This window comes from Ramlibacter sp. MMS24-I3-19, assembly GCF_050320135.1.
Classification (GTDB): domain Bacteria; phylum Pseudomonadota; class Gammaproteobacteria; order Burkholderiales; family Burkholderiaceae_C; genus Ramlibacter.
Map to the genome: position 1 here is coordinate 3228424 of NZ_CP190017.1, position 113014 is coordinate 3341437.

Below are 113014 nucleotides of genomic sequence, written 5' to 3' on the forward strand. Positions count from 1 at the left end.
AGTGCCACGCGCCCTGTGGATTGCCCCGCCAGGAACACCCGCACCTGCGGGCGCAACATTGACCGCGGACGACTGGGCCTGGGGCGAGGTCCGCAGCGGTATCGCGCCCGTGACCGCCGCGACGGTCGAAGCCTTCGTGCCGCAGATGCTGAACTACGAGTCGGTGGGCGGCGTCAATTTCAAGAAGGGCTGCTACCCGGGCCAGGAGGTGGTGGCGCGCAGCCAGTTCCGCGGCACGCTCAAGCGGCGCGCGTTCCTCGTCCATGCCGAAGGCGTGCTGCGCGCGGGCCAGGAGGTCTTCCATGGCGGCGACCCCGAGCAGCCCGCGGGCCAGGTCGCCCTGGCGGCCCCTGCTCCGGGCGGCGGCTTCGATGCGATCGTCGCCATCCAGCTGTCGGCCACGCAAGGCGGGCAGCTCACCGCCGGCAGCGTGGACGGCCCGGCCCTCACGCTGCTACCCCTGCCCTACGCGCTGCTGGCCGACATCTGATCAGCGCTGCGCCAGCGGCAGCGGCGCAGCCATCTCGATGTGCGGGATGCCGGCTTCCTCGAACGGCTCGCCGCGGACCGTGAAGCCCAGCTTGCGGTAAAAGCCCTCAGCACTGCGCTGCGCATGCAGCACCACCTCGCGGTCGCCCCGGTCGTGCGCAACCTGCGCGAGCGATCGCAGCACTTGCTCGCCAACGCCCGCGCCGCGCAGCACCTGGTGCACGGCCATGCGGCCGATCTTGGCCACGCCTGAACCCGCCTGCAGCAGCCGTCCCGTGGCCACCGCCTGGCCGAGCCGGTTGTACGCGACCGCATGCACGGCCGTCGCGTCGTCGGCATCCCACTCCAGGTCGGCGGGAATGCGCTGTTCCTCGACGAACACGCGGGTGCGGATCGGCGACGCGTCCGCGCCAAGCTGCGCCCAGGCGCCGGTGCGCACCTGCGTCACCGGTTCGCCGACCTCGTAGCCGCCGAGGATCTCGCGGAGAGGTCCGGGCACCGGCCGCGACGTCTGCGTCGCGGGATCGGCGAACACGTACAGCAGTTCACCGGTGATCAGCAACTGGTCGCCGCGGAAGATGCCGCCCAGGAACTGCATCGAGGAATTGCCGATGCGCGCGCAGCGCAGCCCGATGTCCAGCTGGTCGTCCATCCGCGCCGAGGCATGGAATTCGATCGTGGCCTTCTTCACGTACAGGTCGCCCTGCAGCCGGTGCATCGCCTCCTCGTACGGCAACGCCAGCGCGCGCCAGTAGTCGGCCACCGCGGTGTCGAGGTACATCAGGTAATGCGCGTTGAAGACGATCTTCTGCATGTCCACTTCGGCCCAGCGCACGCGCAGGCGATGGAAGAAGCGGAACTCGGAACGTGTCATGGTCGTGGTCATGCTGCTGTCTGGAAGGCTGCTGCCAGGGCCCGGCCGGCGACGGCGTGCGCCTCGCGCGCCTCGGGAATCGCCCGGCCCATCTTGATGAATTCATGCGTGACGCCGCGCCACACCTCCAGGTCGACCGGCACACGTGCGGCGCGCAGCCGGTCCCCGTAGCCGATGCCGTCGTCGAACAGGGGATCGCATTCGGCCAGGCCGATCCAGGCCGGCGCGACGCCCTCGACGTCCGGTGCGTTCAACGGCGCGAAGCGCCAGTCGTCGCGTTGCGCCAGGTCGATGTAGTGGCCGAAGAAGTATTCGATGTGCGCCTGCTCCAGCACCAGGCCATGGGCGTAGCGCCGATGCGAGGCGCTGACCTGGCGCGCGGCCGTGCCGGGATAGAACATCAGCTGCAAGGCCAGCGGCAGTTGCGCATCGCGCGCCAGGATCGCGCAGACAGCAGCCAGCGTGCCGCCAGCGCTGTCGCCTCCGACGGCCAGCGGTTGCCCACCAAGGCCGAGCTGGCCTTGGGCACCGGCCAGCCACCGCAAGCCGTCCCACGCATCGTCGACCGCAACCGGGAACCGGTGCTCGGGCGCGAGCCGGTAGCCCAGCGACACGACCGTGCACTGCCCCAGCGCAGCCAGTTCGCGGCACAGGATGTCGTGCGTCGTGATGCTGCCGATCGTGAAGCCGCCGCCGTGGAAGTACAGCAGCACGCCGCGCGAGGGCCCGTCGCCCTGGTACAGCCGCGCCGGCAACGTGGCACCGTCGCGTGCGGGCACGGCCAGGTCCTCGACGCGGGCCAGCGCGCGACGCGGCACCTCGAGGACATCTGCAGCGCCTTCGTAACTGGCCCGCGCCTCCTGCGGGGTGAGCAGGTGCATGGGCTGGTGGCGCAGGCGGCCCATGCGTTCGAGCACGGACCGCATCGGGCGGGTCAGTTCGGGATACTCGGCAAGGAAGGTCACGTGAAGGCGGGCCGCGCACCGGGGAAACGCGCTCTCGGACGCGCGCCGGGCAGGCTACATTGGGACGGCATCTTACGACCGAGCTCCACCATGGCCTTCATCAACTACGTCACCCAGATCCAGTTCGACTTCGGCGCGGTGCGCCAGCTCAAGGCCGAGTGCGACCGGGTCGGCATCACGCGCCCGCTGATCGTCACCGACCAGGGCGTGAAGGCGGCCGGCGTGCTGCAGAAAGCCATCGACGCGCTGCAGGGCCTGCCCCACGCCATCTTCGACCAGACGCCCTCCAATCCCACCGAGGCCGCCGTGCGCGCTGCGGTGAAGATCTACAAGGAGCAAGGCTGCGACGGCCTCATCGCCGTCGGGGGTGGCTCGGCCATCGACTGCGCCAAGGGCGTCGCCATCGCCGCCACGCACGATGGCCCGCTCACGCACTACGCCACCATCGAAGGCGGTTCGCCGCGCATCACCGAGAAGGTCGCTCCGCTGATCGCGGTGCCCACCACCAGCGGCACAGGCAGCGAGGTGGCGCGCGGCGCGATCATCATCGTCGACGACCACCGCAAGCTCGGGTTCCACTCGTGGCACCTGGTGCCGCGCACCGCGATCTGCGACCCGGAGCTCACGCTCGGCCTGCCGCCGCGCCTGACCGCAGCCACTGGCATGGACGCCGTCGCGCATTGCATGGAGACCTTCATGGCCGCGGCGTTCAACCCGCCGGCTGACGGCATCGCGCTCGATGGCCTGGAGCGCGGCTGGAGCCACATCGAGCGTGCCACCCGCGATGGCAGCGACCGCGAGGCACGCCGCCAGCTCATGAGCGCTTCGATGCAGGGCGCGATGGCGTTCCAGAAGGGCCTGGGCTGCGTGCATTCGCTCAGCCACAGCCTGGGCGGCGTGAATCCGCAGCTGCACCACGGCACGCTCAACGCCATGTTCCTGCCCGCGGTCGTGCGCTTCAACGCGCAGGCCGAGTCGGTGCAAAGCGAACACCGCCTCGAGCGCATGGCCCATGCGATGGGACTGACCTCCGCGGACGACATCCCCGAAGCGATTCGCGACATGAACGCCCGCCTGGGCCTGCCCACCGGCCTGGCCGCGATGGGCGTGCAGCGCGACTGGTTCGGCAAGATCATCGAGGGCGCCCTCGCCGACCACTGCCACAAGACCAATCCGCGCCTGGCGACAGCGCAGGACTACGAAGAGATGTTGGCGACCTCGCTCTGAGGCGACTGCGCCTTCAGAGCGCCTCGACCAGCGCAGGGTCGGTTCGCTCGGCCCACACCGCGAACTCTTCCGCCAGCTGTTCGCTCGCGTGCGCGGCAGCCGTCCACGCCTGCATGCGCGCGGCGAGGTCGGTGCCGTAGCGCGCGAAGTCGTTCCGATCAGGCAGCTTGCCGTTGGGCAGCGTGCGCACCCAGTCCGGGTCCGGCGCCAGCACCACGGTGTTGTCGAGGAAGGCCGAGGCGCCATGCCGCCAGCGCCACGCCTTGTCCAGCCAGCCGGGCACCACCGCCTTCTGGAAATGCGGATAGAGCACCAGGCCACGCGGATGCGCCGCGGCGTAGTTCAGGTGCAGGTGGTAATCGGTGATGCCGCCGTCCCAGTACGCGCCACGGGGCGCGCCGGGGATGTCGTGGATCGCCTGCAGCACGAACGGGATCGAGCAGCTGGCCTGCAGTGCGGGATGGAAGTTCTGCGCGGTCAGGTGCACCTGTCGCGTGCGGAAGTCCCGGTCGTCGAACGGCAGGCTCAGCGCCTCCGGGTCGGGTCCGCTCGAGAACACCACGCGCTCCAGCCAGCCGCCCAGCGCGCGTCGATGCACGGTGTTGGCGACGTAGGCGCCGAGATAGCCCAGAGGCGTGGCCACGCGATGTTCGCGTGACAGCAGGTGCCGCCCGCGCGAGGTGACGATGTGCAGCCGGTAGCGGGGATGTGCCAGCACCTGCTCGACACGGCCGCCATAGAACGCCTGCAGGTTCTGCGCGAACCGTTCACTCACGTGCCGCGCAGTCGGCGTCTTGCGCCCCGGCTCGATCTCGTAGTCCTGCGCGATGTAGTCCCGCTCCAGCCGCTGGAACGCAGGGACAGGGTCATCCAGGCACGCAGTCGCCATGCGCCACGCGCCGATCGACGCGCCCACCAAGTGCACGGGCTGTTTCGACCGCCGCAGCCACTTCCCGAACAGGAAGCGGTCCAGCGGTCCGAGCACCAGGCCCTTCGGTCCGCCGGCAGCGCCCGGGATGACGCTGATGTCCTGCGGATCGAGCCCGTGCTTCTCGATGCGGCGGCGCGCGCCCGGGCCGGCGTAGATGCGCAGCGCGCGCTGGGTCATGGACCTACTTGCGCAGCTGCGACAGCTTGGCGAACGCGCCCGCCATCGCGGTATTCAGCTGCGGATTCGAATTCGACGGCGCGCGCTGGCCACGCTGCGCGCCTTCGAAGCGGTTGTCGCGCGGGCCATCGCGGCGCGGCGCCTTGGCGTCGAGCTTCATCGTCAGGCTGATGCGCTTGCGGGCGACGTCGACCTCCAGCACCTTCACCTTCACGATGTCGCCGGTCTTGACCACCTCGCGTGCGTCATTGACGAACTTGTTCGACAGCTGGCTGACGTGCACCAGGCCGTCCTGGTGCACGCCCAGGTCGACGAAGGCGCCGAACTGCGCCACGTTGCTCACGGTGCCTTCGAGCACCATGTCTTCCTTCAGGTCGGCGATGTCCTCCACGCCTTCGTTGAAGCGTGCCACCTTGAACTCGGGACGTGGATCGCGGCCGGGCTTCTCCAGTTCCTTCAGGATGTCCTTGACCGTGATCACGCCGAACTGCTCGTTGGCGAACAGCTCCGGCCGCAGCGTCTTGAGCATCTCGGCACGGCCCATCAGGTCCTGCACCGGCTTGCCCGCAGTGGCGAGCATCTTCTCGACCACGGGATAGGTCTCGGGGTGCACGCCCGTCATGTCCAGCGGGTTTTCGCCGCCGCGGATGCGCAGGAAGCCCGCGCTCTGCTCGAATGTCTTGGCGCCCAGGCCACTCACGTCCAGCAGCTGCTTGCGGCTCCTGAACGCGCCGTTCGCTTCGCGCCAGCGCACGACCGACTTGGCGACCGCGGCGCTCAGGCCCGACACGCGCGTCAGCAGCGGCACGCTGGCCGTGTTCAGGTCGACGCCGACCGAGTTCACGCAGTCCTCGACCACGGCGTCGAGCATGCGCGCCAGCTCGGTCTGGTTGACGTCGTGCTGGTACTGGCCGACGCCGATCGACTTGGGGTCGATCTTCACCAGCTCGGCCAGCGGGTCCTGCAGGCGACGCGCGATGCTGGCCGCGCCGCGCAGGCTGACGTCGACGTCCGGCATCTCCTGCGAGGCGAACTCGCTGGCCGAATACACAGAGGCACCCGCTTCGCTCACGACGACGCGCTGGATGTCGGTGCCCAGCCCCTTGACCAGGTCGGCGGCCAGCTTGTCGGTCTCGCGGCTGGCCGTGCCGTTGCCGATGGCGATCAGGTTCACGCCGTGCTTCTGGCACAGCAGCGCGAGCGTGTGGAGCGAGCCGGCCCAGTCGCGGCGCGGTTCGTGCGGATACACGGTGGCGGTGTCCACCAGCTTGCCGGTGGCGTCGACCACCGCGACCTTCACGCCGGTGCGGATGCCAGGGTCCAGGCCCATCACGACGCGAGGACCCGCGGGTGCCGCGAGCAGCAGGTCGCGCAGGTTGTCGGCGAACACCTTGATGGCGACCTTCTCGGCCTCTTCGCGCAGGCGGGCGAACAGGTCGCGCTCGAGCGACAGCGACAGCTTCACGCGCCAGGTCCAGGCCACGCACTTGCGCAGCAGGTCGTCGGCCGGCCGGCCCTGGTGGCTCCAGCCAAGCTGCAAGGCAATCTTGCCTTCGGCGATCGAGGCCTTGCCGGGCTCGGGCTCGACGGGCAATGCCAGCTTGGCATCGAGGATCTCGAGCTGGCGGCCGCGGAACACCGCCAGCGCGCGGTGCGACGGCACGCGGCCGATCGGCTCGTCGTAGTCGAAGTAGTCGCGGAACTTCGCGACGTCGGGATTGTTCTCGTCCTTGCCCGCGGCCAGCCTGCTGCGGAACAGGCCTTCGGTCCACAGCCACTCGCGCAGCGACTGCACGAGGGCCGGCTCCTCGGCCCAGCGCTCGGAGAGGATGTCGCGCACGCCATCCAGCACGGCGGGGACCGTGGTGAAGTCCTCGCCACCCTCGCCCTTCTCCGCTTTGACGAAGGCCTGTGCTTCCGCGGACGGGTCCAGCCGAGGATCCGCGAACAGCTTGTCGGCCAGCGGCTCGATGCCCGCCTCGCGCGCGATCTGGCCCTTGGTGCGGCGCTTGGGCTTGTACGGCAGGTACAGGTCCTCGAGGTCCTGCTTGGTGGCCGCGGAAAGAAACGCAGCCTGCATGTCTGGCGTGAGCTTGCCCTGCTCCTGCACGCTGCGGATCACCGCCTCGCGGCGCTCCTCCAGCTCGCGCAGGTAGCCCAGCCGGTCCTGCAGCGCGCGCAGCTGGATGTCGTCGAGGCCGCCGGTGGCTTCCTTGCGGTAGCGGGCGATGAAGGGCACGGTGGCACCGCCGTCGAGCAGGTCGACTGCCGCGCGGACCTGCGTCTCGTTGACACGCAGTTCGGCGGCGATCTGCCGGGTGATCTTGTCCATGGATACTGCTGGGCTCACTGGCGAAGCGCGCGAGTTTGCCACAGCGAACGCACAGCAAGACGGGACGGCGGCTGACATCGCCGCGAGTGCGGAATTTCCAACATGACCTGCAAATCGTTCGCCGCTTCGGCCGGAGAAACATCCATGCGCGTCCGCCTCATCCTCCTCGTGCTGGCCATCCTTCTGGTGGCCGGCTTTGCCGCCCAGAACTGGAACGAGATCACCCGCCCGACCACGCTCAATTTCGCCGTCACGACCGCGCAGGCTCCGCTGGGGCTGATCCTGCTGACCGCGCTGGGCGTGGCCGTCCTGGTGTTCATCGGGGCCGCGGCCTCGCTGCGCACGCGCAGCCTGATCGAGTCGCGCCAGCACTCCAAGGCACTGCATGCGCAACGCGAGCTCGCGGATCGCGCCGAGGCCTCGCGCTTCACCGACCTGCGGCAGATGCTGGACCAGCACCTGCGCGAGAACCGCGGCACGAACCCCGACCTGGAGAAGACGCTGGCGCAGCACCAGCGCGAACTGCGCAACCAGCTGGAGCAGATGTACCACCTGCTCACCTCGCGCATGTCGGAGCTGGAGCGCCGGCTCGATCCGCGCAGCCAGCGCGTGGTGGACACCACGATGCCCGGCCGCGTCGAAGCGACGCCGGTCTCGCCGCGGATGGCGGAGCCCACGCCGGCGCAGCCCGGCAACGTGCGCCGCGAACGCGTCTAGCGCCTCTCAGTCGTCGAAGAGGCCGGTCCATGCGGCCCGAGCACCGCGCCCTCGATCTCCAGCAGGCGCAGCTTGGTGCGCGCGCCACCCTCGGCCGAGAAGCCGCCGCTGGCGCCCTGCGCGGCCAGGATGCGGTGGCACGGCACCAGCGGTGCAAACGGGTTGTGGCCCAGCGCCTGTCCCACCGCGCGCGCTGCACCAGGCTCGCCAAGGTCGCGTGCCATCTCGCCATAGGTGACCACGGTCCCTGGCGCGATGCGGCGCGACGCTTCGTAGACGCGCCGGTGGAACGGCGGGACGCCCTCCCAGTCGAGCGGCACGTCGATCAGGTCGTCGCGCTGTCCGGCCAGGGCCGCCCGCTGTCGTTCGATGACGCGCACGATCGTGGCAGGCGGCTCGCTCTCCGGCACATCGCCGCAGCGCTTGCGCATGCGGGCCAGCGTGCGCGCATCGCTGGTCTCGGGCAGTTGAACCGCCTGCACCAGTCCATCCGCCGTCCACGCGATGCCGCAGCGGCCGACGGCCGTGTCGAACAGCGCGCAGCCGACCGCGGCAGCCATCACGCCTCGCGCAACGCCTTGCGCAGCTGCTCGCCGACTTCGGGGCGCTCCAGGAACGGGTCGGGCGGATTGCGCACCTCCACGATCGCCTCCATGCGGCTCTTCACGTTGCCGAGCGCCTTCGGATGGCTGAAGACATAGAACTGGTCGGCGGCGATCGCATCGAACACGCGCTGCGCGACTTCCGCGGCGGTGACCTTGCCCGAGCCCACGGCCTTGTCGCTCATCGCCTGCCCGATCAGCTGGCTCTTCGTCGGTTTCGCAGCGGCCAGTTCGCCGGGCCGGTTGCGATGGCTCTGGCTGATGCCGGTGGGAACGAAGTACGGGCACAGCACGCTCGCGCCGACCTGGTCCGTGACGAGGCGCAGGTCCTGGTACAGCGTCTCGGTGAGGCTCACCACCGCGTGCTTGCTCACGTTGTAGATGCCCATGTTGGGCGGCGTCAGCAGGCCGGCCATGCTGGCCGTGTTGACGATGTGGCCCTGCCACGCAGGATCCTTCCTCGCCGCGTCCAGCATCATCGGCGTGAACAGGCGCACGCCGTGGATGACGCCCCAGAGGTTGACGCCCAGCACCCAGTCCCAGTCGGCGACGGTGTTCTCCCAAACCAGCCCGCCGGCGCCGACGCCCGCGTTGTTGAAGACGAAGTGCGGCGCGCCGAAGCGCTGCGCCACGGCCTGGGCCAAGGCTTCCATCTGGTCGGCCTTCGACACGTCGACGCGCCGCGCGAGCACCTGCGCGCCGGCTTGCGTCATCTCCGCAGCGGCCTTGTCCAGCGCGTCCTGCTGCACGTCCACCAGCACCAGGTTCATGCCCAGCCGCGCGCCGATGCGGGCGCATTCGAGGCCGAAGCCCGAGCCGGCGCCGGTGAGGACGGCGGTCTTGCCCTTGAAGTCGGAAATCATGCGGGGTCTGCCTTTCTGAGCACGTAGCCGATGCGGGGGAAGTGCACGTGCACAGCGCCGGCGCGCGGGTCGGTGCGGCTCAGGCTGTAGTGCGTGCGCGTGGCAGCGACCAGCGTGCCCACCGTGCTCTCGGTGCCGAACGATTCGGCGGTGATCGTGACCTCGGACCCGAGCGGGATGCCGTGGTCGTCCTGGAACGCGCTGTCCACCAGCAGGTTCTGGCCCGCGGGCATCGGTTCGGCTTTCTGCGCGACGGTGATCGCGTCAGCCGACGAGAACACCTCGGGCCGTCCTTCACCGAGTGCCGCCATCCGGTCCATCCACTCGAGCAGCGACGGCGTGGCCTGCAGGATGTCGGCCATCACCGGGGCGCGGTGGCGCGTGTACCAGAGCGCGTGGTAGGTGGCGAAGTCGGCCACGCAGGGCTCGGCACCGAACAGGAAGTCGTGCTCGTCCGCCATGTGCGCGATGCGGCGCAGGTACGAGCGATACGCGGACGTCGCATCGGCGGCCCGCAGCTGCGTCATGTTGCTGCGCATCGCCTTGCGGTCGGCCATGAACGCCTGCGCGACGGCTTCACTGGGGAACATGGCCGCCGCCGACTTCGGCTGGATGTTGTAGGTCATCGCCGTCCAGAACAGCGTGGTGTCGGCCCACTGCGCGAAGATGCGCGCCACGCCCTTGATGTGCGGCGGATAGATCGGCGGCTCGGGCTGCACGTGCTCCAGCACGTCGCAGATCAGCGCCGTGTCGCAGTAGACGTCGGCCCCGACTTGCAGGAACGGCGTGCGGCGGTAGCCGCCGGTGAGCGCCACCACGTCGGGCTTGGGCTGGATGCGCGGCACGTGCACCGAATTCCAGGCCAGCTTCTTGTAGCCCAGGATCAGGCGCACCTTCTCCGAGAACGGGGATTCCGGGTAGTGATGCAGGATCAGGTCGGTCACTCGTGGTCCTTCTCGAGGTCAGCGCGGCATGGCGCGCGCGAGGATGGTGTCGAACCCGGTGCCGGCGCCCAGCGTGCCGAACGACTGGCCCCAGTTGCCGGCGATGCGCGAGTCGCAGAAGGCGGCGAAGACGGCGTCGGGTGCGGATTGATGCAGCAGCGACGCCTGCACCGCGTGTGCCACGTCCTGCGCCAGCCGACGCGCCTCGATCTCGGTGGCCATCGCTTCGACGCGCGTGGGCAGCGCATCCGCCAGCCGATCGAGCGCGCCGTGCGCACCGCGCGCCGGCGCGAGTTCGTGCGCCAGCGCCGCGGCCGCATCGGCCTTGCGCAGGGCGCGCAGCAGGTCCAGCGCCATGATGTTGCCGGCGCCTTCCCAGATCGAGTTGAGCGGCATCTCGCGGTAGACGCGGGCCATCACGCCTTCGCCGCCCTCCTCGACATAGCCATTGCCGCCCAGGCATTCCATCGCCTCCTGGGCGAAGTGGCTGCCACGCTTGCAGATCCAGAACTTGGCCACGGGCGTGAGCAGGCGCGCCATCACGGCTTCGTGCGCGTCGCCGCGGCGGTCGAACGCGCGGGCGACTCGCAGCGCCAGCGCGGTGGCGGCTTCGCTTTCCAGCGCCAGGTCGGCCAGCACGTTGCGCATCAGCGGCTGGTCGATCAGGCGCTTGCCGAACGCCATGCGCTGGCTGGTGTGGTTGAGGGCCAGTGCGAGCGCCTGGCGCATCAGGCCACTGGTGCCCAGCGCGCAGTCCAGGCGCGTCATCGTGCCCATCTCCAGGATCTGCGGCACGCCGCGGCCCTCGTCGCCCACCAGCCAGCCGGTGGCGCCATGGAACTCGACCTCCGAGCTCGCATTTGCCTTGTTGCCCAGCTTGTCCTTCAGGCGCTGGATCCGGATCTGGTTGCGGCTGCCATCGGGCAGCACGCGCGGCAGGAACAGGCACGACAGGCCCGACGCGGTCTGGACCAGCACCAGGAAGGCATCGCACATCGGTGCCGAGAAGAACCACTTGTGGCCTTCGATGCGGAAGCGCTGGCCCCACGCGTCCTGTCCATCGGGCTCGGCGCGCGTGGTGTTGGCCCGCACGTCCGATCCGCCCTGCTTTTCGGTCATGCCCATGCCCATGGTCACGCCGGCCTTCTGCTGCACGGGCTTGAGCTCCGGGTCGTAGACGCGGCTGGTGAGGCGCGGCGCCCAGGCGTCGAACACGAGCCCATTGCCACGCAGCGCCGGCGTGGCGGCATAGGTCATGGAGATCGGGCACAGGATCGAGGGCTCCAGCTCGGTGAAGAGCATGAAGCCGGCGGCGCGTTCGACATGCGGCGATGCGGATCCACCGGCCCATGGCGACCCATGCAGTCCCGCTTCGACGGCCGCCTGCATCAGCACGTGGTAGCTCGGGTGGAACTCGACCTCGTCGAGCCGGCGGCCGAAGCGGTCGTAGGTGCGCAGCTGCGGTCCGTGCACGTTGGCCAGCCGCGCATGCGCCTGCATGGCGTGCGTGCCGAGCCTTTGGCCCAAAGCGGCCAGCGCGCTGGTGTCGAGCTGCGGTGCGTTCAGTCGCAACGCATCGCGCATCGCCGCGTTGCCCGCGAACAGGTCGTAGTCCACCAGCGGCTCGGGCTGGTTGAACACCTCGTGCGTGATGACGTCAGGCATCTGCCCTCCTTCGCGCGGCGAACACGAACTGCGGGTGGCCGCGCATCCCGGCCACCGCCTGCCTTCAGGCCAGCTTCACCAGCTGCTTGCCGAAGTTGCGGCCCTTGAGCAGGCCGAGGAAGGCTTCGGGTGCGGACTCGATGCCCTGCGCCACCGTCTCGCGCGGCCGCAGCTTGCCGGTGCCGACCAGCGTGCCGAGCTCCTTCAGCGCCTCGGGCCAGACCTCCATGTGCTCGCTGACGATGAAGCCTTCGACGCGCATGCGGTTGGTGAGGATCAGTTGCGGATACGCCATCGGGATCGGCTCGCCGTTGTAGCCGGCGATCATTCCGCACATGGCGATGCGCGCGAACGCATTGGCGCGCAGCATCACCGCGTCGAGCACCATGCCGCCGACGTTCTCGAAGTAGCCGTCGATGCCGCCGGGGCACGCTTCCTTCAGCGCCTTGGACAGCGAGTTGGCGTCCTTGTGCTGCTTGTAGTCGATGCAGGCGTCGAAGCCGAGGTCGTCGGTGACGTAGCGGCACTTGTCCGCACCGCCGGCCACGCCCACGGCACGCGCACCGCGCGCCTTGGCCAGCACGCCGACCGCGCTGCCGACGGCGCCGCTGGCCGCACTGACCACGACGGTCTGCCCCGGCTTGGGATCGATGATCTTCACCAGCCCATACCAGGCCGTGACGCCCGGCATGCCGACCGCTCCGAGGTAGTGCGACAGCGGCACCTGCGTGGTGTCGACCTTGCGCAGCGCGCCCGGCTGGCCGGCATCGACCACGCTGTATTCCTGCCAGCCGCCCATGCCTTGCACCTTGTCGCCGGGCGCGTACCTGGCGTGCTTGCTCTCGACCACTTCGCCCACGGTCCCGCCGACCATCACCTGGCCCAGCGGCTGCGGCTGTGCGTAGCTCTTGCCTTCGTTCATGCGGCCCCGCATGTACGGGTCGAGGCTCAGGTAGTGGTGGCGCACCAGCACCTGGCCGTCGCGCAGCGGCGGCGTCTCGGTGGTGACGAGCTTGAAGTTCGATGCGCTGGCTTCGCCCTCAGGGCGGTTGTCCAGCAGGATCTGGCGGTTCTTCGGCATGGCGGTGCCTCCGTGGTCAGTCGGTGGAAATCACGTTCAGCTTGTTGGTGCCCTTGGGGCCGATGGGCAGGCGCGGCACGTACTTGAAGGTGCCGGTCGCATGGGCACAGGCGCGCCCGGCCTCGTCGTAGATGGTGGCCTCGGTGAATGCCATCGTCGCGGTGCGATGCATGAGCCGGCCCTTGCCGGTGAGGCGGCCGCGCGACGGCTGCATGAAGCTGGTCTTCATCTCGATGGTGACGACGCCCATCTCGCGCTCGACGCTGCGCGCCGCGACGGCCATGGTGACGTCCATCAGCGTCATCACGGCGCCGCCGTGAGTGACGCCGAACGAGTTGAGATGCTCGGCCTTGGCCGCGTAGGCCAGCTGCGAGTGCCCGTCTTCCATCTTCTCGAGCTGGAAGCCCAGGTGCTCGACGAAGGGGATGGCGACGCCGAAGGTCAGTGCATCCATCGATCAGCCGCCCGTGATGATGCTGGTGCCGCCGTCGACCGCCAGCCATTGGCCGGTGACGTGCTTGCCGGCGTCGGACGCGAACAGCAGTGCCGTGCCCTTCAGGTCCTCGTCGTCGCCGAGGCGGCGCAGCGGTGCGTGCGCGGCCAGCTTGTCCTGGCCGAGCCGCTCGAGGGTGCCCTTGGTCATCTTGCTGGGAAAGAAACCGGGGCAGATCGCATTGATGGTGATGTTGTACTTGCCCCATTCGGCGGCAAGCGCACGCGTGAAGTTGATGACGGCGCCCTTCGACGTGTTGTACGCCAGGGTCTGCATCTCGGGCGGGTTGCCGCCCAGCCCGGCAATGGAGGCGATGTTGACGATGCGGCCGTAGCGGTTGCGGATCATGCAGGCCTTGGCCAGGTGCTGGCTGAGGATGAAATAGCCGCGCACGTTCAGGTTCATCAGCTTGTCCCACGCCTCGACCGGATGGTCCTCGGCCGGTGCGCCCCACGCCGCGCCGGCGTTGTTCACCAGGATGTGGACGTCGCCCATGCGCTGCAGCGTCTCGTCGGCCATGCGACGGATGTCCTCTTCCTTCGACGCGTCGGCCGCGATCCAGCGCGCGTCGATGCCCGCGGCCTGCAGGTCGGCCGCAGCCTCCTCGAGGTCGGCTGCCTTGCGCGAGGTCAGCATGATCTTCGCGCCTGCCTCGCCCAGCGCATGCGCCAGCTGCAGGCCGAGCCCGCGCGAGCCGCCGGTGACGAGGGCCGTCTTGCCCTTCAGGTCGAACAGTTGCTGGATGGTGCGCGTCATCGCGTGTCGTGTCTCCGGTTGTTGTTGGGGGTGCCGGGCGATTGTGCGCCGGGCAGCGGTGTCTCGCGCAGGCGCGAGCGCACGAAGATCAGCACGATGCCGGCGACGACGGCGCAGCCACCGAGGACGCCCAGCGACCACCCGGCGATGAGGTGCGCATTGCCGGTCACGATGCCGAGCACGATGGCGAAGAGGCCGCCATAGATGAGCGTCCAGGTGAGCGCATCCAGCCTGGCCAGCGCCCGTGCCGACGCCATCAGAACGCCTCTTCGGGCATGGCGGCGCAGGTCGGGTCGCGCGTCTCGACGACGCGCAGCCAGGCACCGATCTTCGGCAGCTCGTAGTGGAAGAAGTACCGCGCCGCATGCAGCCGGCCCACCTGCGCAGGGGTACGGTCGTGGTCGGGCACCGTCAGCAGCAGGTCCAGCCAGATCCACGCGATGACCACGTGGCCGAAGGCCTGCATGTACGGCACCGCATTGGCCAGTGCCGCCGTCGGCTCGCCGGTCGACCATGCCGCCTTGGTGGCCGCACCGACGTGCTGCAGCGCCTTGGCGAGTGCGTTGCCATGCTCGGCGAGCAGCGCCCGCTGCATCGCACGCTCGATCGTCGCGTTGATGCGGCCGGCCACCAGCTGCGGGCCCTTGCCGCCCTCCATCACCACCTTGCGACCCAGCAGGTCGGCGGCCTGGATGCCGTGCGTGCCTTCGTGGATCATGTTCAGGCGGTTGTCGCGCCAGTACTGCTCGACGGGGAAGTCGCGCGTGTAGCCGTAGCCGCCGTGGATCTGGATGGCGAGCGAGTTGGCTTCGAGGCACCACTCGCTGGGCCAGCTCTTGGCGATCGGCGTCAGCACCTCCAGCAGCAGGCGGGCCTGCTCGGCATCTTCCGGCGTGCCCGTCTTCTGCTCGTCGACCAGCTTCGCGCAATACAGCATCAACGCCAGCGCGCCTTCGCCGTATGACTTCTGGGCCAGCAGCATGCGCTTGATGTCGGCGTGCTCGATGATGCGCACCTGCGGCTGGGCCGGGTCCTTTCCTGCCGGGCCGACGGGACGTCCCTGCGGCCGGTTCTTCGCGTAGTCGAGCGACGCGTAGTAACCCGCCAGGCCGAGCGCGGTGGCCGCCATGCCGATGCCGATCCGGGCCTCGTTCATCATGTGGAACATGCAGCGCAGGCCCTCGTGCGGCTTGCCTACGAGGTAGCCGATTGCGCCTGCGCCACCGCGCAACGGGTACTTGCCCTCGCCGAAGTTCAGCAGCGTGTTGGTCGTGCCGCGCCAGCCCAGCTTGTGGTTCAGGCCGGCCAGCGCGACGTCATTGCGCTCGCCCGTGAGCTGGCCGTCGGTGCCGACCATGCGCTTGGGGACGATGAACAGCGAGATGCCGCGCGTGCCCGGGATCAGCTTGCCGTCGGGGCCGGGGATCTTCGCCAGCACGAGGTGGACGATGTTCTCGCCCAGCTCGTTCTCGCCGGCCGAGATCCACATCTTGTTGCCCTTGAGGCGGTAGCGCGGACCGAGCGGATCACTCTCGAAGTCGGCGCCATCGGGCGTGGCACGCGTGGTGATGTCCGAGAGCGACGAGCCCGCCTGCGGCTCCGACAGGCACATGGTGCCGGTGAAGCGGCCGCCGAACTCGTTGCGCGCGAACACCTGCTTCTGCATCTCGGTGCCGTGCACCATCAGCAGGTTCGCGTTGCCCTTGGTGAGCAGGCTGGAGCCGATGCTCACCGACGCCGTGGCGAAGAATCCATTCGCCGCCGCCTCGATGGTGTACGGCAGCTGCATGCCGCCTTCATCGTAGTCCTGCGCGGCGCTGACCATGCCCGACTCGACATACGCCTTGTGCGCGTCGTGCGTGGCCTGCGGCAGCACGACCTTCAACCCGCCCTGCCCGTCGTCGACCGTGCGCGGCTCCTCGGTGTCCACCAAGCGGTTGAACGGCGCGTACTTCTCGCGCGCGATGCGCTCGCAGGTGTCGAGCACCGCATCGAAGGTCTCGCGGCTGTGGTCGGCGAAACGCGCGTGCCGCGCCAGCTGCTCGGCGTGCAGCCAGTCGTAGAGGAGGAAATCGAGGGTGGGACGGAGGGACATGAGTCTTGCTTTGAATGCCGGAATCTCAATACCGGAACGCAAAAGGCGCGAAAGAGCGCGAAAAACGCAAAAGGAATCTCAATGATTTCTTTCGCGTCTCTTGCGTCCTTTTTGCGCCTTTCGCGTTCGGCTGCCCGCTTCAGAGGACTTCGAACACCCCTGCCGCGCCCATGCCGCCGCCGATGCACATGGTCACCACGACCTTCTTCGCGCCGCGGCGCTTGCCCTCGATCAGTGCGTGGCCGGTCAGGCGCTGGCCCGACACGCCGTACGGATGGCCCACCGCGATGGCGCCGCCATTGACGTTCAGGCGGTCGGCCGGGATGCCCAGCTTGTCGCGGCAGTACAGCACCTGCACGGCGAACGCTTCATTCAGCTCCCAGAGGTCGATGTCGCCGACCTTCAGGCCCAGCTTCTTCAGCACCTTGGGCACGGCGAACACCGGGCCGATGCCCATTTCGTCGGGCTCGCAGCCGGCGACGGCGAAGCCCAGGAAGCGGCCCATGGGCTTCAGGTTGTGCTTGCTCGCGTACTCCTCGCTCACCACGACGCACGCGCCGGCGCCGTCCGAGAACTGGCTCGCATTGCCGGCCGTGATCACGCCACCGGGCAGCGCCGGGCGGATGCCGCTGATGCTCTCCTTGGTGGTGCCCTCGCGCAGGCCTTCGTCGGCGCTGACGGTGACTTCCTTGGTGCGCAGGCCCATGACGGGGTCCGCGACACCCGCCTTGACCGTGATCGGCGCGATCTCGTCCTTGAACTTGCCGGCGGCCTGGGCCGCGCACGCCTTCTGCTGGCTGGCGGCGCCGTATTCATCCATCGTGTCGCGGCTGATGTTGTAGCGCTTGGCCACCTGCTCGGCGGTCTGCAGCATCGACCAGTAGATCTCGGGTTTCTTCCTGTCGAGGTCCAGGTCGCGCAGCATGTGCTGGTTCATCTCCTGCTGCACGCACGAGATGCTCTCCACGCCGCCGGCTACGTAGACGTCGCCCTCGCCCGCGATCACGCGCTGCGACGCCATCGCGATGGTCTGCAGGCCGGACGAGCAGAAGCGGTTGACGGTGGCGCCAGACACCGTGATCGGCAGGTCGGCCATGAGCGCGATCTGGCGCGCGATGTTGGCGCCCGTCGCGCCCTCGGGATTGGCACAGCCCATGAGCACGTCCTCGATGGCGCCGGGGTCGATGCCGGCACGCTGCACTGCATGGCGGACCGCGTGGCCGCCCAGCGTGGCGCCGTGCGTCATGTTGAACGCGCCCTTCCAACTCTTGGTGAGCGGGGTGCGCGCGGTGGAAACGATGACAGCCTTGGACATGGTGTGCCTTTCAGGGGGAGATCAGGTCGCGGGAGCGTTGAGGTTGGCGAGGAGCTGGTGGTAGAAGCGCACCATCTCGGCGAGATTGGTGGTGGAGATGCGTTCGTTGGTGCCGTGCAGACGCGAGACGTCCTCGGGCTTCACCCGCACGGGCGAGAACCGGAAGATGCTGTCGGCGATGGGCACGAAGTGCTGCGAGTCGGAGCCGGCCACGTACAGCGCCGGCGCCACCACGGTGTCGGGATACAGCGAACGCAGCGTGTGCTCGAGCACGTGGTACGGAGCGGACTGCGTCGAGGTGATCGGCGTCGGGTCGGTGCTGCCGCCCACCGAGGACACCTCGATCCCCGGACCTGCCTTCTCGCGCACGTGCTGCAGCACCGTCTCGCGGGTGTCACCCGGCAGGATGCGGACGTCGAGGATCGCCTCGGCCTGGCCCGGGATCACGTTGAACTTGTTGCCCGCGTTGACGATGGTGAGCGCCGTCGTCGTGCGCAGCATGGCATTGGTGGTCGGCGCCTTGGCCAGCTGCGATTCCACCAGGGGCCCGAACAGCCACAGGTTGGACAGCACCACGCGCTGCATCCCCCGCATCTCGGGGGCGAGCGTCTCGAACAACTCGCGGGCCACGCCACGCAGGCGAGCGGGAAACTGCTCCTGGTCCAGCCGCTGGAGCGCCGCGCCCATCTTCACGATGACGCTCGTGCCCGGGGGCGGCGGCATCGAGGCATGACCCGCGGGTGCGGTCGCTTTCAGCTTCACCGTGATGTAGCCCTTTTCGGCCACGCCAATGAGGGCGGTCGGAGCTGCGACTCCCGGCACCAGGCCCTGGGCGAGCACCAGGCCCTCGTCGATGACGAAGTCGAGCCGGACCTTGCGTTCCTGCAGCAGCTTGACGACCTGCGCCGCGCCGCGAAGGCCTGCCACCTCCTCGTCGGCGCCGGACACGATGTAGACCGTCTGCCGCGGCTGGAAGCCGCTGGCCAGCAGCATCTCCACGGCTTCGAGCTGCGCGACCAGGTTGCCCTTGTCGTCCCAGGCGCCACGTCCCCACACGTAGCCGTCCTTGACGACGCCATCGAACGGCGGCACCTGCCAGCGATCCTCCGTGCCCGCGGCGATGGGCGTCACATCATGGTGGGCCATCAATGCGACGGGCTTGGCTGCCGGATCGCTGCCCTGCCACGTGTACAGCAGGCTGAGGCCGCCGACGACCTCGCGCTTGAGCCTCTGATGCACGAGAGGAAATCGCTGCTCCAGGTAGGCATGCAGCTTGCGGAACTCCTCGAGGTTCAGCGCCGGATCATCCGCGCTGGAGACGGTGCGGAACCGGATCGTGCCGGCCAGCTTGTCGGCGACTGCCGCGGTGTCGACGGCCAGCGGCGGCGCGGGCGCCACCTGCAGCTGGCGCGAGCCATGCCGCAGCGTGTTCACGCCCACGGCTGCTGCGAGCAGCAACAGGAGGGCGAGAAACACGAGGACGATGCGCTTGATCATGAATGCTTCGTTCAGGGCCGCAAACTGCCTCGTTCGAGGCCGCACTGGATCCCCGCTTTCGCGGGGATGACCTTGCCGGATCGGCTTCGCCGGCCCTTCGCAAGGTCAGCTGAAGGTCTTGCCTTCCGCGACCAGGCGCTGGATCAGCGGTGCCGGCTCCCAGAACTTCGCGTCGTCGCGCGGGTTCTTCTGGAAGCGCTTCATGGCCTGCATGACATTGAACAGCCCCACCTGGTCCGCGTAGAGCATCGGGCCGCCGCGATGGATCGGGAAGCCGTAGCCGGTGATGTAGACCATGTCGATGTCGCTGGCGCGCGAGGCGATGCCCTCCTCGACGATGCGGGCGCCTTCGTTGACCAGCGCGAACACCAGGCGCTGCACGATTTCCTCGTCGGAGATCTTGCGCGGCTCGACGCCGAGCGACTTGCGGTGCTCGGCCACCATGTCCTCGACCAGCTTCGACGGGATCGCGTCGCGCTTGCCTTCCTTGTAGTCGTACCAGCCGGCGCCGGTCTTCTGGCCGAAGCGGCCCAGCTCGCACAGCTTGTCGGCCGTGCGGCTGTACAGCATGTTGGGGCGTTCCTGCGCGCGGCGCTTGCGGATCGCCCAACCGATGTCGTTGCCGGCCAGGTCGCCCATGCGGAACGGGCCCATCGCGAAGCCGAACTTCTCGATCGCCTTGTCCACCTGCTGCGGCGTGGCGCCCTCGTCCAGCAGGAAGCCGGCCTGGCGGCTGTACTGCTCGATCATCCGGTTGCCGATGAAGCCGTCGCACACGCCGGACACGACAGCCGTCTTCTTGATCTGCTTGCCCAGGGCCATGACGGTGGCGAGCACGTCCTTGGCGGTCTTCTCGCCACGCACCACCTCCAGCAGCTTCATCACGTTGGCCGGGCTGAAGAAGTGCATGCCGACCACGTCCTGCGGCCGCTTGGTGAAGCTGGCGATCTTGTTCACGTCCAGCGTCGAGGTGTTGGTGGCGAGGATGGCCCCGGGCTTCATCACCGAGTCCAGGGTCTCGAACACCTTCTGCTTGACGCCCATCTCCTCGAACACCGCCTCGATCACCAGGTCGCACTGGGCGAGGTCCTTGTAGTCGAGCGTGGTCTTGAGCAGCGCCATGCGCTGGTCGTACTTGTCCTGCTTCAGCTTGCCCTTCTTCACCTGGGCTTCGTAGTTCTTGCGGATCGTGGCCACGCCGCGATCCAGCGCTTCCTGCTTCATCTCGAGAATGGTCACCGGGATGCCGGCGTTCAGGAAGTTCATCGAGATGCCGCCGCCCATGGTGCCGGCGCCGATGACGCCGACCGCCTTGATCGCGCGCTTGGGCGTGTCCTCCGGCACGTCGGGGATCTTGGATGCGGCGCGCTCGGCCATGAACAGGTGCCGCAGCGCCCGGCTCTCCGGCGTGAGCATGAGATTCATGAAGATCTCGCGCTCGTACGCCATGCCGTCGTCGAACTTCTTCTTCGTCGAGGCCTCGACCGCGTCCACGCACTTCACCGGCGCCGGGAAGTTCTTCGCCATGCCCTTGACCATGTTGCGCGCGAACTGGAAGTACGCATCGCCCATGGGGTGCTTGCTCGGCAGGTCCCGCACGCGCGGCAGCGGACGCTTGTCCGTCACGCTGCGGGCGAGGGCCAGCGCCTCGTCCATCAGCGACTCGGCCGAGGCCGCCATCTTGTCGAACAGCTTCTGGCCAGGCTGCTGGGCCAGCAGCTCGCTCTTCACGGGCTCGCCCGACACGATCATGTTGAGCGCGGTCTCCACGCCGAGCACGCGCGGCAGGCGCATGGTGCCACCGGCACCAGGGATCAGGCCCAGCTTCACTTCCGGCAGGGCGACATTGGTGCCCGGCGCGGCGATGCGGTAATGGCAGCCGAGGGACAATTCGAGGCCCCCACCCATGCACACCGAATGGATGGCAGCGACCACCGGTTTGGTCGACGCCTCGACCGCCAGGATCAGCGACAGCAGGTTGGGCTCGGCGATCGCCTTGGGCGAGCCGAACTCCTTGATGTCCGCGCCACCGGAGAACGCCTTGCCCGCGCCCGTCAGCACGATGGCCTTGACGGCCGGATCGGCCAGAGCCTTCTCCAGCCCGCCGGCGATGCCCTGGCGCGTGGCCATCCCCAGCCCGTTGACGGGCGGATTGTTCATCGTGATCACGGCGACGTCGCCGTGCACCTTGTAGTCAGCCGTCATGGCGTTCTGTCCTTCCGGATGTGAAATAGAACGAGCGTTCGCTAATCGATTCTATGGTGGCGACAGGGCTGCCCTAGAGGGTTTGTCGCAGGTGGGACACCGCGGTCGGGCTACCGGCTGAACGCCCTCCCGGCTCGCTTGTCGTCCTGCGGGGGCCGGTGCTTGCCTCTTCGGGCATGATGGGACGCGCCCATGACTTCGCGGCTTGTGCCAGTTTTGTCTGGCCGCGCAGCTCAGGGCCTCGACACGATTCAATGAAGAAGATTCTGATGGATACCGGCAGCTTCGGCCCCGCAACCCCGTCGCGCTGGCCGGCTGATGCGTGCCACGTCCGCGACACTGCTGTCGACCTGGACGTGGCCGTGCAGCACGCGCCATTGCATTTGCGCGTGCTGAGGACCGCGTCGGACCGGGAAGCCATTGCCGGGCTGCGCCAGCATGCCGCGTTCGGTGTCGAGCAGGACCTGGGGCTGGGGCTGAAGCCGCTGGAAGAGACGCGCGACGAGGCCGGCGTGGTCGTCGCGGTGTACCGCCACTCCCGCCTGCTGGCCACCTTGCGCTTCGTCCCGACGGGTCATCGCCTCACGGGCGCCGAGCGCCTGCTGAATGCCTTTCCGTTCGACACGTCGATCCTCGGCGACGGCAGCTGGGAAGTGGGCCGCGTGATCATGGATCCGGAGGACCGCCGCCTCGACCTGCTGGTGGAGTGCCTGGCGCTCACCCTCGAGAAGCTGATGCAGCTGAAGCACGTGCGCCATTTCCATGCCACCACGACGCTGGCGATGGCACGCCTGTGGCGCCGGGTGGGCATGCGGACAGTCGTGACCGCCACGGGGACCAGCGGCACCCGGTACGCGCTGGTTCATGCCCGGGTGGAGGACGTCGCCTCCGCGCTGCAGCAGTTGCAGTCCAGGACGTCGTTCGAGCGCGCCGCGTTGGTTGCCAACGGCTGGTGATGCGAAAGAACCGCTTCACTGCAGACATTGCGGGTGTGGTGCTTCGGGCCGTGCAAGCCCTCTGCTACATTGGCCGCGACAGAGGTTGTAGGGAGGACACCGTGCCACATCGGCCGCTCATGCCCGCGCGTCCAGCGCAGGGTTTCGCCCGGCGCCACGCGCCTGCAGCGGGTTTTCGATGATGGATCGACTGAAGCGCCTGGCCGTTCGGCTGGTCAACGGCTACCGGTTCCACCACGAGAGCAATCCATCCCTCCTCGCCGCCATCGGCGTGGTGGGCGCCATCGCCTTCTCGACCTTCTATCTGGTGCGCCTCACCGGCAAGCTGCCGCCGCGGTGGGACGACATGTACTTCCGCCTCCCCGCCATCGCCACGTGCGTGGCGCTGGCGCTGCGCCGCTGGTGGCCGGCCCCGCTGGCACGCTTCTACCTGCCCTACTCGTACGCCACCGTCTTCTACTGCCTGGCGTTCTTCATGCCGCTCACGCTGCTGGAGAACGGAGGTGCGCCGAACACGGTGATGAACATGATGATGGGCGTGGTGCTGATCATCCTGCTGACGGACTGGCGCAACACGCTGGTCATGGTGCTGGGCGGCTATCTCTCCAGCGCCGCGTTCTTCTTCGCCAGCCACCCGCTGTCGGACTTCCCCATGGAGTTCCTCTACTGGTGGGTGCCGATGTGCATGGTCCTCGTCGCGGGCGGCAGCTTCTCGAAGCACGCCGAGCGGCGGGCCGAGCTCGAACGGCTGCGCCGCCTGTACGCGGGCCTGGCGGGCTCGGTGGCCCACGAGGTGCGCAATCCCATGGCCCAGGTGCAGCACGCGCTTGAAAGCGCGCGGGCCATGCTGCCGGCAGTGGCCGCCGCCGAGGTGGTGCAGGTGTCCCGGCAACGGATCGACGCCCTCTCCCGCGCCCTCGGGCAGGGCAAGGACGCCGCGGACCGCGGCTTGCAGGCGATCACCCTGACCTTGCAGCAGCTGAGCGGCAAGGCGTTCGACAGCTCCCGCTTCTCGCCGGTGTCGGCCGCGCTGTGCGTGCAGAAGGCGGTGAGCGAGTACGCCTACGAGACGGCCGAGCAGCGGGGCAGCGTGGCGGTGCAGGTCGTCGGCGACTTCCACTTCCGTGGCGACGAGACGGCCTGCGTGCTGATCCTGTTCAACCTGCTGAAGAACGCCCTCTACTACCTGCCCCTGCATCCGGGCGCCAGCATCACGATCACCGTGATGAGCGCGCCGGCGCATCGCATCGTCGTGCACGACACCGGTCCGGGCATCCCGCGCGACCGCATGGCCCACCTGTTCGAGGAGTTCCACTCGTTCGGCAAGACCGAGGGCACCGGCCTCGGCCTGGCGTTCTGCCGCCGCGCCATGGAGGCCTTCGGGGGTGAGATCGCCTGCCACTCGATCCACGGCCAATTCACCGAATTCACGCTGACCTTCCCCCCGACCTCGATGAAGCAGGCGCCAGTCCTGCCGGCCCCGGAGCAGCGGGTGCCCGCCGTCCCGGTCGATTTCAGCGGCCAGACCGTGCTGGTCGTGGACGACAGCGCGTTCAACCGCACCATCGTCAAGGCCCGGCTGCGCGAGCTGGCTTTCCGCACGCTCGAAGCGGGGCATGGTGCCGAGGCGCTGCGCCTGCTGGACGATGGCGCGCAGCCCGACGTGATCCTGATGGACATGCAGATGCCGGGCATGAGCGGCATCGAGGCCACGCGCGCCCTGCGCCACCGGCCCGCGCCGCTGAACGGGATCCCGGTCCTTGCCCTCAGCGCCAACGACCTGCCCTCCTGGCGCGACGCCGCCCTGGAGGCCGGCATGAACGGCTACCTGGCCAAGCCGCTGGACCCGGACCTGCTGCGGTCGGAACTCGCGCGCGTATTGCGCGTGCAGGGCGCAGGTCCTCAGACCTCCAGCCACTCCTTGCGCGTGTAGGCGTCGGCCCGCAGCGTGGCGGGCGTGCCTTCGAACACGATGCTCCCGTGGCCCATCACCAGGGCCCGGTCGGAGATCGTCATCGCGATGGTGAGCTTCTGCTCGATCAGCAGCACCGAAATGCCGCGCTCCTTGAGCCTGCCCAGGTACTCGCCCACCAGCTCCACGATCTTGGGCGCCAGGCCTTCGGTGGGTTCGTCGATGATGATCAGGTCCGGGTCGCCGATCAGCGTGCGGCACAGCGTCAGCATCTGCTGTTCCCCGCCGGACAGCACGCCCGCTTCCGTGTGCTGCCGCTCCTTCAGGCGCGGGAACATGCGGTACATGTCCTCGTAGGTCCAGCGGCCCTTCTGCTTGCGGCGCTTCTCGCCCAGCACCAGGTTCTGGTGTACGGTGAGCCGGGGAAGATGTCGCGGTTCTCGGGCACGTAGCCCATGCCCAGGTGCGCGATCTCGTAGGGCTTGCGGCCCAGCGTCTCGAGGCCCTTCCAGTTCACGCTGCCGGTGCAATCGACCATGCCCATGATGGCCTTGGCCGTGGTCGACCGGCCCGAGCCGTTGCGCCCGAGGAGCGCCACGATCTCACCCGGGTTGACGTCGAAGTGCACCCCGTGCAGCACGTGGCTCTTGCCGTAGAAGGCGTGGAGGTTCTCGACCTTCAGCATCTCAATGGGCTCCGACCTGCGCATCCGCGACGTGTGAGCCGAGGTAGGCTTCCTGCACCTTCTGGTTGGCGCGCACCTTGTCGGGGGTGTCGAACGCGATCACCTCCCCATAGACCACCACGGCGATCTTGTCGGCCAGGCCGAACACCACGCCCATGTCGTGCTCGACGGTCAGCAGCGTCTTGCCGACCGTCACTTCCTTGATCAGGTCGATGAAGCGCTTGGTCTCGCTGCGGCTCATGCCCGCCGTCGGTTCGTCGAGCAGGATCACGCCGGCGCCGCCGGCGATGGTGATGCCGATCTCCAGCGCGCGCTGCTCCGCATAGGTGAGGTTCACCGCCAGCACGTCACGCTTGCGGTCCAGGTGGATCATGTGCAGCAGCCGCTCGGCGAGTTCGTTCGCGTCCTGCAGGTCGGCCAGGAACTTGAAGAAGGTGTAGCGGTAGCCCAGGCTCCACAGCACCCCGCAGCGCAGGTTCTCGAACACGCTGAGCTTGGGGAAGATGTTGGTGATCTGGAAGCTGCGCGACAGGCCCAGGCGGTTGATCTCGAACGGGCGCTTGCCGTCGATGCGCTGGCCGTTCAGCAGCACTTCGCCGCTGGTGGGTGCGAAGCGGCCCGAGACGAGGTTGAACAACGTCGATTTGCCTGCGCCATTGGGGCCGATCACCGCGACGCGCTCGCCGGGACGCACTGCGAGATTCGCGCCGCGGATGATCTCGGTCTTGCCGAAGCTCTTGCGCAGGTCCTTGAGCTCCAGCGCGTATTGCACCGTCATGCCGCCGCCTCCCTGCGCCTGATCTCTTCCTCGATGGCACCCTGGATCTCGCCCCATTGCCGCACGAACTGGCGGCGCGTGAGCTCGAAGAGGCCCAGGCCGGTGAGCAGGACGAAGCTGCAGCCGAACCAGCTGTCGACCGAATGCGCGTTGAGCGTCGTGCCCAGGAAGTGCAGCTCCGGGCCCAGCGCCGGATTGAGCTTCAGGTGGTAGACCATCTCGATCATCCCGGCCGCCCCCAGCAGTGCCAGCAGCGCCGTGGCGGCGAACGCCAGGTAGCTGACCCACAGCTCGCGCAGGCGCCCGAACGAGGCGATGCGCACGTTCATCATCACCAGGCTGGCGATGCCGCCGGGCGCGTACATCACCATGAACAGGAACACCAGGCCCAGGTACAGCAGCCAGGCCTTGGTGACCTCCGACAGCAGCACGAACGCCAGCACCATCAGGATGCCGCCGATGATGGGACCGAAGAAGAAGGTTGCGCCGCCGAGGAATGTGAAGAGCAGGTAGGCGCCCGAGCGATACCCGCTGACCACCTCCGAGGTGACGATCTCGAAGTTCAGCGCGGCCAGGCCACCCGAGATGCCGGCGAAGAACGCCGAGATCATGAAGGCGATGTAGCGCACCTTCTGCGTGTCGTAGCCGACGAACTCCACCCGCTCCGGGTTGTCGCGCACGGCGTTGAGCATGCGTCCGAGCGGCGTGCGCGTGAAGGCGAACATGAGCGCCGTGCACACGAAGGTGTAGACCGCGATGAGGTAGTACAGCTGGATCTGAGGGCCGAAGCTGATGCCGAACGGCTTGGGGCCGGTGACCCGGTTGCCCGAGATGCCGCCCTCGCCGCCGAAGAACTCGGGGAACATCAGCGACATCGCGTACACCAGTTCGCCGATGCCCAGCGTGATCATCGCGAACGGTGTGGCTGCCTTCTTGGTGGTCACCCAGCCGAAGGCCACCGCGAACAACAGGCCCGCCAGGCCGCCGACGATGGGAATGAGGCTGACCGGAATCGGCAGCGATCCCTTGGCCACCAGGTTCAGCGTGTGGATGGCGAGGAACGAGCCCAGGCCCGAATACACCGCGTGGCCGAAGCTCAGCATGCCGCCCTGCCCCAGCAGCATGTTGTACGAGAGGCAGACGATGATGGCGATGCCCATCTGGCTGAGCATGGTGTGGGCCAGCGACGTGGTCCACACCAGCGGCGCGACCAGCAGCAGCAGCGCGAACAGCGACCAGATCACCCAGCGGCCGACGTTGATGCGCCTGGAGCGATCGCGCCCGACGCTCGCGGCGGGCACGCGGGCCGGTGCAGCGCCCGGCAGGTCCATCGGGGTGCCGGTGCGCGAATTCTCGAGCGCCGCGTCGGCTGACTGGGTGTGGGTGAGCGTGCTCATCGCGTCAGCCCTCCCGCGTTCCGAGAAGGCCCTTGGGCCGGAAGACCAGGATCAGCACCAGGAACACGTACGGCAGGATGGGCGCGATCTGGCTGATCTTCAGCCGCCACAGCACGAAGCCCGGCGTCTCGGGACCGATGGCGGTGCCCAGCGAATTCAGCGTCCCCATGAGCGATGCGTCGATGCCGACCGCGAAGGTCTGGATCACGCCGATCAGCAGCGAGGCGACGAACGCACCCGAGAGCGAGCCCATGCCGCCCACGACCACGACCACGAAGATCACCGAGCCGACGGTGCCTGCCATCCCCGGCTCCGTGACGAATGCGTTGCCGCCGATCACGCCCGCCAGCGCCGCGAGCGCGCAGCCGCCGCCGAACACCAGCATGAAGACGCGCGGCACGTTGTGGCCCAGCGCTTCGACCGTGTCGGGGTGCGTCAGGGCCGCCTGGATGACCAGCCCGATGCGGGTGCGCGTGAGCAGCAGCCAGATCGCCACCAGCATCAGCAGGGCGACCAGCATCATGAAGCCGCGGTACATCGGGAACTGCGTCCCGTACAGCGTGAACAGCGGGCCGCTCAGCACCGCGGGCACGCGGTAGTCGACCGAGCTGGTGCCCCAGACCAGCTGCACCATCTCCAGGATGATGAACGACAGGCCGAAGGTGATGAGCAGCTCGGCGACGTGGCCGAACTTGTGCACCCGCCGCAGGCAGTAGCGCTCGAACAGCGCCCCCAGCACGCCCACGAGGAACGGTGCGATCACCAGCGCGGGGAAGTAGCCCACCAGCTGCGTGACGGTGAAGGCGAAGTACGCGCCCAGCATGTAGAAGCTGGCGTGCGCGAAGTTGAGCACCCCCATCATGCTGAAGATCAGGGTCAGGCCCGAACTCAGCATGAACAGCAACAGCCCGTAGCTGATGCCGTTCAGGAGGGAGATGGTGAAGAACTCCATGATGGCCCGTGGTACCGCGCAACAAAAAGCCGGGACAGCGGCGACGCCATCCCGGCTGGTGGATGGTCGGGCCTCAGGAGGCCGACGGCCGTTTCATCTGGCAGCTGGTCGGCGTGCTGGACACGTACGGATCCAGCTGCTTGATCGGCACGAATGTGTAGCCGGTGTTCTCGACGCTGTACTCGCCCTTCTTGGCCTTCTGCCACTTGGTGATGAACATCGTCTGCTGCAGCTGGTGGTCGGACGCGCGCATGGTGACGTCGCCGGCGAAGCTCTTGACCGACAGCCCTTCGAGCGCCTTCGCCACCTTGGCCGGCTCGCTGGAGCCTGCCTTCGCGATCGCCGCCCCCAGCAGCTGGATGCCGTTGTACGTGGCGAAGGTGTAGTAGTCGTCGTTGAACTTCTTGTGGAACTCGTTGGCCATCTGCCCGAGTTCGCCGGTGTGGTTGGCATGGCCATAGGCCACCACGTAGACCTCGCTGTCTCCGCCGGCGGCCAGAGCCGTCGGCGTGCCGGTGACCCCGGCGTAGTAGGTGTACATCGGCGTCTTCAGGCCGGCGTCGTTCATCGCCTTGACCAGCAGCGTGAGGTCCTGGCCCCAGTTGCCGGTGACGATGGTGTCGGCGCCCGACTGCTTGATCTTGGCCACGTAGGGCGAGAAGTCCTTGACCTGGCCGATCGGGTGCAGGTCCTCGCCGACGATCTGGACATCGGGGCGCTTGCGCTTGATCGCGTCCTTGAAGAACTTGGCGACCTGCTGGCCGTGCGAGTAGTTCTGGCCGATGATGTAGACCTTCTTGACCTGCGGCTGGTCCTTCATGAAGGAGGTCAGCGCCTCCATCTTCATGCTGGTGTCCGCATCCAGGCGGAAGTGCCAGTAGTCGCACTTCTCGTTGGTCATCGCCGGGTCGACCGCGGCGTAATTGAAGTAGATGAGTTCCTTGCCGGGATTGCGCTCGTTGTACTTGGCGACCGCGTCCTCGATCGCCAAGCCTGAGCCCGAGCCGTTGCCCTGCGCGACGTAGCGGAAGCCCTGGTCGATGGCGGCCTTCAGCGTGTTCAGACTCTCCTGCGGCGAATTCTTGTTGTCGAAACCCACCACCTCGAACTTCACACCCGAAGGCGTCTTGCCGGAGAAGTGCTCGGCGGCGTATTGCCAGCTCTTGAGCTGGTTCTGGCCCACGTTGGCGAACGGTCCCGACAGCGGATCCATGAACGCGATGCGCACGGTTTCACCCTTGCCCGCCGCCGGTGCAGCCGCCGGCTTGGCAGCGGGCGCGGACTTGGCAGGCGTGGCCTGCGCGAACGCGAAGCCAGCGCCCGAGAGGGCCAGCACCGCGGCGACCGTGACGTGCCTGAAGGCGAACATGATGGGTGTCTCCTGTCGGTTTGGAATGGGCGCAGGGTACAAGCCTTTGTGCAGTGCACCGCTCAGGGAATGCCCGTAAGCTGGAGCGCTGCTATCGCCCATGCGACAGAAGAGAGAGGCACGCGAACGCGTGCACACGGATGCGGCGTCAGGCCGTGGGCAGCCTGTAGTCCCTCAGCATCTCGCGCAGCCTCGTCTTGAGCATCTTGCCGGTCGCGCCGAGCGGGATCGCGTCGACGAACACGACATCGTCGGGCACCTGCCATTTCGCGATCTTGCCTTCGTAGAACTTGAGCAGTTCCTCGCGCGTGACCTGCGCGCCGGACTTCTTCACCACCGCGACGATCGGGCGCTCGTCCCACTTCGGATGCGGCATGCCCACGCAAGCGGCCATCTGGACCGCCGGATGGGCCATCGCGATGTTCTCGATGTCGATCGAGCTGATCCATTCGCCGCCCGACTTGATCACGTCCTTGCTGCGGTCCGTGATCTGCAGGTAGCCGTCGGCGTCGATCGTGCCCACGTCGCCGGTGGGGAACCAGCCGTCCACCAGCGGGTCGCCGCCCTCGCCCTTGAAGTACTCGCGCACGATCCACGGGCCGCGCACGTAGAGGTCGCCGAAGGTCTTGCCGTCCCACGGCAGCTCCTGCCCGGCGTCGCCGACGATCTTCATGTCGACGCCGAAGATCGCGCGCCCCTGCTTCAGGCGGATCTTCATCTGCTCGTCGGGCGTCATCAGGGCGTGCTTGTTCTTCAGCGTGCACAGCGTGCCCAGCGGACTCATCTCGGTCATGCCCCACGCATGCAGCACCTCGAAGCCGTACTCCTCGCGGAAGGCGTGGATCATCGCGGGTGGACAGGCCGAGCCGCCGATGACGGTGCGGCGCAGCGTGGAGAAACGCAGGTTGTTGGGCTTCAGGTGGCCCAGCAGCATCTGCCACACGGTGGGCACACCGGCGGCATAGGTCACCTTCTCGGCCTCGATCAGTTCGTAGACCGACTTGCCGTCGAGCGCGGGACCGGGGAACACCAGCTTGCAGCCGGTGAGCGCGGCCGAATACGGGATGCCCCACGCGTTGACGTGGAACATCGGCACCACCGGCAGCACGGAGTCGCGCGCGGACAGGCCCATCACGTCGGGCAGCGCCGCCGCGTAGGCATGCAGCAGCGTCGAGCGGTGGCTGTACAGCGCCGCCTTCGGATTGCCGGTGGTGCCGCTCGTGTAGCACATGCTCGAGGCGGAGTTCTCGTCGAAGGTGGGCCAGTCGTACGTTGTGGGCTGGCCGCCGATCCAGTCCTCGTAAGCGACCAGGTTCGGGATGCCCGTGCCCGCAGGCACCTTGCCGCTGTCGCACAGCAGCACGTACTGGCGGATGGTCGGGCACTTCGCATGGACCGCCTGCACCAGCGGCAGGAAGGTCGCGTCGAAGCACAGCACCTGGTCCTCGGCATGGTTGGCGATCCACGCGATCTGGTCCGGATGCAGCCGCGGGTTGATGGTGTGCAGCACGCGCCCCGAGCCCGACACGCCGAAGTACAGCTCGAGGTGGCGGTAGCCGTTCCAGGCGAGCGTCGCGACGCGATCGGAGAACAGCAGCTGCATGCCGTCGAGGGCGTTGGCGACCTGGCGCGCGCGTGCGGCGACCTGGCTCCAGGTGGATCGATGGATGTCGCCCTCGACCCGGCGCGAGACGATCTCGCCGTCGCCGTTGTGGCGATCGGCGAAATCGATCAGCGTGGAAATCAGGAGGGGTTGGTTCTGCATCAGCCCGAGCATGCGGAGACTCCAGTGAGCGTGTCGTTGTGGCGCGAATGCTAAACCGCGGAACGCGTGCCGCATGACCGGGATTACGCTGCAGTCCCCTGCCTCCTGCGTGCAGGTTCGCCGCGCGGGCGTGACCGAAGGCGCAGGGCTGCCGGCAGGTGCCCCGGCAAACGAACTATGCTCACCGCTTTGCGCCACGGCGAGGGAGCCTCTGCCGTGGTGCCCGGATCGAGGGGGAGAAAAGATCACATGAACGATGGGGCGAAGGCGCCGGATTCGGGCCAGAACGGCGGGCTGCGTGCCGCGCGGGCCGAGATCGTCGATCAACTCGGGCGGGACGAAGTGGCGCGCCTGCACGATGAGAACCCGGTTCTCGATGGCGCGGCGGTGGTGGGGTCGCTCGCGATCTTCCTGGCGCTGGCGTATCCGCTCGCGGTGGGCAGCGTCCGCGATCCGCTCTGGTGGGCCTGCCTGGTCCTGCAGGGGAACATGATCCTGGTGCTGGCGATGGTGAGCCACGACGTGTTCACGCACCGCAAGTGGCTGCCGCCCAAGCTGCGGTGGCTGGTGTCGACGGTGATGATGTGGCCGTCGCAACTGAGGCCCTCGGTGTACGACGACCTGCACCTCACCCACCACCGCGCGCTGGGCACCGCGCAGGACACCGAGTCGTACAAGCACGGCATCAACACGCGCGTGCGGCGTGCCCTCTTCGCGAGCCCGGCGATGGTGGTCCAGCACCTCCAGACCGTCCGCCGCCAGATCGCGGAAGCGAACGCACGTGATCCGGGCAGCGAGCGCGCGGCGTTCGAGAGGAAGGTGTGGTGGGGCATCCTGGCCCTGCTGCTCGTCTCCGCGGCGGTCGACTACCGCTTCGCACTGTACGGATACGTGCTTCCGTTCGTGGTCGTGCTGCCGGTGCTCAACACCATCCGCGTTGTGCTGGAGCACTACGACCTGGAGGCGGGCAACCCGTTCTGGGTCGGCACCTTCTACCGCACGGGTCCCGTCACGCGGATCATGTTCTGGTGGATCGGCGGCGACTGCCACGTGATCCACCACGTCTATGCCACGATCCCCTGGTACCGCCTGCCCAGGGCCATCCGGCTGATCCGGCCCATCCTGCTGCGCAACGGCGTGTTCGAGCACCGCTCGCTGGGACGCCTGCTGGTGGACTGGTTCTCGGCGCGCCGTCCGCACTGGTCGGTGCCGGCGGCCAGCCAGGCCGCGCCGGACCGTCGCGGGACGGCCTAAGCCTCGCCGGCGGCGTCCGCAGCCGCAGGCTGCACGCCGCGCTCGAACGAGAGCAGCACGGTGGTGCCCTGCCCCACCGTGGACTCCACGCGCACCGAGCCGCCGGCCGACTGCAGCACGCGCTGGCAGAACAGCAGGCCCATGCCATTGCCGCCCGCATGCGCACGCGTGGTCACGGGTTCGCGCGTCAGGCGTCCCAGCACGTCCGGAGGGATGCCGGGGCCGGTGTCGGCGAAGCGGATCCAGCCACGCGTTCCCTGGGTCCGGTCTCGCAACCGGCGGCGATGTGCAGGCGAGCGCCGGGATGTCCGCGCAATGCCTGGATCGCGTTCTTGGTCAGCGTGCACAACACGAGGTACAGCAGGTCGCGACGGCCGGGCAGGCGGAAGTCGGCCTGCACGCCGGTGGTCACCCAGCCGCGCTCCTCGAGCTCGAACGGGAATTCCGTGAGCAGCGCCTGGATCAGGCCAGCCGCGCTGACGGTCTGCGGCGCCGCGCCCGGATAGGCGTCGCGGGCCGACTGCAGGAAGGTGGACACCAGCGACTGGCAGTACAGCGCACGGCGCTCGGCCCGTTCGAGCGCCGCGAGCAGGTCGCCGGGATGGTCTTCCTCGAACATCACGAGGCCGCCCTGCCCGTCCGGAGTGGGCAGGTGGCGGGCGGCCACGCTCGCCACGCAGCCGCGCACGGTGGCCAGTGGCGTGTTGAGCTCGTGCGCCAGGAAGCCGAGCGTCTCGCGCAATGTCGACACCCGGCCCTCGTTGAGCATGCGTTCCATCGCCTGCGTGCGGTACAGCGACAGCGCCTCACGCAGTGCCAGGCGCGTGGGCTCGTCCTCCAGGGGCTTTTCGAGGATGCGCAGCACCTTGCCCTGGTTGACGGCGGCGATCGCGACGTCCTTCTCGGCATAGGCCGTGGCCAGCATGCGCACCAGGTGGCGATGGTCGCGCTGCACCTGCCGCAGCAGCTTCATGCCGTCCTGCTCCGGCATGCGGTAGTCGGTGACCAGCGCCGCGAAGTCCTGGCCACGTTCGGCCAGGATGGCCAGCGCGTCGTCGGCGCTGGCGGCGGTGGCGACCTCGAACTCGTCGCCGAAGCAGCGCGCGAACCACTTGCGCGAGTGGGCCTCGTCGTCGACGTACAGGATGGCGCGGGCGTCGGGCTGCATCGCGGGATTCAGGTCCGGGCGCTGGGCGCGTCCTCGGGAGCCGCGCGCGCGCCGTACTCGCGCAGCGCCTGCTCGGTGCGCAAGGCCAGTTGCCGCAGCTCGGCCACCCAGCTGTCGCCCTCGGGCCAGCGGCGTTGCTCCAGCACCGGCACGTAGATGCCGCGCACGCGCTGGTAGAGCGCCAGCGCGCCGGCCTCGCCGCTCATGCCGAGCAGGGAGTGCAACGCATCGCTGGCCTGCTCCGCTTCGTGGGCTTGCACCGCCACTGCGAGCACGTCCACGAGGCGCGCGATCTCCGGCAGGTAGTCGCCGAGCAGTTCGTCCAGCAGGCCGAGCCGGCGGTAGCTCGCAAGGCGTGCCTCGTTCAGCAGCGGCCCCTCGGCTTCGGGGGCAGCTGCCGGCGTGGGCAGCATTTCCGGGCGCGGCACTGGCCGGGTGCCGGCCAGCAGCGCCACCAGCGCGTCGTACAGCATCGACACCTCCACGGGCTTGATCAGGAAGCCGTCCATGCCCACGAGCCGCGCGCCATCGATGGCCGCCGCATCCGAGTGCGCAGTGAGGGCGACGATCGGCACCCTCGCCCAGGGCTGCCCGCTGGCACGCACCTGGCGGGCGGTCTCGAGGCCGTCGAGCCCGGGCATGTTCAGGTCCATGAGCACCGCGTCGAAGTCTCCGCTCGTGGCCAATTGTTCGAGCACCGCCGCACCATGCTCGACCTCCACCACGGTCCCGCCGGCCTCGCGGAGGTAGGCCGCGACGGCGCGGCGGTTGAACGCGCTGTCGTCGGCGAGCAGCAGCCTGCGCCCCGCCATCGGCTGCGACGCCACGCTGACCGGCCGGCGCTGGATGGCCCGCTGCAGCGCCTGCGCCAGCGGCACCTGCGCGCACGGCTTGCTGATGAAACCGTCCATGCCGGCGCGCTGCGTCTTGACGCGCGCCACGTGCACCGGCTCGCTGGTGTGGGCAATGATGCGGACGTAGCGATTGGCGGGCACCTGGCCCTGCCGCACGCGCTGCGCGACCTGGTAGCCATCCAGCACCGGCATGTGCAGGTCCAGCAGCACCAGGTCGTACGGATGCCGCGCCAGCATGTCCAGTGCGCGCTGGCCGTCCGCCGCTTCGTCCACCTGCAGGCCCAGCGGTCGCAACTTGTGCCGGGTGGTGACGCGCTGGGCGGCATCGTCTTCCACCAGCAGGAGCCGCTTGCCCGTGAGCGCCTCGTGCGCGGCGGCCAGCACCTTGGTCCGGTGCTCCTCGCGCTCGGCCTCGCCGATCGGCGGGAAGTGCAGCGTGAACTCGGTGAACTGGCCGACCACGGACTCGCAGCGGATCTCGCCGCCGAAGGCCCTCATCACGCGCCGGCAGTACGCCAGGCCCAGGCCGGTGCCGCCGTTCTTGCCCACGCTGCGGAACGGTTCGAAGAGGTTGGCCAGCACCTCGGGCGCGATGCCCGGACCGCTGTCGCGCACCTTGACCTCATGCGACCCCACGCTGATGTCGACCCGGGTGCCGCGGTACTGCGACACGTAGAACAGCGCGTTCTTGATCAGGTTGAACATCACGAAGAGGAACGCCGTTTCCTCGCCGCGGAACTGGAAGTCGTCGACCACGTGCACGCGGATCCGCTCGCGGGCCGCCTCGTCGCCGTAGCTGTACTCGTCGACCGCCTTGTGCACCACCTCCGCCGCCGACGGATAGGAGAAGGTGGACGGGTCCAGCGGCTTGGCGTTGACCTCGTCCAGCGTCATGGAGATGGCCTGCAGCCCGCGCTGGATGGCCTGCTCTCCCTGCGCCACGTGGCGGTACAGCACTTCCAGTTCGGACGAGCCGAGCTGGGCCAGTGGCGACAGCTCTCCCGGAGCAGGCAGCATCTTCTGCACGCCTTCCAGGCTGTGGCGCACCTGCGCCAGCGGACTGCGCATCTCGTGCGCGATCGAGGCGGCGAGCGATGCGTACGCACTGCGCACCTTCTCTGCCGTCGCCCGCTCCAGCGCGTCCTTGAACAGGCTGCCGCCGAGCACCACGGCGGCCAGGATCGGCAGCCGGGCCACGTAGTCGACCGGCATCCGCGGGTCGGGGTCGAACAGCAGGTAGGCGCCTACCGCGAGGCCGAAGCCGCTCGTGAGGATCACGGCCATGTTGCGCCAGTCGCTCAGCAGGATGACCAGGAAGGCCGCCATCAGCGTGTTGCCCACGGCGACCGTGCCGCCGCCGTTCTTCAGCGCCGTGAAGACGAAGGTGGCGGGCAACGTGAGGATCAGCGCCACGTACGAGTACGGCAGGTAGCAGCGACGCAGGCGTTGGGGCCACCATCGGCGCAGGAACAGCACCCCGCAGATCGCCGCGTCGAACAGGCGCAGCGCCAGGTCGTCGTACACGGGTTCCACCTTGCCCAGCCGCAGCAGGTAGTAGGCCGGGAAGAACAGCAGGCCCACGATGCTGAAGTACCGCAGCATCAGCGGTCCGTGCCGGTGGTATTCGACGTAGTGGGCGAAGAGCCTGCGGGCCGCTTGCATCAGCATGTCAGTGCGCCTGGTGTGCGGGCTGGCCGGCCAGGGCCCGGGCCACGGGCCGGGCAGCGCCGCCGATCATGGTGTACACCTTGCTCGTGCCGGGCAGCGGCACGTCGCGCGCGAAGGCCGTGAAGCCGAAGCGGCGATACAGGCGGCTGAGCACGTGCGTGCAGGTGGCATAGAGATGCCTCACGTGGGCGTGTTCGAGTCCGTACACGACCGCTGCGTGCAGGCACTGGCGAAGGGCCTCGACGTCGCTGCGACGGGCCGGCGCCAGCACGAGCCGTCCGACTTCCCAGTCACCCTCGCCCGGTTCGGGCGCCGCGGGTCCGGCTCCAGGCAACAGTTGCTCGGTCAAGGTCAGGCCGTACCCGATGGGAACGATGCGGATGGTCCCGATCAGCTCGCCGCCGAGCTCGAAGCCCAGGACGATGCCCAACTCGTCTCTTTTTTTCGAGGTGCAGGAAATGCGGCCCTGCGGCCGCATGCACGGACAGGTCGATCTCGTCGCGCAGGTGCAGCACCGTGGCCACCTGCTCCGGCGTGCGCAGCCGGTGCAGGTGGAGGCGGCCGGCCGGCAATGCCGGGCCCGCGTGCAGGAGCGGCGTGCCGCTGCGGCGGTGTTCCTGGATCGTGGCGAGGTCCATCTCGTCTTCCTAGCGGTGCAGCCGCGCCACCTGGTCCAGCAGCTGGCCGGTCAGCGACAACGTGGTGGTGGCCACGCGCTGCACGAGCGCCTGGTCCTGCGGCGTCTTCGCGTAGGTCGCGATCGCCTCCTCGACCTGCTGGATGTGCTCCTGGTCGGCCTCGGCGTGCGCGCCGAAGAAGGTGATGTTCCTGCTGGTGAACTGCAGGTCCTTGCAGACCTTGCCCAGGATCTCCTGGATGTGCGAGTGGGCCCCTTCGGCCCAGAAGCTGTAGCCCAGGCGTGCGACCGGCCCGTAGCGCAGCGACACGAAGTACAGGTAGCCGATCAGCGCCTCGGTGGCCGGCAGCGGCTCGCTGCTGGCATCCGCGTCGGACCACATGTCGATGCTCCTGAGATCGTGGATCACCATCTTCTCGTGGCCAAGTTCCTCCGCGGCGTGGCGGTAGACGAACTTGAGCAGGCCTTCCGGGGCAGGCACGAAGGCCGCGACGGCCTGGTTGACCGAGTTGTGCCGCGAGTAGTGGAACACCTGCAGCATCATGTCGCGATAGAGCTGCCGGGTCGCCGGCTGCGTCATCACATGGCGCCAGAATTCACCGCGCTTGATCTCGGCCCACTGGGCATCGACTGCCTGGCGCAGCGAATGAACGAAACTGACCGCCACTGAAGTACTCCAATCCACAACCCTGGGTCGTCCGCATCCTGCGATCGGATGAACCGACGAACCCATCAGTCATTATCCGCATCCGAAAGCCCGTCCAGCCCTGTCAATGTTGTCACCGGCGGGACAATCCAACCAATGACCCTCGCCATTGACGCCCCGCCGCAACTGTTTGATCTCGGCGGCCGCTGGCGTCCAGGTTTCACGACCCTGGGCTCCGCCTTCTTCACCGACCTTCCGCCCACGCCCCTTCCTGCACCGGTGCTGGTGGGGCTGAACGAGGGCCTCGTGCGCGAGCTGGGGCTCGACCCCCGCGAGCTTGCGTCGGCCGAGGGCGTGCAGGCCCTCACGGGCTCCATCGGTGTCGCGGGTGCGCGGCCCGTGGCGACGGTCTACAGCGGCCACCAGTTCGGCGTCTGGGCCGGGCAGCTGGGCGACGGCCGCGCGATCCTGCTCGGCGAGATCGACACGCCGCTCGGCCCGCAGGAACTGCAGCTCAAGGGCAGCGGCCGCACGCCCTACTCGCGCATGGGCGACGGCCGCGCCGTCCTGCGATCGAGCATCCGCGAGTACCTGGGCTCGGAGGCGATGCAAGGCCTCGGCATCCCTACCACCCGCGCGCTGAGCGTGACGGGTTCGGACGCGCCGGTGCGTCGCGAGGAGATCGAGACCGCGGCCGTCGTCATGCGCGTGGCCCCGAGCTTCATCCGCTTCGGCCACTTCGAGCATTTCGCTTCGCGCGACCAGGTCGACGAACTGCGGCGGCTGGCCGACTACGTGATCGACCGGTTCTATCCCGAATGCCGCTCCGCGCCGACGCTGGCGGGAAACGCGTACGCGAACTTCCTGCAGCAGGTGAGCGAGCGCACGGCCGCCCTCGTCGCGCAGTGGCAGGCGGTGGGGTTCTGCCATGGCGTGATGAACACCGACAACATGAGCATCCTGGGGCTCACGATCGACTACGGCCCGTTCCAGTTCCTGGATGCCTTCGATCCGAACCACATCTGCAACCACAGCGACGAGACCGGCCGCTACGCCTACAACAGGCAGCCGAACGTCGCGTACTGGAACCTGTTCTGCCTGGGGCAGGCGCTGTATCCCCTGATCGACAGTGAGGAAGTCACGCTCGCCGCGCTGGAGTCGTACAAGACCGTGTTCCCGCGCGAGCTTGAGGCGCGCATGCGGACCAAGCTGGGCCTCACCGACGCGCAGGCCGACGACCGTGGCCTGATCGAGCGGGTGCTGCAGCTGCTGGCGAAGGACCGCGTGGACTACACCATCTTCTGGCGTCGGCTGTCGCAGCACGTGGCGGGCGGCGATACCGGGCCGGTGCGCGACCTTTTCCTCGACCGCGAGGGGTTCGACGGGTGGTTGCTAGACTATGCGCAGCGCCTGCCCGCCGATCGCAGCGCCGCGGGGATTGCGATGCTGCGCACCAACCCCAAGTACGTGCTGCGCAACCACCTGGGCGAACTGGCAATCCGCCGGGCCAGGGACAAGGACTTCGGCGGCGTGCAGGAGCTGCTGGCCCTGCTGCAGGCACCGTACGACGACCATCCGGCCTTCGACACCATGGCCGGCTTCCCGCCCGACTGGGCCTCCCACATCGAGATCAGCTGTTCCTCATGACGTTTCCGATCCAGAAAACCGACGCCGAGTGGAAAGCGCTGCTGGCCGAAAAGGGCGCCGAGCGCGGCGCCTTCGAGGTCACGCGCCATGCCGCGACCGAGCGGCCCTTCACCGGCAAGTACGAGGCCGTCTGGGCCGACGGCAGCTACCACTGCATCTGCTGCGGCAACAAGCTGTTCGACGCCGGCACCAAGTTCGACGCCGGCTGCGGCTGGCCCAGCTTCTCGCAAGCGGTGCCGGGCGCGATCAAGGAGATCCGCGACACCAGCCACGGCATGGTGCGTACCGAGACGGTCTGCGCGCAGTGTGGCGCGCACCTCGGCCACGTGTTCCCGGACGGCCCCACCGACACGGGCCTGCGCTATTGCATGAACTCCGCATCCCTGGACTTCCACAAGGCATGAAGATCCTCCTCGACTTCCTGCCGATCGCGGTCTTCTTCGTCGCGTTCAAGCTGTTCGACATCTGGGTCGCCACCGGAGTCGCCATCGCGGCCACCGTGCTCCAGATCGCGTGGCTGCGCTGGTCCACCGGCAAGGTGGAACCGATGCAATGGCTCAGCCTGGGCGTGATCGTGCTGTTCGGCGGTGCCACGCTACTGGCCCACAACGACACCTTCATCAAGTGGAAGCCCACGGTGCTGTACTGGCTCATGGGCGGCGCGCTGGCCATCGGCCAGCTGGTGTTCAAGCGCAACCTGCTCAAGTCGCTGATGGGAGCGCAGATGACCCTGCCCGAGTCGGCGTGGCGATCGCTGTCCTGGAGCTGGACGGCCTTCTTCGCGGCGATGGGCGTGCTGAACCTCTGGGTGGCCTTCCACTACGACACCGACACCTGGGTCAACTTCAAGCTGTTCGGCGGCCTCGGCCTGATGGTGGCGTTCGTCATCGGCCAGGCGCTGTACCTGGCGAAGTACATGAAGACCGAGGCCGACCGGCCATGACCGCGCCGACCGCCACGCCCATCACCGCACAGGCGTTGCAGCAGCGGCTGCAGGATGTTCTCCAGCCAAGCCGGCTGGAAGTGATCGACGAGAGCGCCGCGCACGCGGGCCACGCCGGCGCCAACGGCACCGGCTTCGGCACGCATTTCCGCGTGCGGATCGAGTCCCCCGCTTTACCGGCCTTTCACGGTTGGGTCGGCATCGCCTTGTGTATGATGCGCTGCGCGATTTTCTGGACGGCGGCGTGCATGCCCTGGCCATCGAAACGCCCTGATCCACACGCCTTCCGTTCGACCCTCTGAGGGACTCCCCATGAAGAAGCATCTCGTCGCGGCCCTCGCCGCCGCCTCCCTGTGCGTCGCCGTGCCCGCTCTGGCGCAGAACGTCGCCGTCGTCAACGGCAAGCCCGTGCCCAAGGCACGAGTCGACGTCCTCGCCTCGCAGCTGGCCAAATCGGGCCGCCCGGTGGGCCCCGAGCTGAACGACCAGCTGAAGGAAGAAGTGATCGCGCGCGAGGTGTTCATGCAGGAAGCGCAGAAGCGCGGCCTCGACGCCACCGACGATTTCAAGAACCAGATGGAACTGGCCCGCCAGACCGTCCTGATCCGCGAGCTGTTCGCCGACTATCAGAAGAAGAACCCGGTCACTGACGACGAGATCAAGGCCGAGTACGACAAGTTCGCCGCGGCCAACGGCGGCAAGGAATACCGCGCGCGCCACATCCTGGTGGAGACCGAACCCCAGGCGAAGAAGATCATCGCCGACCTGAAGAAGGGCGCGAAGTTCGAGGACATCGCCAAGAAGCAGTCCAAGGATCCGGGATCGGGCGCGCAAGGCGGCGACCTGGACTGGGGCAACGCCAACAGCTACGTCCCCGAGTTCTCCGCCGCGCTGGTGAAGTTGAACAAGGGCCAGACCACGCAGGAGCCGGTGAAGACCCAGTTCGGCTACCACATCATCCGCCTCGACGACGTGCGCACCGCGCAGTTGCCCAAGCTGGAAGACGTCAAACCGCAGATCGCGCAGCAGCTGCAGCAGCAGAAGCTGGCCAAGTTCCAGCAGGAACTGCGCGCGTCCGCGAAGGTGGAATGACGCAGGCGCCGCGCGAGCGGCGCTGGCCATTCCATCCCCGCGAAGGCGGGATCCCTTCGATGATCCTGCGAGCGGCCTTCGGGCCGCTTCGTCGTTTCCGGCTGCCTCAGTGCCGCAGCATCTGCACCAGCGTCAGCGCCCCGATCAGCACCGGCTGGTGCACCATGTACCAGGTGAGGCTCCATCGACCCAGCCACGCCAGCGGTGATGCACTTGCGGCAAGCGGTCCCGTCATCACCTCGCGCCGGCGCGCCAGCAGCCACTGCCCCGCGGCCATGCCCCACCACATCACGCCCAGCCAGGGGAACACCGGCACGTAGTCCTCGGTGATGGGCTTGCGGCTCACCAGCCCGAGCCAGTGGAACGGCGGTCCGTTGAGCACCTGCAGCGCGGGATGCATCGGGTGCAGCTCGCGGAACAGCACCGGCAGCAGGATCGCCACCGCGCCCAGCGGCCACAGCCATCGGCCCCAGCCCGCGGTCAGCCGCACCACCACCAGCATCACCGCGATGCCGTGCAGCACGCCGAAGAAGATGTAGCTGCGCGGGAACATCACGTACGAGCCCGCGGTGACCAGCAGCGCGCAGCCGGCGATCTGCGCCCAGCGTTTCCAGAAGCGGGGCCAGCGCTGTCCCTGCACGTGCGCCACCGCCTGCGACAGGCCGGCGCAGAACAGGAACAGGCTCACGATCGCCGTGCGCTGGCCTGTCCACAGCGGGTCGGCGTAGAAGTTCTGCCGGATCCAGCCGAAGTAGTTCAGGTCGAAGCAGAAGTGGAACGCGGTCATCCACACGATGGCGATGCCGCGCAGCGCATCCAGGCGGTCGAAGCGGGTTGTCGGCATGGCGCCCGAGTGTAGGCGGGCCGGGGTTTTCCCCCTCGCGACGCCGCGCGTGCAGCGGCTCCAATCGCATGCCGTTGTCCTGGAGCAAGCGATGTCCAGTTTCACCCGTTCCGTGTCCCGCCTCGGCGCGGCCCTTGTTCTCGGCCTGGTCGCACTGGCCGCCCATGCGGACTGGCCCGACAAGCCTGTCACCATGATCCTGTCCTTCCCGCCCGCGGGCGCGACGGACATCCTGGCGCGGGCCATCGGCCAGAAGATGTCCGAGTCCATGGGCCAGTCGGTGGTGGTGGAGAACCGACCGGGCGCCGGCGGCAACATCGGCCTGCTGGCAGCGGCACGCGCACCCGCGGATGGCTACAACGTGTACATGGCCGCCGTGACCAACGCCGCGATCGCGGCAGCGGCCTACCCGCCGCAGCCCGTGCACCTGATGAAGGACTTCGTGCCCGTCGCGGGCGTCGCCATCGTGCCGCACATGCTCGTGGTGCCCTCGTCGCTGCCGGCGCAGAACGTGCAGCAGCTCGTCACGCTGCTGAAGTCCGCGCCCGGCAGGCACAACTTCGCCTCGCAGGGGCCGGGCACGCTGTCGCACCTGGAGTCCGAGCTGTTCAAGCGCGCAGCCGGCGTGGACATCGTCCACATCCCCTACAAGGGCAGCTCGCAGGCCCTGCCCGACCTGATGGCGGGCAGCTCCAGCATGATGTTCGACAGCATCCCGGCCTCGATGCCCCACGTGAAGGCCGGCAAGCTGCGCATCCTGGCCGTGGCCTCGAGCAAGCGCATGCCCATGCTGCCGGACGTGCCCACCGTCGCCGAGAGCGGCATCCCGGGTTTCGCCGCCGACAACGTGTTCGGCATCGTGGCGCCCCAGGGCACGCCCAGCACGGCGATCGCCGGGCTCACGAAGGCGATCCGCGCCGCGCTGGATTCGTCCGAGCTGCGCCAGCGCATGCAGGAGCAAGGCGTGGAGCTGCGCTACACGCCGGCGGCCGAGTTCGCCAAGGTGATCGACCAGGAGTTCCAGACCTGGGGCAAGGCCGTGGAGCAGGCGCACGTCAAGCTGCAGTAGCGCCCTCCTGTTTCCACTAAGCTCGCCCGATGCGAACCGACACGCCCGCCTTCTGGGACTTCCCCTACACCTCGCAACGCATGCCGCTGCTGGCCCGCAACGTGGTCAGCACCTCGCAGCCGCTCGCCTCTGCCGCGGGCGCGCTGATGCTGGCGCGCGGCGGCAATGCGGTGGACGCGGCACTCGCCACCGCATTCACCCTGACTGTCGTCGAGCCCTGCATGAACGGCATCGGCGGCGACGCGTTCTGCATCCTCTGGGACGGCCAGCGGCTGCATGGGCTCAACGCCTCGGGCCGCGCGCCGCGGCGCTGGACGCGCGAGCACTTCGCGAAGTACCAGGCCATGCCGCTGCGCGGCTGGGACTCGGTGACCGTGCCGGGCACCGTCTCCGCATGGCGTGTGCTCTCGGATCGCTTCGGCACCGTCCCCTTCGCGGAGCTGTTCGAGCCCGCGCTGCGCCACGCCCGCGAGGGATTCCTGGTCTCACCCACCGTCCGCCGCCAGTGGCAGGCGCAGGTGAATGAACTGCTGCCGCAGCCGGGCTTCCGCGAAGCCTTCGCACCCCGCGGCGAGGCGCCGCAGGTGGGCGAGCTCTGGACCTGCCTCGGCCAGGCCGACACGCTGGAGCGCATCGCCCACAGCAAGGGCGAGGAGTTCTACCGCGGCAGCCTCGCCAAGGCCATCGCGGACCACGCGCGCGGCACCGGCGGCCTCATCGACGAAGAGGACCTCGCCGCGCACGAGTGCAACTGGGTCGAGCCGATCTCGATCCGCTACCACGGCGTGGAGCTGCACGAGATCGGCCCCAGCGGCCAGGGCATCGCTGCGCTGATGGCGCTGGGCATGCTGTCGCACCTGGACCTGAAGGCCGCGGGCGTCGACAGCGCCCTGTGCCACCACCTGCAGATCGAGGCGATGAAGCTCGCCTTCGCCGATCTCGGTGCCTACGTGGCCGACCCCGACGCGATGCGCACCGTCACCGCGAAGGACCTGCTCGCACCGGCCTACCTGGCGCAGCGCGCGAAGCTGATCGACCCGGACCGCGCGGCACCGGCGCGCAAGGGCTCGCCGCATTCCGGCGGGACGGTGTACCTCACGGCCGCGGACCAAAGCGGGATGATGGTCTCGTTCATCCAGTCCAACTTCAAGGGATTCGGCTCGGGCGTTGTGGTGCCGGGCACGGGCATCGCGCTGCACAACCGCGGCTGGGGCTTCACCCTCGAACGCGACCACCCCAACGAGGTGGCGCCGCGCAAGCGCCCGTTCCACACCATCATCCCCGGCTTCCTGATGCAGGACGGGCAGCCGCTGATGTCCTTCGGCGTGATGGGCGGCTCCATGCAGGCCCAGGGCCATGTGCAGGTGGTGCTGCGTGTCGCGGACCAGGGCCTGAACCCGCAGGCCGCCAGCGACGCGGCACGCTGGCGCATCCTCGACGACAACAGCACGGTGGCCGTGGAGTGGAACTTCCCCGCGCAAGCCATCGAAGGCCTGAAGCGCCGCGGCCACGAGGTGCGCATCGCGCCGCGCTTCGACACCGAGTTCGGTTCCGCGCAGCTGGCGATGAAGGTGCCGCACGGCTACATCGCGGCGTCCGACCACCGCAAGGACGGCACCCCGGTCGGGTTCTGAGCCGGACCTGCCTCTGCCGGGGCCACGGCCGGTAAAATCCCGGCCCTTCCCGCACCCGGCCGCCGTCCGCGGCCGCCTCCCATGTCCCTGCAGTCCCACCAGCTCGAGCTGCTCGCGCCTGCGCGCGACGCCGACATCGGCATCGAGGCCATCAACCATGGCGCCGACGCCGTCTACATCGGCGGCCCGGACTTCGGCGCGCGCGCTTCCGCAGGCAACTCCGTGCGCGACATCGAGCGCCTGTGCCGCCATGCGCACCGCTTCGGCAGCCGCATCTTCGTGACGCACAACACCATCCTGCGCGATGACGAGCTGGAAGACGCCCGCCGCATGGCCTGGGACGTCTACAACGCCGGCGCCGACGTGCTGATCGTGCAGGACATGGGCCTGCTCGAGCTCGACCTGCCGCCGATCCAGCTGCATGCCAGCACGCAGACTGACATCCGCACGGTGGAGAAGGCGCGCTTCCTGCAGGACGTGGGCTTCTCGCAGATCGTGCTGGCGCGCGAGCTCACGCTGGAGCAGATCAGCGCGATCCACGATGCGCTGGACGCCGAGCGCTGCAAGCTGGAGTTCTTCATCCACGGCGCCCTGTGCGTGGCCTACAGCGGCCAGTGCTTCATCAGCCATGCGCACACCGGCCGCAGCGCCAACCGCGGCGACTGCAGCCAGGCCTGCCGGCTGCCGTACCACGTGGTCGACGACAAGGGCCGCTTCATCGCGCACGACAAGCACGTGCTCTCGATGAAGGACAACAACCAGAGCGAGAACCTCGCCGCGCTGGTGGACGCCGGCGTGCGCAGCTTCAAGATCGAGGGCCGCTACAAGGACATGGGCTACGTGAAGAACATCACTGCCCATTACCGCAAGCTGTTCGACGAGCTGATCGAGGACCGGGAAGGCTCGGCCCGGCCGCTGTCGCGCGCATCCAGCGGACGCACGACGTTCACCTTCACTCCTGATCCGAACCAGAACTTCAACCGCGAGTTCACCGACTACTTCGTCAACGGCCGCAAGGACGACATCGGCGCGTTCGACTCGCCGAAGAACCCGGGCCAGGCGATCGGCTTCGTGACCAAGGTCGGCCCGGATTTCGTCGAGCTGGCCTGCGACAACGCCGCGACGCTGCTGCACAACGGCGACGGGCTGTGCTACTTCGACCTGCAGAAGGAGCTGGTGGGGCTGGCGATCAACCGCGCTGAACCGCTGTCGGGGCACGTGGGGCACTGGCGCGTCTTCCCCAAGGACCCGATCGCCGGCCTGCGCGACCTGCGCAAGGGCACGACGATCAACCGCAACCGCGACATGCAGTGGGTGCGCCAGCTGGAGAAGAAGTCCAGCGACCGCCGCATCGGTGTCTGGGCCACGCTGGCCGACACGGACGATGGCTTCGCGGTGTCGCTCACGGACGAGGACGGCTTCGTCGGCAGCGCGCACGCCCCGCATGCCAGGGAGCCTGCACGCGACGCCGCGCGCAACGAAGCGAGCCTGCGAGAGCACCTCGCCCGCTTCGGCGCCACCATCTTCGAAGCCCTCGACGTGCAACTGAAGATGGCGCAGGCATGGTTCGTTCCGGCCTCGCTGCTCAACCAGCTGCGGCGCGATGCGGTCGAGGCGCTGGAGGCTGCCCGTTCGGCCGGCTACGAGCGTCCGCGCCGCGGTATTGCCGTCGAGCCGCCCGTGCCCTACCCCGAGGACACCCTCACCTACCTCGCCAACGTGTTCAACCAGAAGGCGCACGACTTCTACGCGAAGCACGGCGTGCGCGTCATCGATGCCGCGTACGAGAGCCACGAGGAGGAAGGCGAGGTCAGCCTGATGATCACCAAGCATTGCGTGCGGTGGTCGATGAGCCTCTGCCCCAAGCAGGCCAAGGGCGTGGTTGGCGTCAAGGGCACGATCAAGGCCGAGCCGCTGCAGCTGGTCAACGGCAAGGAGAAGCTCACCCTGCGCTTCGACTGCAAGCCGTGCGAGATGCACGTGGTGGGCAAGATGAAGACTCTCGTGAAGACGCAGCGCGCCCGCGAGATGGCCGAGGCGCCGATGGTCTTCTACCGCACCCGTCCGGCGGCCACCCGGCCGACCTGATCCCCCACAATGGGCGCAGCACGGCACGCCCATGGCCTACCGCACGACCCTCGCCTCCCGGGTGCACGCCTTCGACGGCCTGCGCCAGGTGATGGCCGCGGCCAGTCCGGCGCGTTCTGGCGACGAGCTCGCGGGCATCGCGGCGCGGTCGGACGAGGAACGCTGGGCCGCGCGCCACGTGCTGGCCGACCTGCCGCTCAAGCAGTTCCTCGACGAGGCGCTGGTGCCCTACGAGCACGACGATGTCACGCGGCTGATCGTCGACAGCCACGACGCGGCGGCCTTCGCGCCCGTTGCACACCTCACGGTCGGCGGCTTTCGCGACTGGCTGCTCGGGGACGAAGCCACGCCCGAACGACTCACGGCACTGGCCGCCGGCCTCACGCCCGAAATGGTGGCCGGCGTGTCCAAGCTGATGCGCAACCAGGACCTGATCGCGGTCGCACGCAAGTGCCGCGTCGTCACGCGCTTCCGCAACACGCTGGGCCTGCCCGGCCGGCTGGGCGTGCGGCTGCAGCCCAACCATCCCACCGACGACCTGCGCGGCATCGCCGCGTCCACGCTCGACGGGCTGCTGTATGGCGCCGGTGACGCCGTGATCGGCGTGAACCCGGTGTCCGACAGTCCGGCCGTCCTCGAAGGCATCTGGCGCCTGCTCGACGGCCTCGTCCAGCACTTCGCGATCCCCACGCAGGCCTGCGTGCTCACGCACGTCACCAACACGCTGCGCCAGATCGAGGCCGGCGTGCCGGTCGACCTGGTCTTCCAGTCCATCGGCGGCACGCAGAAGACCAACGAATCGTTCGGGGTGTCGCTCGCGCTGCTCGACGAGGCGTGCCAGGCGGCACGTTCGCTCGGCCGCGGCACGCTGGGGGACAACGTCATGTATTTCGAGACGGGCCAGGGCAGCGCGCTCTCCGCCGGGGCGCACCACGGCGTCGACCAGCAGACCTGCGAGGCGCGCGCCTATGCGGTGGCGCGCCGCTACCGGCCGCTGCTGGTGAACACCGTGGTCGGCTTCATCGGTCCCGAGTACCTCTACGACGGCAAGCAGATCATCCGCGCCGGGCTGGAGGACCACTTCTGCGGCAAGCTGCTGGGCCTGCCGCTGGGCTGCGACATCTGCTACACGAACCATGCCGAGGCCGACCAGGACGACATGGACAACCTGCTGGTGCTGCTCGGGACCGCGGGCCTCACCTACCTCATGGGCGTGCCCGGCGCCGACGACGTGATGCTCAACTACCAGAGCACGTCGTTCCACGACGCCGCGTTCCTGCGCCGCACGCTGGGGCTGAAGCCTGCGCCCGAGTTCGCCGCCTGGCTGGAGCAGATGCAGATCACCGACAAGGCCGGGCGCCTGCTCGCGGGCAGCGGTGGTGCGCTGCGCCTGGCGCAGGACGTGGGCCGGCTCGCCACGGCGGGAGCCTGAGTCGTGAAGGAGGAGCGCCCCGCCCCTGCCGATCCCGGCTTCTGGGAGGAGTTGCGCCGATTCACGCCGGCCGCATCGGGCTGGGCCGCAGCGGCGTTGCGCTACCCACGCACGAGGTGCTGGCGTTCGGATGGGCGCATGCGCGGGCCCGCGACGCCGTGCACACACCGCTGGACGTGGCGGCACTCGAAGCCGATCTCCGTGCCGCCGGGTTCGAGGTGTGCCAGGTGCACAGCGCCGCGTCCGGCCGCACTACGTACCTGCGACGTCCCGACCTCGGGCGGCAACTCGACGCGAGCCACCACCCGGCACTGCAGGCAATGCCAGCGCCGGACCTCGCGCTGGTCGTCGGCGATGGCCTGTCGTCGCTCGCCGTCCAGCGCCATGCAGTGCCACTGCTGGTGGCGTTGCGCGAGCGCCTCGGCGACCGGTTCCGTTGCTCACCCGTCGTCGTGGCACAGCAAGCCCGCGTTGCGTTGGCTGACGACATCGGCGAGCAGTTGCGGGCCCGTCTCTCGGTCATGCTGATCGGAGAGCGACCTGGCCTGAGCTCGCCCGACAGCCTGGGCATCTATGTCACCCACGCGCCGCGCCGAGGGCGGCACGATGCCGAGCGCAACTGCATCTCCAACGTGCGCCCCGAAGGCCTGCCGATCCCGGCCGCAGCGCACAAGCTGGCCTGGCACGTCGATCAGGCGCTGCAGCGCGGGCTGGCCGGCGTCGGCCTGAAGGACGAGAGCGACGCTGCGCTCCCCGAGGCTGCAGCAGTCGCCCCTCTTCCAGCCGCCTGAGCAACAGCCTGTCGGACCGTTTGCCGGTCCTTCACCCGGTTGCCCTTCCCGCCTACGTGCGCAGCGCGGCTGCGGGCGGAGACTGGCCGGGAGGCCTGCACCATGGACGACCCACGCTTCATGTTCGCCACGGGGGTGGAGAACAGCAACCCGACTGTCGACGGCCGTCGCGTGGACGAACTCGAGAAATGTGGCCACTACCGGCACTGGCGCACCGACTTCGCGCTGGTGCGCGAGATGGGCATCCGCTTCCTGCGCTACGGGCCGCCGCTGCACCGGACGTGGACGGGCCCCGACTCCCACGACTGGGACTTCGCCGACACCACCTTCGCCGAGTTGCGCTGCCTGGACATCATCCCCATCGTCGACCTGTGCCACTTCGGCGTGCCCGACTGGGTGGGCAACTTCCAGAACCCCGACTTCCCGAAGCTCTTTGCCGGCTATGCGCGCGCCTTCGCGCAGCGCTTCCCTTGGATCCAGCTGTACACGCCGGTCAACGAGATGTACATCTGCGCGCGCTTCTCGGCCCTGTACGGCTGGTGGAACGAGCAGCTCGCCACCGATCGCGCCTTCGTCAACGCGCTCAAGCACATCGTGCAGGCCAACGTGCTGGCGATGGAGGCGATCCTGCAGGTGCGGCCCGACGCCATCTTCATCCAGAGCGAATCGTCCGAGTACTTCCACGCCGAGAACCCCGCAGCAATCGGCCCCGCCGAGCTGATGAACTCCAAGCGCTTCCTGTCGCTGGACCTCAACTACGGCCGCCGCGTCGACTCGGAGATGTACGAGTACCTGATGGACAACGGCATGAAGCGCGACGACTACCACTTCTTCATGGGCCGCTCGCTCAAGCAGCACTGCATCATGGGCAGCGACTACTACATCACCAACGAGCACCGCGTCTCGGCCGACGGCGACACCCGCGCGTCGGGCGAGATCTTCGGCTACGCGGTGATCTCGCGGCAGTACCACGAGCGGTACCGGCTGCCGGTGATGCACACCGAGACCAACCTCGTGCAGGGCGCCGAGGGTTTCTCGGCGGTCAACTGGCTGTGGAAGGAATGGGCCAACGTCCTGCGCGTGCGCAACGACGGCGTGCCGGTGCTGGGCTTCACCTGGTACTCGCTCACCGACCAGGTGGACTGGGACAGCGCCCTGCGCTGCGACAACGGCCAGGTCAACGCGCTGGGCCTGTTCGACCTGGACCGCCGCATCCGTCCCGTGGGCCAGGCCTACAAGCAACTGATCGCCGACTGGCGCGAGGTGCTGCCGACCCAGAGCGTGTGCCTGCAGGTTCCGGTCGTGCTGCCGAGCGAACACGGGCAGGCATGGAAGCATCGGCGCGCGCCGGGCATCCGCGAGAGCACCGACGCGCCCCACAACGCCGAATGAGGAGCATGCGATGGCCGCGAGATTCGAAGGCAAGGTGGCACTGGTGACGGGTGCGGGCTCGGGCATCGGCCTCGCGACGGCGAAGCGGCTGGCATCGGAAGGCGCCCGCCTGGCGCTGGTCGGCCTGGACGCGGGTCACCTGGCCGCCGCACGCGACCAGGTGATGCAGGCCGGCGCGCCCGAGGCACTCGACGTGGTGTGCGACGTGTCGCAGGAAGCGAAGGTAATGGCCTGTGTCGACCAGGTGATGCAGAGGTTCGGTCGCCTGGACGTCGTGGTGAACAACGCCGGCCTGATGTCGTTCAAGCCGCTGGAGCAGTTCACCGGCGAGGACTGGCTGCGCATCCTGGGCGTGGACCTGCTGGGCGCGTTCTACTTCACCAAGCAGGCGTTCCTGCGCATGCGCGGCGGCGGCGCGATCGTCAACGTCGCCAGCGTGCACGCGGTGCGCACCACGCCGCAGGTGGCACCTTATGCCGCGGCCAAGGCCGCCCTGCTGTCACTCACACGCTCCGCCGCCCTCGAAGGCCGCGGCCGCGGCATCCGCAGCAACGCGGTGCTGCCCGGGGCGGTGGAGACGAAGATGCTGCGCGACAACCCCGAGGTGAAGGCGGGCGTCGAGCACATCGAACCCAAGGAACTGCTGCAACCTGCGGACATCGCGGCCACCATCGCCTGGCTCGCCTCGGACGACGCCAGCCACGTGCAGGGCGTGAGCCTGGTGGTCGATGGAGGGCGGCTCAACGAGCTGTGAAAGCGGACATCCGAACGCGAAAGGCGCAAAAGGTAGGCGAAACACGCGAAAGGGGCCATCGAGTTTTTCGAAGGTTGTCTTTCGCGTTTTTGCGATCCTTCGCGTCTTTTGCGTTCGGCTGTCCGCTCCCGCTTTCAGCCGACCCATTTGCGCGCGTTGCGCCAGATGCGCAGCCAAGGGCTGAACTCGCTGCGGTCCCCGCCGGTCCAGGACATCTGGATGTTGCGGAACACGCGTTCGGCGTGCGGCATCATGGCCGTGAAACGCCCGTCGGCTGTCGTCACCGCCGTCAGGCCGCCGGGGCTGCCATTGGGGTTCAGCGGGTAGGTCTCGGTCGGCTGGCCGTGGTGGTCGACGTAGCGCATCGCGGCGATCGCCTCGGCGCGATTGCCGCGGTGCGCAAAGTTGGCATAGCCCTCGCCGTGCGCCACCACGATCGGCAGCCGGCTGCCGGCCATGCCGTCGAAGAACAGGCTGGGCGACGGCAGCACCTCCACCTGCGACAGCCGAGCCTCGTAGCGCTCGCTGCGGTTCGTGGTGAAGCGCGGCCAGGCCTGCGCGCCCGGGATGATGTCGGCCAGCTCGGCCAGCATCTGGCAGCCGTTGCACACGCCCAGCGCGAAGGTGTCCTGGCGCGCGAAGAAGGCCTGGAACTGCTCCGACAGTTTCTGGTGGAACGTGATGCTGCGAGCCCAGCCGATGCCGGCCCCCAGCGTGTCGCCGTAGCTGAAGCCGCCACACGCGACGAAGCCGCGGAAGTCGGCCAGCGCGGCCCGTCCCGACTGCAGGTCGGTCATGTGCACGTCGACCGCCTCGAAACCCGCCGTGTCGAAGCAGTACGCCATCTCCACGTGCGAGTTGACGCCCTGCTCGCGCAGGATCGCGACCTTCGGACGCGCGAGGTTGAGGAACGGCGCGGCCACGTCGACCTTCGCATCGAAACTCGGCGCGAACTGCAGGCCCGGATCGGCAGCATCACCGGCGGCCGCATGCTCCTGGTCCGCACACTCGGGGTTGTCGCGCTGCTGGCAGATCTTCCAGCTGACGCTGTCCCAGACCTGGTGCAGGTCCGAGAGCTTCGCGCTGAACACGGCCTTGGTGTCGCGCCAGACCTGCACCTCGCCCTTGCCCACATCGAGCGACGAGGACGCAGGCCGGGTCTTGCCGACGAAGTGGCTGTGTTTCGAGAGGCCATGGTCACGCAGCACCTGCATGACATCGTTGCGCTCGGCCGTGCGCACCTGCAGCAGCACGCCCAGTTCCTCGTTGAACAGCGCCTTGAGCGTGAGCTCCTGCCGCCGCGCGCTGACCTGCGTGGCCCAGTTCTTGGCATCGCCGTACTCGGCGCGGCTGTCCTGGATGCCGTCGCCCTCGGTGACCAGCATGTCCACGTTGAGGCTCACGCCGACATGGCCGGCGAACGCCATCTCGCAGGTCGCCGCGAACAGGCCACCGTCGCTGCGGTCGTGGTACGCGAGGATGCGACCCTGCTTGCGCAGCGCATTGACCGCGTCCACGAGGTTCGCCAGGTCCTTCGGCTCGTCGAGGTCCGGCACGTCGCCCCCCGGCTGCTGCAGCACCTGCGCCAGGATGCTGCCGCCCATGCGGTGGCGGCCCTTGCCAAGGTCGACCAGCACCAGCGTGGTGTCGTCCTGCGCCGCATCGAGCTGCGGTGTGAGCGTCGGGCGCACGTCATTGAGCGTGGCGAAGGCGGTGATCACCAGGCTCACGGGCGAGGTGACCTTCTTCGCCGCGCCCTGCTCCTGCCACTGGGTGCGCATCGACAGGCTGTCCTTGCCGACGGGGATGGCGATGCCCAGCTGGGGGCACAGATCCATGCCGACTGCCTTCACGGTGTCGTACAGCGCGGCGTCCTCGCCCGCTTCACCGCACGCGGCCATCCAGTTGGCCGACAGCTTCACGCGGGACAGCTCGATCGGCGCGGCCAGCAGATTCGTGATGGCCTCGGCCACCGCCATGCGACCGGAAGCCGCGGCATCGATCGCAGCCAGCGGCGTGCGCTCGCCCATGCTCATGGCCTCGCCCGCGAAGCCACGGAAGTCGGCCAGCGTCACCGCGCAATCGGCCACGGGCACCTGCCACGGTCCCACCATCTGGTCACGGTGCGACAGGCCGCCCACGGTGCGGTCGCCGATGGTGACGAGGAAGCGCTTGGAGGCGACGGTTGGATGCGAGAGCACCCGTATCGCCGCGTCCTGCAGGTCCACGCCGGTGAGGTCGATCGCGGGCACCTGGCGCGCGATGCGCTTCACGTCGCGGTGCATCTTGGGCGGCTTGCCGAGGAGCACGTCCATGGGCATGTCGACCGGCGATCTCGCGCCTTCGTCCCCCACGACCAGCTGGCGCTGCTCGGTCGCCACGCCCACCACCGCGAACGGACACCGCTCGCGCTCGCAGAACGCCCGGAACTGCGCCAGCGATTCCGGTGCGATGGCCAGCACGTAGCGCTCCTGGCTCTCGTTGCACCAGATCTCCTTGGGTGCAAGGCCCGACTCCTCGAGCGGCACCTTGCGCAGGTCGAAGCGCGCACCGCGTCCCGCGTCGTTGGTCAGTTCGGGGAAGGCGTTCGACAACCCGCCCGCACCAACGTCATGGATGGCGAGGATCGGGTTGCGATCGCCCAGCGTCCAGCAGTGGTTGATGACCTCCTGCGCGCGGCGCTCGATCTCGGGGTTGCCTCGCTGCACCGAGTCGAAATCCAGGTCGGCCGCATTGGCGCCGGTGGCCATCGAACTCGCCGCACCGCCGCCCATGCCGATGCGCATGCCGGGGCCGCCCAGCTGCACCAGCAGCGTGCCGGGCGGGAACGGGATCTTCTGCGTCAGGCCCGCGTCGATGGTGCCCAGGCCGCCGGCGATCATGATCGGCTTGTGGTAGCCGCGCACGACGCCGTCGACGGTCTGTTCGTACTCGCGGAAATAGCCCAGCAGGTTGGGACGGCCGAACTCGTTGTTGAACGCGGCGCCGCCCAGCGGGCCTTCCGTCATGATCTGCAGCGGACTGGCGATGTGCGCCGGCCTGCCATTCGGCGATTCCCACAGGCGCGACACCGAGAAACCGGTCAGGCCCGCCTTGGGCTTCGAGCCACGGCCAGTCGCGCCTTCGTCGCGGATCTCGCCGCCGGCGCCAGTCGAAGCGCCCGGGAACGGCGAGATGGCCGTCGGGTGGTTGTGCGTCTCCACCTTCATCAGCACGTGGTGCATGGCGTCGCGGCGCGCATAAGGCGCAGGACCATCGCCCGCCCTCGGCAGGAAGGCCTCGACGCGCGAGCCCTCCATCACGGCGGCGTTGTCCGAATAGGCGATCACCGTGTGCTGCGGGTTCGCCTGGTGCGTGTGGCGGATCATGCCGAACAGGCTCTTGTCCTGCGGCTGGCCGTCGATGGTGAAGCTGGCGTTGAAGATCTTGTGCCGGCAGTGCTCGCTGTTCGCCTGCGCGAACATCATCAGCTCGACGTCGGTCGGGTTGCGGCCGAGCCCGCGGAACGCCTGCTCGAGGTACTCGACCTCGTCGTCCGCGAGCGCCAGGCCGAACTGCGTGTTGGCTCGCTCCAGCGCGGCACGGCCGCCGCCCAGCACGTCGACCTCTTCCATCGGCGCCGGCTCGAGCTCGCTGAACAGCGACCTGGCGCCGCCGAGTGCCGGCAGCACGCTTTCGGTCATGCGGTCGTGCAGCAGCGATCCGATGGCATCGCGCTGCGCAGCGGACAACGTGGCCTTGCCGCCGAGCAGTCCGCCCTTCAGCGCCACGCGGAATTCGATCGCGCGCTCCAGCCGCTTGACCTGCAGCCCGCAGTTGTGCGCGATGTCAGTGGCCTTGGAGGCCCAGGGCGAGACCGTGCCCAGCCGCGGCGTCACCACGAACAGCTCGCCCTGCGTGCTGCCCTCGAACGGCTCGCCGTAGGTCAGCAGTCCGGCCAGCCGCTTCAGGTCGGCGGCCGACGGCGCCTGCTCCCAGGCGGCCAGGTGCACGAAGCGGGCGGACAGCCCGTCGACCTTCTCGTTCACCTCGCGCAGGCGCGGCAGCAATTGGCGGATGCGGAAGTCGCTGAGGGCGCGGCCACCCTCGAACTCGGTGATGTGCAGGGTCACGTTGGGCCTGGTGTGGGGAACGGCGGGCGCGGGCCGCTGACTGGGGCACGCGCGAGACCCCGCATTTTACCGGTCACCGTCGAGCGCTCCTGCGCGCACGGACCCCCTCTGGGATAATCCATGCCCATGAGCATCACGTACAAGGACGTCGAGGGCATCCAGGGGATGCGCACCGCCTGCCGGCTGGCAGCCGAGGTGCTGGACTACCTCACGCCGCACATCAAGCCCGGCATCACCACCAAGGAGATCGACCGGTTGGCGTCCGAGTGCATGAAGAAGCAGGGCTCCACCTCCGCCACCCTGGGCTACCAGCCGCCCGGCTACCCGCCCTACCCGGCTTCGCTGTGCACCTCGGTCAACCATGTCGTCTGCCACGGCATCCCGAACGACAAGCCACTGAAGAAGGGCGACATCGTCAACGTCGACGTCACCGTCATCAAGGACGGCTGGTTCGGCGACACCAGCCGCATGTTCGTCGTCGGCGAAGCCTCCATCGCCGCCAAGCGCCTGGTCACGGTCACCTACGACGCGATGTGGCACGGCATCGTCAAGGTCAAGCCGGGCATCCGCCTGGGCGACATCGGCTGGGCGATCCAGCAGTTCGCCGAGAAGCAGGGCTACTCGGTGGTGCGCGAGTTCTGCGGCCATGGCATCGGGCGCAACTTCCACGAGGAGCCGCAGGTGCTGCACTACGGCCGCCCCGGCACGCTGGAGGAACTCAAGCCCGGCATGACCTTCACCATCGAGCCGATGATCAACGCCGGCCGCAAGGAGGTGAAGGAGTTCGGCAACGATGGCTGGACCATCGTCACCAAGGACCATTCGCTGTCGGCCCAGTGGGAGCACACCGTGCTCGTCACCGACACGGGCTACGAGGTGCTCACGCTCTCGGCGGGCAGCCCGCCACCGCCGCCGTTCGTCAACGCCGGCTGATGCCATGACCGCGGTGGTGCGCCTTCCCGCCACCGAGGTGGCGACACCCACCGCGCTGCGCGAGCAGCTGGCCGCGCAGAAGCAGGCCGTCGTCGCCACCCTCCTCGCCCGCGACACCGGGCCCCGCGCCGTTCGCCCGCTGCTCCGGCGGCTGGCGCGCCATGTCGACAACGCGCTGCGCCAGCTCTGGGAGCAGGCCGGCTTTGCTGCCGGCTTTGCGCTGGTGGCCGTGGGCGGCTACGGCCGCGGCGAGCTGTTCCCCCATTCCGACGTCGACGTGCTGGTGCTGCTGCCGGACGGCGTGCAGGCGGACGACGATGCTGCGCTCAAGCAGCGACTCGAGGCCTTCATCGGCAGTTGCTGGGACACGGGCCTGGAGATCGGCTCCAGCGTCCGCACCGTGGACGAATGCATGGCGCAGGCCGCCTCCGACGTCACCGTGCGCACCTCGCTGCTCGAGTCGCGCCTGCTCGCCGGCAACGCCGCGCTCTTCAAGCGCTTCGACCAGCGCTTCCACGACCAGCTGGACCCGCAGGCCTTCTTCATCGCCAAGACGCTGGAGATGCGCCAGCGGCACACCAAGTTCGAGAACACGCCGTATTCGCTGGAGCCGAACGTCAAGGAGTCGCCGGGCGGCCTGCGCGACCTGCACGTGATCCTGTGGGTCGCGAAGGCAGCGGGCTTCGGCGACAGCTGGGCCGAGCTCGCGCGGCGAGGCCTGGCCACGCCACTGGAGGCGCAGCAGATCCAGCGCAACGAGGCGCTGCTGGGCCTGATCCGCGCGCGGCTGCATGCCATCGCGCGCCGGCGCGAAGACCGGCTGGTGTTCGACCTGCAGACCAGCGTTGCCGAGACCTTCGGCGACACGACCATCACCAACGAGGAAGGCCGCCTGGTGCAACGCGCCAGCGAGGCGCTGATGAAGCGCTTCTACTGGGCGGCCAAGGCGGTCACGCAGCTGAACCAGATCCTGCTGCTGAACATCGAGGAGCGGCTGATCCCCGGCGGCGGCGATCCCGAGCCGATCAACCCGCGCTTCCTGAACAAGGCCGGGCTGCTGGAGGTGGCGGACGACGACCTGTACCAGCGCGAGCCGCACGCCATCCTCGAGACCTTCCTGATCTACCAGACCACGGTGGGCATCAAGGGCCTGTCGGCGCGCACGTTGCGGGCGCTGTACAACGCGCGCGGCGTGATGGACGCGAAGTTCCGCAACGACCCGGTGAACCACGCGACCTTCCGCGAGCTGCTGATGCAGCCCGCCGGCATGACCCACGTGTTCCGGCTCATGAACCAGACGTCCGTGCTGGGCCGCTATCTCTGGCCGTTCCGGCGCATCGTCGGCCAGATGCAGCACGACCTGTTCCACGTCTACACGGTGGACCAGCACATCCTGATGGTGCTGCGGAACATGCGCCGGTTCTTCATCGCCGAGCACGCGCACGAATACCCGTTCTGCTCGCAGCTCGCCGCCGGCTACGACCGTCCTTACGTGCTGTACATCGCGGCGCTGTTCCACGACATCGCCAAGGGCCGCGGCGGCGACCACTCCGAGCTGGGTGGCCAGGAGGTGCGGCGGTTCTGCCGCCAGCACGCGATCCCGGCCGACGACTGCCGGCTGATCGAGTTCCTGGTGCGCGAGCACCTCACCATGAGCCGCATCGCGCAGAAGGAAGACCTGAGCGATCCGGAAGTGATTACCGCGTTTGCGCAGCGCGTGGGCGACGAGCGCCGGCTCACGGGCCTGTACCTGCTCACCGTGGCCGACATCCGCGGCACCAGCCCGAAGGTGTGGAACGCCTGGAAGGGCAAGCTGCTGGAAGACCTGTACCGCGCCACGCTGCGTGCGCTGGGGGGCATCGCCCCGACACGTCAGCGGAGATCGAGGCCCGCAAGCGCGACGCGCTGGTGCAGCTGCAGCTGCACGCGCTGCCGTTCGAGGCGCACAAGAAACTGTGGGACTCGCTGGACGTGGGCTACTTCATGCGGCACGACGCCGGCGAGATCGCCTGGCACACACGCCACGTCTCGCGGCACGTGGGAACGACCAAGGCCCTGGTGCGCGCGCGCCTGTCACCGGTGGGCGAAGGCCTGCAGGTGCTGGTGTACACGCCCGACCAGCCGGACCTGTTCGCGCGCATCTGCGGCTATTTCGAGCAGGCCGGCTTCTCGATCCTGGACGCGCGCATCCACACCACGCGCACCGGCTACGCGCTCGACACCTTCCAGGTGGTCACGGCCATGCTGCCGGAGCACTACCGCGAGCTGATCAGCATGGTGGAGTCGGGCCTCGAACAGACCCTGCAGCGCGCCGGCGCCCTGCCGCCGCCCAGCCGCGGCCGCGTGTCGCGCCGGGTCAAGAGCTTCCCGATCGCGCCGCGGGTGCAGCTGACGCCGGACGAACGCGCGCAGCGCTGGCTGCTGTCGATCTCGGCCAGCGACCGCGTCGGACTGCTGTATTCCGTGGCGCGCGTGCTGGCCCACCACCGCATCAATCTGCAGCTGGCCAAGGTCACCACGCTCGGCGAACGCGTCGAAGACACCTTCCTCGTCGACGGTCCCGAACTGCAGCAGAACCGCAAGCAGATCGAGATCGAGACCGAGCTGCTCGAGGCGCTGGCGGCCTGAGCGCCGCCGCCCTGCGCATCAGCGCGATCGTCGCTGGGGCTGCTGCACCGGCACCCGCGCCAGCAGCGGATGCATCGGCGCGTTCCGGAACCCACGCCTGCGGCCGCGGGCCCGGATCTGCGTCCAGGCGGTGAGCACCACCATGGCCAGGAAGCAGCCCGCCACGAGCACCGGATAGCCCGCCAGGATCTGCGCGAGCGAGTACCTGGCGTCCAGCGAGCGCCCGATGCCCAGCATCGCCGCATAGGCCCAGGACACGCCCGACACCGCGCCGGTGAAGACGGCCAGCGTGCGTTCGCTGAAGCGCAGGCGCATCAGCGCGCCGGCGCGCTTGAGCATCGGCAGCACCGTCCGGTGCAGCACCACGCCGTTGAGGGTGAGCAGCGCCACGATCGCGAACTTGGACTGCAGCGCGGGATTGAGGAGCACCTGGCTACCCCGGGTCCACACGTCGATCGCCACGAGGCCCGAGCCGGTGAGCCACAGGAGCATCAGCGCGCGCTTGAGGGTCTGCTGCAGGCTGGCCAGGTGCGTCTCGTCGAGGCTGGCCGAGTCGCCCAGGACCAGGCGCCTCACCATGTCGAAATCGCTCAGCACCACGAGGCCGATCGCCACGCAGCACGTCATCAGGTGCAGGAACGCCACGCCGAGCCGCACCAGTTCAAAGTCCATCCGTCATCCTCGTTGTGTGTCGCATGTGCCCGGCGCACTGTGCGCAACAGCTGAGCTTCAAACTGCGTTGGATTGCAACCTGCTGTTGAGCAGCAATCGCTTGCGCAGAGCGGCTTCTGCGGTCTTCGTGCAGCTTCTCACTGCTGAGCCACGCTTTGTAGAAGCTTGTCGGCGGGTGGACCGAGGTATGTTGATCCTTCCCGTTACAGGAAAGCTGGAGCGGCGGATGGTGGCTCAGTCGTCCTCGCCCGCATCGAGCCCGGGGAACAGCACCTCGGTGAAACCGAACTTCGTGAAGTCGCGCACCCGCATCGGGTACAGCTTGCCCCACAGGTGGTCGACCTCGTGCTGCACGACACGCGCGTGGAAACCTTCGACGGTGCGGTCGATCGGGTCGCCGGAGGCGTCGAGGCCGGTGTAGCGGATGCGCTTCCAGCGCGGCACCACGCCGCGCAGGCCGGGCACGGAGAGGCAGCCTTCCCAGCCGTCCTCCTCCTCGTCGCCAATCGGCGTGACCACCGGATTGCACAGCACCGTGCGCGGCACGGGCGGCGCATCGGGATAGCGCGGGTTGGGCGCATCGGTGCCGAAGATCACCAGCTGCAGGTCGACGCCGATCTGCGGCGCGGCCAGGCCAGCGCCGTTCACGGCGGCCATGGTCTCGACCATGTCGCGCACCAGCAGGTGCAGTCGGTCGGTGTCGAATTCGGTGACGGGCTGGGCGACGCGCAGCAAGCGCGGGTCGCCCATCTTCAGGATCTCTCGGACTGCCATTCCCGCAGCATAGCTGTCGCCGGACAATGCCCGGATGTCCCGGCCCGATCCCTCGCCCGACCCCATGGCCGAACTCGCGGCGCCGCTCCCGCCGGTGTTGCGATGGCTGCTGGTGGCGCTGGCGGTCGCCAGCCTGGCATTGGGCATCGCGGGGTTCTTCCTGCCGGTGTTGCCCACGGTGCCATTCATCCTCCTGGCAGCGTGGGCCGCCGCCCGCAGCTCGCCGCGGCTGGCACGCTGGATGGACACGCATCCGCACATGGGACCGCACATCCGCGCATGGCGGCGCGGCGGGGTCGTGCCTCGCCGTGCGAAGTGGCTCGCGACCGTGACAATGGCGTGCAGCGCGGCGGGGATGCTGCTGTGGTTCGGCCCGTGGTGGCCCGTGCTGGTTGCGACCGGGGCGATGGCCGCCGTCGACCTGTGGCTGTGGCGCAGGCCGGAGATGGCGTCCGACCAGCGACCGGTCGAGCCCTAGCCCTGCCCGCCGGCCAGCAATCGCCGCAGGCCGTCCTCGTCCAGCACCGCGACGCCGAGCTCCCGTGCCTTCTCCAGCTTGCTGCCGGCCTCGGCACCCGCAACCACGTAGCTGGTCTTCTTGCTCACGGAGCCGGCCACCTTGGCGCCCGCCGCCTCCAGCAGGTCCTTGGCCTCGTCACGGCTCAGCGTGGGCAAGGTGCCCGTGAGCACCACCGTGAGGCCGGCCAGCGGCTTCGGCGCGCGGGCGACAGGCTCGCCCTCTTCCCAGTGCACGCCGCAGGCCCGCAGCTGCTCGACCACCTCGCGGTTGTGCGGCTGGGCGAAGAAGGTGTGGATGCTCTCGGCCACCACGGGGCCGACGTCGGGCACTTCCAGCAGTTGCTCGGCGCTGGCGTCCAGGATGGCATCGAGGCCACCGAAGTGCCGCGCGAGATCCCGCGCCGTGGCCTCGCCGACATGGCGGATGCCCAGCCCGTAGAGGAAACGCGGCAAGGTCGTCTGCTTGGACTTCTCGATGCCGGCCAGCAGGTTCTGCGCGGACTTCTCGCCCATCCGGTCCAGCGCGACGAGGTTGGCGAGGCCCAGCCGGTACAGGTCGGGCAGCGTCTTCACGACGCCCGCTTCCACCATCTGGTCCACCAGCTTGTCGCCCAGGCCTTCGATGTCCATCGCACGGCGCTGCGCGAAATGCAGGATCGCCTGCTTGCGCTGCGCGCCGCAGAACAGGCCGCCGGTGCAGCGGTAGTCGGCCTCGCCTTCCTCGCGCACGGCCTCGCTGCCACACACCGGGCAGCGCCGTGGCATGGTGAACACCGCGGCGGCACCATGGCGCTTCTCGGGCACGACGCCGACCACTTCCGGAATCACGTCGCCCGCGCGGCGAACGATGACGGTATCGCCGACCCGCACGTCCTTGCGGTGAACCTCGTCCTCGTTGTGCAGCGTCGCGTTCGTCACCGTCACGCCGCCGACGAACACCGGCACCAGCCGCGCGACGGGCGTGAGCTTGCCGGTGCGGCCGACATAGACATCGATGCTCTCGACCGTCGTGAGTTGCTCCTGCGCCGGAAACTTGTGCGCCACCGCCCAGCGCGGCTCGCGGGTGACGAAGCCCAGGCGCTTCTGCAGCGCGAGGCTGTCGACCTTGTAGACCACGCCGTCGATGTCGAACGGCAGCTTGTCGCGCCTTCCGCCCACGTCCTGGTGGAACGCCACGAGGTCGTCCGCGCCGTGCGCCACCTTCGCTTCCTGCGACACCGGCAGGCCCCAGATGCGCAAGGCCTGCAGCAGCTCGAAGTGGGTGGTGAACGCCGGTCCGCCCTGCTCGGGCGGCGTGATCTCGCCCCACCCGTAGGCGTAGAAGCTCAGGGGCCGCTGGCGCGCGATCGCCGGATCGAGCTGGCGCACGGCGCCCGCCGCGGCGTTGCGCGGATTCACGAAAGTCTTCTCGCCCTTGGCGCCCTTCGCGATCTTCTCGCGCTGCAGTTCGTTGAGGCGCTCGAACTGGTCGCGGCGCATGAAGACCTCGCCGCGCACTTCGAGGACGGCGGGAATCGGCAGCTGCCTGGACGCATGCAGCCGCAGCGGAATCTGGCCGATGCCGCGGATGTTCTGCGTGACGTCCTCGCCCACCTCGCCGTCGCCGCGCGTCGCGGCCTGCACCAGCACGCCGTGCTCGTAGCGCAGGTTGATCGCCAGGCCGTCGAACTTGAGTTCGGCCACGTAGTCGACGGGTGGATCACCCTCGCCCAGTCCGAGCTCGCGACGCACCCGCGCGTCGAAGTTGCGCGCGCCGCTGGCCTCGATGTCGGTCTCGGTGCGGATCGACAGCATCGGCACCTTGTGCCGCACCTTGGCGAATCCCTCCAGCACGGCGCCGCCGACGCGCTGGGTCGGCGAATCCGGAGCCAGCAGGTCCGGGTGGGCGGCCTCGAGCTCCTGCAGCTCGCGAAAGAGCCTGTCGTACTCGGCGTCCGGGATCTCGGGCGCGTCGAGCACGTAGTACTGGTGCGCGTGGCGGTGCAGCAGTTCGCGCAGCGCATCGATGCGCTCCTGCACCTTGGGGGAAGCGGCCATCGGCGGATCGCTCAGCTGAACACGCGGCGCGCCAGCTGCGACCCCGCCGCCAGGTCGCGCGACTCCAGCATGTCGTACAGCTTCTCGAGGTCGGCGCCGATCACGTCCATGCCCTCGGGCTGGATCACCTGCCCGTTGTCGTCGGTGACCACGCCGTCCATGCCCTCGGCCAGCGCGATCGCGGCCTCGCACATCCGCAGGAACGGCTGCTCGGTGCGATGCACCTGCGGCACGTCCAGGCTGAGGGATACCTCGCGGATGGCGGCCTGCGTGGGGTCTTCCGCCAGCGCCGCCTGCGTGTCGAACGTCAGCACCAGGATCGGCGGGTTGCCGGGCTGCATCGCGGGCAGCACCATGCGGCCCGGGATCGCGCCTGCGACGAACCCCAGGCGGGCAGCGTTCTGCTGCACGTAGCCCGGGCTCCAGGCGGCGTGCCGCGCGCGCAGCGTGAACCCCAGCTGCGCGTCGTGGCCGCCGGCGAACTGGTCCAGCTCGCGGGCGCGAGACACCTCGTGCAGCATCTCCGGGAACTCGGGCGATCCGTTCACCGCGTCGGCGAAGGCCTGGGCCTTTATCACGAATTCGGAGAACTCGATTTCGTTGAGCGGGCCGACGCGGTTGGCCAGCTGCACGCCGGCCTGGAACGCGGTGTAGCGATGGCCCGCCTGCGGCGTCTCCCATTGACCGCTGGCTGCGTCGAGGCCCTCGATGCCGAACGGCTTGCTGCCGGCTCGGCGCGTGGCGGGCAAGGCGGCCAGCGCTGCTTCGCCGCTGACGGGACCCTCGACCGCAATGGGCGCGAGCGCATCGATCAGTGCGTCGAGGCCAGGCTTCTTCTCCGGCATGGGCAATGGGGGCACGTCGCTGTCGGCACTGCCGGGGCTCATCGTGAAGCCCGATTCCAGGGTCGGCTCCACGGGCTCGCGATCGGCCGCGGGCTCCACGCGGGGCGCGGCTTCGGCCTGGCGCGGCGTGAGCCTGCGCGTGGTCCAGGCGTTCCAGCCCACGACCCCGGCGAGCACGACGCCGCCGAGGACACCCAGGCCGACGGTGAAGGTGCTCATTCCGACAACCTCCGCGCAAGCGCTGCGGTTGGTTGAGCCTTGGGAGCGGCCCGGCGACTCAAGCAGCCTCCGCCATGGACACAGCCGATTCCATGTCCACCGCCACGATGCGCGAGACGCCCTGTTCCTGCATGGTCACGCCGATCAGCTGCTCGGCCATCTCCATCGCGATCTTGTTGTGGCTGATGAAGAGGAACTGCGTTTCCCTGCTCATGGCCGACACCAGCTTGGCATAGCGCTCGGTGTTGGCGTCATCCAGCGGCGCATCCACCTCGTCCAGCAGGCAGAACGGCGCGGGATTCAGCTGGAAGATGGCGAACACCAGCGCAATGGCCGTGAGCGCCTTCTCGCCACCCGAGAGCAGGTGGATGGTCTGGTTCTTCTTGCCGGGCGGCTGCGCCATCACCTGCACGCCCGAGTCGAGGATCTCCTCGCCGGTCATCACCAGCTTCGCGTTGCCGCCGCCGAACAGCTCGGGGAACATGCGGCCGAAGTGGTCGTTGACGGTCTGGAAGGTGCCGGCCAGCAGGTCGCGCGTCTCGCCGTCGATCTTCTTGATCGCGTCCTCGAGCGTCGTCATCGCCTCGGTGAGGTCGGCGGTCTGCGCGTCCAGGAACTGCTTGCGTTCGCGCGCCGTGCTCAGCTCCTCGAGCGCGGCCAGGTTCACCGCTCCGAGCGCGGCGATCTCGCGCTGCAGCCGGTCGATGTCGCCCTGCATGCCCGCGAGGCGCACGTTGCCCTGCTCCACCGACTTCGCCACCGCTTCCAGGTCGGCCTGGGCATCGGTCAGCAGCTGCGTGTACTGCTCCAGGCCCAGGCGTGCGGCCTGCTCCTTCAGCTGCATGTCGGTGATGCGCTGGCGCAGCGGATCGAGCTCGCGCTCCAGCTGCAGGCGGCGCTCGTCGCTGGCACGCAGCTTGGCCGTGAGGTCGTCGTATTCGCTGCGCTTGGCACCCAGCGCCTGCTCACGTTCCGTCTTCAGCTGCAGCGCGTTCTGCAGGCCGGCCTGCGCCGCGGCGTCCGTGAGGCGCGCCAGCTCCGCATGGGCACGCTCCTCTTCGGCGGCCATGCCCTGGGCCTGCTGGGTGGCGGTCTCGATGGCGCGCTGCAGTTCGCCGCGGCGTGCCTCCAGCGAGCGCTGGCCGAACTGCGCTTCCTGCGCCTGGCGCTCCAGGCTGCGCTGCTGCTCGCGCGCCTGCGCCAGCTTGCGCTCGGCCTCGATCACGCGCTCGTCCAACTGGGCATGCCGCTCCTGGCTGTCGGCCAGCTGCATGTCCAGTTCCTCGAAGCGCGCTTCGGCCGTGACGCGGCGCTCCTGCAGTTCCTCCAGCAGCGCGTCCACCTCGGCCAGGTCGGCCGCGATCTGCTCGCTGCGGGCCCGGGTCTGCTCGGCCAGCTGCGTGAGGCGCAGCGTCTCGACCTGCAGTTCGTGGGCGCGGGCCTGGGTGTCGGCGGCTTCGCGGCGCGCCGTCACCAGCCGTTGCGAGGCATCGGTGTAGCCAGCCTCGGCCCGCACCAGTGCCGACCGCGCTTCTTCCGCGATCAGGGCCTGCGCGCGCAGCTGCTTCTCGAGGTTCTCGATCTCCTGCTGGCGTGCCAGCAGGCCGGCCTGCTCGGAGTCCTGCGCATAGAAGCTGACGCTGTGCGCGGTGACGCAGTGGCCGCTCCTGACGTAGATCGCCTCGCCCGGCCGCAGCTTCTCGCGCGCGGCCAGCGCCTCCTCGAAGGTCGGGGCCGTGTAGCAGCCGTGCAGCCAGTCGGCCAGCAGCGCCTTCTGGCCGGCGTCGTTCAGGCGCAGCAGGTCGGCCAGGCGCGGCAGGGCGCCGGCGCCTTCGGGCGCGGACGCCTGCGGCGGGTGGTAGAAGGCCAGCTTCGCGGGCGGCGCGTCGTTGGCGAACGCGCGCACCATGTCCAGCCGCGAGACCTCCAGCGAGCCCATGCGCTCGCGCAATGCGGCCTCGAGGGCGTTCTCCCAGCCCTGCTCGACGTGGATGCGGCTCCACAGGCCCTGCAGTCCATCAAGGCCATGCTTGGCGAGCCAGGGCTTGAGCTTGCCGTCGGTGCGCACCTTCTCCTGCAGCGCCTTCAGCGCCTCCATGCGCGCATTCAGGTCGGCTTGCTTGTGGCTCTCGCTGTTGACGGCCTGCTGCTTCGCGCGCCGGTCTTCGTCCAGCTGCGGCACCTGCTCCTGCAGCTCGTGCAGGCGCGCGTCGGCGGTCTCGGCGGCTTCCTGGGCCGCGGCCAGCTGCGTCTGCGAGTTGGCCAGGCGCGCCTCGTCGGGCGCAGCCAGCGCATTGCGATCGGCCACCAGGCGCTCGCGGCGTTGCGTGAGCTGGCGGCTCTGTTCCTCGATGTTGCGCTGGTCGGCGGCCAGCACCTGGATCTGCTGCTGCACCTGGGCCACGCCGGTGCGCTGCTCGTTGGCCTTGGCCTGCGACTGGCGCAGCGCGTCCTCGAGGTCGGGCAGCGCCATCGCCTGCTCCTCGACCTGCGCGGCCAGCAGCGTCGCCTTCTCCTCGGCATCGACCGACTGCTCGGCGAGCGTTTCCAGTTCGGCGGCCGCGTTGTCCTTGCGGGCGGCCCATTGGGCGGTCTGCTCCTTCAGCTGCTGCAGGCGCTGCTCGACGCGCTGGCGGCCCTCGACCACGAAGCGGATCTCGGCCTCGAGCCGGCCGACTTCGGCGCTGGCTTCGTACAGCTGCCCCTGGGCCTGGTTGACCTGGTCGCCGGCCGCGTAGTGCGCCTGGCGCACGGTCTCGAGTTCGTTCTCGACGTGGCGCAGGTCGGCCACGCGCGACTCGAGGCTGTTGACGGCCTTGTCCGCGTCGGACTTCAGGCGGGCCTGGTCGGCCTCGGCCTCGGCGCGCTTGAGGAACCACTGCTGGTGCTGCTTGAGCGTGACGTCGGACTGCAGCGCGTTGTAGCGCGAAGCCACCTCGGCCTGCTTCTCCAGCTTCTCGAGGTTGGCATTGAGCTCGCGCAGGATGTCCTCGACGCGGGTCAGGTTCTCGCGCGTGTCGGAGAGTCGGTTCTCGGTCTCGCGGCGGCGCTCCTTGTACTTGGAGACGCCGGCGGCTTCCTCGAGGAACAGCCGCAGCTCCTCGGGCTTGGACTCGATGATCCGGCTGATCGTGCCCTGGCCGATGATGGCGTAGGCACGCGGGCCGAGGCCGGTGCCCAGGAACACGTCCTGGATGTCACGCCGGCGCACCGGCTGGTTGTTGATGTAGTAGCTGCTGGTGCCGTCGCGCGTCAGCACGCGCTTGACGGCGATCTCGGTGAACTGGCTCCACTGGCCGCCCGCGCGGTGGTCGGCGTTGTCGAACACCAGTTCGACCGACGAACGCGACGCGGGCTTGCGGCTGGTGGTGCCGTTGAAGATCACGTCCTGCATCGACTCGCCGCGCAGCTCGGAGGCCTTGGACTCGCCCAGCACCCAGCGCACCGCGTCCATGATGTTGGACTTGCCGCAGCCGTTGGGGCCGACCACGCCCACCAGCTGGCCGGGGAGCATGAAGTTGGTGGGTTCGGCGAAGGACTTGAATCCCGACAGCTTGATGGAGTTGAGTCGCACGGCGGCAGGCCCGGTGAATCGGTCGCAACGGGAGCGCCGCCCGAAGGCGGCGCGGAGAAAGTGGCACGGATGATACCGTGCCGATCAGCTGGCCCTGCCCTGCGGCCGAGCTTGCAACCACCGGTAAAAAACGCGCTTGTGGCGCTGGGCGTTCCGGTAGACAGGGACCGATGGCAGGTCAGGTGTTCATCGGCGTTTCCGGCTGGCGTTTCGAGCCATGGCGCGGCAACTTCTATCCGGCCGGACTGGCGCAGGCGAAGGAACTGCACCACGCCTCGCGGCAGTTCAACAGCATCGAGCTCAATGGCTCGTTCTACTCGCTGCAGCGGCCCTCGTTCTATGCGCAGTGGGCGGCGCAGACGCCGCCGGGCTTCGTGTTCGCGGTCAAGGGCGGGCGCTACATCACCCACATGCTGAAGCTGCGCAACGCCGAGGCGGCGATGGGCAACTTCTTCGCCTCGGGCCTGTTCGCGCTCGGTGACAAGCTGGGCCCGATCCTGTGGCAGTTCCCGCCCAATTTCGGCTTTCATCCGGAGGTCTTCGAGCCCTTTCTGGCGTCCTTGCCCAGGACCACCGCGGCGGCCGCGAAGATCGCGCTTCAGCGCGACCAGCGCCTGAAGGGACGCGAGTTGCTGGAGCCGTTGCACCGCCAACGCCTGCGCCATGCCGTCGAAGTGCGCCATGCCAGCTTCGTCGACCCCGCCTTCATCGCGCTGCTTCGCAAGTACAAGGTGGCCTGGGTGGTGGCCGACACGCCGCAGCCCTGGCCGCTGTACGAGGATGTCACGGCGGACTTCGTCTACATGCGCCTGCACGGCGCCACCGAGTTGTACAAGAGCCGCTACACCAGCGAGCAGCTCGATCGCTGGGCGGCGTGCATCGATGCGTGGCGGCAGGGACGGCAACCGGCCGATGCACGCCTGATCTCCCAGAAGTTGCCGCCCCCTGCAGAGAGCCGCGACGTGTACTGCTACTTCGACAACACCGACAAGCTGCACGCGCCGGACAACGCGCGGGAGTTGATGACGAAGCTGGGACTGCCGCTCACGACATCGGTGGCTGGCCATTGGACGCGGTGACGCCGCCATCGACCGGCAGGCACACGCCGGTGATCATGGCCGCGTCCTCGCTCGCCAGGAACGCCACGGCGCCGGCGATGTCCGCGGGCGTCGCCGGCCGGCCCAGCGGCATGCGCTCCCTGAACTTCGCCAGCAGCTTGCGGTCGCCCTTCATGTCCTCGGTCATCGGCGTGAGCGTGAAGCTGGGCGCAACGGCGTTGACGCGCACGCCGTCCCTGCCGTGGTCCAGCGCCAGCGCCCGCGTGAAATTGATGATGGCGCCCTTCGACGCGTTGTAGAACGACAGTCCCCAGTCGCCGCCCAGGCCCGAGACCGAGGCCATGTTGACGATGCAGCCGCGGGCCTCGACCAGGTGCGGCATCGCCGCCCGGCAGCCGTGGAACACGCCACCGGCATTGGTGGCCATGGTCTGCTCCCATTCCTCCAGCGTGGCCTCGGTCACCTTGCCCTCGGGCGCGATGCCCGCGTTGTTCACCATCACGTCCAGCCGGCCGAACTTGCGCACCGCTGCCTCGACCAGCGCTTTGACCTGCCGGTACTTCGAGACGTCCGTCACCTTCACCAGCGTGCGCTCGGGCGGCAGGGTCTGCGCGACCGCCTCCAGCTTCCCGCGCGTGCGGCCGGCCAGCACCACGGTGGCACCCTCGGCCGAGAAGCGGCGCGCGATGCCTTCGCCGATGCCCGAGCCAGCGCCCGTGACGACCACGACCCGATCTTCAAACCGCCGCATGGCTGCTCCCAGGTGAAGGTCCGCAGCATCGGGCGCGCCCGCCCGCCACGTCGTAGTCCGCAGCCATCGGCGGCCGTCGGTGGCAGCTCCAACGGCCTCGCGACCGAAGGCGGAATGCCTTCGCCGAACGGTTGGTCACATTACGTAACGCCTGGTCACAATCACGGCTTCGCACCTTTTTTCTTTGCTTTTCCTGGAAGGAAATCCATGCAGGTCATGACGCCCAGCTACGACACGGGGTTCGTTGCGTTGTCCTACCTCGTCTCCGTGGTCGGCGCCTTCATCGCACTCACCGCCGTCGAGCGCATGCGCTCGCAGCCGGCGGGCAGCGCGCGCCTGCTGAACCTCGCGGCCGCGGCGGTGTCGCTCGGCGGCATCGGCATCTGGACCATGCACTTCTTCGGCATGCTCTCGCTGCGCCTCGGCATGGGCGTGAGCTACTCGATTCCCGAGACGCTGCTCTCGCTGCTGGCGGCGGTCGGTGCCTCGGCGCTCGCGCTGTACTGGGTGTCCAAGGGACTCAACATCCTGCGCCTGCTGGGCGGCGGCCTCATGTTCGGCACGGCGGTCCTGGTGATGCACTACCTGGGCATGCAGGGCATGCGCTTCAACGGCTTCTTCCAGTGGTCGTCCCAGCTGGTCGGCGCGTCGGTGGCCATCGCCTACGCGGCTGCCATCGCGGGCCTGTGGCTCGCCTTCTGGGCACGTTCGCTGCCGCTGCGCGCGGCGGCCTCGCTGGTGATCGGCGTGGCCGTCTGCGCGATGCACTACACGGGCATGGCAGCGGCCGGCTTCGTCTGCACCAGCGCCAACCCGCCTGCATTCCCGACGGGCGACCACCTCGTCACGTCGCTCGAACTGCCCGCATTGGTGACGATGGTGTCGCTGGCCACGGCCGTCGTGATCGCGATCGACCAGATGTTCCAGCGGTTCATGGGCGGCGCCGCCCACCAGCGGCGCGGCTCCCTGGCACGCCAGGCACGCTGAGGAGCACTGGGGGCAGCGCCGATAATCGCTGCCATGAATCCCCTTCTCGACCGCCTGCAGCCCTACCCGTTCGAGCGGCTGCGGCAGTTGTTCGCGGGCGTGGTGCCGAATCCGGCCTACGCCGCGATCAGCCTGGGCATCGGCGAGCCCAAGCACCCGACCCCGCCGTTCCTGAAGCAGGCGCTGGTCGATGCGCTCGACACCCCTGGCGCCGACCTGTCGGCCTATCCGCCCACCATCGGCACGCCCGCGTTGCGCGGGGCGTTCACCGGGTGGCTGCAGCGCCGTTATGGACTGGCGCTGGATCCGGCGACGCAGGTGCTGCCGGTCAACGGCTCGCGCGAGGCGCTGTTCGCATTCGCGCAGACGGTGATCGATCCGCGCACCAAGCCTGTCGTCGTGTGTCCCAATCCGTTCTACCAGATCTACGAGGGCGCGGCGCTGCTCGCGGGGGCCGCGCCGTACTACGCGCCCTCGGACCCGGCGCGCAATTTCGCGGTCGACTGGGACAGCGTGCCCGAGCAGGTCTGGGCCCGCACCCAACTGCTGTACGTGTGCTCGCCCGGCAATCCGACCGGCGCGGTGATGCCGCTGGACGAATGGCGCAAGCTGTTCGCCCTGTCGGACCGGCATGGCTTCGTGATCGCCAGCGACGAGTGCTACAGCGAGATCTACTTCCGCGATGAACCGCCGCTGGGTGGGCTCGAGGCCGCCGCAAAGCTGGGCCGCACCGACTTCACACGGCTGGTGGCCTTCACCAGCCTGTCCAAGCGGAGCAACGTGCCGGGCATGCGCAGCGGTTTCGTCGCCGGCGACGCGAAGCTGCTCAAGGCCTTCGCCCTGTATCGCACCTACCACGGCAGCGCGATGGCGCCTCCGGTGCAGGCCGCCAGCATTGCGGCCTGGAGCGACGAGGCGCACGTGGTGGACAACCGCGCCCAGTACCGCCGCAAGTTCGCCGAGGTCACGCCGGTGCTGGCCAGCGTGCTCGACGTGAAGCTGCCCGACGCGAGCTTCTACCTGTGGGCCGGCGTGCCCGGCGGCGACGACCAGGCCTTCGCCCGCGCGTTGCTGGCTCAATACAATGTGACGGTGCTTCCGGGCAGTTTCCTCGCCCGTGAGAGCGGCGGCCGCAACCCCGGCGCCGGCCGCGTGCGCATGGCCCTGGTGGCGCAGACCGCCGAATGCCTGGAAGCCGCGCACCGCATCGTCGACTTCGTGAAGAACAACCCCCGTCCCCAATGACCACCCAACTGCAGCAGACCATCGACACCGCGTGGGACAACCGCGCCAACCTCTCGCCCTCCTCGGCGCCCAGGGAGGTGACCGAAGCCGTCGAGCACGTGATCGCCGAGTTGAACAACGGCCACCTGCGCGTGGCCACTCGCGAAGGCGTGGGCCAGTGGACCGTGCACCAGTGGATCAAGAAGGCGGTGCTGCTGTCGTTCCGCCTGAAGGACAACGCGCTGATGAAGTCCGGCGAGCTGGCCTTCTTCGACAAGGTGCAGACCAAGTTCGCGCACCTGTCGCAGGAGGAAATGGCGGCCACCGGCGTGCGCGTGGTGCCGCCGGCCGTGGCACGTCGCGGCAGCTTCGTCGCCAAGGGCGCGGTTCTGATGCCCAGCTACGTGAACATCGGCGCGTATGTCGACGAAGGCACCATGGTCGACACGTGGGCCACCGTGGGCTCCTGCGCGCAGGTCGGCAAGAACGTGCACCTGTCCGGCGGCGTGGGCCTGGGCGGCGTGCTGGAGCCGCTGCAGGCCAATCCGACCATCATCGAGGACAACTGCTTCATCGGCGCCCGCTCCGAGGTCGTGGAGGGCGTGATCGTCGAAGAGAACTCCGTGCTGTCCATGGGCGTGTACATCAGCCAGAGCACGCCGATCTACGACCGCACCACGGGCGAGATCACCTATGGCCGCGTGCCGGCCGGCTCGGTGGTGGTATCCGGCAGCCTGCCGCGCGACGGCGGCAAGTACAACCTGTATGCCGCCATCATCGTCAAGCGCGTGGATGCACAGACCCGTGCAAAAACCTCGCTGAACGACCTGCTGCGCCCGTAAAAGTGATGACAGGGACCGGGCCCCCCGGTACCCTGTCACGACCGAGGAGGAGTGACCCGAATGAGCACGATGGAGCGCATCCTGCGCCTGATGGGCGAGAAGAAGGCGTCGGACGTCTATCTCTCGGCCCACGCGCCGGCCATGATCAAGATCAACGGGCAGTGCCTGCCGATCAACAACCAGCTGCTGCCGCCCGACGCGCCCAAGGCCCTGCTGGCCGAGGTGCTGCCGGCACGCCGCGTCACCGAGCTGGAAGAGACCGGCGAATTGAACATGGCGCATGCGGTCGAAGGCGTGGGCAACTTCCGCTTCTCGGCGATGCGCCAGCGCGGCTCGTACGCCGCCGTGATCCGCTACATCACCACCGAGATCCCGCCGCTGGAGTCGCTCAACGTGCCGATGATCCTGGGCGACCTGATCATGGAAAAGCGCGGCCTGCTGCTGATGGTGGGCTCCACCGGCGCCGGCAAGAGCACCACTCTGGCGTCGATGATGGACTACCGCAACGAGAAGGCGGCCGGCCACATCCTGACCATCGAGGACCCGGTCGAATTCCTGTTCAAGAACAAGAAGTCCGTGGTCAACCAGCGCGAGGTGGGCAGCGACACGGCGTCGATGCAGACGGCGCTGAAGAACGCGCTGCGCCAGGCGCCCGACGTCATCCTGATCGGCGAGATCCGCGATCGCGAGACCATGTCCGCGGCCATCGCGTACGCGCAGTCGGGCCACCTGTGCCTGGCCACCATGCACGCCAACAACAGCTACCAGGCGCTGAACCGCATCCTGTCGTTCTATCCCGTCGAGGTGCGTCCCACCATGCTGGGCGACCTGGCGGCGGCGATGAAGGCCATCGTCTCGCAGCGACTGCTGCGCACGATCCACGGCGGCCGCACGCCGGCCGTGGAAGTCATGCTCAACACCAAGCTGGTGTCCGAGCTGATCGAGAAAGGTGACTTCTCCGGCGTGAAGGAAGCGATGGAGAAGTCGATGGCCGAAGGCTCGCAGACCTTCGAGCAGGCCATCGCGCGCCTGATCGTCGACGGCGTCGTCGACAAGAGGGAAGGCATCGCCAACGCCGACTCACCCACCAACCTGCAGTGGCGCCTGCAGAACGACTTCGGCCAGGGCGCCGCGGTGCGGCCGGAAGATGGCGCGAGTGAGGAAGACCTCGCCGACGAGCCGTCGTTCACCGAGATCACGCTCGACGTGAAACATTGAGGACGAAACACGGCCCGCTGCGCGCGCCGTGTCCTTGCACATGCAGACCCTGTACCTCGCGGAGCAGTTGATCGCCCGGCGCTCCGTGACGCCGGACGATGGCGGCTGCCAGCAGTTGCTCCGGCAGCGCCTGGAGCCGCTCGGTTTCGCATGCGAAACCATCGCCAGCGGGCCGGACTCCTTCAGGGTCACCAACCTGTGGGCCAAGCGCCCGGCGCGCCGCACCGATGCACGCACGGTCGTCTTCGCCGGCCACACGGACGTCGTTCCCACCGGACCGCTGGACCAATGGACCAGCGACCCCTTCGTGCCCAGCCACCGCGACGGAAAGCTGTACGGGCGGGGCGCCGCCGACATGAAGACGTCGATCGCGGCATTCGTGGTGGCCGTCGAGGAATTCATCGCGGCGCACCCCGATCCGTCGATCGGCATCGCGCTGCTGATCACCAGCGACGAGGAAGGCCCGTCGGTCGATGGCACCGTCGTCGTCTGCCAGCAACTGCAGCAGCGCGGCGAGCGCCTGGACTGGTGCATCGTCGGCGAGCCCAGTTCCGTCGAGCGCGTGGGCGACATGATCAAGAACGGCCGGCGCGGCAGCCTCTCGGGCAAGCTCACCGTGCGCGGCGTGCAGGGGCACATCGCGTATCCGCAGCTGGCGAAGAACCCGATCCACCTGGTGATGCCCGCGCTGGCCGAACTGGCGTCCATCTCCTGGGACCAGGGCAATGCGTTCTTCCCGCCCACCAGCTTCCAGTGCAGCAACATCCACGCGGGCACCGGCGCGACCAACGTCATCCCGGGCGCGCTGGTGGTGGACTTCAACTTCCGCTTCTCGACCGAGTCCACGCCCGAGGGCCTGCGCGCGCGCGTGCACCAGGTGCTGGACCGGCATGCGCTCGACTACCAGCTCGACTGGGTGCTGGGAGGCCAGCCGTTCCTCACCACACCCGGCGAGCTGGTCGGTGCCATGCAGCAGGCCATCCGCTCCGAGACCGGCATCGAGACCGAGCTGTCCACCACCGGCGGCACCAGTGACGGCCGCTTCATCTCGCGCATCTGCCCGCAAGTGGTGGAGTTCGGGCCGGTGAACGCGACGATCCACAAGATCGACGAGCACGTGCGCGTGGCCGACCTCGAGCCGCTGAAGAACATCTACCGGCGCACGCTGGAACTGCTGGACGCGGTCGGCTAGCTGGACGCGACAGGCGCCAAGGCGCAGCTGCGCGAGCGGCACAATCCCGGACTTGTCATTGCGGGCGCGACCCGCAATCCATGCCGGCACCCAACAACCGCTGCTGCTGGATCCCGGATCAAGCCCGGGATGACAGCCTCTTCCCCACCCGCATGACACTGATCGATCTCATCCAACGCTGCGCCGACCGCCTCGCACGGGCCGGCGTCGCCTTCGGCCACGGCACCACCAACGCCTTCGACGAAGCCGCATGGCTGGTGCTGTGGAAGCTCGGCCTGCCGCTGGACGCCCTGGACGCGCACGCGCAGGACGCCATCGACGACGCGCGCCGGCAGCAGGCCGAGTCCCTCGTCGAACAGCGCATCGCCACCCGCAAGCCCGCCGCCTACCTCACGGGCGAAGCGTGGCTGCAGGGCGTGCCGTTCCATGTCGACGAGCGCACCATCGTGCCGCGCAGCTTCATCGCCGAACTGCTGGCGGACGGCAGCATCGACCCGTGGCTGTCCGACCGCACCCGCCGCGTGCTGGACCTGTGCACCGGCAATGGCAGCCTCGCCGTGCTGGCCGCGATGGCCTATCCCGACGTGGAGGTCGACGGCGCGGACATCTCGCAGGACGCCTTGGCGGTCGCGCGCCGCAACGTCGAGCGGCATGGACTGCAGGACCGGATCCGGCTGCTGCACTCCGACGGCCTGCAGGGCGTGCAAGGGCCCTACGACCTCGTGCTGTGCAACCCGCCCTATGTGAACAGCGCGTCGATGGCGGTCCTGCCCGCTGAATTCCGCGCCGAGCCGGGCATCGCGCTCGCCGGCGGCACGGATGGCATGGACTTCATCCGCGGACTCCTGGCTGGCGCACCGAAGCACATGACCGATGACGCCGTGCTGGTGCTGGAGATCGGCAACGAGCGCGAGCACTTCGAGCGCGCCTTCCCGCGGCTGGAGGCCGTGTGGCTGGAGACCAGCGCCGGCGCCGACCAGGTGCTGCTGCTCACGCGCCAGGCCCTGGAGCAAGCATGATCCAGCTGCGCAATCTCACGCTGCGCCGCAGCGCCAAGGTGCTGCTGGACGCGGTGTCCGTCACCATCAACCCCGGCGAGAAGGTCGCGCTGGTCGGGCGCAACGGCGCCGGCAAGTCCAGCCTGTTCGCCCTCTTCAACGGCAACCTGCACGAGGACGCCGGCGAGTTCTCGCTGCCCGCGCAGTGGCGCCTGTCGCAGGTCGCGCAGAACATGCCCGAGACCGACGAGAGCGCCACCGCGTTCGTGCTCGGGGGCGACACGCGCCTGATGGAGCTGCGCGCCGAACTCGCGCAGGCCGAGGCCAGCGACGACGGCATGCGCATCGCGCACGCGCACTCGGACCTGGCCGACGCCGGCGAGCACGATGCCGTGTCACGTGCCCAGGCGCTGATCCTCGGCCTGGGCTTCCAGGTGGCGGAGCTGGAGCAGCCCGTCGACAGCTTCTCCGGCGGCTGGCGCATGCGCCTGCAGCTGGCCCGCGCGCTGATGTGCCCGTCGGACCTGCTGCTGCTGGACGAGCCCACCAACCACCTGGACCTCGACGCCCTCGTGTGGCTGGAAGCGTGGCTGCAACGCTATGCGGGCACCATGATCGTCATCAGCCACGACCGCGAGTTCCTCGATGCGGTGACCAACGTCACGCTGCACATCGAGAACCAGAAGCTCACGCGCTACGGCGCCAACTACAGCGCCTTCGAGACCATGCGGGCGCTGCAGCTCGAACAGCAGCAGGCCCAGTTCGCGCGCCAGCAGGAGAAGGTGGCGCACCTGCAGAAGTTCATCGACCGCTTCAAGGCCAAGGCCAGCAAGGCCAAGCAGGCGCAGAGCCGCGTCAAGGCGCTGGAGCGCATGGAGCGCATCGCGCCGGTGCTGGCCGAGGCCGACTTCAACTTCGAGTTCAAGGAGCCGGCCAACCTGCCCAACCCGATGCTGGCGATCAGCGATGCGGCCCTCGGGTATGGCGAGAAGGTGATCCTCTCCGGAATCAACCGCTCGGTGCTGGCGGGCCAGCGCATCGGCATCCTGGGCGCCAACGGCCAGGGCAAGTCGACGCTGGTCAAGACCATCGCGCGCGAGATCGCGCCACTGGCCGGCACGATCACCGAAGGCAAGGGCCTGCACATCGGCTACTTCGCGCAGCAGGAGCTGGACGTGCTCTCGCCCGACTCCAACCCGCTCGAGCACATGGTGCGGCTGGCGCGCGACGTCGGACCGCAGGGGCGCGAGCAGGAGCTGCGCAACTTCCTCGGCAGCTTCAACTTCAGCGGCGACATGGTGGGCCAGGCAGTAGGCACCATGAGCGGCGGCGAGAAGGCCCGCCTGGTGCTGGCGATGATCGTGTGGCAGCGCCCCAACCTGCTGCTGCTCGACGAGCCCACCAACCACCTGGACCTGGCCACGCGGGAGGCGCTGTCCGTGGCGCTGAACGAGTTCGAGGGCACCGTGATGCTGGTCAGCCACGACCGGGCGTTGTTGCGGGCCGTTTGCGACGAGTTCTGGCTCGTGGGCCGGGGCCGCATCGGCCCGTTCGACGGCGACCTGGACGATTACCAGCGCTACCTGCTGGACGAGGCCAAGCGACTGCGCGAGGCAGCCCGGCTGGAAGCTGCTCCCGCGCCGACGCCCGCGCCCGTCGCGAATCCGCAGGAGCAGCGCAAGCGCGATGCGGCCACGCGCCAGCAGGCCGCCGCACGGGCCAAGCCGCTCAAGCGCGAACTGGCGGACATCGAAAGGCGCATGACGCAGCTGCAGGCCGAGCGGCAGGACCTGGAGACGCAACTCGCGTCGCCGTTGCCGCCGGCGCAGATCGCCGATGCAGGCCGCAAGCTCAAACAGGCAGCCCAGGCCCTGGAAGATGCCGAGGAGCGCTGGCTCAGCCTCTCGGGCGAGATCGAGGCGCTCGAGTCGGACGGCTGAGGGCAAGCGAACGCGTGGTTTGCCTGCTTGCGTGGAGCACACGCCAGGCCAGCATCGACCCATGCCAACGGCCCTGCAACTCGCGGCAGGCAACCCGGCCCTCCAGGCCCGGGTGCGCGACTGCCGGCGCCTGCTGACCAGGCGCGCGCTCGTCGGCGCTGCCGCCAGTGCCGTCCCACTGCCCGGGTTGGACTGGGCGGTCGACGCCGCGCTGCTGACCCGCGTGCTGCCGGAGATCAACGCGCGCTTCGGGCTCACGCCGGAACAGCTGGCGCGGCTGCCGGAGCTGAAGCGCGATGAAGTGCAGAAGGCGGCGTCGGTGGTCGGCTCGGTGATCATCGGCCGCTTCGTCACGCGCGAACTGGTCGTCCAGCTCGCCCGGACCATTGGCGTGCGCATGACGGCGAAGCAGGCCGCCAAGTACGTTCCGCTGGCCGGCCAGGCGGTGGCGGCCGTGATGGGATTTGCAGCGCTGCGCTACCTCGGCGAGGAGCACATCAAGGACTGCGTGAAGGTGGTGCGCGAGACCCGGCTCGCCCTTCCCGCTCCCACGCTGCTGGCGCTGGAACTCAGTGACTGAGCGCCTGGCGCGCCAGTTCGCTCATCACTTCCTCGTTGTCGAGCAGTCGTGCGGCAAGGCGGGCGCCGTGCTGCAGCGAGCGCAGGTGCCGCTCGACCACGGCCGGCGTGGTGTCGGCCGTGAATCCGCACAGGCTGCCATGCACGCGGCCATCCGGCAGCACCACCTGGGCCTCGACCAGCATGCCGTCCGCATCGTCGGTCGCCTGGCCGATGGCGCGTGCGGCCGCCGGTCCGTGGCTCAGCGCCTCCACGACGCGGAAGCGCCGCGGTCCCTCGTTGTAGTGCCGCACGAACACCACATCCATGCCCAGGCGCTCGCGCAGCATGGCGAGCACGATCTGCACCGCTTGGTCGGCCTTCGGTGACACGCCGCGCGGCGTGCCCTGCAGGCGAGAACGGGCATGGGCGGCGGGGGAAGTGGACAGCTGGGGCATGGCGGCGAGGTGCATGGGAATGCTACCCATGCCCCCTGCCGAGTCTGTTCCGGCGGGTAACAACGGCTCAGCCAGCGTCACACCACGGAAGCGCCGGCGACATGTGCCCATCGAGGCAGCGCCGCGTTGTCTCGAAGCTGCGGCATCCATGGGCTCGAACCCGCTGCTGGCTGAGCCGTTACCTTTGTACCTCCGGCCGTGCAATCAACACAACAGGAAGCATGTGTCGATCGTGGCGCGGATTGTTTAGGCGGAGCGCACCCGCTGCTGAAAAAACAGGCAATCTGGCGAGGTCGAATGTCCACGCGCCTTCGGCTGCGGCATCCGCGTGTTCCACACAGAGTTGTCCACAGCGGCTGTGGGTTGCCTCCTACAGAACCGATGGCCCGCGTCCTGCGGGCCGCACATCCATGGCCAGCGCAGGCACAGCTTTGTCCCGGGCGGCTTGGGAGACGTCTGCGATTGACGCTGCACGCGCGCGCGGCTGGAATCGCCGACGGACATGGCCTGGATCGCGCACCTGCTCGCCACCGCACTCGGCCTGCTGGCTCTCCAGCGCCTGGTTGCGGGAACCACCATGCGGGGATGGCACAAGGCCATCGTGGCCGCCGGCATCGTCGTGCTCGCATTGGCCGGCTTTCGCGCCAGTGATCCACCCGCGGGGTTCCTGTTTTCCGATTTCAGCATCGCCTACTACCCCGCGGGCCTCGCCGCGCTGCAGGATCCGCAGCGGCTCGAAGGCCTGCTGCAGATGGGCGTCCGCGGATTCGTCAACCTGCCGGCGGTAGCCTGGCTGTTCGCCCCGCTCGCGCTGGTGCCGGAACGCATCGCCGTCGTCGTCTTCACGGCGCTCGGCGTCGCGGCGTGCGTGGCGGCGTGGTGGCTGCTGTGCCGCGTCGCCCGGCTCGAGGTACGGGAGCGTTGCATGCTGGCTCTGCTCTTCGCCGCCAACGGACCGCTGCTGTACAGCGTCAAGGAGGGCAATACCAGCCACATGGTGCTGTTCGGCGTCGTCGCGGCCTTCGCCCTGCTGAAGGCTGGCCGCCATGTCGCCGCGGGCGCGTTGCTCGCCACCTGCGCCGTCATCAAGCCGCCGCTCGCGCTGTTCGGCCTCTTCTTCCTGCTGCGCCGCGACGTCGCGGGCCTTGTCGCATTCATCCTGGTCGGCGCGGGATTCGTGGTGACCTCGCTCCTGCTGGCCGGCTGGACGCTGAACCTGGACTGGTTCCAGCTCAGCGTCGTCAAGTTCAGCAGGGAGTGGCTGGCGGCCTTCAACGTCCAGTCACTTCCCGCCTTCGTGCTGCGTCTCGACAGCGGCGCCCAGCAGCACCTGCACGACTGGACCACGCCGACGGCCATCAGTGCCGGAGAGCGATTGGCTGGTCAACTCTTGGAGGCGGCGGTCCTCGCGGCTGCGGCGTTCGCGTGGCTGCGCGCGGACGGGGGCGGCTCCGAACCGGGACAGGCGGAGCGCCGATGCGACCTGCAGTTCCTGCTGGTGCTGTGCCTCGCGCTGGTGGCAAGTCCGTTGTCGTGGTCGCACTACTACGCGTGGCTGCTGATGCCGACCGCGTTCTTCCTCGCACAGAACCGCCTGCGCGACGGCCGCGCGGCCCAGGTACTGGGCTGGATCGCGGTGTTCCTCGCGACGCCGCTCGTTCGGCCGCTCTTCGTCGACGACGCGGCGCTCATGGCGGCATACCGGGCGCTCGGCGTCTCGCACCTTCTGTTCGGCGGACTGCTGATGTTCGCCCTGGTCGCGGCCCACCTGGCGGCTGCAGGTCCGGCGCCGCGGCGCGGGCGCGCCCGGTCAGCAAACAAAAGGCGCGCTGCCGTGGGCAGCGGGCCTGGTGGAGGGTGGTAGGACGTGCGGGATTCGAACCTGCGACCAACGGATTAAAAGTCCGCTGCTCTACCAACTGAGCTAACGTCCCACGCTTCTTCGCTGTTGCGATTGGCAAGCAGCAAAGCCCGCGAGTATAGCGTGGTTCAGGATGGGTTTCGTTGCACCAGCGCGTCGAGCACCCAGCCAGCCGCGCACTGGCCGAAGGTGGCGGTGACGCTCACCACCGATCCATAGCCGTGGCAGTTGAGCGAACCGTCGCCTTCGAGGGCGCACGACGGATCGGGCGGCGCCACGGCCTCGCGGCTGAAGACGCAGGGCACGCCGATGCGCTTGCCTTCGCGCGGGGCCCCATGGAACTTGCGCAACCGGTAGCGCACCTGCGCGAGCAGCGGGTCGTGGGTGGTGAAGGCCAGGTCGTCGATGTCGACCTTGTGCGCGTGCCGCTTGCCGCCTGCGGCACCGGCGGCGATGAAGGGCACGCGCTCGCGCACGGCCCAGGCCGCGAGCGCCACCTTGGCCTTGACCTCGTCGCAGGCCTCGATGACCGCATCGACGGGACGCGGCAGCAGCGCCGGCCAGTTGCCCGGCTCGGCGAAATCCTCCACGCCATGCACCTGGCAGCCCGGATGGATCTGCGCGATGCGATCGCGCATCGCCTGCACCTTCGCCATGCCCAGCGTCGTGTCGAGGGCGTGGACCTGCCGGTTGATGTTGGATTCGGCGACGTGGTCCAGGTCGACCAGCACCAGCGCGCCGACGCCGCTGCGCGCCAGCGCCTCGGCGGCCCAGGACCCCACGCCGCCGACGCCGACCACGGCAACGCAACTGCGCCGGATGGCCTGTGCGCCCGAGACGCCGTAGAGGCGCTCGAGGCCGCCGAAGCGGCGCCCGAGGTCGGCTTGGGCGTCGAGCGCCTGCGTCACGGTGGTGCTAGCGCAGCCGCGCCAGCCGCTCGCGGGCGGCCGATGCCGCTTCCGATTGCGGGTAGGCCTTGACCAGGTCGCCGAGCGTCTTGCGGGCGCCCGCGTTGTCCTTCAGCTCCAGCTGGCAGTTGGCGATGGACAGCACGGCCTCGGGCGCGCGCGCATGGTCCGGCGCGTGCGACAGCAGCGCGCGGAAATTCTCCATCGCGCCGCGGAAGTCGCGCGTGGCGTACTGCGCATTGCCCAGCCAGAACAGCGCCGAGGGCCGGTAGCCGCTCTGCGGATACTTGCGCGTGAAATCCGCGAAGGCCGCCTGCGCCGCTGGGAAGTCGCCCTTGCGGAACACGGCGAGCGCGGCTTCGTAGTCGCGCTGCTCGTCGGGGTTGGCCGTGAACTCGCGGCCATCGACGTTGACCTTCACCGGCTCGAACCGGCGCAGGCGATCATCCATGCCCTGCACGACGTCCTTCTGGCGGCGCTGCAGTTCGGCGACGTCGCGCGTGATCTGCTCGTCCTGCCCGCGCATGCGGGCCAGTTCCCCGCGCAGGTTCTCGATCTGGTTCTGCAGGTCCAGCAGGCTGCGGCGCAGCTGCTCGTTCTCGGCGCGCAGGTCGGCCTCGCTCTTGTCGCCGGCGGCGCGCTGGGCATCGACCTTCTGCCGCAGTTCGAGGATGGCGCGACGCGCCTCGTCGTCCTCGAACAGCGCGGCATGGCCGGCGAGCGGAACAACCATCGCCGCCGCGGCGGCGATGCGCAGGAGTGCGTGCGGCGCGCGCATCAGCGGTACACGATCTCGACGCGGCGGTTCTGCGCCCACGCCGCTTCGTCACTGCCGGTCGCCGCGGGCTTCTCCTTGCCGAAGCTCACCGCTTCCATCTGCGCGTCGGCCACGCCCAGCAGCGAGAGCGCGCGGCGCACGGCCTCGGCGCGCTTCTGGCCCAGGGCCAGGTTGTATTCACGGCCGCCGCGCTCGTCGGTGTGGCCTTCCAGCGAGACCTTGCGCTGCGCATTCGCACGCAGGAAGCGCGCATGCGCCTCGATGACGGACTGCGACTCGGGCTTCAGGTCGAAGCTGTCGTAGTCGAAGTACACCAGGCGCGCCACGTTCATGGGTCCCTGCGCGGTGCCGTTGGTGGCATTGGCATCGACCGGTGCCACGCGGCTCTGCGTGCCGCCACCGGCGGGCGGCGCCACGGTGGTGCCGGTGCGGTCCTCGACGGGCACGTCATTGAGCTTGACACCGGAGCTGCAGCCAACGATGGACGTGGCAAGCAGCAGGCACATGAGGAAACGGCGGATCATCGTTCTTGACTCCTATGGAAGTAACGTCGTGAGGGGGATCGGGTGTGTCAGCGCTGGTACGGGCCCCAGTCGGGCTCGCGGATGTCGCCGCTCTGTCCCGCCAGGCGGGCCTTGATCTTGCCGTCCAGCGTGGTGGTCATCAGCGCTTCGCGGCCATTCTGCCGCGTGGCATAGACGATGAGACGGCCGTTGGGGGCGAAGCTGGGGCTCTCGTCGGCGATGGTGTCGGTGATCGCGACGGGCTGGCCCGAGGGCAGCTCCATCACGTGCAGCTTGAACTGGCCCTGCACGCGCGAGATGAACGCGAGGTGGCGGCCGTCGGGGCTGATCGTGGGCGAGATGTTGTAGCTGCCGCCGAAAGTGACGCGCTCGGGCGAGCCGCCCGTGGTGGCGACGCGGTAGATCTGCGGCGAGCCGCCGCGGTCGCTGGTGAAGTAGATGCTGCGGCCATCGGGCGCGAACACCGGCTCGGTGTCGATGGCGCTGGACTGCAGCAGGCGTCGCGGCTCGCCGCCGCCTGCATCGATGGTGTACAGCTGCGAGCCGCCCTCGCGGCTCAGGGTGACGGCCAGCGTGCGGCCGTCGGGCGCCCAGGCCGGCGCGCTGTTCGAGCCGCGGAAGTTGGCCAGCAGGCGACGGCGGCCGGTGGCCACCTCGTGCACGTACACCACGGGCTTGCGCGACTCGAACGACACGTACGCCAGCTGGGTGCCGTTGGCCGACCAGGCCGGCGAGATCACCGGCTCGGGGCTCGCCAGGGCCGATTGCGCGTTCTCGCCGTCGGCGTCGGCCACCCACAGGTTGTAGCGCGGGCCGTTCTTGGTGACATAGGCGATGCGGGTGGAGAACACCCCCTTCTCGCCCGTGAGCTTCTCGTAGATGAAGTCGGCGATGCGGTGGGCCGCCAGGCGCAGGTCGCCCGTGGTGACGGCATAGCTCTGGCCGCCCAGGTCCTGCGCGCGCACCACGTCCCACAGGCGGAAGCGCACGTCGTAGCGGCCGTCGGCCAGGCGCCCGATGCTGCCAACCACCAGCATGTCCGCACCGGCCTGGCGCCAGGGCGCCACGTCGAGGCGACTGCTCTCGTCCAGCGCGCCGCCGGCACGCGCATCGATCGCGCGGAACTGGCCGCTGCGTTCGAGGTCGGCCTGCACGATGGAGGCCAACTTCTGCGGCGCCTCGGCTTCGCCGCGGAACGGCACCACGGCGATCGGCAACTGCGTGAGGCCCACGCCGGTCACCTCGACCCGGAACTGGGCCCACGCGGGCAATGCCGCCGCGCCCAGAAGTCCCATCAAGTGGCGCCGGCGCCAGGTGGCTGGTGTCATCGTCGTCATCGGGGTTAGTGCCTCCATTTAGCGATTGAGTTCAGTCACGGTGGGCGCAGGGCCCGCGGCCGCTTCGGCCAGTCCGACCTCGGCACGCACGGTGCCGCTGCGCATCCGCTCCTCGACGCGCCGGCGATTGTGCGCCTCGCTGTCGCGAGCATGTTCGGCGTGCCACAGGTGGAACACCTCGGTCGCCAGGTAGCCATTCTTGCGCATCACGCCGGCGTGGTGCAGCCGCAGCACGAGATCGGCGTCCTCGTGGCCCCAGCCGGAGAACGATTCGTCGAAGCCGTTCACGACGCGCAGGTCGCGCATCCAGGCCCCGAAGTTCGCGCTGCGGATGCCCTTCCAGCGGAAGCGCCGCTGCAGGCGCCCCGGTGCGGCGTCCCAGCGCACCAGGTGCGCGAGCTTGTTGATGTGGCCGGCCATGCGAAGGCGCAGCCAGTCGCCCGCGCCCAGCGACATTGCGTCGACTTCGCCCGCCTCGATGCGCCGCGAGAGCGTGGCATCGAGCAGCACGCGGCTGCCGTTGACGAAGCACCGGTCCTGCGCCAGCGCGCGATGCGCCGCCGCGAAATGCGGGCTGGGAATGCAGTCGCCGTCGAGGAACACGACGTAGTCGCTTTTCGCATGCAGTGCGCCCAGGTTGCGCGATCGCGCCGCGGTGAACCCCACGTCCGGATGCCACACGTGGCGCACCGGGCAGGCGAACCGCGGCAGCCGCTCGCGCAATTTCTGCACGTGCTCGGGCCGTGAGCCGTCGTCCGCGACGACCACGGTGTCGCCAGCGTCGCATTGCGGCGCGAGCGCGCGCAGCACGGCCAGCAAGGCGTCGGAACGGTTGTAGGTGAGGACGACGAAGCCCGCCGTCATGGGTGCGGGATTCCCGTCGCGCCTTCGCGCTGCAGCAGCCACAGCTTCAGGTAGCGGTAGTACGTGCCCTCGGCATTGGAGATGGCCAGCGCCAGTCCCATCGCGCCATCGAGGAAGCCGCGCTGCAGCACGTAGGTGCGCAGGAAGGCCCACAAGCCGTGGCCCAGAGCCTTGGCGGGCGATGCCCGCTTGCCGCGCTGCGCCAGCGAACGCGCGCCCGCGGTCGAATAGCGATTGACCTTGTCGAGCACCGTCTCGAAGTCGGGGAAGCTGCGGTGCAGCAGCTCGCCCTGCAGGCGCCCGACGCTGCCCTGCACCAGCACGCGTTCGTGCACCAGGTCGTCGGAGAAGCGGGCCGCATCGCGGCGGAACAGGCGCACGATCCAGTCGGGCGACCAGCCGGCGTGCCGGATCACCTGCCCGCAGTAACTGGATGTTCGATCGAGCTCGAAGGCTGCGTGCGCGCCCGGCTCGCGGACCGCTGCGAGGATGGACTCGCGCAAGTCCGGCGTGATGGTCTCGTCGGCGTCGAGCGAGAACACCCAGTCGCCCGTCGCCAGCGCAAGAGCGCGATTCTTCTGCGGCCCGAACCCGGGCCAGTCGCTGCTGATGGAGACCTTCGCGCCCTCGGCACGCGCGAGCTCGGGCGTGCCATCCGTGCTGCCCGAGTCGAGCACCAAGATCTCATCGGCGAAGCGCGCGGACCGCACGCAATCGACGATGTTGCGGGCTTCGTTGCGCGTGAGGATGACGATGGAGAGACTGGGCATGTGCGCCAGGGAGGGGGAGCCCCACGGCATAATCCCTCCCTTCTTGCAACGGGCATTATTGCACCCTCATCCATGGACCAAACACCCACCGTCGTGGTCGCGGGAGGCGCGGGCTACATCGGGTCGCACATGGTGCGGATGCTGCGCGACAGCGGCTTCCGGCCGGTCATCGTCGACAACCTGGCCACGGGCCACAAGGAAGCCGCGGGTCGCGAGATCCTGAAGGTCGGCGACATCGGCGATGCGGCCTTCATGGGCGCGGTGTTCCGCGAGTTCAAGCCGCAATGCGTGATGCATTTCGCGGCCTCCAGCCTGGTCGGCGAGTCGATGACCAAGCCGGGCAAGTACTGGCGCAACAACCTCGTCCAGACCCTGAACCTGCTCGACACGATGCTGGAGCACGGCATCACCCAGTTCATCTTCTCCTCGACGGCGGCCACGTACGGCAACCCGATCCAGGTGCCGATCCCCGAGGACCATCCCACGCGGCCGATCAATCCCTACGGCCACAGCAAGCTCGCGGTCGAATACGCGCTGCAGGACTACGACATCGCGCACGGCCTGCGCTCGATCTCGCTGCGCTACTTCAATGCCGCAGGCGCGCATCCGGACGGCTCGATCGGCGAGCGCCACGAGCCCGAGACGCACCTGATCCCGCTGGTGCTGCAGGTGGCCTCGGGCCGCCGCGAGTTCATCTCGCGCTTCGGCTCCAAGCACGACACGCCCGACGGCTCGTGCCTGCGCGACTACATCCACGTGCAGGACCTGTGCGCGGCGCACCTCGCCGCGCTGCGCAAGCTGCAGGCCGGCGCCACCACGACGGTCTACAACCTGGGCAACGGCCGCGGCCATTCGGTCAATGAAGTGATCGAGACAGCACGGCGCGTCACGGGCCATCCGATTCCCGTGCGGGACGACCCGCCTCGTGCGGGCGATCCGCCGGCGCTGGTGGCCGATGCGGCGCGCGCACGCGCGGAGCTGGGCTGGACGCCGCAGTACGAGGACCTGGACACCATCATCGCCCACGCCTGGCAGTGGGAGCGCAAGCTCCACCAGGCGACGCAGGCGGCGTGACCGGCATCGATTTCAAAGCCGTCCGCTGGCTCGCGCCGTACTTCGGTGCCGCGAGCCGCCGCTTCTGGGCCGTCGCCGCGCTCGCGACCGTCGTCTCCTCGGCCACCGAGCCGCTCCTGCCGGCGCTGATGAAGCCCTTGCTGGACCGCGGCTTCAAGCCGGGCAGCTTCTCGCTCTGGCTGGTGCCACTGTCGCTGCTGCTGCTGTTCGCGGTGCGTGGCGTGGCAGGCTTCATCGCGGACCTGGCGCTCGCGCGCATCACGCAGGACGGCCTGGTGGCGCTGCGCAGCGCCATGTTTTCGCGCATCCTCGATGCGCGGCTTTCGCTCTTCTCGCAGCAGAACGCCACCACGCTGTCCAACACCGTGGTCTACGAGGTGCAGAACGGCGCCACCTTGCTGGTGAATGCGGTGATGGCGCTGGTCAAGGACAGCATCTCGATGATCGCGCTGCTGTTCTACCTGCTGTACCTGAACTGGCAGCTCACGTTCATCGTGTTCCTGATCGTGCCCGGCGTCGCGCTCATCATGCGCACCCTCTCCCGCCGGCTGTACCGCATCGCGCGCAGCACGCAGACCGCCACCAACGACCTCGCGTACGTCGTGGAGGAGAACGTCCTGGCCACCCGCGTCGTGCGACTGCATGGTGCGCAGCAGGCCCAGGCCAGCCGGTTCCAGGCACTGAGTTCGGGATTGCGCCGGCTCGCGATGAAATCGGCGGTGGCTTCAGCGGCCATCACGCCGCTGACGCACATGCTCGCCGCGGGCGCGCTCTCGCTGGTGATCGTCATCGCGCTGTGGCAAAGCCGCGGCGGCATCACCATCGGCACCTTCGCCGCCTTCATCACGGCGATGCTGATGCTGATCGCGCCGATCAAGCGCCTGTCGGAGGCGGCCAACCCGATCGCGCGCGGCCTGGCAGCCGTGCAGCGCGCCATCGACCTCATCGACCACACCCCGGCCGAGTCCGGCGGCCAGTACGCGCCCGGCCGCACCAGCGGGCGCATCGAACTGCGCGACGTCGTGGTGCGTTACCGCGGCGACGCCGCGCCCGCGCTCGACCACGTGAACCTCGTGCTGGAGCCGGGCCGCACCGTGGCCCTGGTGGGGCCGTCCGGCTCGGGCAAGACCACGCTGGCCAACCTGCTGCCGCGCTTCGTCACGCCCGATGGCGGCCAGGTGCTGCTCGAAGGCCACGACGTCGCCGACTGGGACCTGCAGGCGCTGCGCGACCAGTTCGCGCTGGTGAGCCAGGACGTCGTGATGTTCAACGAGACGCTCGCGGCCAACATCACCATGGATGCGCCGATCGACCGCGAGCGGCTGCAACAGGTGATCGCCGGGGCCAATCTCGCGGACCTCGTGGAGTCGCTGCCGCAGGGCCTGGACACCGTCACCGGCCACAACGCCACCGAGCTGTCGGGCGGCCAGCGCCAGCGCCTGGCCATCGCCCGTGCGCTGTACAAGGACGCACCAGTGCTGATCCTGGACGAAGCCACCTCGGCCCTCGATGCCGCGTCCGAACGCCTGGTGCAGGAGGCGCTGCAGCGGCTGATGGCCGGCCGCACCACGCTGGTCATCGCGCACCGGCTCTCCACGATCGAGCACGCCGACCAGGTCGTGGTGCTCGAGGCGGGCCGGGTGGCCGAGACGGGCACGCACCGCGAACTGCTGGCGCGCGGCGGGCTCTACGCCCACCTGCACGCGCTGCAGCAGGGCACGCCGTGACGTTCGCTGCGGTGCTGCGCCGGCCGGACCTGCCGGCCACCACGCCTCTTCCGCGCGGGCTCGACGTTGCCCTGGCGGTCGCCCTGGCCGCATACGGGTTCTTCATCCCGTTCTCGGTGGCTGGCACCTCGCTGATGCTGGCAGTGCTGCTTCTGTTCGTGCTGGCATGCGCGCCGCGCGTGTGGCGCAGCCGGCCCTGGCGCGAGCCCACGATGGCAGTCGGACTGGTCCTGTTCGCGTGGATCGGGCTGCACACACTGCTCATCGACGGTGCCCTGCGCAGCCTGCGCATGCCGCTGGTGTCGTACAAGGAACTGCTGCTCGCGCCCATGCTGTTCGCGCTGTTCCGCCTCACCTCCCGCCCCGCGTGGTTCTTCCGCGCGCTGGTTGCCGGGACGCTGGCCTGGGCCGCCGTCAGCTGGTCGGCGGTCTGGTCCGAGCACATGGCACTCGTCCTCGGCCCGCACAGGATCTCGGCCAGCTTCGAGTTCGCCCTGCTCGCCTTCGTGCTGCTGGAGCACGGGCGCCGCACCGCGCGCCCCTGGCCCGCCCGCATCGGCGCGGCCTTCCTCGCGCTCACGGTGCTGTTCGCGATGGAAGGGCGCACCGGCCAGCTCATCGTCCTGCTGCTGCTGGCCGTGTCCGCGTGGTTGCACGTGCCACGGCGCTGGCGCATCGCCGCGCTCGTGCTCACCCCGGTGCTCGTGGCCGCACTGGCGCTCGGGTCGGGCGCGGTGCAACGGCGCATGGCCGAAACGACCTCGGCCATCGAGAAGCCGGAGCAGGTGCCGACCACGTCGACCGGCATCCGCGTCGAACTGGTCAAGCACGGGCTGACCCTGGTGCGCGAACACTGGCTGCTGGGCGCCGGCTTCAACCACTATTCACAGCTGCACCAGGATGCGGTGCGACGCGCGTACGCCAATGACCCCGTCCGGCGCGAGCAGTACCAGTCGTTCTGGGCCCGAACCCCCAACCCGCACGACGAATACGTGATGCAGGTGGTCGGGGGCGGCGTCGTATCGCTGGCTCTCTTCCTGGGCTGGCTCGCGATGCCCTTGCTGCGTCGCCTGCCGGATGGCCACCACGTGCCAGTCCTGCAGGGCGCCGTCGTGGCCTTCGCCGTCGGCTGCCTGTTCAACTCGCTGCTGCTGGACTTCGTCGAGGGCCACTACTACACCGCCCTGCTCGCGTGGCTGCTGGCCCGCGAGGCCACGCCGCGCGCATGAAGCGCATCCTGGTCATCGCCACCCGGCAGATCGGCGATGTGCTGCTCACCACGCCCGTGGTGCGCGCCGCGCGCCGGCGCTGGCCAGAAGCGCAGATCGATGTCATCGGCTTCGCCGGCACGCTGGGCATGCTGCGCGGCAATCCGGACATCCGCCGGCTCATCGAGACCCCACCACGCCTGGGCTGGTCCGGTTTCTGGCGCCTCGCGCGCCAGCTCTGGCGCGCGTACGACCTCGCGCTCATCGCACAGCCCGGCGACCGTGCGCACCTCATGGGGCTCATCGCTGCCCGGCAGCGCAGCGGCATCCTGCCGGCGGGGCACGGCAGCAACTGGTGGAAGCGGCGGTTGCTGGACCACGCGGTCGAGAGCGGCGGCGACGACAGCACCGTGCACGTCGTCCGCGAGAAGCTCGCGCTGCTGGCACCGTGGATGCAGGAAACGGTCGACGAAGCGGTCGTGCCGCCGCCCGCCGCGCCGCTGCCCGCCGACATCGAAAAGGCGTTGCAGCCCGACTTCGTTGCCGTGCACGCACCGTCGATGTGGCCGTACAAGCAGTGGCCGCTGGAGTCGTATGCAGGGCTGGTGCGCGAGCTGCTGGCGAATCGCGTGCAGGTGGTGTTGACCGGCAGCGGCGGCACGCGCGACCAGGCCTGCATCGCGCCCCTGCGCTCCCTGGGCGCCGCGCCGGATCTGCTGGATGTCTCGGGCCGCCTCGACTTCAACCAGCTCGCCGGCCTGCTCGCGCGCGCTGCGCTCTACGTGGGGCCGGACACCTCGGTGTCGCATCTCGCGGCGTCCACCGGCGTGCCCACGATGGCGGTCTTCGGTCCGACGAACCCGCAGCGCTGGGCCCCGTGGCCGGCCACGCCCGTGGCTGCAGGCTACGAGCGACGCTCGCTGCTGCAGACGGCGGGCAACGTCACCCTGCTGCAGGCGGGCCTGCCGTGCGTGCCCTGCGGCCGCGCCGGGTGCCACGACCACAACCAGAGCCACAGCGACTGCCTGGCGGTGATCACGCCGGCGCGGGTGGTCCAGGTGGCGCTGGAGAAGCTGGGGCGCTGACGCCGTGGCTGCCATGCCGGACTCGATAAGCCTGCCCGGACTTGATCCGGGGGCATCCAGCGACGGTGCTCGAACGGCGGCGGGACTGGATTGCGGGTCAAGCCCGCGATGACAACAGGCTCACAGCAGCACGATGTCGTACTGCTCCTGCCCCATGGCGCTCTCGCTCTGCAGCGAGATCGGCTTGCCGATGAAGTCGGACAGGCCCGCCAGGTACTGGCTCTCCTCGTCAAGAAAGAGCTCCACCACCTTGGGCGACGCGACGATGCGGTACTCGCGCGGGTTGAACTGGCGCGCCTCGCGCAGGATCTCGCGCAGGATGTTGTAGGCCACCGACCGCGCCGTCTGCAGCTGCCCCGCGCCCTGGCAGTGCGGGCACGGCTCGCATAGCATGTGGGCCAGCGACTCGCGCGTGCGCTTGCGCGTCATCTCCACCAGGCCCAGCTGCGAGAAGCCGCCGGCCATGGTCTTCACGCGATCGCGCCCGAGCTGCTTGCGGAACTCGGCCAGCACCTGGTCCCGGTGGTCCTCGCGCTGCATGTCGATGAAGTCGACGATGATGATGCCGCCCAGGTTGCGCAGCCGCAGCTGGCGCGCGATGGCATGTGCCGCCTCCAGGTTGGTCCTGAAGATGGTGTCGTCGAAGTTGCGTGCCCCGACGAAGCCGCCGGTGTTGACGTCCACCGTGGTCAGCGCCTCGGTCTGGTCGACGATCAGGTAGCCGCCGGACTTGAGCTCGACCCGCCGCCCCAGCGCCTTGGCGATCTCCTCGTCGACGTTGAACAGGTCGAAGATCGGCCGCTCGCCCTTGTACAGCTGCAGCCGCTCGGCCGCCTGCGGCATGAACTCGCGGCCAAACGCCTGCAAGAGCGCGAACTGCTCGCGCGAGTCGATGCGGATGGTCTGCGTCTCCTCGGTCACCAGGTCGCGCAGCACGCGCTGCAGCAGGCTCAGGTCCTGGTGCAGCAGCGAGCCTGCGGGCAGGCGCGCCGCCGCCTCGCGGATGCGCGCCCAAGTCTTACGCAGGTAGGCGATGTCCTCGGCCAGCTCGGTGTCGCTCGCGTCCTCGCCGTTGGTGCGCAGGATGAATCCGCCACCACCGCCCGTGGCCGGCGTGCCGACCAGGCCGATCAGGCGCTGGCGCAAGCTCTCGCGCTGGTCGGACGGGATCTTCTGCGACACGCCCACGTGGTCGTCCTGCGGCAGGAACACGAGCAGGCGGCCCGCGATGCTGATCTGCGTGGACAGCCGCGCGCCCTTGGTGCCGATCGGGTCCTTGATCACCTGCACCAGCAGCGGCTGGCCCTCGAACACCTGCTTCTCGATCGGCTTGGGCGGCTGCTGGTGCCGCGCGCCTTCGGGCTGGGCCGAGTGCAGGTCGGCCACGTGCAGGAACGCCGCGCGCTCCAGGCCGATGTCGATGAAGGCCGACTGCATGCCGGGCAGCACGCGCGCGACCTTGCCGAGGTAGACGTTGCCGACGAGCCCGCGCTCGAGGGTGCGCTCGACGTGCAGCTCCTGCACCGCCCCGCTCTCGACGATCGCCACCCGTGTTTCCTGCGGGGACCAGTTGATCAGGATGTCCTGCTGCATGTTCTCGTTGCCGCCACCCTCGCTCGGCCGGGCACAGGATACCTCAGGGCCTCCTAGCCCCTGCGCGCCAGTGAGCCGCGAAATTCTGCCTACACTCGGCAGGAGCCCCCCGGACCGGACCCCGCATGACTTCACCCGCCACAGCCACCCTCGATTTCCTGCAAGGCGGCGGCGAGATGGGTGAGCGCATCCGCGCCTTCGACTGGGACCGGCACGCGCTCGGCCCACCGGCGCAGTGGCCACAGGCGCTGCGCATGGCGCTCAGCCTCTGCCTCAACTCGAGCTTCCCCACCGCGATCTACTGGGGACCCGACCTGCACGTCCTCTACAACGATGCGTGGTCCGTGATCCCCGCCGAGCGGCACCCGGCCATCCTTGGCATGCCGGCGCGCGAGGGTTGGAGCGACATCTGGCACGTGGTCGGGCCGCGGTTCGAGGCCGTGATGCGCACCGGCCAGGGCGAGGCCTTGTACAACGAGATGCTGCCCATGGTGCGGCAGGGCCGTGCCACCGAGACCTGGTGGAACTACAGCCTCACCGCGATCCGCGATGCCGAGCATCGCGTGGCGGGCATCTTCAACCAGGGCAACGAGATCACCGAGGTCGTGCTGGACGGCGCCAGCGCGAAGCCGAGATCGCGCGCTGGCGCGAGGTCTTCGCGCAGGCACCGGCTCCCATTGCCCTGTTGCGCGGCCCGGACCACCGGTTCGAATTCGCGAACGACGCCTACCTGCGGCTGGTCGGCAACCGCGATGTGGTCGGCCGCAGCGTCGCCGAGGCGCTGCCCGAGGTCACCAGCCAGGGATTCCTGCAGATCCTCGACCGCGTGCTGTCCAGCGGCGAGGCGTACGTGGGGAACGGGGCCGTGGTCAAGCTGCAGCACCGTCCGGGGCAGCCGCTCGAAGACCGCATCATGGACTTCATCTACCAGCCGGTGCGCGACGCCGCGGGCGCCGTGGACGGGATCTTCGTGCTGGTCACCGACGTCACCGAGCGCGCCCGCGCCGAGACGGCGTTGCGCCTGTCGAACTGGCAGCTGGGCGAGGAACGCGCCCGCCTGGCGGCGCTCAATGAAGCGGAGCAGCGCGCGCAACAGGCCCTGCGCCGGGTGAACGAGTCGCTCGAGTGGCACGTGAAGCAGCGCACGGCGCAGCTGTCGCGCGCGCTGGAGAAGGAGAGCGAGGCCATGCACCGGCTGCGCACCACCTTCGAGACCGACCTGATCTTCCAGGGCTTCCTCGACGTCGATGGCGTGCTGCTCGATGCCAACCCCGCGTCCCTGGCGGCGATCGGCTGCACGCTGAAGGACGTGGAAGGTCGCGCCTTCTGGGACACGCCCTGGTTCACCGCCACCCCCGGTGCGGCCGAGGCCGTGAAGGAAGCGGTGGTCGCCGCGCGCGGCGGCCAGACCACGCGCACCCTGCTCACGGTCAACCTGCCTGGTGGAAGCCGCACCTACCAGTTCTCGATGCGCCCCGCGATCGGTGCGCGCGGCCAGGTGATCGGGCTGGTGCCGGAAGCGCTGGAACTGCCGCCGGCCGCAACGGCCTAGGTTGGCGCGCGGACGCCGAACTGCTGCAGCAGCTGCGCCGTCTCGTGCAGCGGCAGGCCCATGATGCCGGGATACGAGCCGTTGATGCGCGTGATGAACGCGGCCGCGCGTCCCTGGATCGCATAGGCGCCGGCCTTGCCGTGCGGCTCGCCGCTGGCGACATACGCGCGCACCTGCGCCGGCGTGAGCGGCGCGAACGTCACGCGCGAATCGCTCAATGCCGCGCGCCGCTTGCGCCCGAGCTGCATGGCGACGGCAGTCAGCACGCGGTGCGTGGTGCCGGCCAGTTCGCGCAACATGCGCGCCGCGTCGGCGTCGTCGGCGGGCTTGCCGTAGATGGCGCGGCCCAGCGCCACCGTCGTGTCGGAACACAGCACGGGCGCCGGCGGCAGGCCACGACGTTGCAGGCGCGCCATCGCGGCATCGAGCTTCAGGCCGGTGACGCGCTGCACGTACGTCGCCGGCGCCTCACCCGGCCGCACCGCCTCGATGGCCTCCGCATCCTCGTCGTCGTCCGGCAGCAGCAGCTCGTGGCGGATGCCCAGCTGTTCCAGCAGCTGCCGGCGGCGCGGGCTCTGCGACGCGAGATAGATGAAGTCACTCACGGTGGTACGGATGCCCCGCATTGATCGACCAGGCGCGGTACAGCTGCTCGGCAAGCAGCACGCGCACCATCGCATGCGGCAGCGTGAGATCGGAAAGACGGATGCGTTCGTGGGCCGCGGCGCGGAATGCCGGGTCCAGGCCATCGGGGCCGCCGATCACCAGCGCGACATCGGCGGCATCCAGCTGCCACACCTTCAGGCGTGCGGCCAGCGCGGTCGTGGTCAGCGCCGTGCCACGCTCGTCGAGCGCGACGACATGCGCGCCGCGCGGAATGGCCGCTTCGATGCGCTCACGCTCGGCGGCCATCAGCTGGTCCACCGTGCGCGAGCCGCGCGGCTCGGTTTTGACGGCCTTGAGTTCCAGCCGCAGCTCGGGCGGAAAGCGCTTGGCGTAGTCGTCCCAGGCCGTGGCTGCCCAGTCGGGCACCCGCTGGCCCACCGCCACGACCACCAGCTTCATGCCTTGCGGCTGCTGGTCTTGCTGGCGGCCTTTTTCGCCGGAGTCCTGGCCGGAGTCTTCGCGGGAGCCTTGGCGGCGGCGGTCTTGGCGACGCTTTTCGCAGCCGGCTTGACGGGCGCCTTCTTCGCCGCGGTCTTGCCGGCCGCGCTCTTCGCGCCGGCCTTCTTCGCCGGCGCCTTGACCTTCTCGGCGCGATCGGCTTCGCGGGCCGCGACCTTCGCCGCGGTGCTGCGGCGCAGGCTGGTCTTGGCAGGCGCCTTCTTCGCGGGCGCAGGTGCTGGTGCCGCGGTGGCGGGCTTGGGCGCGCCGAACTTCAGGCGGATCGGCTTGTCACCCCAGATCTCCTCGAGGTGGTAGTAGTTGCGGATCGCCGGCTGCATGATGTGAGCGACCGCGGCGCCGCAGTCCACGATGATCCATTCGCCGTTGTCTTCGCCCTCGACGCGCGGCTTGGGAAAGCCGGCGTCACGCACCGCATCGCGCACGCTCGACGCCAGCGCCTTGGTCTGGCGGTTCGAGGTGCCGCTGGCGACGATCACGCGTTCGAACAGCGGCGAGAGATGCTCGGTGTTGAAGACCTGGATGTCCTGCGCTTTGACGTCCTCCAGGCCATCGACGATGGCCCGCTGGAGGCGTTGGGTGTCTTTCTTGGCGCTTGCTTCTTGGGTCATCAGGTCGGGGCGTAAAGGTGGTGTTGGGCAATATAGCGTGCGACGCCAGGGGGAACCAGATGGCCGATCCCCTGCCCCGCTGCGACTAGCGCGCGGATCTGCGTGGCACTGACGGGCATGTTGGGAAGCTCGACGGCGGTCCAGTGGCCGGCGGGCAGCCGGCTCGCATCGAAGGGCGGTGCGTGCGGGTCGGGACGCGCGCGCGCCGCCACCGCCACCGTGGCCAGCTGCAGGATCTGGTCGCAGGCACGCCAGCTGTGCAGGGACTCGGCCTGGTCGGCGCCCACGACGAGCATCAATGTGTCGTCGGGCGAAGCGGCGTGCAGTTCGCGCAGCGTGTCGATGGTGTACGTGGGACCGCTGCGACGCAGCTCGCGATCGTCGACCACCGCGCGGGCCACCGTGCCGAACGCGAGTTGCGCCATCGCGAGCCGGTGTGCGCCATCGGTGAGCGCGCGTGCCTTGTGCCAGGCCTGCCCGGTCGGGAACACGCGCAACTCATGCAGGCCGAGCTGCGTGACAGCCGCCTGCGCCAGTGCGACGTGGGCAAGGTGCGGCGGGTCGAAGGCGCCGCCGAAGATGCCGATGCGACGGCTGCTCAAACCCACTCCCGCGGCTGCAGGTACCGGGTGTAGAGCTCGGCTTCGGGCGTGCCGGGCTCGGGCTCGCGCCGGTAGGCCCAGCTGCACAGCGGCGGCATCGACAGCAGGATGGACTCGGTGCGGCCACCGGACTGCAGTCCGAAATGCGTGCCGCGGTCCCACACCAGGTTGAACTCGACGTAGCGGCCGCGCCGGTACAGCTGGAAGCCGCGCTCGCGCTCGCCGTACGGCGTGTCCTTGCGGCGCTCGAGGATCGGAAGGTACGCCGCGAGGAAGGCATCGCCCACCGACCGCATCAGCGCGAAGCCGCCGTCGAAGCCGAGGTCCGACACGTCGTCGAAGAAGATGCCGCCGACGCCGCGCTGCTCGTTGCGGTGCTTCAGGCTGAAGTAATCGTCGCACCAGGCCTTGTAGCGCGGATGCCGGTCGGGACCGAACGGTGCGACGGCGTCCTTGCACACGCGATGGAAGTGCACCGTGTCGTCGTCGAAACCATAGCTGGGCGTGAGGTCCATGCCGCCGCCGAACCAGAACGCGGCCTGGCCGCCCGCGGGCGCGGCCGACAGCATGCGCACGTTCATGTGCACGGTGGGCGCATACGGATTGCGCGGATGGAACACCAGCGACACGCCCAAGGCTTCGAACGGCGCACCCGCGAGCTCGGGCCGATGCTGCGTGGCCGAGGGCGGCAGGCGGGGGCCGCGCACCTGCGAGAAGCCGATGCCGGCGCGCTCGAGCACCGGTCCGCCCTCCAGGATCATCGTGAGGCCCTCGCCCTGCAGCGGCTCGCCCGGCGCCTTGCGCCACGGGTCGCTGCGGAACGCGCTGCCGTCGACGGCGGTGCAGGCCGCGGCGATGCGCGCCTGCAGGTCCATCAGGTACGCGCGCACGGCGTGGTTGGGGGTGGTGTCCACGGCCGGGTTCATCGGACGATGGTATCGGAACGGACTGGGCGGGACGCCTCGAGCAGGCGCACGGGCGCGGCCTGCTGCGGCCGCTTGCCGCGCACGCCGGCATAGGCGTCGGCGATGCGCGCCAGGTCGGCGGCCTCGTCGCCGGTCAGCGTGACGAAGGTGGTGACGCGCACCTCGCGGCGGCCATAGTCGAGGCTCGCAAGCCCGACCGGCACGTCCGCTTCGAGGGCCACGCGGTAGAAGCCGCTGCGCCAGCCCGGCCGCGCACTGCGCGTGCCTTCCGGCGTGACCGCAAGCCAGAACATGCAGCCGGCCTGCCGGTGCTCCCGGATCTGCTGCACCATGTCCGTGACCAGGCCGTTGGCGCTGGAGCGCACCACGGGCAGTCCGCCGCGTGCCCGCAGCCAGGGCCCGAACACCGGAACGCGGAACAGGCTGTCCTTGGCCCAGAAGCGCAGCGTCAGGCCGATGGACCACTTGGCCAGGATGCCGACCACGAAGTCCCAGTTGCTGGTGTGCGGGTAGACCACCAGCACGCCCTGCGGCGCCGGCAGCCCGTCGAAGTGAACGCGCCAGCCGGCCAGGCGAAGGAGGAATGTCGCGGCCCGGCTGGCCTCGAACCGGAGCACCTGCGGCGACGCCGCGCCGGCGCCCACCTCAGCGCGTCGCACGGTGTCCAATGTCCTTGCGGTACTGGGCGCCGTCGAAGCGGATGCCCTTGGCGATGTCGTACGCGTGCATCTGCGCGGCCTTCACGGTGTCGGCCAGTGCCGTGACGCACAGCACGCGGCCGCCGGAGGTGACGAGCTGGCCATCCTGCAGCGCGGTGCCGGCATGGAACACCATGGCGTCGGGCGTCTCCTTGGGGATGCCGGTGATGGCGTCGCCCTTGCGCGGGCTGAGCGGATACCCCGCCGTGGCCATCACCACGCCCAGCGCCGTGCGGCGGTCCCACTGCATCTCGACCTGGTCGAGCGTGCCGCTGGTGGCTGCCACCAGCACGTCGTAGAGGTCCGACTTCAGGCGCATCAGGATCGGCTGCGTCTCCGGGTCGCCCATGCGGCAGTTGAATTCCAGCGTCTTGAGCTTGCCGGCGCGGTCGATCATCAGGCCCGCGTACAGGAAGCCGGTGTACGGGATGCCGTCCTTCTCCATGCCGCGAACCGTCGGCATGATCACCTCGCGCATCGCGCGAGCGTGCACGGCTGGCGTGACCACCGGCGCGGGCGAATACGCGCCCATGCCGCCGGTGTTGGGGCCGAGGTCGCCGTCCTGCAGGCGCTTGTGGTCCTGGCTGGTGGCCAGAGCGGCCACGTTGCGGCCGTCGCAGAGCACGATGAAGCTGGCTTCCTCGCCCTGCAGGAATTCCTCGATCACCACCCGCGCGCCGCCCTCGTTGTGGGTGACGCCCAGGCGGTTGTCCAGCAGCATGAAGTCGATCGCCTCGTGCGCCTCGGCCGCAGTCATGGCCACTACCACGCCCTTGCCCGCGGCCAGCCCGTCGGCCTTGATCACGATGGGCGCGCCCTGCTGGTCGACATAGGCGTGGGCCAGTGCGGGATCGCTGAAGGTCTGGTACGCCGCGGTCGGGATGCCGTGCCGCTGCATGAAGTCCTTGGAGAACGCCTTGGAGCTTTCCAGCTGCGCCGCCGCCTTCGTCGGTCCGAAGATGCGCATGCCGTGCGCACGGAACTCGTCGACCACGCCAGCCGCCAGCGGCGCCTCGGGACCGACCACCGTCAGCGCGATCTTCTCGGCCTGCGCCCATTCGCGCAGCCCGACGACGTCGGTCATGTCGATGTTGCCCAGGCGCGGGTCCTGCGCCGTGCCGCCGTTGCCGGGAGCCACGTAGACGGCCTGCACCTTGGGCGACTGGGCCAGCTTCCAGGCCATCGCGTGCTCGCGGCCACCGCCGCCGATGACGAGAACTTTCATCCGTGCGCGCCGTTCATAGCGACGCGTTGTGGAACACGTCCTGGACGTCGTCCAGGTCTTCCAGCATGTCCAGCAGCTTCTGCATGCGGGCGGCGTCGTCGCCGGTGAGCTCGATGGTGTTCTCGGGGCGCATCGTGACCTCGGCGATCTCGGGCTTCAGGCCATTGGCCTCCAGCGCGTTCTTCACCTTCTCGAACTCCGACGGCATGGTGATCACCTCGATGGCGCCGTCGTCGTCGGTCACCACGTCGTCGGCGCCGGCCTCCAGCGCCACGTCCATCACCTTGTCCTCGCTGGTGCCCGGCGCCAGGATGAGCTGGCCGCAATGCTTGAACTGGAACGCCACCGAGCCTTCGGTGCCCATGTTGCCGCCGTACTTGCTGAACACGTGCCGGACTTCGGCCACGGTGCGCACCCGGTTGTCGGTCATCGTGTCGACGATGATGGCCGCGCCGCCGATGCCGTAGCCCTCGTACCGGATCTCCTCGTAGTTCACGCCCTCGAGGTTGCCGGTCGCCTTGTCGATGTTGCGCTTGATGGTGTCGGCCGGCATGTTGGCCGCCTTGGCCTTGTCCACCGCCAGCCGCAGGCGCGGATTGGCGTTCAGGTCGCCGCCGCCCTGGCGCGCCGCGACCATGATCTCCCGGATCACGCGGGTCCAGATCTTTCCGCGTTTCTCATCCTGGCGTCCCTTGCGGTGCTGGATGTTCGCCCATTTGCTGTGTCCGGCCACTTCGTGCTTCCTTGTGTGTCGTCGCTATAGTGCTGCGGACCCGATTCTACTTTTGACCTATGGCCGACCCGCTGCTGATCGCCAAGAACGGCGCCACCGAGTGTTTCCTGCTGCCCGGCCTGGCCAACCGCCACGGGCTGATCACTGGCGCCACGGGCACCGGCAAGACCGTCACGCTGCAGACGCTGGCCGAGAACTTCTCGCGCATCGGCGTGCCGGTCTTCATGGCCGACATCAAGGGCGACCTCACCGGCATCAGCCAGCCCGGCCACCTGGCGCCCAAGGTGGCCGAGGCGGTGAAGGAACGCGGGCTGCCCATGCCCGAGCCGCTCGCCTGCCCCACGACGCTGTGGGACGTGTTCGGTGAGCAAGGCCATCCCGTGCGGGCCACCGTCTCCGACATGGGCCCGCTGCTGCTGTCGCGCATGCTGGGCCTGAACGAGACCCAGTCGGGCGTGCTGCAGCTGGTGTTCAAGATCGCCGACGACAACGGCCTGCTGCTGCTGGACCTGAAGGACCTGCGCGCGATGCTGCAGCACGTGGGCAACAACGCCAGCCAGTTCACCACCCAGTACGGCAACATCTCCGCGGCCAGCGTGGGCATCATCCAGCGCGGGCTGCTGCAGATCGAGGCCCAGGGCGGCGAGAAGTTCTTCGGCGAGCCCATGCTCAACATCCAGGACTTCCTGCAGACCAACGAGGCGGGCCAGGGCATCGTCAACATCCTCGCGGCCGACAAGCTGCTGCAGTCGCCGCGCCTCTACGCCACCTTCCTGCTGTGGATGCTGTCGGACCTGTACGAGCAGCTGCCCGAGATCGGCGACCCCGACAAGCCCAAGCTGGTGTTCTTCTTCGACGAGGCGCACCTGCTGTTCAAGGACGCGCCCACGGTGCTGGTCGAGCGCATCGAGCTGGTGGTGCGCCTGGTGCGCTCCAAGGGGGTCGGCGTGTACTTCGTGACGCAGAACCCGCTGGACATCCCCGACTCGGTGCTCGCGCAGCTGGGCAACCGCGTGCAGCACGCGCTGCGCGCCTTCACGCCGCGCGACCAGAAGGCGGTGAAGGCCACGGCGCAGACGATGCGCCAGAAGCCCGGCCTGGACATCGAAGCCGCCATCACCGAGCTGGCCGTGGGCGAAGCGCTGGTGAGCCTGCTCGATGCCAAGGGACGCCCCAGCATCACCGAGCGCGTGTTCGTCATCCCGCCGGGCAGCCAGATCGGCCCCATCACGCCCGAGCAGCGCAAGGCCCTCATCGCCAACTCCATCGTGGCAGGGGTCTACGAGCAGGCCGTCGATCGCGAATCGGCCTACGAGAAGCTCAAGGGGCGCGCCACGCAGCCCGCGCCGACGCAGGCCCGTCCCTCGCCATCGGCCACCGCGACGGCAGCGTCGCAGGCCAGCGGCGTCGACGTTCCCGGGCCGGCCAGCACCGCCAGTGGTTCGGGGCTCGGCGACGCGCTCGGTGGCATCGGCGGCCTGGCCAAGGACGTGCTGTTCGGCACCACCGGCCCGCGCGGCGGCCACCACGAAGGACTGGCCGAATCGATGGCGCGCTCGGCGATGCGCACCATCGGCAGCAGCGTCGGCCGCGAGATCGTGCGCGGCGTGCTCGGCGGCCTGCTCGGTGGCAAGCGCTAGCGGGCTTTCCCGCCCGCGCGGCGGCCGCGCAACGCACGCCAGCGCTGCCTCTTCCGCACCCCACGGCTGTGGCAGGCCGCGCTAAAGTGGGCGTTTTGGGGAGAGCTGTTCATGCCCGACACCACGGCCCCGCGTCACATCCGCCTGACCTCGCACAGCGGCGGGCATGGCGCACCGGCCATCCACTGGGGTGCTGCCACGCCGCAGGAACGCGGGCCCGTCGTGGGCACCACCTCCTCGCTCGCCCACCGCAACGTCATCGGCACGCACAGCGGCTCGTACAGCGTCTACCGCGCGCTCGCGGTTGCAGCTGGCGCGCTCTCCCGCGGCCACCGCGCCGACCTCACCAACACCGCGCCGACCGATGCCATCGGTCCCTATCCGCAGTGGAGTGACCCGGGCAAGATCGTGAGCCTCGACCCATGGGGCGCCGCCGTCGCCGACGTGTTCGAGGACGAGATCGCGTCGGGGCTCGACATCCGCCCCACCATCGCCGTGACCAAGGCGCACGTGATCCTTCCGGAAGTGATCGAGGCGGTGCAGAAGGGCCGCCTCAAGCCCGACGGCAAGCTGCTCACCGCGGGCGGCGCGGCCATGGTCACCAAGGCCGCCATCGAACCCGTGTGGTACCTGCCCGGCGTGGCCAGGCGCTTCGGCTGCAGCGAGACCGACCTGCGCCGCGTGCTGTTCGAGGAAACCGGGGGCATGTACCCCGAGCTCGTCACGCGCAGCGACCTCGAGGTGTTCCTGCCCCCGATCGGCGGCCAGACCATCTACATCTTCGGCAACCCGCGCGACCTGGCCGACCCGCAGGTGGAGCTCACCGCCCGCGTGCACGACGAGTGCAACGGCTCCGACGTGTTCGGCTCCGACATCTGCACCTGCCGGCCCTACCTCACGCACGCCATCGAGGAATGCATCCGGGGCGCGCAGCCGAAGTCTGCGGGCGGCCGCGGCGGCGTGGGCCTCATCGCCTATTCGCGCAAGGAAGGCCGCGCGCTCGGCGAGGTCACCAAGTTCCTGGTCTACAACGCGCGCAAGCGCCAGGTGGGCGGCGACACCGCCGACCAGTACTTCGCGCGCACCGAGTGCGTGGCCGGCGTGCAGGACATGCGCTTCCAGGAGCTGATGCCCGACGTGCTGCACTGGCTGGGCGTGCGGAAGATCCACCGCCTGGTCTCGATGAGCAACATGAAGTTCGACGCGATCACCGGCTCGGGCATCGAGGTCGGCGAGCGCGTGAACATCCCCGATGAACTGATCCCCGCCGACGCGCGGGTGGAGATGGACGCCAAGATGGCCGCCGGCTACTTCACGCCGGGCGAAGTGCCCGACGCCACCCGCCTCAAGCGCACCAAGGGCCGGGGGCTGGAATGACCCGGGACAACGACTTCGTCCGCGAGCGCTCCCAGGGTGAGCTCGCGGCGGCGGCGCTTCGCACGACCGTCGCCGTGCGCGAGCGCTGCGGGCAACTGCTCGATCGCGCCCGCATCGGCCACTCGCACTGGTTCACGGTCGACGATGGCCGCATGCGCGATGCCGCCACTGCCGTCGCCGAGGCCACGCGACGCCGCTACCCGAAGCTGCACATCCCGTTCCACAGCCGCTGGCGCCACTTCGAGGCCGGCGGTGTCGACCGCAAGGCGCAGTTCGAAGAACTGCTGGGCAACGTGCATCCCACCATCCGCGCCCACGCGATGGTCGACCTCACCGTGGTCAGCGTGCTGCTCGACGCGGGCGCCGGCCCCGACTGGAAGTACGTCGAGCCCGCCACGGGCCAGACCTTCACTCGCTCCGAAGGCCTGGCCATCGCCAGCTTCCATGCCTTCTGCGCCGGCATGTTCTCCAGCGACAAGCTGCGGCCGCTGCAGGTGGATTCGGAAGGGCTGCGCGCGCTGCCGCTTGACCGCCTGGCGCAGGCGTTCCAGGTGAGCGAGTCCAACCCCATGGTGGGCCTGGAGGGCCGCGCGATCCTGCTGCGCCGGCTGGGCGAGGTGCTGGCCGAGGAGCCCGAGGTGTTCGGCGACCCAGGGCGGCCGGCCGGCATCTACGACGAGCTGATCACGCCCGACGGCGGCATTCCGCACTCGGCCGACGTCGACGCGCACGACATCCTGTCGCAGATCCTGGTGTCGATGTCCGGCATCTGGCCCATGGGCCACAGCATCGGCGGCGTGCCGCTGGGCGACTGCTGGCAGCACAGCGCCGTGCGCGCCGACGGCCCCAGCGACGGCTGGGTGCCGTTCCACAAGCTGTCGCAGTGGCTCACCTACTCGCTGCTGGAGCCGTTCCACTGGTCGGGCGTGAAGCTGCGCGGCATCGACAGGCTCACCGCGCTGCCCGAGTACCGCAACGGCGGCCTGCTGCTGGACACCGGCGTGCTGCAGCTGCGCGAGCCCGATGCGGCGCGGCAGGTCTGGCATACGGGCGACGAGATCATCGTCGAGTGGCGCGCGCTGACCGTGAGCCTGCTCGACGAACTCGCGGGCCACGTGCGCAGCCAGCTCTCGGCGACGGCGGAGCACATGCCGCTGGCCTGCGTGCTCGAAGGCGGCACCTGGTCCGTGGGACGCCAGCTCGCGCAGGAGCGCCGCAACGGCCTTCCGCCGCTGCAGGTGCACAGCGACGGCACGGTGTTCTAGCCGTCACCAGCGTCGCACCGAAGGCCTGGGAAGAACAAGGAGACGACACATGCCGACCAGACCCACCCTTCCACTGACGCTCGCGATCCTCTTCACCGCGGTCCTCGCGGGCTGTGCCCATCCACCGCCCGAGCCGCCTCCACCCGTCGCGTTCGTGCAGCCGCCGCCGATGGCCATCCAGCAGTGCGAATCGCTGGCCGGCATGCGCATCCCCGCGACTTCGATCGGCTTGCCGACCGGCGGCGCCATGATCGCCACGGCCGAGCGCGCGGCCGAGGTCGCGCCGTACAAGGATCCCGAGGGCGAACACCTGCTGCCCACGCCCGCGCATTGCCTGGTGCAGGGCCGCGTGCTGCCGGTCGACCCGGGCGCGCCGCCGATCAACTTCGCGATCAACCTGCCGCTGTCCAACTGGAACGGCCGCGCACTGCAGTCGGGCGGTGGCGGCCTCGGCGGCCAGGTGATCACGGCGCCGGGCAACAAGGCGTCGGGCCGCTTCGATCCGAACCCCGTCAACGTGCCCTACCCCCTCACGCAGGGCTACGTCACCTTCGGCAGCGACGGCGGCCATGCGCGCGGCGACTTCCGCTTCACACGCAACGAGGAGGCGATGCGCAACTGGGCGCACGAGGAGCTGAAGAAGACGCACGACACCGCGATGGCCGTCATCCAGGCCGCCTACGGCCGCAAGCCCACGCACGTGTTCTTCAGCGGTGAATCGGCGGGCGGCCGCGAGGCGCTGCGCGCGGCGCAGGTCTATCCGCAGGACTACGACGGCGTGATCGCCACCTCGCCGGTGATCAGCTGGTACGCGGTGCACCTGTTCGACAACAACGTGCGCGACCACCTGGCCGACGGCGGCTTCCTGGACGCGCACGCCATCAAGCTGGTGGCCGACCGCACGCGCGCCACCTGCGACCTGCGCGATGGCCTGCGCGATGGCGTGGTCGCGAAGTACCTGGAATGCCCGAACGACGTCGACCAGCTGCATTGCTCGCAGGAGGCGAAGCCGGCCGGCACGTGCCTGAGCGCGGCGCAGGTGGCGTCGGTCAACGCATTGCGCAACTCGCGCGAGATGCCGGTGAAGTTCGCCCACGGCGTCACGCGTTTCCCGGGCTTCGAGACCACGGGCGACGAGGACGGCACCGGCTGGCAATGGCCTTTCTATCCGATCGGCTCCGAGGCGCCGTCCAAGCAGCTGCCGCCCGGCATGGGCTTCGAGCCGCGCCGTGGCGCCGTCCTGAACTTCGGTGCCTTCCTGATCCGCCACACCATCGTGCAGCAGGACGACTTCAACCCGTACCGCTTCGACCCGAAGCCGCATGCGGGGCGGATCATGCAGCTGTCGCAGATGTTCGACGCGACCGACCCGGACCTCTCGCGCTTCGCCGCGCGCGGGGGCAAGCTGATCCTGGTGCATCCGTCGGCCGACAACGCGGCGCCGCTCACGATGTCGGCCGAGTACGTCGGCAGCGTGGTTGACAAGCTCGGGCGCGACGCCACCGACCGCATGCTGCGCTTCTACGTGCCCGCCGGCGGCAGCCACAACGTGGGCGGCACGAGCCAGGTGAACGCGCTGGCGATGCTGGAGGACTGGGTGCTGCGCGGCCAGACGCCGCCCGAGGCGCCGCTCGCGCAGAACCTGGGCATCGAGGACATGCACTTCATCCGGTCGATGCCGGCGTGCCGCTTCCCCAGCTACCCGCAGTACATGGGCGCCGGCGATCCCAGCCAGGCCACCAGCTTCACCTGCGAGACCCGGCCGGGGCTGGCCCGGATGAAGCAGCGCTGAACACGGACAGCCGAACGCGAAAGACGCGAAGAACGCGAAAGACGCAAAAGAACTTCCTTCGAGATTTCTTTCGCGTTTTTTGCGCTCTTTCGCGCCTTTGGCGTTCGGCTGCCCGCTCCCGCATTCGCTTTCCGCCTCGCTATAGTCGGCTCGTTCCCTGCCCAGAGCACGCCCATGTCCCAAGTCCACCTCATCGACCATCCCCTCGTGCAGCACAAGCTCACCCTGATGCGCAAGAAGGAGGCCAGCACCAACAGCTTCCGCCGGCTGCTGGGCGAGCTGGCGTCGCTGATGGCGTACGAGGTGACGCGCGACATGGCCGTGCAGGACATCGAGATCGAGACGCCGATGGAGAAGATGACGGCCAAGGTCATCGACGGCAAGAAGCTGGTGTTCGTCTCCATCCTGCGTGCCGGCACCGGCATCCTCGACGGCATGCTCAACGTGGTGCCCGGCGCGCGCGTGGGCCACATCGGCCTGTACCGCGACCCGAAGACGCTGGTCGCGGTGGAGTACTACTTCAAGATGCCCGACCACATGGCCGAGCGCGACGTGATCGTGGTCGACCCGATGCTCGCGACGGGCAACTCCGCCATTGCCGCCGTCGAGCGCATCAAGGAACTGAAGCCCAAGTCGATCAAGTTCGTGTGCCTGCTCACCTGCCCCGAGGGCGTCGAGGCCATGACGAAGGCACACCCGGACGTGCCGATCTACACCGCCGCGATCGACCGCCAGCTCAATGAGCACGGCTACATCCTGCCGGGACTGGGGGATGCGGGCGACCGCATCTTCGGGACGAAATAGAGAGCTGTCCTTGCGGGCCTGACCCGCAATCCAGGGCCGCGTGCTCTTCGGTGTCATTGCGGGCTTGACCCGCAATCCAGTCCCGCGGTCAGGCACCGCTGCTGGATCCCGGCTCGAGGCCGGGATGACAGCCGTTCATGCCGTCATGCAAGCGCCGGCGGCTGCGCGCCGAAGAACCCAACGACGCGGCTCAGGCGCCCATCCACATCCAGGTCCGCGATGTCGATGCCTTCGATCACGGCCGCACCCGCGGGGCTCACCAGGCGCCAGCCGTAGCGCAGCGTCTGGTGGTGGGCGTCGATCGCGGTCGTGCGTTCGAAGCGGTGGCCGGGGAACTGCGTCTGCAGCGTCGCGACCTGGTCGGCGATGCCCTGGTGGCCCGCGGCCTCCAGCGGCGGATCGACCAGGCGCCCACCAGCGTTCCAGATCTCGCGGATGGCACCGGCACGGCGCACGGCGTCGGGATCGCCGTAGGCGGCGAGGTGGCGGTCGACCAGGGTTTCGATGAGGGGGAGGTTCATGGCTGGCTCCTGTTGCGAGTGACGATGGAGCCATTGTTGGAGCCGGCCCGCAGTCAGTCCATGACGTGGGAGGTCATGGACGCCGTGGATCCCCGCATTCGCGGGGATGACCACCTCGCGCCATCCGCGTCCCTGTGTCCTCTGCCCCCTGTGTCATCCCCGCGAAGGCGGGGATCCAGGGCGTCTGCTTGTATCAGCCCTTCCCCTGCGCCGCCACCAGCACCGGCTGCTCGCGGTACAGGTCCGGCATCGTCGCCTTCAGGTTCGCGATCTTCGGCAGGTCGAACGTCGCGATGTAGGGCTGCTGCGGATGCAGGGTCGCGTAGTCCTGGTGGTACGCCTCCGCGGGATGGAAGCCGGTGAGCGGCGCCACCTGCGTGACGATGCGCGACGGGAACACCCTCGCCGCGTCCAGCTGCGCGATGTAGGCCTCGGCCACCCGTTTCTGCTCCGGCCCGTTGACGAACAGCGCCGAGCGGTACTGCGTGCCCGTGTCCGGCCCCTGCCGGTTCAGCGTGGTGGGATCGTGCGCCACCGAGAAGAAGATGCGCAGCAGCTGCCCGTACGAGACCTGCTTCGGATCGAACGTGACCTGCACCGATTCGGCATGGCCCGTGCGGCCCGTGCTCACGGTGTCGTAGTTCGCGCTCGCCGCGTCGCCGCCCGCATAGCCCGACACCGCATTGAGCACGCCCTTCGTGTGCTGGAACACGCCCTGCACGCCCCAGAAGCAGCCGCCCGCGAACACCGCGGTCTCGGTCGGCGCGGTGGCCTTCTCGTCCTGGGCGGGTAACGGCAACTGCACCGCCTTCTCGGCGGCCACGCCGCTGCCCAGGACACCCCAAGCGGCCAGTGCCACCGCGGCGGTGGCGGCCATCGTCAGGCGTGTGTTCATCGTCGGCTCCTTCGGTTCAGGCGGCGTCGGGCGCGAACGCCAGCGCCAGCCCGTTCATGCAATAGCGCAGACCGGTGGGCTTGGGGCCGTCGTTGAAGACGTGGCCCAGGTGGCCTCCGCACTGGTGGCACAGCACCTCGGTGCGGCGCATGCCGAAGCTGCGATCGGTGTGTTCCTCGACAGACTGCTTCGACAGCGGCTCGTAGAAACTGGGCCAGCCCGTGCCGCTGTCGAACTTGGCCTTCGACGAGAACAGCGGCTGCGCGCACCCGGCGCACCGGAACACACCGGCCCGATGCTCCTTGTCGAGCGGACTGCTGAAGGGCATTTCGGTATCCGCCTCGCGCAGCACCTTGAACTGGGCCGGCGTCAGCAGCTTGCGCCACTCGGCTTCGCTGTGCACGACGGCACGTGGCGCCGCGGTCTCCGCATGGGCTGCCTCGCCGAGAAACAACCCCTTCACCCCGGCCGCTGCAGCAGCCAGGCCCATCCATGCAGTGCGCCGCGTCGTCATGGCAATCCTTCGCTCCGTGGAGATGTGACAGTGAGTCGCGGCTGGGCCGGTTGGTTCCGCAGGATGAGCCCATCCGCGCAGCGACAGCGCGGCAGAGGCGCAGGCTATCCTGTGGCGACGATGCTCGACCTCCTCATCACCAACGCGACGCTGCCCGACGGTCGCACCGGCATGTCCCTCGCGGTGCAAGGCGACCGGATCGCCGACGTCGCACCGGGCCTGCAGGTGCCCGCACGCGAGACCGTCGATGCGCACGGCCAACTGCTCGCGCCGCCGTTTTGCGATCCGCACTTCCACATGGACGCGACCCTCAGCTACGGCCTGCCGCGCGTGAACGAGAGCGGCACGCTGCTGGAAGGCATCGCGCTCTGGGGCGAGCTCAAGCCGCAGCTGAAGGCCGAGGACATAGTCGGGCGGGCCCTCGCCTATTGCGACTGGGCCGTGGCGCGCGGCCTGCTGGCGATCCGCAGCCACGTCGACACTAGCGATCCCAGCCTGCTGCCGGTCGAGGCGATGCTGGAGGTGAAGCAGCGCGTCGCGCCCTACCTCGACCTGCAACTCGTGGCCTTCCCGCAGGACGGCGTGCTGCGCACGAAGGGCGGCATGGAGAGCCTGAAGAAGGCGCTGGACATGGGCGTGGACATCGTCGGCGGCATCCCGCACTTCGAGCGCACCATGGCCCAGGGCGCCGAGAGCGTGAAGCTGCTGTGCGAGCTCGCGGCACAGCACGGCAAGCTGGTCGACATGCACTGCGACGAGACCGACGACCCGCTGTCGCGCCACATCGAGACGCTGGCGTTCGAGGCGCAGCGCCTGGGCCTGCAGGGCCGCGTGAACGGCAGCCACTGCACGTCCATGCACAGCATGGACAACTACTACGTGAGCAAGCTGCTGCCCCTGGTCGCCGAGAGCGGCGTGAGCGTGGTGGCCAACCCGCTGATCAACATCACGCTGCAGGGGCGGCACGACACCTATCCCAAGCGGCGGGGCATGACGCGCGTGCCCGAACTGATGGCCGCCGGTGTGACCGTCGCCTTCGGCCACGATTGCGTGATGGACCCGTGGTACGGCATGGGCTCGGGCGACATGCTGGAGGTGGCGCACATGGGCGTGCATGTGGCGCAGATGACCAGCCAGGCCGGCATCCGCGCCTGCTTCGACGCGGTGACCACGAACGCCGCGAAGGTGATGCACCTGGAAGGCTACGGGCTCGCGAAGGGCTGCGATGCGAGCTTCGTGCTGCTGCAGGCCGGCGATGTCGTCGAGGCCGTGCGGCTGCGTGCGACGCGGCTGCATGTGTGGCGGCGCGGGAAGAAGCTCGCGTCGACCGCGCCCGACGTCGCCAATCTCACCCTGCCGGGCCGTCCGCCCACCACCGATTTCCGCCGTGCGCGGCCCGCGCGCTGACCGCTTGACCGATCGACCTCACCCTCTGGAGACCTCCGCATGATCGCCACCCGTTCCCTCTTCGAGCTCCGCCTGCAGGTGCCGCAAGTCCACGACCTCGGCGAGACCCCCTTGGGCCGCCGCCGCATCGCCGTCGTCGCGGGCGGCGAGTTCCAGGGCGAGCGCCTGCGCGGCACGGTGGTGAGTGCGCCCGGCGGCGACTGGATGCTGCAGCGGCCGGACGGCGTCACGGTGCTCGACGTGCGCATCCTGCTGCGCACCGACGATGGCGAGCACATCTCGATGGCGTACCGCGGCCTGCGCCACGGTCCCGCGGAGGTGATGGCGCGGCTGGCCGCCGGCGAGGTGGTCGATCCGACGACCTACTACTTCCGCATGGCGCCCGTATTCGAGACGTCGTCGGCGAAGTACGCGTGGATCAACAAGGTGGTGGCAATCGGCACCGGCCGCAGGGAGCCGACGGGGCCGATCTATTCCGTCGAGGAAGTCCTGTAGCCGCCATGGACACGCCGTATCTCGCGCTGCTGGGCGCGATCCTGGTCGAGGTGGTGGCCACGAATGCGTTGAAGGCTTCCGACGGTTTCACGCGCCTGGCCCCGAGCGCCGTGACGGTGGTCGGCTACGCGATCTCGTTCTATCTCTTGTCCGTGGCGCTCAAGACGATTCCCGTCGGCGTGGCGTACGCGATCTGGTCGGGGATCGGGATCGTGCTGGTGACCATCGTGGCGTGGGTGGTGTTTGGGCAGAGGCTGGATACGGGAGCGGTGGCGGGAATCGCGCTCATTCTTGCGGGCGTGGTGGTGATTCGGGTGTTTTCGGGGGTGCAGTCGAGCTAGCTGCCCGATCACCTGCCTTGATGTCGAGGCCCGCGGTGGGGCGACCGCTCGTCGATCGCGGCCCTGAGACATCGGAGCCCTTGTGCCTGCATCGACACGCGCATCCAATGGCATCCGCGCGATCCCCGCGCAGCAAGGAGAAAGCCATGACGCGCCAGCCCTCCGTCATCCAACCCTCCGGCTATCCGCGTTCGCTCAACGTTGTCGGCGAGCACATCACGGTGCTCGCCTCCGGCGCCGCGACCGGCGGCTACGAAATCTTCCTGCAGGAAGGCCCCGAGGGCAGCGGACCGCCACCGCACAGCCACCCGTGGGACGAGTCCTTCTACGTGACGCGTGGCGAGATCCTGTTCGGCATGGCCGATGAGGAAAGGGTGGCGCGGGCCGGCACCCTGGTCCACCTGCCCGGCGGCACGGTGCACTGGTTCCGCTTCGGCAAGGAAGGCGGCCAGATGATCTCCGTGACCAGCCGGGAAGCCGCATCCGCCATGTTCGAGCACATGGACCGCGAGATCGCACCGGACGCGCCGGACCTGCCGCGTCTCGCCGCGATTGCGGGCGAGCACCAGACGCGCCTGGCAGGATGAGCCCCGTTCCAGGGAACGCGGCCCTGTCGAGCGCGCGAGCAGCGGCCCCGGACACGGGCAGGACGTCCCGCCCGCACGACCGGGACAAAGCGAGCATGGCGGTGACCGCGAAGCGCATGCACGATGCGGCGGTCAGGGTTGCGGACGTCGTCGACCGGGCAACGCACCGTGGAAACCGAGCAGTGCGACGCACTGGCCCTCGTGGGGCACTCCACGGCGGAGGCCCGGCGATCGTCCCACCCTGACGCGATCGTGGGCCGCGGACCGTCGCCGCCGGAAGGACGTCGCGTCCGGGTGCAGCCCTTCGAGCGACCCGCCACGCGATTCCACCAGCGGAGGTGCCATGACGATCTCCCGCGCGATGCTTGCCGCTGCGGCATGCGTCCTCGCCCTCGCCGGCTGCGCGCCGATGTCCAGCACCCCTGCCCCGGCGGCAGTCGACCGCCTCTATGCGATCGATTGCGGGGAGAACCGCACGAACGACCTGTCGCCCTGGACAACCCAGGCCGACAAGGGCAAGCCGTACGTGTTCTCGAACAACTGCTATGTCCTGAAGCACGCAAAGGGCTGGATGCTGTGGGACAGCGGACACCCCGACCGGTACGCGAGCATCCCCGAGGGCGTCCCCAACCAGCGACGCACCTCGACGGCGTTCCTGAGGAAGCCGCTGTTGCAGTCGCTCGGTGAGATCGGCCTCCGGCCCGCGGACATCGCCTACTTCGCCATGTCGCATTCGCACCCGGACCACACCGGCAATGCCAACCTGTTCGCGCATGCGACGGTGTTCATGCAGCAGGCCGAACACGACGCCGCGTTCGGGCCGGAACCGCAGCGCTTCGGCTACAACCCGGCGAGCTACGACCAGCTGCGCACTGCGCGGATGGTGATCCTGCACGGGGACCACGATGTCTTCGGCGACGGCTCGGTCATCATCAAGTCGACGCCGGGCCACACGCCCGGGCATCAGTCCCTGTTCGTGCGACTGCCCAAGAGCCCGCCGGTGCTCCTGTCGGGCGACTTCGTGCACTTCCGCGCCAACTGGGAGGCGAGGCGCGTGCCCTCCATCAACTTCGACAAGGAGCTGACAGCGCGCTCGATGCAGCAGATGGATGACTTTCTCAAGCGCACGGGTGCGCGCCTGTGGATCAACCACGACTTCGAGCAGGCGCAGACCGTGCCGAAGGAGCCCGCCTACTTCGAATGAGCCGCACAGGCACCCGACGAGGGATGCCGCGCACACGGTGTCCTCCTCGGCCCCCCGCATCACTCGCCGGCCGCCTACAACGCGCACGCGGCACCTCGCTAGCGTGGACACATCTTCAGGCGAGACAGGAGCTTCCATGAACACCGGATCCTTGCTGGGGCAGGTCCTCGGCGGTGTCTTCACCCAGGCGATGCGCCGGCGCGGCATGGGCGGTGCCGGCGGACTGGGTGGGCTGGGCGGCGGCGTCGGCGGCGTGGCGATGGGCAGCGTGCTGGGCGGCATGCTCGGCGGTGCCCGCCGTCCGGACGCGGGCGTCCCTGCCAGCCGCGGCGGCGTGCGCATGAACCGCACCGCGCTGCTCGTCATGCTGCTGCCGCTGGCGATGCGCTGGGTCCAGCGCAACGGCGGCGTCGGGGCGGTGCTCGACAAGTTCAAGCAACAGGGCTATGGCCGGCACGCGCAGTCTTGGGTCGATAC

The 113014-nt window shown here is 69.0% G+C and carries 98 protein-coding genes, 1 tRNA gene and 3 pseudogenes (2 of these 102 running past the window's edge); 47 read left to right on the forward strand and 55 right to left on the reverse strand.

Annotation, left to right across the window (positions count from 1 at the left end; translation table 11 throughout):
* Positions 1–490, forward strand: the 3' portion of a protein-coding gene (locus ACPWT1_RS16115; protein WP_427912158.1) for a YgfZ/GcvT domain-containing protein. The gene continues 422 nt to the left of window position 1, outside the view; 490 of the gene's 912 nt are visible here — the last part of the coding sequence; its start codon lies off the left edge, out of view; its stop codon occupies positions 488–490.
* On the opposite strand, the gene ACPWT1_RS16120 is transcribed toward ACPWT1_RS16115, so the two are convergent.
* Complete coding sequence (locus ACPWT1_RS16120; protein ID WP_427912159.1) at positions 491–1363, reverse strand: YbgC/FadM family acyl-CoA thioesterase; 873 nt, start codon at positions 1361–1363, stop codon at positions 491–493.
* A gap of 8 nt (positions 1364–1371) precedes the next feature.
* The gene (locus tag ACPWT1_RS16125; RefSeq protein WP_427915575.1) at positions 1372–2289 is read right to left on the reverse strand and encodes an alpha/beta hydrolase; all 918 of its coding nucleotides are present in this window, start codon (positions 2287–2289) and stop codon (positions 1372–1374) included.
* Between the two features lie 129 nt (positions 2290–2418).
* Here ACPWT1_RS16125 and ACPWT1_RS16130 point away from each other — a divergent pair, with 129 nt between their 5' ends.
* Positions 2419–3555: an iron-containing alcohol dehydrogenase gene (locus ACPWT1_RS16130; RefSeq protein ID WP_427912160.1), complete on the forward strand. Its 1137-nt coding sequence runs from the start codon at positions 2419–2421 to the stop codon at positions 3553–3555.
* Positions 3556–3568: 13 nt separating this feature from the next.
* On the opposite strand, the gene ACPWT1_RS16135 is transcribed toward ACPWT1_RS16130, so the two are convergent.
* On the reverse strand, positions 3569–4663 hold the full coding sequence (locus tag ACPWT1_RS16135) for a patatin-like phospholipase family protein (RefSeq protein ID WP_427912161.1): 1095 nt from the start codon (positions 4661–4663) through the stop codon (positions 3569–3571).
* Between the two features lie 4 nt (positions 4664–4667).
* A complete protein-coding gene (locus ACPWT1_RS16140; protein ID WP_427912162.1) occupies positions 4668–6995 on the reverse strand; it encodes a Tex family protein in 2328 nt (775 codons plus the stop codon).
* 144 nt (positions 6996–7139) lie between these two features.
* Between ACPWT1_RS16140 and ACPWT1_RS16145 the strand changes: the two genes are divergently transcribed.
* A complete protein-coding gene (locus tag ACPWT1_RS16145; RefSeq protein ID WP_427912163.1) occupies positions 7140–7712 on the forward strand; it encodes a hypothetical protein in 573 nt (190 codons plus the stop codon).
* Here the strand turns inward: ACPWT1_RS16145 and ACPWT1_RS16150 are convergent.
* From ACPWT1_RS16150 to ACPWT1_RS16205, 12 genes are all read right to left on the reverse strand, one after another.
* Positions 7709–8272, reverse strand: coding sequence for a methylated-DNA--[protein]-cysteine S-methyltransferase (locus tag ACPWT1_RS16150; RefSeq protein ID WP_427912164.1), 564 nt, complete (start codon positions 8270–8272; stop codon positions 7709–7711). The genes ACPWT1_RS16145 and ACPWT1_RS16150 overlap by 4 nt on opposite strands.
* Positions 8272–9177, reverse strand: a complete 906-nt coding sequence (locus ACPWT1_RS16155; RefSeq protein WP_427912165.1) for an SDR family oxidoreductase — start codon at positions 9175–9177, stop codon at positions 8272–8274. Before ACPWT1_RS16155 ends, ACPWT1_RS16150 begins: the two co-directional genes overlap by 1 nt.
* On the reverse strand, positions 9174–10121 hold the full coding sequence (locus tag ACPWT1_RS16160) for a glutathione S-transferase family protein (protein WP_427912166.1): 948 nt from the start codon (positions 10119–10121) through the stop codon (positions 9174–9176). The genes ACPWT1_RS16155 and ACPWT1_RS16160 overlap by 4 nt, the downstream gene beginning before the upstream one ends.
* A gap of 18 nt (positions 10122–10139) precedes the next feature.
* Positions 10140–11786: an isovaleryl-CoA dehydrogenase gene (locus tag ACPWT1_RS16165; protein WP_427912167.1), complete on the reverse strand. Its 1647-nt coding sequence runs from the start codon at positions 11784–11786 to the stop codon at positions 10140–10142.
* 64 nt (positions 11787–11850) lie between these two features.
* A complete protein-coding gene (locus ACPWT1_RS16170) occupies positions 11851–12867 on the reverse strand; it encodes an NADP-dependent oxidoreductase (RefSeq protein ID WP_427912168.1) in 1017 nt (338 codons plus the stop codon).
* A 16-nt stretch (positions 12868–12883) separates the two neighbouring features.
* On the reverse strand, positions 12884–13321 hold the full coding sequence (locus ACPWT1_RS16175) for a PaaI family thioesterase (RefSeq protein WP_427912169.1): 438 nt from the start codon (positions 13319–13321) through the stop codon (positions 12884–12886).
* A 3-nt stretch (positions 13322–13324) separates the two neighbouring features.
* Entirely contained in the window at positions 13325–14116 is a 792-nt protein-coding gene (locus tag ACPWT1_RS16180) for an SDR family oxidoreductase (RefSeq protein ID WP_427912170.1), read from the reverse strand.
* Positions 14113–14373 (reverse strand): hypothetical protein, encoded by a 261-nt coding sequence (locus tag ACPWT1_RS16185; protein ID WP_427912171.1) that lies wholly within the window; start codon positions 14371–14373, stop codon positions 14113–14115. The genes ACPWT1_RS16180 and ACPWT1_RS16185 overlap by 4 nt, the downstream gene beginning before the upstream one ends.
* Positions 14373–16211 carry an acyl-CoA dehydrogenase gene (locus tag ACPWT1_RS16190; RefSeq protein ID WP_427912172.1) on the reverse strand — a complete coding sequence of 613 codons (1839 nt, stop codon included), beginning with the start codon at positions 16209–16211 and terminating at the stop codon, positions 14373–14375. The genes ACPWT1_RS16185 and ACPWT1_RS16190 overlap by 1 nt, the downstream gene beginning before the upstream one ends.
* Positions 16212–16350: 139 nt before the next feature.
* Positions 16351–17526, reverse strand: coding sequence for an acetyl-CoA C-acyltransferase (locus tag ACPWT1_RS16195; protein WP_427912173.1), 1176 nt, complete (start codon positions 17524–17526; stop codon positions 16351–16353).
* A gap of 21 nt (positions 17527–17547) precedes the next feature.
* Positions 17548–19023 carry a M20 family peptidase gene (locus ACPWT1_RS16200; RefSeq protein ID WP_427912174.1) on the reverse strand — a complete coding sequence of 492 codons (1476 nt, stop codon included), beginning with the start codon at positions 19021–19023 and terminating at the stop codon, positions 17548–17550.
* 105 nt (positions 19024–19128) lie between these two features.
* A complete protein-coding gene (locus ACPWT1_RS16205; protein WP_427912175.1) occupies positions 19129–21228 on the reverse strand; it encodes a 3-hydroxyacyl-CoA dehydrogenase NAD-binding domain-containing protein in 2100 nt (699 codons plus the stop codon).
* Between the two features lie 269 nt (positions 21229–21497).
* On the opposite strand from ACPWT1_RS16205, the gene ACPWT1_RS16210 reads away from it, so the two are divergent.
* Both ACPWT1_RS16210 and ACPWT1_RS16215 read left to right on the forward strand, forming a co-directional pair.
* On the forward strand, positions 21498–22184 hold the full coding sequence (locus tag ACPWT1_RS16210; RefSeq protein ID WP_427912176.1) for a hypothetical protein: 687 nt from the start codon (positions 21498–21500) through the stop codon (positions 22182–22184).
* Positions 22185–22365: 181 nt separating this feature from the next.
* A complete protein-coding gene (locus ACPWT1_RS16215; protein WP_427912177.1) occupies positions 22366–24117 on the forward strand; it encodes an ATP-binding response regulator in 1752 nt (583 codons plus the stop codon).
* Here the strand turns inward: ACPWT1_RS16215 and ACPWT1_RS16220 are convergent.
* From ACPWT1_RS16220 to ACPWT1_RS16245, 6 genes and pseudogenes are all read right to left on the reverse strand, one after another.
* A pseudogene (locus ACPWT1_RS16220) lies at positions 24087–24781 on the reverse strand (ABC transporter ATP-binding protein). The gene ACPWT1_RS16215 and the pseudogene ACPWT1_RS16220 sit on opposite strands and share 31 nt — an antisense overlap.
* Before the next feature lies 1 nt (position 24782).
* Complete coding sequence (locus ACPWT1_RS16225; protein WP_427912178.1) at positions 24783–25559, reverse strand: ABC transporter ATP-binding protein; 777 nt, start codon at positions 25557–25559, stop codon at positions 24783–24785.
* Positions 25556–26956 carry a branched-chain amino acid ABC transporter permease gene (locus ACPWT1_RS16230; protein ID WP_427912179.1) on the reverse strand — a complete coding sequence of 467 codons (1401 nt, stop codon included), beginning with the start codon at positions 26954–26956 and terminating at the stop codon, positions 25556–25558. The genes ACPWT1_RS16225 and ACPWT1_RS16230 overlap by 4 nt, the downstream gene beginning before the upstream one ends.
* Positions 26957–26960: 4 nt before the next feature.
* Positions 26961–27908, reverse strand: a complete 948-nt coding sequence (locus tag ACPWT1_RS16235) for a branched-chain amino acid ABC transporter permease (RefSeq protein ID WP_427912180.1) — start codon at positions 27906–27908, stop codon at positions 26961–26963.
* 73 nt (positions 27909–27981) lie between these two features.
* Positions 27982–29277 (reverse strand): branched-chain amino acid ABC transporter substrate-binding protein, encoded by a 1296-nt coding sequence (locus ACPWT1_RS16240; protein WP_427912181.1) that lies wholly within the window; start codon positions 29275–29277, stop codon positions 27982–27984.
* A 148-nt stretch (positions 29278–29425) separates the two neighbouring features.
* The gene (locus ACPWT1_RS16245; protein WP_427912182.1) at positions 29426–31054 is read right to left on the reverse strand and encodes a 3-(methylthio)propionyl-CoA ligase; all 1629 of its coding nucleotides are present in this window, start codon (positions 31052–31054) and stop codon (positions 29426–29428) included.
* A gap of 237 nt (positions 31055–31291) precedes the next feature.
* On the opposite strand from ACPWT1_RS16245, the gene ACPWT1_RS16250 reads away from it, so the two are divergent.
* Positions 31292–32296: a fatty acid desaturase family protein gene (locus ACPWT1_RS16250; RefSeq protein WP_427912183.1), complete on the forward strand. Its 1005-nt coding sequence runs from the start codon at positions 31292–31294 to the stop codon at positions 32294–32296.
* Here ACPWT1_RS16250 and ACPWT1_RS16255 read toward each other — a convergent pair.
* The 5 genes from ACPWT1_RS16255 to ACPWT1_RS16275 all read right to left on the reverse strand — a co-directional run bounded on the left by ACPWT1_RS16255 (position 32293) and on the right by ACPWT1_RS16275 (position 37290).
* The gene (locus ACPWT1_RS16255) at positions 32293–32499 is read right to left on the reverse strand and encodes an ATP-binding protein (protein ID WP_427912184.1); all 207 of its coding nucleotides are present in this window, start codon (positions 32497–32499) and stop codon (positions 32293–32295) included. The two genes, ACPWT1_RS16250 and ACPWT1_RS16255, sit on opposite strands and share 4 nt — an antisense overlap.
* Positions 32484–33464, reverse strand: coding sequence for a response regulator (locus ACPWT1_RS16260; protein ID WP_427912185.1), 981 nt, complete (start codon positions 33462–33464; stop codon positions 32484–32486). The genes ACPWT1_RS16255 and ACPWT1_RS16260 overlap by 16 nt, the downstream gene beginning before the upstream one ends.
* Positions 33465–33472: 8 nt before the next feature.
* Positions 33473–35986 (reverse strand): ATP-binding response regulator, encoded by a 2514-nt coding sequence (locus tag ACPWT1_RS16265; RefSeq protein ID WP_427912186.1) that lies wholly within the window; start codon positions 35984–35986, stop codon positions 33473–33475.
* 1 nt (position 35987) lies between these two features.
* Positions 35988–36416: an N-acyl amino acid synthase FeeM domain-containing protein gene (locus ACPWT1_RS16270; protein WP_427912187.1), complete on the reverse strand. Its 429-nt coding sequence runs from the start codon at positions 36414–36416 to the stop codon at positions 35988–35990.
* 217 nt (positions 36417–36633) lie between these two features.
* On the reverse strand, positions 36634–37290 hold the full coding sequence (locus ACPWT1_RS16275) for an iron-containing redox enzyme family protein (RefSeq protein ID WP_427912188.1): 657 nt from the start codon (positions 37288–37290) through the stop codon (positions 36634–36636).
* Positions 37291–37425: 135 nt separating this feature from the next.
* Between ACPWT1_RS16275 and ACPWT1_RS16280 the strand changes: the two genes are divergently transcribed.
* The 5 genes and pseudogenes from ACPWT1_RS16280 (at position 37426) to ACPWT1_RS16300 (ending at position 40951) form a co-directional block, all read left to right on the forward strand.
* Entirely contained in the window at positions 37426–38916 is a 1491-nt protein-coding gene (locus ACPWT1_RS16280; protein WP_427912189.1) for a protein adenylyltransferase SelO, read from the forward strand.
* Positions 38913–39320, forward strand: a complete 408-nt coding sequence (msrB, locus tag ACPWT1_RS16285; RefSeq protein WP_427912190.1) for a peptide-methionine (R)-S-oxide reductase MsrB — start codon at positions 38913–38915, stop codon at positions 39318–39320. The genes ACPWT1_RS16280 and msrB (ACPWT1_RS16285) overlap by 4 nt, the downstream gene beginning before the upstream one ends.
* Positions 39317–39859: a septation protein A gene (locus ACPWT1_RS16290; protein ID WP_427912191.1), complete on the forward strand. Its 543-nt coding sequence runs from the start codon at positions 39317–39319 to the stop codon at positions 39857–39859. The genes msrB (ACPWT1_RS16285) and ACPWT1_RS16290 overlap by 4 nt, the downstream gene beginning before the upstream one ends.
* Positions 39856–40133 (forward strand): annotated as a pseudogene (locus ACPWT1_RS16295) (BolA family protein). The gene ACPWT1_RS16290 and the pseudogene ACPWT1_RS16295 overlap by 4 nt, the downstream one beginning before the upstream one ends.
* Before the next feature lie 38 nt (positions 40134–40171).
* Positions 40172–40951, forward strand: coding sequence for a peptidylprolyl isomerase (locus ACPWT1_RS16300; RefSeq protein WP_427912192.1), 780 nt, complete (start codon positions 40172–40174; stop codon positions 40949–40951).
* A 106-nt stretch (positions 40952–41057) separates the two neighbouring features.
* On the opposite strand, the gene ACPWT1_RS16305 is transcribed toward ACPWT1_RS16300, so the two are convergent.
* A complete protein-coding gene (locus ACPWT1_RS16305; protein WP_427912193.1) occupies positions 41058–41795 on the reverse strand; it encodes a heparan-alpha-glucosaminide N-acetyltransferase in 738 nt (245 codons plus the stop codon).
* Positions 41796–41886: 91 nt separating this feature from the next.
* Here ACPWT1_RS16305 and ACPWT1_RS16310 point away from each other — a divergent pair, with 91 nt between their 5' ends.
* From ACPWT1_RS16310 to ACPWT1_RS16340, 7 genes are all read left to right on the forward strand, one after another.
* A complete protein-coding gene (locus ACPWT1_RS16310; RefSeq protein WP_427912194.1) occupies positions 41887–42864 on the forward strand; it encodes a Bug family tripartite tricarboxylate transporter substrate binding protein in 978 nt (325 codons plus the stop codon).
* A gap of 29 nt (positions 42865–42893) precedes the next feature.
* Positions 42894–44498, forward strand: a complete 1605-nt coding sequence (locus tag ACPWT1_RS16315; protein WP_427912195.1) for a gamma-glutamyltransferase family protein — start codon at positions 42894–42896, stop codon at positions 44496–44498.
* Positions 44499–44579: 81 nt separating this feature from the next.
* Positions 44580–46586 (forward strand): peptidase U32 family protein, encoded by a 2007-nt coding sequence (locus ACPWT1_RS16320; RefSeq protein ID WP_427912196.1) that lies wholly within the window; start codon positions 44580–44582, stop codon positions 46584–46586.
* A 31-nt stretch (positions 46587–46617) separates the two neighbouring features.
* On the forward strand, positions 46618–48018 hold the full coding sequence (locus ACPWT1_RS16325; RefSeq protein ID WP_427912197.1) for an ethanolamine ammonia-lyase subunit EutB: 1401 nt from the start codon (positions 46618–46620) through the stop codon (positions 48016–48018).
* A 116-nt stretch (positions 48019–48134) separates the two neighbouring features.
* Positions 48135–48809 (forward strand): ethanolamine ammonia-lyase subunit EutC, encoded by a 675-nt coding sequence (eutC, locus tag ACPWT1_RS16330; protein ID WP_427912198.1) that lies wholly within the window; start codon positions 48135–48137, stop codon positions 48807–48809.
* A 102-nt stretch (positions 48810–48911) separates the two neighbouring features.
* Complete coding sequence (locus ACPWT1_RS16335) at positions 48912–50201, forward strand: family 1 glycosylhydrolase (protein WP_427912199.1); 1290 nt, start codon at positions 48912–48914, stop codon at positions 50199–50201.
* Positions 50202–50211: 10 nt separating this feature from the next.
* Entirely contained in the window at positions 50212–50955 is a 744-nt protein-coding gene (locus ACPWT1_RS16340) for an SDR family NAD(P)-dependent oxidoreductase (protein ID WP_427912200.1), read from the forward strand.
* Positions 50956–51089: 134 nt separating this feature from the next.
* Here the strand turns inward: ACPWT1_RS16340 and purL are convergent, their stop codons facing one another.
* Positions 51090–55067, reverse strand: coding sequence for a phosphoribosylformylglycinamidine synthase (gene purL / locus ACPWT1_RS16345; protein ID WP_427912201.1), 3978 nt, complete (start codon positions 55065–55067; stop codon positions 51090–51092).
* A 126-nt stretch (positions 55068–55193) separates the two neighbouring features.
* Between purL and map the strand changes: the two genes are divergently transcribed.
* Together map and ACPWT1_RS16355 are read left to right on the forward strand one after the other, a co-directional pair.
* Positions 55194–56000, forward strand: a complete 807-nt coding sequence (gene map, locus ACPWT1_RS16350) for a type I methionyl aminopeptidase (protein WP_427912202.1) — start codon at positions 55194–55196, stop codon at positions 55998–56000.
* 4 nt (positions 56001–56004) lie between these two features.
* Positions 56005–58628, forward strand: a pseudogene (locus tag ACPWT1_RS16355) ([protein-PII] uridylyltransferase).
* Positions 58629–58646: 18 nt separating this feature from the next.
* Here the strand turns inward: ACPWT1_RS16355 and ACPWT1_RS16360 are convergent.
* Entirely contained in the window at positions 58647–59300 is a 654-nt protein-coding gene (locus tag ACPWT1_RS16360; RefSeq protein ID WP_427912203.1) for a hypothetical protein, read from the reverse strand.
* Positions 59301–59534: 234 nt separating this feature from the next.
* Positions 59535–60074, reverse strand: coding sequence for a peptide deformylase (gene def / locus ACPWT1_RS16365; RefSeq protein ID WP_427912204.1), 540 nt, complete (start codon positions 60072–60074; stop codon positions 59535–59537).
* 34 nt (positions 60075–60108) lie between these two features.
* On the opposite strand from def, the gene ACPWT1_RS16370 reads away from it, so the two are divergent.
* Positions 60109–60552, forward strand: a complete 444-nt coding sequence (locus ACPWT1_RS16370) for a YbaN family protein (RefSeq protein ID WP_427912205.1) — start codon at positions 60109–60111, stop codon at positions 60550–60552.
* Here ACPWT1_RS16370 and ligA read toward each other — a convergent pair.
* Genes ligA through smc form a run of 3 tightly spaced genes read right to left on the reverse strand, consistent with a single transcriptional unit; the run spans position 60549 to position 67268 of the window.
* Entirely contained in the window at positions 60549–62630 is a 2082-nt protein-coding gene (gene ligA / locus ACPWT1_RS16375) for an NAD-dependent DNA ligase LigA (protein ID WP_427912206.1), read from the reverse strand. The two genes, ACPWT1_RS16370 and ligA, sit on opposite strands and share 4 nt — an antisense overlap.
* Before the next feature lie 11 nt (positions 62631–62641).
* Positions 62642–63694 (reverse strand): cell division protein ZipA C-terminal FtsZ-binding domain-containing protein, encoded by a 1053-nt coding sequence (locus tag ACPWT1_RS16380; RefSeq protein WP_427912207.1) that lies wholly within the window; start codon positions 63692–63694, stop codon positions 62642–62644.
* 58 nt (positions 63695–63752) lie between these two features.
* Positions 63753–67268: a chromosome segregation protein SMC gene (smc, locus tag ACPWT1_RS16385; RefSeq protein WP_427912208.1), complete on the reverse strand. Its 3516-nt coding sequence runs from the start codon at positions 67266–67268 to the stop codon at positions 63753–63755.
* A 170-nt stretch (positions 67269–67438) separates the two neighbouring features.
* Between smc and ACPWT1_RS16390 the strand changes: the two genes are divergently transcribed.
* The gene (locus ACPWT1_RS16390) at positions 67439–68347 is read left to right on the forward strand and encodes a DUF72 domain-containing protein (RefSeq protein ID WP_427912209.1); all 909 of its coding nucleotides are present in this window, start codon (positions 67439–67441) and stop codon (positions 68345–68347) included.
* On the opposite strand, the gene ACPWT1_RS16395 is transcribed toward ACPWT1_RS16390, so the two are convergent.
* Positions 68313–69077, reverse strand: coding sequence for an SDR family NAD(P)-dependent oxidoreductase (locus ACPWT1_RS16395; RefSeq protein WP_427912210.1), 765 nt, complete (start codon positions 69075–69077; stop codon positions 68313–68315). The genes ACPWT1_RS16390 and ACPWT1_RS16395 overlap by 35 nt on opposite strands.
* Before the next feature lie 207 nt (positions 69078–69284).
* Between ACPWT1_RS16395 and ACPWT1_RS16400 the strand changes: the two genes are divergently transcribed.
* The 8 genes from ACPWT1_RS16400 (at position 69285) to ACPWT1_RS16435 (ending at position 78058) form a co-directional block, all read left to right on the forward strand.
* The gene (locus tag ACPWT1_RS16400) at positions 69285–70064 is read left to right on the forward strand and encodes an MHYT domain-containing protein (protein ID WP_427912211.1); all 780 of its coding nucleotides are present in this window, start codon (positions 69285–69287) and stop codon (positions 70062–70064) included.
* Positions 70065–70097: 33 nt separating this feature from the next.
* Entirely contained in the window at positions 70098–71309 is a 1212-nt protein-coding gene (dapC, locus tag ACPWT1_RS16405) for a succinyldiaminopimelate transaminase (RefSeq protein ID WP_427912212.1), read from the forward strand.
* Positions 71306–72130: a 2,3,4,5-tetrahydropyridine-2,6-dicarboxylate N-succinyltransferase gene (dapD, locus tag ACPWT1_RS16410; protein WP_427912213.1), complete on the forward strand. Its 825-nt coding sequence runs from the start codon at positions 71306–71308 to the stop codon at positions 72128–72130. The genes dapC and dapD overlap by 4 nt, the downstream gene beginning before the upstream one ends.
* A 60-nt stretch (positions 72131–72190) precedes the next feature.
* On the forward strand, positions 72191–73348 hold the full coding sequence (locus ACPWT1_RS16415) for a PilT/PilU family type 4a pilus ATPase (RefSeq protein WP_427912214.1): 1158 nt from the start codon (positions 72191–72193) through the stop codon (positions 73346–73348).
* A 40-nt stretch (positions 73349–73388) separates the two neighbouring features.
* Complete coding sequence (dapE, locus tag ACPWT1_RS16420) at positions 73389–74540, forward strand: succinyl-diaminopimelate desuccinylase (RefSeq protein ID WP_427912215.1); 1152 nt, start codon at positions 73389–73391, stop codon at positions 74538–74540.
* A gap of 152 nt (positions 74541–74692) precedes the next feature.
* Positions 74693–75559, forward strand: a complete 867-nt coding sequence (prmB, locus tag ACPWT1_RS16425; RefSeq protein WP_427912216.1) for a 50S ribosomal protein L3 N(5)-glutamine methyltransferase — start codon at positions 74693–74695, stop codon at positions 75557–75559.
* Entirely contained in the window at positions 75556–77478 is a 1923-nt protein-coding gene (locus ACPWT1_RS16430; protein ID WP_427912217.1) for an ABC-F family ATP-binding cassette domain-containing protein, read from the forward strand. Before prmB ends, ACPWT1_RS16430 begins: the two co-directional genes overlap by 4 nt.
* A 61-nt stretch (positions 77479–77539) precedes the next feature.
* On the forward strand, positions 77540–78058 hold the full coding sequence (locus tag ACPWT1_RS16435; protein WP_427912218.1) for a hypothetical protein: 519 nt from the start codon (positions 77540–77542) through the stop codon (positions 78056–78058).
* On the opposite strand, the gene ACPWT1_RS16440 is transcribed toward ACPWT1_RS16435, so the two are convergent.
* Positions 78048–78509, reverse strand: coding sequence for a hypothetical protein (locus tag ACPWT1_RS16440; protein WP_427912219.1), 462 nt, complete (start codon positions 78507–78509; stop codon positions 78048–78050). The genes ACPWT1_RS16435 and ACPWT1_RS16440 overlap by 11 nt on opposite strands.
* 487 nt (positions 78510–78996) lie before the next feature.
* On the opposite strand from ACPWT1_RS16440, the gene ACPWT1_RS16445 reads away from it, so the two are divergent.
* Positions 78997–80358, forward strand: a complete 1362-nt coding sequence (locus tag ACPWT1_RS16445) for a glycosyltransferase family 87 protein (RefSeq protein ID WP_427912220.1) — start codon at positions 78997–78999, stop codon at positions 80356–80358.
* Here the strand turns inward: ACPWT1_RS16445 and ACPWT1_RS16450 are convergent.
* The 7 genes from ACPWT1_RS16450 to ACPWT1_RS16480 form a co-directional block, all read right to left on the reverse strand.
* Positions 80353–80428 (reverse strand) — tRNA-Lys (locus ACPWT1_RS16450). The genes ACPWT1_RS16445 and ACPWT1_RS16450 overlap by 6 nt on opposite strands.
* Before the next feature lie 55 nt (positions 80429–80483).
* Positions 80484–81263 carry a tRNA threonylcarbamoyladenosine dehydratase gene (locus ACPWT1_RS16455; RefSeq protein ID WP_427912221.1) on the reverse strand — a complete coding sequence of 260 codons (780 nt, stop codon included), beginning with the start codon at positions 81261–81263 and terminating at the stop codon, positions 80484–80486.
* A gap of 7 nt (positions 81264–81270) precedes the next feature.
* Entirely contained in the window at positions 81271–82041 is a 771-nt protein-coding gene (ybgF, locus tag ACPWT1_RS16460; RefSeq protein WP_427912222.1) for a tol-pal system protein YbgF, read from the reverse strand.
* Positions 82041–82565: a peptidoglycan-associated lipoprotein Pal gene (gene pal / locus ACPWT1_RS16465; protein ID WP_427912223.1), complete on the reverse strand. Its 525-nt coding sequence runs from the start codon at positions 82563–82565 to the stop codon at positions 82041–82043. The genes ybgF and pal overlap by 1 nt, the downstream gene beginning before the upstream one ends.
* 47 nt (positions 82566–82612) lie before the next feature.
* Positions 82613–83893 (reverse strand): Tol-Pal system beta propeller repeat protein TolB, encoded by a 1281-nt coding sequence (gene tolB / locus ACPWT1_RS16470; RefSeq protein ID WP_427915576.1) that lies wholly within the window; start codon positions 83891–83893, stop codon positions 82613–82615.
* Positions 83894–83920: 27 nt separating this feature from the next.
* Entirely contained in the window at positions 83921–84766 is an 846-nt protein-coding gene (locus tag ACPWT1_RS16475) for a glycosyltransferase (protein WP_427912224.1), read from the reverse strand.
* A complete protein-coding gene (locus tag ACPWT1_RS16480) occupies positions 84763–85536 on the reverse strand; it encodes a glycosyltransferase family 2 protein (RefSeq protein WP_427912225.1) in 774 nt (257 codons plus the stop codon). Before ACPWT1_RS16480 ends, ACPWT1_RS16475 begins: the two co-directional genes overlap by 4 nt.
* A gap of 72 nt (positions 85537–85608) precedes the next feature.
* Between ACPWT1_RS16480 and galE the strand changes: the two genes are divergently transcribed.
* The 4 genes from galE to ACPWT1_RS16500 are packed head-to-tail and all read left to right on the forward strand — an operon-like array spanning position 85609 to position 90630.
* Positions 85609–86610: a UDP-glucose 4-epimerase GalE gene (galE, locus tag ACPWT1_RS16485; protein ID WP_427912226.1), complete on the forward strand. Its 1002-nt coding sequence runs from the start codon at positions 85609–85611 to the stop codon at positions 86608–86610.
* Positions 86607–88337 carry a lipid A export permease/ATP-binding protein MsbA gene (gene msbA / locus ACPWT1_RS16490; protein WP_427912227.1) on the forward strand — a complete coding sequence of 577 codons (1731 nt, stop codon included), beginning with the start codon at positions 86607–86609 and terminating at the stop codon, positions 88335–88337. The genes galE and msbA overlap by 4 nt, the downstream gene beginning before the upstream one ends.
* The gene (locus ACPWT1_RS16495) at positions 88334–89566 is read left to right on the forward strand and encodes an O-antigen ligase family protein (protein WP_427912228.1); all 1233 of its coding nucleotides are present in this window, start codon (positions 88334–88336) and stop codon (positions 89564–89566) included. Before msbA ends, ACPWT1_RS16495 begins: the two co-directional genes overlap by 4 nt.
* Positions 89563–90630: a glycosyltransferase family 9 protein gene (locus ACPWT1_RS16500; RefSeq protein WP_427912229.1), complete on the forward strand. Its 1068-nt coding sequence runs from the start codon at positions 89563–89565 to the stop codon at positions 90628–90630. The genes ACPWT1_RS16495 and ACPWT1_RS16500 overlap by 4 nt, the downstream gene beginning before the upstream one ends.
* A gap of 120 nt (positions 90631–90750) precedes the next feature.
* Here the strand turns inward: ACPWT1_RS16500 and rng are convergent, their stop codons facing one another.
* Positions 90751–92223 (reverse strand): ribonuclease G, encoded by a 1473-nt coding sequence (gene rng, locus ACPWT1_RS16505; RefSeq protein ID WP_427912230.1) that lies wholly within the window; start codon positions 92221–92223, stop codon positions 90751–90753.
* A gap of 520 nt (positions 92224–92743) precedes the next feature.
* Between rng and ACPWT1_RS16510 the strand changes: the two genes are divergently transcribed.
* Entirely contained in the window at positions 92744–93775 is a 1032-nt protein-coding gene (locus ACPWT1_RS16510; protein ID WP_427912231.1) for a PAS domain-containing protein, read from the forward strand.
* Here the strand turns inward: ACPWT1_RS16510 and ACPWT1_RS16515 are convergent.
* Genes ACPWT1_RS16515 through ACPWT1_RS16550 form a run of 8 tightly spaced genes read right to left on the reverse strand, consistent with a single transcriptional unit; the run spans position 93772 to position 99695 of the window.
* On the reverse strand, positions 93772–94380 hold the full coding sequence (locus ACPWT1_RS16515) for a Maf family protein (protein WP_427912232.1): 609 nt from the start codon (positions 94378–94380) through the stop codon (positions 93772–93774). The genes ACPWT1_RS16510 and ACPWT1_RS16515 overlap by 4 nt on opposite strands.
* The gene (rlmH, locus tag ACPWT1_RS16520) at positions 94373–94840 is read right to left on the reverse strand and encodes a 23S rRNA (pseudouridine(1915)-N(3))-methyltransferase RlmH (RefSeq protein WP_427912233.1); all 468 of its coding nucleotides are present in this window, start codon (positions 94838–94840) and stop codon (positions 94373–94375) included. Before rlmH ends, ACPWT1_RS16515 begins: the two co-directional genes overlap by 8 nt.
* Complete coding sequence (gene rsfS / locus ACPWT1_RS16525; RefSeq protein WP_427912234.1) at positions 94837–95511, reverse strand: ribosome silencing factor; 675 nt, start codon at positions 95509–95511, stop codon at positions 94837–94839. The genes rlmH and rsfS overlap by 4 nt, the downstream gene beginning before the upstream one ends.
* Complete coding sequence (nadD, locus tag ACPWT1_RS16530) at positions 95511–96119, reverse strand: nicotinate (nicotinamide) nucleotide adenylyltransferase (protein WP_427912235.1); 609 nt, start codon at positions 96117–96119, stop codon at positions 95511–95513. The genes rsfS and nadD overlap by 1 nt, the downstream gene beginning before the upstream one ends.
* Entirely contained in the window at positions 96110–97039 is a 930-nt protein-coding gene (hemF, locus tag ACPWT1_RS16535; protein ID WP_427912236.1) for an oxygen-dependent coproporphyrinogen oxidase, read from the reverse strand. Before hemF ends, nadD begins: the two co-directional genes overlap by 10 nt.
* Complete coding sequence (locus tag ACPWT1_RS16540; protein ID WP_427912237.1) at positions 97036–97698, reverse strand: 1-acyl-sn-glycerol-3-phosphate acyltransferase; 663 nt, start codon at positions 97696–97698, stop codon at positions 97036–97038. The genes hemF and ACPWT1_RS16540 overlap by 4 nt, the downstream gene beginning before the upstream one ends.
* Positions 97685–98962 carry a phosphoribosylamine--glycine ligase gene (gene purD, locus ACPWT1_RS16545; RefSeq protein ID WP_427912238.1) on the reverse strand — a complete coding sequence of 426 codons (1278 nt, stop codon included), beginning with the start codon at positions 98960–98962 and terminating at the stop codon, positions 97685–97687. Before purD ends, ACPWT1_RS16540 begins: the two co-directional genes overlap by 14 nt.
* 13 nt (positions 98963–98975) lie before the next feature.
* Entirely contained in the window at positions 98976–99695 is a 720-nt protein-coding gene (locus tag ACPWT1_RS16550) for a YebC/PmpR family DNA-binding transcriptional regulator (RefSeq protein ID WP_427912239.1), read from the reverse strand.
* 59 nt (positions 99696–99754) lie between these two features.
* Here ACPWT1_RS16550 and ACPWT1_RS16555 point away from each other — a divergent pair, with 59 nt between their 5' ends.
* From ACPWT1_RS16555 to upp, 5 genes are all read left to right on the forward strand, one after another.
* Positions 99755–101335, forward strand: a complete 1581-nt coding sequence (locus tag ACPWT1_RS16555) for a helicase HerA-like domain-containing protein (protein ID WP_427912240.1) — start codon at positions 99755–99757, stop codon at positions 101333–101335.
* Between the two features lie 111 nt (positions 101336–101446).
* Entirely contained in the window at positions 101447–102712 is a 1266-nt protein-coding gene (locus tag ACPWT1_RS16560; protein WP_427912241.1) for a GTP cyclohydrolase II, read from the forward strand.
* Positions 102709–103977, forward strand: a complete 1269-nt coding sequence (locus ACPWT1_RS16565; RefSeq protein WP_427912242.1) for a URC4/urg3 family protein — start codon at positions 102709–102711, stop codon at positions 103975–103977. Before ACPWT1_RS16560 ends, ACPWT1_RS16565 begins: the two co-directional genes overlap by 4 nt.
* Positions 103978–104026: 49 nt before the next feature.
* The gene (locus ACPWT1_RS16570; protein WP_427912243.1) at positions 104027–105769 is read left to right on the forward strand and encodes a tannase/feruloyl esterase family alpha/beta hydrolase; all 1743 of its coding nucleotides are present in this window, start codon (positions 104027–104029) and stop codon (positions 105767–105769) included.
* Between the two features lie 174 nt (positions 105770–105943).
* Entirely contained in the window at positions 105944–106573 is a 630-nt protein-coding gene (upp, locus tag ACPWT1_RS16575; protein ID WP_427912244.1) for a uracil phosphoribosyltransferase, read from the forward strand.
* A gap of 143 nt (positions 106574–106716) precedes the next feature.
* On the opposite strand, the gene ACPWT1_RS16580 is transcribed toward upp, so the two are convergent.
* From ACPWT1_RS16580 to msrB (ACPWT1_RS16590), 3 genes are all read right to left on the reverse strand, one after another.
* On the reverse strand, positions 106717–107094 hold the full coding sequence (locus ACPWT1_RS16580; RefSeq protein ID WP_427912245.1) for a nuclear transport factor 2 family protein: 378 nt from the start codon (positions 107092–107094) through the stop codon (positions 106717–106719).
* A 193-nt stretch (positions 107095–107287) separates the two neighbouring features.
* Positions 107288–107989, reverse strand: a complete 702-nt coding sequence (gene msrA / locus ACPWT1_RS16585; RefSeq protein WP_427912246.1) for a peptide-methionine (S)-S-oxide reductase MsrA — start codon at positions 107987–107989, stop codon at positions 107288–107290.
* 16 nt (positions 107990–108005) lie between these two features.
* Positions 108006–108503: a peptide-methionine (R)-S-oxide reductase MsrB gene (msrB, locus tag ACPWT1_RS16590; RefSeq protein ID WP_427912247.1), complete on the reverse strand. Its 498-nt coding sequence runs from the start codon at positions 108501–108503 to the stop codon at positions 108006–108008.
* 120 nt (positions 108504–108623) lie between these two features.
* Between msrB (ACPWT1_RS16590) and ACPWT1_RS16595 the strand changes: the two genes are divergently transcribed.
* The 6 genes from ACPWT1_RS16595 to ACPWT1_RS16620 form a co-directional block, all read left to right on the forward strand.
* A complete protein-coding gene (locus ACPWT1_RS16595) occupies positions 108624–109910 on the forward strand; it encodes an amidohydrolase family protein (RefSeq protein WP_427912248.1) in 1287 nt (428 codons plus the stop codon).
* A 39-nt stretch (positions 109911–109949) separates the two neighbouring features.
* On the forward strand, positions 109950–110405 hold the full coding sequence (locus ACPWT1_RS16600; protein ID WP_427912249.1) for a DUF3237 domain-containing protein: 456 nt from the start codon (positions 109950–109952) through the stop codon (positions 110403–110405).
* 5 nt (positions 110406–110410) lie between these two features.
* Positions 110411–110746 (forward strand): DMT family transporter, encoded by a 336-nt coding sequence (locus ACPWT1_RS16605; RefSeq protein ID WP_427912250.1) that lies wholly within the window; start codon positions 110411–110413, stop codon positions 110744–110746.
* A 146-nt stretch (positions 110747–110892) separates the two neighbouring features.
* Positions 110893–111333 (forward strand): cupin domain-containing protein, encoded by a 441-nt coding sequence (locus ACPWT1_RS16610; protein ID WP_427912251.1) that lies wholly within the window; start codon positions 110893–110895, stop codon positions 111331–111333.
* A 343-nt stretch (positions 111334–111676) separates the two neighbouring features.
* Positions 111677–112537, forward strand: a complete 861-nt coding sequence (locus ACPWT1_RS16615; protein WP_427912252.1) for an N-acyl homoserine lactonase family protein — start codon at positions 111677–111679, stop codon at positions 112535–112537.
* A 136-nt stretch (positions 112538–112673) separates the two neighbouring features.
* Positions 112674–113014: the 5' portion of a YidB family protein gene (locus tag ACPWT1_RS16620; protein ID WP_427912253.1), read on the forward strand. It continues 268 nt past the right edge of the window; 341 of the gene's 609 nt are visible here — the first part of the coding sequence; it begins with the start codon at positions 112674–112676; the stop codon falls past the right edge of the window.

Excerpts from the sequence above, each read along its gene's own strand:
- ACPWT1_RS16135 (WP_427912161.1), bottom strand. The coding sequence starts at position 4,663 with ATGACCCAGCGCGCGCTGCGCATCTACGCCGGCCCGGGCGCGCGCCGC.
- rng (WP_427912230.1), bottom strand. The coding sequence starts at position 92,223 with ATGCAGCAGGACATCCTGATCAACTGGTCCCCGCAGGAAACACGGGTG.
- ACPWT1_RS16250 (WP_427912183.1), top strand. The coding sequence starts at position 31,292 with ATGAACGATGGGGCGAAGGCGCCGGATTCGGGCCAGAACGGCGGGCTG.
- dapD (WP_427912213.1), top strand. The coding sequence starts at position 71,306 with ATGACCACCCAACTGCAGCAGACCATCGACACCGCGTGGGACAACCGC.
- ACPWT1_RS16300 (WP_427912192.1), top strand. The coding sequence starts at position 40,172 with ATGAAGAAGCATCTCGTCGCGGCCCTCGCCGCCGCCTCCCTGTGCGTC.
- def (WP_427912204.1), bottom strand. The coding sequence starts at position 60,074 with ATGGCAGTCCGAGAGATCCTGAAGATGGGCGACCCGCGCTTGCTGCGC.
- ACPWT1_RS16415 (WP_427912214.1), top strand. The coding sequence starts at position 72,191 with ATGAGCACGATGGAGCGCATCCTGCGCCTGATGGGCGAGAAGAAGGCG.
- ACPWT1_RS16610 (WP_427912251.1), top strand. The coding sequence starts at position 110,893 with ATGACGCGCCAGCCCTCCGTCATCCAACCCTCCGGCTATCCGCGTTCG.
- ACPWT1_RS16335 (WP_427912199.1), top strand. The coding sequence starts at position 48,912 with ATGGACGACCCACGCTTCATGTTCGCCACGGGGGTGGAGAACAGCAAC.
- ACPWT1_RS16360 (WP_427912203.1), bottom strand. The coding sequence starts at position 59,300 with ATGGACTTTGAACTGGTGCGGCTCGGCGTGGCGTTCCTGCACCTGATG.
- purD (WP_427912238.1), bottom strand. The coding sequence starts at position 98,962 with ATGAAAGTTCTCGTCATCGGCGGCGGTGGCCGCGAGCACGCGATGGCC.
- ACPWT1_RS16200 (WP_427912174.1), bottom strand. The coding sequence starts at position 19,023 with ATGATCAAGCGCATCGTCCTCGTGTTTCTCGCCCTCCTGTTGCTGCTC.
- ACPWT1_RS16305 (WP_427912193.1), bottom strand. The coding sequence starts at position 41,795 with ATGCCGACAACCCGCTTCGACCGCCTGGATGCGCTGCGCGGCATCGCC.
- ACPWT1_RS16595 (WP_427912248.1), top strand. The coding sequence starts at position 108,624 with ATGCTCGACCTCCTCATCACCAACGCGACGCTGCCCGACGGTCGCACC.
- hemF (WP_427912236.1), bottom strand. The coding sequence starts at position 97,039 with ATGAACCCGGCCGTGGACACCACCCCCAACCACGCCGTGCGCGCGTAC.
- ACPWT1_RS16320 (WP_427912196.1), top strand. The coding sequence starts at position 44,580 with ATGTCCCTGCAGTCCCACCAGCTCGAGCTGCTCGCGCCTGCGCGCGAC.
- ACPWT1_RS16565 (WP_427912242.1), top strand. The coding sequence starts at position 102,709 with ATGACCCGGGACAACGACTTCGTCCGCGAGCGCTCCCAGGGTGAGCTC.
- ACPWT1_RS16315 (WP_427912195.1), top strand. The coding sequence starts at position 42,894 with ATGCGAACCGACACGCCCGCCTTCTGGGACTTCCCCTACACCTCGCAA.
- ACPWT1_RS16225 (WP_427912178.1), bottom strand. The coding sequence starts at position 25,559 with ATGACGGTGCAATACGCGCTGGAGCTCAAGGACCTGCGCAAGAGCTTC.
- ACPWT1_RS16500 (WP_427912229.1), top strand. The coding sequence starts at position 89,563 with ATGAAGCGCATCCTGGTCATCGCCACCCGGCAGATCGGCGATGTGCTG.
- msrA (WP_427912246.1), bottom strand. The coding sequence starts at position 107,989 with ATGAACACACGCCTGACGATGGCCGCCACCGCCGCGGTGGCACTGGCC.
- ACPWT1_RS16430 (WP_427912217.1), top strand. The coding sequence starts at position 75,556 with ATGATCCAGCTGCGCAATCTCACGCTGCGCCGCAGCGCCAAGGTGCTG.
- ACPWT1_RS16240 (WP_427912181.1), bottom strand. The coding sequence starts at position 29,277 with ATGTTCGCCTTCAGGCACGTCACGGTCGCCGCGGTGCTGGCCCTCTCG.
- ACPWT1_RS16380 (WP_427912207.1), bottom strand. The coding sequence starts at position 63,694 with ATGAGCACCTTCACCGTCGGCCTGGGTGTCCTCGGCGGCGTCGTGCTC.
- ACPWT1_RS16290 (WP_427912191.1), top strand. The coding sequence starts at position 39,317 with ATGAAGATCCTCCTCGACTTCCTGCCGATCGCGGTCTTCTTCGTCGCG.
- ACPWT1_RS16475 (WP_427912224.1), bottom strand. The coding sequence starts at position 84,766 with ATGACGGCGGGCTTCGTCGTCCTCACCTACAACCGTTCCGACGCCTTG.
- ACPWT1_RS16185 (WP_427912171.1), bottom strand. The coding sequence starts at position 14,373 with ATGGCGTCGGCACGGGCGCTGGCCAGGCTGGATGCGCTCACCTGGACG.
- ACPWT1_RS16210 (WP_427912176.1), top strand. The coding sequence starts at position 21,498 with ATGGATACCGGCAGCTTCGGCCCCGCAACCCCGTCGCGCTGGCCGGCT.
- ACPWT1_RS16215 (WP_427912177.1), top strand. The coding sequence starts at position 22,366 with ATGGATCGACTGAAGCGCCTGGCCGTTCGGCTGGTCAACGGCTACCGG.
- ACPWT1_RS16570 (WP_427912243.1), top strand. The coding sequence starts at position 104,027 with ATGCCGACCAGACCCACCCTTCCACTGACGCTCGCGATCCTCTTCACC.
- ACPWT1_RS16370 (WP_427912205.1), top strand. The coding sequence starts at position 60,109 with ATGTCCCGGCCCGATCCCTCGCCCGACCCCATGGCCGAACTCGCGGCG.
- prmB (WP_427912216.1), top strand. The coding sequence starts at position 74,693 with ATGACACTGATCGATCTCATCCAACGCTGCGCCGACCGCCTCGCACGG.
- rsfS (WP_427912234.1), bottom strand. The coding sequence starts at position 95,511 with ATGACCCAAGAAGCAAGCGCCAAGAAAGACACCCAACGCCTCCAGCGG.
- ACPWT1_RS16125 (WP_427915575.1), bottom strand. The coding sequence starts at position 2,289 with ATGCGGTCCGTGCTCGAACGCATGGGCCGCCTGCGCCACCAGCCCATG.
- ACPWT1_RS16480 (WP_427912225.1), bottom strand. The coding sequence starts at position 85,536 with ATGCCCAGTCTCTCCATCGTCATCCTCACGCGCAACGAAGCCCGCAAC.
- ACPWT1_RS16260 (WP_427912185.1), bottom strand. The coding sequence starts at position 33,464 with ATGCAGCCCGACGCCCGCGCCATCCTGTACGTCGACGACGAGGCCCAC.
- ACPWT1_RS16340 (WP_427912200.1), top strand. The coding sequence starts at position 50,212 with ATGGCCGCGAGATTCGAAGGCAAGGTGGCACTGGTGACGGGTGCGGGC.
- ACPWT1_RS16400 (WP_427912211.1), top strand. The coding sequence starts at position 69,285 with ATGCAGGTCATGACGCCCAGCTACGACACGGGGTTCGTTGCGTTGTCC.
- ACPWT1_RS16205 (WP_427912175.1), bottom strand. The coding sequence starts at position 21,228 with ATGACGGCTGACTACAAGGTGCACGGCGACGTCGCCGTGATCACGATG.
- ACPWT1_RS16395 (WP_427912210.1), bottom strand. The coding sequence starts at position 69,077 with ATGCGGCGGTTTGAAGATCGGGTCGTGGTCGTCACGGGCGCTGGCTCG.
- rlmH (WP_427912233.1), bottom strand. The coding sequence starts at position 94,840 with ATGAAGCTGGTGGTCGTGGCGGTGGGCCAGCGGGTGCCCGACTGGGCA.
- tolB (WP_427915576.1), bottom strand. The coding sequence starts at position 83,893 with ATGACACCAGCCACCTGGCGCCGGCGCCACTTGATGGGACTTCTGGGC.
- ACPWT1_RS16310 (WP_427912194.1), top strand. The coding sequence starts at position 41,887 with ATGTCCAGTTTCACCCGTTCCGTGTCCCGCCTCGGCGCGGCCCTTGTT.
- ACPWT1_RS16605 (WP_427912250.1), top strand. The coding sequence starts at position 110,411 with ATGGACACGCCGTATCTCGCGCTGCTGGGCGCGATCCTGGTCGAGGTG.
- msrB (WP_427912247.1), bottom strand. The coding sequence starts at position 108,503 with ATGACGACGCGGCGCACTGCATGGATGGGCCTGGCTGCTGCAGCGGCC.
- ACPWT1_RS16140 (WP_427912162.1), bottom strand. The coding sequence starts at position 6,995 with ATGGACAAGATCACCCGGCAGATCGCCGCCGAACTGCGTGTCAACGAG.
- ACPWT1_RS16615 (WP_427912252.1), top strand. The coding sequence starts at position 111,677 with ATGACGATCTCCCGCGCGATGCTTGCCGCTGCGGCATGCGTCCTCGCC.
- ACPWT1_RS16235 (WP_427912180.1), bottom strand. The coding sequence starts at position 27,908 with ATGGAGTTCTTCACCATCTCCCTCCTGAACGGCATCAGCTACGGGCTG.
- msrB (WP_427912190.1), top strand. The coding sequence starts at position 38,913 with ATGACGTTTCCGATCCAGAAAACCGACGCCGAGTGGAAAGCGCTGCTG.
- ACPWT1_RS16195 (WP_427912173.1), bottom strand. The coding sequence starts at position 17,526 with ATGTCCAAGGCTGTCATCGTTTCCACCGCGCGCACCCCGCTCACCAAG.
- pal (WP_427912223.1), bottom strand. The coding sequence starts at position 82,565 with ATGATCCGCCGTTTCCTCATGTGCCTGCTGCTTGCCACGTCCATCGTT.
- ACPWT1_RS16130 (WP_427912160.1), top strand. The coding sequence starts at position 2,419 with ATGGCCTTCATCAACTACGTCACCCAGATCCAGTTCGACTTCGGCGCG.
- ACPWT1_RS16555 (WP_427912240.1), top strand. The coding sequence starts at position 99,755 with ATGGCCGACCCGCTGCTGATCGCCAAGAACGGCGCCACCGAGTGTTTC.
- ACPWT1_RS16155 (WP_427912165.1), bottom strand. The coding sequence starts at position 9,177 with ATGATTTCCGACTTCAAGGGCAAGACCGCCGTCCTCACCGGCGCCGGC.
- galE (WP_427912226.1), top strand. The coding sequence starts at position 85,609 with ATGGACCAAACACCCACCGTCGTGGTCGCGGGAGGCGCGGGCTACATC.
- ACPWT1_RS16190 (WP_427912172.1), bottom strand. The coding sequence starts at position 16,211 with ATGTCCCTCCGTCCCACCCTCGATTTCCTCCTCTACGACTGGCTGCAC.
- dapE (WP_427912215.1), top strand. The coding sequence starts at position 73,389 with ATGCAGACCCTGTACCTCGCGGAGCAGTTGATCGCCCGGCGCTCCGTG.
- ACPWT1_RS16435 (WP_427912218.1), top strand. The coding sequence starts at position 77,540 with ATGCCAACGGCCCTGCAACTCGCGGCAGGCAACCCGGCCCTCCAGGCC.
- ACPWT1_RS16150 (WP_427912164.1), bottom strand. The coding sequence starts at position 8,272 with ATGGCTGCCGCGGTCGGCTGCGCGCTGTTCGACACGGCCGTCGGCCGC.
- ybgF (WP_427912222.1), bottom strand. The coding sequence starts at position 82,041 with ATGCGCGCGCCGCACGCACTCCTGCGCATCGCCGCCGCGGCGGCGATG.
- ACPWT1_RS16280 (WP_427912189.1), top strand. The coding sequence starts at position 37,426 with ATGACCCTCGCCATTGACGCCCCGCCGCAACTGTTTGATCTCGGCGGC.
- ACPWT1_RS16600 (WP_427912249.1), top strand. The coding sequence starts at position 109,950 with ATGATCGCCACCCGTTCCCTCTTCGAGCTCCGCCTGCAGGTGCCGCAA.
- ACPWT1_RS16165 (WP_427912167.1), bottom strand. The coding sequence starts at position 11,786 with ATGCCTGACGTCATCACGCACGAGGTGTTCAACCAGCCCGAGCCGCTG.
- ACPWT1_RS16230 (WP_427912179.1), bottom strand. The coding sequence starts at position 26,956 with ATGAGCACGCTCACCCACACCCAGTCAGCCGACGCGGCGCTCGAGAAT.
- ACPWT1_RS16440 (WP_427912219.1), bottom strand. The coding sequence starts at position 78,509 with ATGCACCTCGCCGCCATGCCCCAGCTGTCCACTTCCCCCGCCGCCCAT.
- ACPWT1_RS16145 (WP_427912163.1), top strand. The coding sequence starts at position 7,140 with ATGCGCGTCCGCCTCATCCTCCTCGTGCTGGCCATCCTTCTGGTGGCC.
- ACPWT1_RS16390 (WP_427912209.1), top strand. The coding sequence starts at position 67,439 with ATGGCAGGTCAGGTGTTCATCGGCGTTTCCGGCTGGCGTTTCGAGCCA.
- ACPWT1_RS16120 (WP_427912159.1), bottom strand. The coding sequence starts at position 1,363 with ATGACACGTTCCGAGTTCCGCTTCTTCCATCGCCTGCGCGTGCGCTGG.
- ACPWT1_RS16560 (WP_427912241.1), top strand. The coding sequence starts at position 101,447 with ATGCCCGACACCACGGCCCCGCGTCACATCCGCCTGACCTCGCACAGC.
- ACPWT1_RS16325 (WP_427912197.1), top strand. The coding sequence starts at position 46,618 with ATGGCCTACCGCACGACCCTCGCCTCCCGGGTGCACGCCTTCGACGGC.
- ACPWT1_RS16175 (WP_427912169.1), bottom strand. The coding sequence starts at position 13,321 with ATGGATGCACTGACCTTCGGCGTCGCCATCCCCTTCGTCGAGCACCTG.
- map (WP_427912202.1), top strand. The coding sequence starts at position 55,194 with ATGAGCATCACGTACAAGGACGTCGAGGGCATCCAGGGGATGCGCACC.
- ACPWT1_RS16180 (WP_427912170.1), bottom strand. The coding sequence starts at position 14,116 with ATGACGCGCACCATCCAGCAACTGTTCGACCTGAAGGGCAAGACGGCC.
- ACPWT1_RS16580 (WP_427912245.1), bottom strand. The coding sequence starts at position 107,094 with ATGAACCTCCCCCTCATCGAAACCCTGGTCGACCGCCACCTCGCCGCC.
- upp (WP_427912244.1), top strand. The coding sequence starts at position 105,944 with ATGTCCCAAGTCCACCTCATCGACCATCCCCTCGTGCAGCACAAGCTC.
- ligA (WP_427912206.1), bottom strand. The coding sequence starts at position 62,630 with ATGGCCGCTTCCCCCAAGGTGCAGGAGCGCATCGATGCGCTGCGCGAA.
- ACPWT1_RS16265 (WP_427912186.1), bottom strand. The coding sequence starts at position 35,986 with ATGCTGATGCAAGCGGCCCGCAGGCTCTTCGCCCACTACGTCGAATAC.
- dapC (WP_427912212.1), top strand. The coding sequence starts at position 70,098 with ATGAATCCCCTTCTCGACCGCCTGCAGCCCTACCCGTTCGAGCGGCTG.
- ACPWT1_RS16170 (WP_427912168.1), bottom strand. The coding sequence starts at position 12,867 with ATGCCGAAGAACCGCCAGATCCTGCTGGACAACCGCCCTGAGGGCGAA.
- ACPWT1_RS16245 (WP_427912182.1), bottom strand. The coding sequence starts at position 31,054 with ATGCTCGGGCTGATGCAGAACCAACCCCTCCTGATTTCCACGCTGATC.
- ACPWT1_RS16445 (WP_427912220.1), top strand. The coding sequence starts at position 78,997 with ATGGCCTGGATCGCGCACCTGCTCGCCACCGCACTCGGCCTGCTGGCT.